This window comes from Enterobacter sp. T2 (genome assembly GCF_010692925.1).
Classification (GTDB): Bacteria; Pseudomonadota; Gammaproteobacteria; order Enterobacterales; family Enterobacteriaceae; genus Enterobacter; species Enterobacter kobei.
Map to the genome: position 1 here is coordinate 1 of NZ_CP048736.1, position 112739 is coordinate 112739.

The 112739-nt window shown below is 55.3% G+C and carries 115 protein-coding genes, 1 tRNA gene, 1 pseudogene and 1 other annotated feature (1 of these 118 running past the window's edge); of the genes and pseudogenes, 57 read left to right on the plus strand and 60 right to left on the minus strand.

Annotation, left to right across the window (positions count from 1 at the left end):
- Window positions 1–12 precede the first annotated feature (12 nt).
- The 4 genes from dnaA to gyrB are packed head-to-tail and all read left to right on the plus strand — an operon-like array spanning window position 13 to window position 6025.
- A complete protein-coding gene (dnaA, locus tag G0034_RS00005; protein WP_179120393.1) occupies window positions 13–1407 on the plus strand; it encodes a chromosomal replication initiator protein DnaA in 1395 nt (464 codons plus the stop codon).
- Window positions 1408–1411: 4 nt separating this feature from the next.
- The gene (gene dnaN / locus G0034_RS00010; RefSeq protein ID WP_179120394.1) at window positions 1412–2512 is read left to right on the plus strand and encodes a DNA polymerase III subunit beta; all 1101 of its coding nucleotides are present in this window, start codon (window positions 1412–1414) and stop codon (window positions 2510–2512) included.
- Window positions 2512–3585, plus strand: a complete 1074-nt coding sequence (gene recF / locus G0034_RS00015; protein WP_014881903.1) for a DNA replication/repair protein RecF — start codon at window positions 2512–2514, stop codon at window positions 3583–3585. The genes dnaN and recF overlap by 1 nt, the downstream gene beginning before the upstream one ends.
- A 28-nt stretch (window positions 3586–3613) precedes the next feature.
- Window positions 3614–6025, plus strand: coding sequence for a DNA topoisomerase (ATP-hydrolyzing) subunit B (gene gyrB, locus G0034_RS00020; protein WP_014881904.1), 2412 nt, complete (start codon window positions 3614–3616; stop codon window positions 6023–6025).
- A gap of 33 nt (window positions 6026–6058) precedes the next feature.
- Here the strand turns inward: gyrB and G0034_RS00025 are convergent, their stop codons facing one another.
- Window positions 6059–6994, minus strand: coding sequence for a LysR family transcriptional regulator (locus G0034_RS00025; RefSeq protein WP_023331666.1), 936 nt, complete (start codon window positions 6992–6994; stop codon window positions 6059–6061).
- Between the two features lie 109 nt (window positions 6995–7103).
- On the opposite strand from G0034_RS00025, the gene G0034_RS00030 reads away from it, so the two are divergent.
- From G0034_RS00030 to G0034_RS00065, 8 genes are all read left to right on the plus strand, one after another.
- Window positions 7104–8129 (plus strand): zinc-dependent alcohol dehydrogenase family protein, encoded by a 1026-nt coding sequence (locus G0034_RS00030; protein ID WP_179120395.1) that lies wholly within the window; start codon window positions 7104–7106, stop codon window positions 8127–8129.
- 115 nt (window positions 8130–8244) lie between these two features.
- The gene (yidA, locus tag G0034_RS00035) at window positions 8245–9057 is read left to right on the plus strand and encodes a sugar-phosphatase (protein ID WP_014881907.1); all 813 of its coding nucleotides are present in this window, start codon (window positions 8245–8247) and stop codon (window positions 9055–9057) included.
- 226 nt (window positions 9058–9283) lie between these two features.
- Window positions 9284–9973 (plus strand): D-galactonate utilization transcriptional regulator DgoR, encoded by a 690-nt coding sequence (dgoR, locus tag G0034_RS00040; RefSeq protein WP_003861109.1) that lies wholly within the window; start codon window positions 9284–9286, stop codon window positions 9971–9973.
- The gene (locus tag G0034_RS00045) at window positions 9970–10848 is read left to right on the plus strand and encodes a 2-dehydro-3-deoxygalactonokinase (protein WP_176260966.1); all 879 of its coding nucleotides are present in this window, start codon (window positions 9970–9972) and stop codon (window positions 10846–10848) included. The genes dgoR and G0034_RS00045 overlap by 4 nt, the downstream gene beginning before the upstream one ends.
- Window positions 10832–11449 carry a 2-dehydro-3-deoxy-6-phosphogalactonate aldolase gene (locus G0034_RS00050; RefSeq protein WP_032635239.1) on the plus strand — a complete coding sequence of 206 codons (618 nt, stop codon included), beginning with the start codon at window positions 10832–10834 and terminating at the stop codon, window positions 11447–11449. Before G0034_RS00045 ends, G0034_RS00050 begins: the two co-directional genes overlap by 17 nt.
- The gene (gene dgoD / locus G0034_RS00055; protein ID WP_179120396.1) at window positions 11446–12594 is read left to right on the plus strand and encodes a galactonate dehydratase; all 1149 of its coding nucleotides are present in this window, start codon (window positions 11446–11448) and stop codon (window positions 12592–12594) included. Before G0034_RS00050 ends, dgoD begins: the two co-directional genes overlap by 4 nt.
- A 178-nt stretch (window positions 12595–12772) precedes the next feature.
- Window positions 12773–14110: an MFS transporter gene (locus tag G0034_RS00060; protein ID WP_045269315.1), complete on the plus strand. Its 1338-nt coding sequence runs from the start codon at window positions 12773–12775 to the stop codon at window positions 14108–14110.
- A gap of 51 nt (window positions 14111–14161) precedes the next feature.
- Window positions 14162–15391, plus strand: coding sequence for a YidR family protein (locus G0034_RS00065; protein WP_197061803.1), 1230 nt, complete (start codon window positions 14162–14164; stop codon window positions 15389–15391).
- Here G0034_RS00065 and G0034_RS00070 read toward each other — a convergent pair.
- The gene (locus G0034_RS00070) at window positions 15388–15720 is read right to left on the minus strand and encodes a YceK/YidQ family lipoprotein (RefSeq protein WP_014881914.1); all 333 of its coding nucleotides are present in this window, start codon (window positions 15718–15720) and stop codon (window positions 15388–15390) included. The genes G0034_RS00065 and G0034_RS00070 overlap by 4 nt on opposite strands.
- Window positions 15721–15970: 250 nt before the next feature.
- Window positions 15971–16042: a sequence feature (ROSE (Repression Of Heat Shock gene Expression) occurs in the 5'-region of heat shock genes and acts as an RNA thermometer to modulate expression.), on the plus strand.
- Between G0034_RS00070 and ibpA the strand changes: the two genes are divergently transcribed.
- The 3 genes from ibpA (at window position 16036) to G0034_RS00085 (ending at window position 18845) form a co-directional block, all read left to right on the plus strand.
- The gene (gene ibpA / locus G0034_RS00075; protein WP_008500162.1) at window positions 16036–16446 is read left to right on the plus strand and encodes a small heat shock chaperone IbpA; all 411 of its coding nucleotides are present in this window, start codon (window positions 16036–16038) and stop codon (window positions 16444–16446) included. (Overlaps the previous feature by 7 nt.)
- Before the next feature lie 136 nt (window positions 16447–16582).
- On the plus strand, window positions 16583–17011 hold the full coding sequence (ibpB, locus tag G0034_RS00080; RefSeq protein ID WP_014881915.1) for a small heat shock chaperone IbpB: 429 nt from the start codon (window positions 16583–16585) through the stop codon (window positions 17009–17011).
- 172 nt (window positions 17012–17183) lie between these two features.
- A complete protein-coding gene (locus G0034_RS00085; protein WP_179120397.1) occupies window positions 17184–18845 on the plus strand; it encodes a putative transporter in 1662 nt (553 codons plus the stop codon).
- Here G0034_RS00085 and G0034_RS00090 read toward each other — a convergent pair.
- Window positions 18813–19559 carry a GntR family transcriptional regulator gene (locus tag G0034_RS00090; protein ID WP_059373332.1) on the minus strand — a complete coding sequence of 249 codons (747 nt, stop codon included), beginning with the start codon at window positions 19557–19559 and terminating at the stop codon, window positions 18813–18815. The two genes, G0034_RS00085 and G0034_RS00090, sit on opposite strands and share 33 nt — an antisense overlap.
- Window positions 19560–19781: 222 nt before the next feature.
- On the opposite strand from G0034_RS00090, the gene G0034_RS00095 reads away from it, so the two are divergent.
- The 4 genes from G0034_RS00095 (at window position 19782) to G0034_RS00110 (ending at window position 23500) form a co-directional block, all read left to right on the plus strand.
- The gene (locus G0034_RS00095) at window positions 19782–21404 is read left to right on the plus strand and encodes an alpha-glucoside-specific PTS transporter subunit IIBC (RefSeq protein WP_023331675.1); all 1623 of its coding nucleotides are present in this window, start codon (window positions 19782–19784) and stop codon (window positions 21402–21404) included.
- A complete protein-coding gene (locus tag G0034_RS00100; RefSeq protein WP_047626028.1) occupies window positions 21401–22723 on the plus strand; it encodes a 6-phospho-alpha-glucosidase in 1323 nt (440 codons plus the stop codon). The genes G0034_RS00095 and G0034_RS00100 overlap by 4 nt, the downstream gene beginning before the upstream one ends.
- Before the next feature lie 92 nt (window positions 22724–22815).
- Window positions 22816–23163 carry a YidH family protein gene (locus G0034_RS00105; RefSeq protein ID WP_014068263.1) on the plus strand — a complete coding sequence of 116 codons (348 nt, stop codon included), beginning with the start codon at window positions 22816–22818 and terminating at the stop codon, window positions 23161–23163.
- Complete coding sequence (locus G0034_RS00110; RefSeq protein WP_023331677.1) at window positions 23153–23500, plus strand: DUF202 domain-containing protein; 348 nt, start codon at window positions 23153–23155, stop codon at window positions 23498–23500. Before G0034_RS00105 ends, G0034_RS00110 begins: the two co-directional genes overlap by 11 nt.
- Window positions 23501–23534: 34 nt before the next feature.
- Here G0034_RS00110 and dsdA read toward each other — a convergent pair whose 3' ends face one another.
- Together dsdA and dsdX are read right to left on the minus strand one after the other, a co-directional pair.
- Window positions 23535–24821, minus strand: coding sequence for a D-serine ammonia-lyase (dsdA, locus tag G0034_RS00115; RefSeq protein ID WP_058690213.1), 1287 nt, complete (start codon window positions 24819–24821; stop codon window positions 23535–23537).
- Between the two features lie 17 nt (window positions 24822–24838).
- Window positions 24839–26176, minus strand: a complete 1338-nt coding sequence (gene dsdX / locus G0034_RS00120; RefSeq protein ID WP_063434502.1) for a D-serine transporter DsdX — start codon at window positions 26174–26176, stop codon at window positions 24839–24841.
- A 204-nt stretch (window positions 26177–26380) separates the two neighbouring features.
- Between dsdX and dsdC the strand changes: the two genes are divergently transcribed.
- Complete coding sequence (gene dsdC / locus G0034_RS00125) at window positions 26381–27307, plus strand: DNA-binding transcriptional regulator DsdC (protein ID WP_176261008.1); 927 nt, start codon at window positions 26381–26383, stop codon at window positions 27305–27307.
- An 84-nt stretch (window positions 27308–27391) separates the two neighbouring features.
- On the plus strand, window positions 27392–28480 hold the full coding sequence (locus G0034_RS00130; protein ID WP_032635252.1) for a cellulase family glycosylhydrolase: 1089 nt from the start codon (window positions 27392–27394) through the stop codon (window positions 28478–28480).
- Here the strand turns inward: G0034_RS00130 and emrD are convergent.
- The 4 genes from emrD to tisB all read right to left on the minus strand — a co-directional run bounded on the left by emrD (window position 28383) and on the right by tisB (window position 31239).
- Window positions 28383–29567 carry a multidrug efflux MFS transporter EmrD gene (gene emrD, locus G0034_RS00135; RefSeq protein WP_179120398.1) on the minus strand — a complete coding sequence of 395 codons (1185 nt, stop codon included), beginning with the start codon at window positions 29565–29567 and terminating at the stop codon, window positions 28383–28385. The two genes, G0034_RS00130 and emrD, sit on opposite strands and share 98 nt — an antisense overlap.
- A gap of 175 nt (window positions 29568–29742) precedes the next feature.
- On the minus strand, window positions 29743–30576 hold the full coding sequence (locus tag G0034_RS00140; protein WP_047343396.1) for an EamA family transporter: 834 nt from the start codon (window positions 30574–30576) through the stop codon (window positions 29743–29745).
- A 62-nt stretch (window positions 30577–30638) separates the two neighbouring features.
- On the minus strand, window positions 30639–31085 hold the full coding sequence (locus tag G0034_RS00145) for a GNAT family N-acetyltransferase (RefSeq protein WP_014881927.1): 447 nt from the start codon (window positions 31083–31085) through the stop codon (window positions 30639–30641).
- A 64-nt stretch (window positions 31086–31149) separates the two neighbouring features.
- Entirely contained in the window at window positions 31150–31239 is a 90-nt protein-coding gene (gene tisB / locus G0034_RS23505; RefSeq protein ID WP_023331685.1) for a type I toxin-antitoxin system toxin TisB, read from the minus strand.
- A 562-nt stretch (window positions 31240–31801) separates the two neighbouring features.
- On the opposite strand from tisB, the gene G0034_RS00155 reads away from it, so the two are divergent.
- The 11 genes from G0034_RS00155 (at window position 31802) to G0034_RS00205 (ending at window position 41522) form a co-directional block, all read left to right on the plus strand.
- The gene (locus G0034_RS00155; protein ID WP_228037371.1) at window positions 31802–32041 is read left to right on the plus strand and encodes a type II toxin-antitoxin system HigB family toxin; all 240 of its coding nucleotides are present in this window, start codon (window positions 31802–31804) and stop codon (window positions 32039–32041) included.
- Window positions 32038–32457 carry a helix-turn-helix domain-containing protein gene (locus G0034_RS00160; protein WP_023331687.1) on the plus strand — a complete coding sequence of 140 codons (420 nt, stop codon included), beginning with the start codon at window positions 32038–32040 and terminating at the stop codon, window positions 32455–32457. The genes G0034_RS00155 and G0034_RS00160 overlap by 4 nt, the downstream gene beginning before the upstream one ends.
- 149 nt (window positions 32458–32606) lie before the next feature.
- Window positions 32607–32705 carry an ilvB operon leader peptide IvbL gene (ivbL, locus tag G0034_RS00165; protein WP_023331688.1) on the plus strand — a complete coding sequence of 33 codons (99 nt, stop codon included), beginning with the start codon at window positions 32607–32609 and terminating at the stop codon, window positions 32703–32705.
- Window positions 32706–32811: 106 nt separating this feature from the next.
- Window positions 32812–34500: an acetolactate synthase large subunit gene (ilvB, locus tag G0034_RS00170; protein ID WP_179120399.1), complete on the plus strand. Its 1689-nt coding sequence runs from the start codon at window positions 32812–32814 to the stop codon at window positions 34498–34500.
- A gap of 3 nt (window positions 34501–34503) precedes the next feature.
- Window positions 34504–34791 carry an acetolactate synthase small subunit gene (ilvN, locus tag G0034_RS00175; RefSeq protein WP_010426528.1) on the plus strand — a complete coding sequence of 96 codons (288 nt, stop codon included), beginning with the start codon at window positions 34504–34506 and terminating at the stop codon, window positions 34789–34791.
- Window positions 34792–34873: 82 nt separating this feature from the next.
- Entirely contained in the window at window positions 34874–35467 is a 594-nt protein-coding gene (uhpA, locus tag G0034_RS00180) for a response regulator transcription factor UhpA (protein WP_014881931.1), read from the plus strand.
- Window positions 35464–36969, plus strand: a complete 1506-nt coding sequence (uhpB, locus tag G0034_RS00185) for a signal transduction histidine-protein kinase/phosphatase UhpB (protein WP_047028137.1) — start codon at window positions 35464–35466, stop codon at window positions 36967–36969. The genes uhpA and uhpB overlap by 4 nt, the downstream gene beginning before the upstream one ends.
- Window positions 36962–38272: an MFS transporter gene (locus G0034_RS00190; protein WP_032635256.1), complete on the plus strand. Its 1311-nt coding sequence runs from the start codon at window positions 36962–36964 to the stop codon at window positions 38270–38272. Before uhpB ends, G0034_RS00190 begins: the two co-directional genes overlap by 8 nt.
- A 140-nt stretch (window positions 38273–38412) precedes the next feature.
- Window positions 38413–39804 carry a hexose-6-phosphate:phosphate antiporter UhpT gene (gene uhpT / locus G0034_RS00195; RefSeq protein WP_047343390.1) on the plus strand — a complete coding sequence of 464 codons (1392 nt, stop codon included), beginning with the start codon at window positions 38413–38415 and terminating at the stop codon, window positions 39802–39804.
- A 151-nt stretch (window positions 39805–39955) separates the two neighbouring features.
- On the plus strand, window positions 39956–40975 hold the full coding sequence (locus G0034_RS00200; RefSeq protein ID WP_179120400.1) for an alpha/beta fold hydrolase: 1020 nt from the start codon (window positions 39956–39958) through the stop codon (window positions 40973–40975).
- 94 nt (window positions 40976–41069) lie between these two features.
- Complete coding sequence (locus G0034_RS00205) at window positions 41070–41522, plus strand: DUF1198 domain-containing protein (protein ID WP_032635261.1); 453 nt, start codon at window positions 41070–41072, stop codon at window positions 41520–41522.
- Between the two features lie 147 nt (window positions 41523–41669).
- On the opposite strand, the gene G0034_RS00210 is transcribed toward G0034_RS00205, so the two are convergent.
- Entirely contained in the window at window positions 41670–42650 is a 981-nt protein-coding gene (locus G0034_RS00210) for an IS5-like element ISKpn26 family transposase (protein ID WP_000019473.1), read from the minus strand.
- Between the two features lie 53 nt (window positions 42651–42703).
- Here G0034_RS00210 and G0034_RS00215 point away from each other — a divergent pair, with 53 nt between their 5' ends.
- The gene (locus G0034_RS00215) at window positions 42704–43888 is read left to right on the plus strand and encodes an MFS transporter (RefSeq protein WP_286079225.1); all 1185 of its coding nucleotides are present in this window, start codon (window positions 42704–42706) and stop codon (window positions 43886–43888) included.
- Between the two features lie 99 nt (window positions 43889–43987).
- Here the strand turns inward: G0034_RS00215 and G0034_RS00220 are convergent, their stop codons facing one another.
- On the minus strand, window positions 43988–44986 hold the full coding sequence (locus G0034_RS00220) for an aldo/keto reductase (protein ID WP_045281342.1): 999 nt from the start codon (window positions 44984–44986) through the stop codon (window positions 43988–43990).
- Window positions 44987–45193: 207 nt separating this feature from the next.
- Here G0034_RS00220 and nepI point away from each other — a divergent pair, with 207 nt between their 5' ends.
- The gene (gene nepI, locus G0034_RS00225; RefSeq protein WP_032635267.1) at window positions 45194–46384 is read left to right on the plus strand and encodes a purine ribonucleoside efflux pump NepI; all 1191 of its coding nucleotides are present in this window, start codon (window positions 45194–45196) and stop codon (window positions 46382–46384) included.
- A gap of 42 nt (window positions 46385–46426) precedes the next feature.
- On the opposite strand, the gene G0034_RS00230 is transcribed toward nepI, so the two are convergent.
- The 6 genes from G0034_RS00230 to G0034_RS00255 all read right to left on the minus strand — a co-directional run bounded on the left by G0034_RS00230 (window position 46427) and on the right by G0034_RS00255 (window position 52355).
- Window positions 46427–47332, minus strand: coding sequence for an EamA family transporter (locus G0034_RS00230; protein WP_014881941.1), 906 nt, complete (start codon window positions 47330–47332; stop codon window positions 46427–46429).
- Window positions 47333–47485: 153 nt separating this feature from the next.
- Complete coding sequence (locus tag G0034_RS00235) at window positions 47486–48865, minus strand: carbohydrate porin (RefSeq protein WP_014881942.1); 1380 nt, start codon at window positions 48863–48865, stop codon at window positions 47486–47488.
- Window positions 48866–49001: 136 nt separating this feature from the next.
- Window positions 49002–49304 (minus strand): PTS lactose/cellobiose transporter subunit IIA, encoded by a 303-nt coding sequence (locus G0034_RS00240; RefSeq protein ID WP_029741865.1) that lies wholly within the window; start codon window positions 49302–49304, stop codon window positions 49002–49004.
- 5 nt (window positions 49305–49309) lie between these two features.
- A complete protein-coding gene (gmuD, locus tag G0034_RS00245; protein WP_179120401.1) occupies window positions 49310–50686 on the minus strand; it encodes a 6-phospho-beta-glucosidase GmuD in 1377 nt (458 codons plus the stop codon).
- Window positions 50687–50703: 17 nt separating this feature from the next.
- The gene (locus G0034_RS00250) at window positions 50704–52029 is read right to left on the minus strand and encodes a PTS sugar transporter subunit IIC (RefSeq protein ID WP_179120402.1); all 1326 of its coding nucleotides are present in this window, start codon (window positions 52027–52029) and stop codon (window positions 50704–50706) included.
- A gap of 11 nt (window positions 52030–52040) precedes the next feature.
- Complete coding sequence (locus tag G0034_RS00255; protein ID WP_014830072.1) at window positions 52041–52355, minus strand: PTS sugar transporter subunit IIB; 315 nt, start codon at window positions 52353–52355, stop codon at window positions 52041–52043.
- A gap of 293 nt (window positions 52356–52648) precedes the next feature.
- Here G0034_RS00255 and G0034_RS00260 point away from each other — a divergent pair, with 293 nt between their 5' ends.
- Window positions 52649–53599: a LacI family DNA-binding transcriptional regulator gene (locus G0034_RS00260; RefSeq protein ID WP_179120403.1), complete on the plus strand. Its 951-nt coding sequence runs from the start codon at window positions 52649–52651 to the stop codon at window positions 53597–53599.
- 61 nt (window positions 53600–53660) lie between these two features.
- On the opposite strand, the gene G0034_RS00265 is transcribed toward G0034_RS00260, so the two are convergent.
- Window positions 53661–53957, minus strand: coding sequence for a YicS family protein (locus G0034_RS00265; protein WP_179120404.1), 297 nt, complete (start codon window positions 53955–53957; stop codon window positions 53661–53663).
- 140 nt (window positions 53958–54097) lie between these two features.
- On the opposite strand from G0034_RS00265, the gene G0034_RS00270 reads away from it, so the two are divergent.
- The 5 genes from G0034_RS00270 to G0034_RS00290 all read left to right on the plus strand — a co-directional run bounded on the left by G0034_RS00270 (window position 54098) and on the right by G0034_RS00290 (window position 57917).
- A complete protein-coding gene (locus tag G0034_RS00270; protein ID WP_014881948.1) occupies window positions 54098–54517 on the plus strand; it encodes a GNAT family N-acetyltransferase in 420 nt (139 codons plus the stop codon).
- A 147-nt stretch (window positions 54518–54664) separates the two neighbouring features.
- Window positions 54665–55465 carry a lipoprotein NlpA gene (gene nlpA, locus G0034_RS00275; RefSeq protein WP_045134481.1) on the plus strand — a complete coding sequence of 267 codons (801 nt, stop codon included), beginning with the start codon at window positions 54665–54667 and terminating at the stop codon, window positions 55463–55465.
- A 120-nt stretch (window positions 55466–55585) separates the two neighbouring features.
- Window positions 55586–56365, plus strand: a complete 780-nt coding sequence (locus G0034_RS00280; RefSeq protein WP_179120405.1) for an MBL fold metallo-hydrolase — start codon at window positions 55586–55588, stop codon at window positions 56363–56365.
- Window positions 56366–56391: 26 nt separating this feature from the next.
- Window positions 56392–57351: a GlxA family transcriptional regulator gene (locus G0034_RS00285; RefSeq protein WP_179120406.1), complete on the plus strand. Its 960-nt coding sequence runs from the start codon at window positions 56392–56394 to the stop codon at window positions 57349–57351.
- A 236-nt stretch (window positions 57352–57587) separates the two neighbouring features.
- Window positions 57588–57917, plus strand: a complete 330-nt coding sequence (locus G0034_RS00290) for a hypothetical protein (protein ID WP_023336508.1) — start codon at window positions 57588–57590, stop codon at window positions 57915–57917.
- On the opposite strand, the gene G0034_RS00295 is transcribed toward G0034_RS00290, so the two are convergent.
- From G0034_RS00295 to G0034_RS00315, 5 genes are all read right to left on the minus strand, one after another.
- Window positions 57895–58698 (minus strand): DUF4225 domain-containing protein, encoded by an 804-nt coding sequence (locus G0034_RS00295; protein ID WP_023336509.1) that lies wholly within the window; start codon window positions 58696–58698, stop codon window positions 57895–57897. The genes G0034_RS00290 and G0034_RS00295 overlap by 23 nt on opposite strands.
- 94 nt (window positions 58699–58792) lie before the next feature.
- Entirely contained in the window at window positions 58793–59881 is a 1089-nt protein-coding gene (locus tag G0034_RS00300; protein WP_032635276.1) for an AAA family ATPase, read from the minus strand.
- A gap of 146 nt (window positions 59882–60027) precedes the next feature.
- On the minus strand, window positions 60028–60987 hold the full coding sequence (locus G0034_RS00305) for a YbgA family protein (RefSeq protein ID WP_023336511.1): 960 nt from the start codon (window positions 60985–60987) through the stop codon (window positions 60028–60030).
- A 102-nt stretch (window positions 60988–61089) separates the two neighbouring features.
- Window positions 61090–61500, minus strand: a complete 411-nt coding sequence (uraH, locus tag G0034_RS00310; RefSeq protein WP_014881954.1) for a hydroxyisourate hydrolase — start codon at window positions 61498–61500, stop codon at window positions 61090–61092.
- 99 nt (window positions 61501–61599) lie between these two features.
- On the minus strand, window positions 61600–62325 hold the full coding sequence (locus tag G0034_RS00315; protein WP_014881955.1) for a MerR family transcriptional regulator: 726 nt from the start codon (window positions 62323–62325) through the stop codon (window positions 61600–61602).
- Between the two features lie 117 nt (window positions 62326–62442).
- On the opposite strand from G0034_RS00315, the gene G0034_RS00320 reads away from it, so the two are divergent.
- From G0034_RS00320 to G0034_RS00330, 3 genes are all read left to right on the plus strand, one after another.
- Complete coding sequence (locus G0034_RS00320; protein WP_014881956.1) at window positions 62443–62967, plus strand: lipocalin family protein; 525 nt, start codon at window positions 62443–62445, stop codon at window positions 62965–62967.
- Window positions 62968–63045: 78 nt separating this feature from the next.
- On the plus strand, window positions 63046–64044 hold the full coding sequence (locus G0034_RS00325) for a class I SAM-dependent methyltransferase (RefSeq protein ID WP_179120407.1): 999 nt from the start codon (window positions 63046–63048) through the stop codon (window positions 64042–64044).
- Between the two features lie 101 nt (window positions 64045–64145).
- Window positions 64146–64583, plus strand: a complete 438-nt coding sequence (locus tag G0034_RS00330; protein WP_045281332.1) for an acetyltransferase — start codon at window positions 64146–64148, stop codon at window positions 64581–64583.
- 29 nt (window positions 64584–64612) lie between these two features.
- Here the strand turns inward: G0034_RS00330 and G0034_RS00335 are convergent, their stop codons facing one another.
- From G0034_RS00335 to G0034_RS00345, 4 genes and pseudogenes are all read right to left on the minus strand, one after another.
- Entirely contained in the window at window positions 64613–64912 is a 300-nt protein-coding gene (locus G0034_RS00335; RefSeq protein ID WP_032635284.1) for a helix-turn-helix domain-containing protein, read from the minus strand.
- 19 nt (window positions 64913–64931) lie between these two features.
- Complete coding sequence (locus tag G0034_RS00340; RefSeq protein WP_269836741.1) at window positions 64932–65171, minus strand: type II toxin-antitoxin system RelE/ParE family toxin; 240 nt, start codon at window positions 65169–65171, stop codon at window positions 64932–64934.
- A gap of 248 nt (window positions 65172–65419) precedes the next feature.
- Window positions 65420–65614: pseudogene (locus tag G0034_RS23230) on the minus strand (virulence RhuM family protein); the annotation flags it as partial.
- Window positions 65615–65718: 104 nt separating this feature from the next.
- A complete protein-coding gene (locus G0034_RS00345) occupies window positions 65719–66060 on the minus strand; it encodes a SymE family type I addiction module toxin (protein WP_032644385.1) in 342 nt (113 codons plus the stop codon).
- Between the two features lie 128 nt (window positions 66061–66188).
- On the opposite strand from G0034_RS00345, the gene G0034_RS00350 reads away from it, so the two are divergent.
- Window positions 66189–66362: a YlcI/YnfO family protein gene (locus tag G0034_RS00350; RefSeq protein WP_112780025.1), complete on the plus strand. Its 174-nt coding sequence runs from the start codon at window positions 66189–66191 to the stop codon at window positions 66360–66362.
- Between the two features lie 274 nt (window positions 66363–66636).
- On the opposite strand, the gene G0034_RS00355 is transcribed toward G0034_RS00350, so the two are convergent.
- The 6 genes from G0034_RS00355 to G0034_RS00380 form a co-directional block, all read right to left on the minus strand.
- Complete coding sequence (locus tag G0034_RS00355; RefSeq protein ID WP_179120408.1) at window positions 66637–66849, minus strand: hypothetical protein; 213 nt, start codon at window positions 66847–66849, stop codon at window positions 66637–66639.
- A 170-nt stretch (window positions 66850–67019) separates the two neighbouring features.
- Window positions 67020–68000, minus strand: coding sequence for an IS5-like element ISKpn26 family transposase (locus tag G0034_RS00360; protein WP_000019473.1), 981 nt, complete (start codon window positions 67998–68000; stop codon window positions 67020–67022).
- 40 nt (window positions 68001–68040) lie between these two features.
- Entirely contained in the window at window positions 68041–68301 is a 261-nt protein-coding gene (locus G0034_RS00365) for a hypothetical protein (RefSeq protein ID WP_179120409.1), read from the minus strand.
- Window positions 68301–69188 carry a DUF3800 domain-containing protein gene (locus G0034_RS00370; protein ID WP_286079226.1) on the minus strand — a complete coding sequence of 296 codons (888 nt, stop codon included), beginning with the start codon at window positions 69186–69188 and terminating at the stop codon, window positions 68301–68303. The genes G0034_RS00365 and G0034_RS00370 overlap by 1 nt, the downstream gene beginning before the upstream one ends.
- The gene (locus tag G0034_RS00375) at window positions 69170–70150 is read right to left on the minus strand and encodes an IS5-like element ISKpn26 family transposase (RefSeq protein WP_000019473.1); all 981 of its coding nucleotides are present in this window, start codon (window positions 70148–70150) and stop codon (window positions 69170–69172) included. Before G0034_RS00375 ends, G0034_RS00370 begins: the two co-directional genes overlap by 19 nt.
- Window positions 70151–70348: 198 nt before the next feature.
- A tRNA-Sec gene (locus G0034_RS00380) sits at window positions 70349–70443 on the minus strand.
- A gap of 291 nt (window positions 70444–70734) precedes the next feature.
- On the opposite strand from G0034_RS00380, the gene G0034_RS00385 reads away from it, so the two are divergent.
- Window positions 70735–72126, plus strand: coding sequence for a glycoside-pentoside-hexuronide family transporter (locus G0034_RS00385; protein ID WP_047626543.1), 1392 nt, complete (start codon window positions 70735–70737; stop codon window positions 72124–72126).
- Between the two features lie 12 nt (window positions 72127–72138).
- Window positions 72139–74457 (plus strand): alpha-xylosidase, encoded by a 2319-nt coding sequence (gene yicI, locus G0034_RS00390; protein WP_179120410.1) that lies wholly within the window; start codon window positions 72139–72141, stop codon window positions 74455–74457.
- A 117-nt stretch (window positions 74458–74574) separates the two neighbouring features.
- Here the strand turns inward: yicI and G0034_RS00395 are convergent, their stop codons facing one another.
- Window positions 74575–76263: an AsmA family protein gene (locus G0034_RS00395; RefSeq protein WP_179120411.1), complete on the minus strand. Its 1689-nt coding sequence runs from the start codon at window positions 76261–76263 to the stop codon at window positions 74575–74577.
- A 118-nt stretch (window positions 76264–76381) separates the two neighbouring features.
- The gene (xanP, locus tag G0034_RS00400) at window positions 76382–77773 is read right to left on the minus strand and encodes a xanthine/proton symporter XanP (RefSeq protein WP_179120412.1); all 1392 of its coding nucleotides are present in this window, start codon (window positions 77771–77773) and stop codon (window positions 76382–76384) included.
- 224 nt (window positions 77774–77997) lie between these two features.
- Here xanP and gltS point away from each other — a divergent pair, with 224 nt between their 5' ends.
- Complete coding sequence (gene gltS, locus G0034_RS00405; protein WP_014881973.1) at window positions 77998–79200, plus strand: sodium/glutamate symporter; 1203 nt, start codon at window positions 77998–78000, stop codon at window positions 79198–79200.
- A gap of 2 nt (window positions 79201–79202) precedes the next feature.
- On the opposite strand, the gene recG is transcribed toward gltS, so the two are convergent.
- Genes recG through gmk form a run of 5 tightly spaced genes read right to left on the minus strand, consistent with a single transcriptional unit; the run spans window position 79203 to window position 85069 of the window.
- The gene (recG, locus tag G0034_RS00410) at window positions 79203–81284 is read right to left on the minus strand and encodes an ATP-dependent DNA helicase RecG (protein WP_032635294.1); all 2082 of its coding nucleotides are present in this window, start codon (window positions 81282–81284) and stop codon (window positions 79203–79205) included.
- 3 nt (window positions 81285–81287) lie between these two features.
- Window positions 81288–81977 carry a tRNA (guanosine(18)-2'-O)-methyltransferase TrmH gene (gene trmH, locus G0034_RS00415; RefSeq protein ID WP_179120413.1) on the minus strand — a complete coding sequence of 230 codons (690 nt, stop codon included), beginning with the start codon at window positions 81975–81977 and terminating at the stop codon, window positions 81288–81290.
- Between the two features lie 4 nt (window positions 81978–81981).
- The gene (gene spoT, locus G0034_RS00420) at window positions 81982–84096 is read right to left on the minus strand and encodes a bifunctional GTP diphosphokinase/guanosine-3',5'-bis pyrophosphate 3'-pyrophosphohydrolase (protein ID WP_014881976.1); all 2115 of its coding nucleotides are present in this window, start codon (window positions 84094–84096) and stop codon (window positions 81982–81984) included.
- A 19-nt stretch (window positions 84097–84115) separates the two neighbouring features.
- The gene (gene rpoZ, locus G0034_RS00425) at window positions 84116–84391 is read right to left on the minus strand and encodes a DNA-directed RNA polymerase subunit omega (protein WP_000135058.1); all 276 of its coding nucleotides are present in this window, start codon (window positions 84389–84391) and stop codon (window positions 84116–84118) included.
- A 54-nt stretch (window positions 84392–84445) separates the two neighbouring features.
- Window positions 84446–85069, minus strand: coding sequence for a guanylate kinase (gene gmk / locus G0034_RS00430; protein WP_014881977.1), 624 nt, complete (start codon window positions 85067–85069; stop codon window positions 84446–84448).
- Window positions 85070–85320: 251 nt separating this feature from the next.
- On the opposite strand from gmk, the gene ligB reads away from it, so the two are divergent.
- Window positions 85321–86991, plus strand: a complete 1671-nt coding sequence (gene ligB, locus G0034_RS00435) for an NAD-dependent DNA ligase LigB (RefSeq protein ID WP_179120414.1) — start codon at window positions 85321–85323, stop codon at window positions 86989–86991.
- Between the two features lie 2 nt (window positions 86992–86993).
- Here ligB and G0034_RS00440 read toward each other — a convergent pair whose 3' ends face one another.
- Both G0034_RS00440 and G0034_RS00445 read right to left on the minus strand, forming a co-directional pair.
- Window positions 86994–87611, minus strand: coding sequence for a trimeric intracellular cation channel family protein (locus tag G0034_RS00440; RefSeq protein WP_023331717.1), 618 nt, complete (start codon window positions 87609–87611; stop codon window positions 86994–86996).
- Window positions 87612–87817: 206 nt separating this feature from the next.
- The gene (locus tag G0034_RS00445) at window positions 87818–88681 is read right to left on the minus strand and encodes a YicC/YloC family endoribonuclease (RefSeq protein WP_008502687.1); all 864 of its coding nucleotides are present in this window, start codon (window positions 88679–88681) and stop codon (window positions 87818–87820) included.
- 125 nt (window positions 88682–88806) lie between these two features.
- Here G0034_RS00445 and rph point away from each other — a divergent pair, with 125 nt between their 5' ends.
- Window positions 88807–89523: a ribonuclease PH gene (rph, locus tag G0034_RS00450; protein ID WP_179120415.1), complete on the plus strand. Its 717-nt coding sequence runs from the start codon at window positions 88807–88809 to the stop codon at window positions 89521–89523.
- A gap of 65 nt (window positions 89524–89588) precedes the next feature.
- Window positions 89589–90230, plus strand: a complete 642-nt coding sequence (gene pyrE, locus G0034_RS00455; protein ID WP_179120416.1) for an orotate phosphoribosyltransferase — start codon at window positions 89589–89591, stop codon at window positions 90228–90230.
- An 84-nt stretch (window positions 90231–90314) separates the two neighbouring features.
- Here the strand turns inward: pyrE and slmA are convergent, their stop codons facing one another.
- The 3 genes from slmA to coaBC all read right to left on the minus strand — a co-directional run bounded on the left by slmA (window position 90315) and on the right by coaBC (window position 92679).
- A complete protein-coding gene (gene slmA / locus G0034_RS00460) occupies window positions 90315–90911 on the minus strand; it encodes a nucleoid occlusion factor SlmA (RefSeq protein WP_014881982.1) in 597 nt (198 codons plus the stop codon).
- A 120-nt stretch (window positions 90912–91031) separates the two neighbouring features.
- Window positions 91032–91490, minus strand: coding sequence for a dUTP diphosphatase (gene dut / locus G0034_RS00465; RefSeq protein ID WP_015570042.1), 459 nt, complete (start codon window positions 91488–91490; stop codon window positions 91032–91034).
- Window positions 91468–92679, minus strand: coding sequence for a bifunctional phosphopantothenoylcysteine decarboxylase/phosphopantothenate--cysteine ligase CoaBC (gene coaBC / locus G0034_RS00470; RefSeq protein ID WP_014881983.1), 1212 nt, complete (start codon window positions 92677–92679; stop codon window positions 91468–91470). The genes dut and coaBC overlap by 23 nt, the downstream gene beginning before the upstream one ends.
- A gap of 171 nt (window positions 92680–92850) precedes the next feature.
- Here coaBC and radC point away from each other — a divergent pair, with 171 nt between their 5' ends.
- The 4 genes from radC (at window position 92851) to mutM (ending at window position 95046) form a co-directional block, all read left to right on the plus strand.
- Window positions 92851–93519 (plus strand): RadC family protein, encoded by a 669-nt coding sequence (gene radC / locus G0034_RS00475; protein WP_059372042.1) that lies wholly within the window; start codon window positions 92851–92853, stop codon window positions 93517–93519.
- Window positions 93520–93737: 218 nt separating this feature from the next.
- Window positions 93738–93974, plus strand: coding sequence for a 50S ribosomal protein L28 (rpmB, locus tag G0034_RS00480; RefSeq protein ID WP_002436699.1), 237 nt, complete (start codon window positions 93738–93740; stop codon window positions 93972–93974).
- Window positions 93975–93996: 22 nt separating this feature from the next.
- Window positions 93997–94164: a 50S ribosomal protein L33 gene (rpmG, locus tag G0034_RS00485; protein WP_003024094.1), complete on the plus strand. Its 168-nt coding sequence runs from the start codon at window positions 93997–93999 to the stop codon at window positions 94162–94164.
- A 72-nt stretch (window positions 94165–94236) separates the two neighbouring features.
- Window positions 94237–95046 carry a bifunctional DNA-formamidopyrimidine glycosylase/DNA-(apurinic or apyrimidinic site) lyase gene (gene mutM, locus G0034_RS00490; protein WP_014881985.1) on the plus strand — a complete coding sequence of 270 codons (810 nt, stop codon included), beginning with the start codon at window positions 94237–94239 and terminating at the stop codon, window positions 95044–95046.
- 2 nt (window positions 95047–95048) lie between these two features.
- Here mutM and coaD read toward each other — a convergent pair whose 3' ends face one another.
- From coaD to rfaQ, 7 genes are all read right to left on the minus strand, one after another.
- A complete protein-coding gene (gene coaD, locus G0034_RS00495) occupies window positions 95049–95528 on the minus strand; it encodes a pantetheine-phosphate adenylyltransferase (RefSeq protein WP_014881986.1) in 480 nt (159 codons plus the stop codon).
- A gap of 3 nt (window positions 95529–95531) precedes the next feature.
- Window positions 95532–96302, minus strand: coding sequence for a glycosyltransferase family 2 protein (locus G0034_RS00500; RefSeq protein ID WP_063667074.1), 771 nt, complete (start codon window positions 96300–96302; stop codon window positions 95532–95534).
- A complete protein-coding gene (waaA, locus tag G0034_RS00505) occupies window positions 96302–97576 on the minus strand; it encodes a lipid IV(A) 3-deoxy-D-manno-octulosonic acid transferase (RefSeq protein WP_014881988.1) in 1275 nt (424 codons plus the stop codon). The genes G0034_RS00500 and waaA overlap by 1 nt, the downstream gene beginning before the upstream one ends.
- Before the next feature lie 65 nt (window positions 97577–97641).
- Window positions 97642–98631 (minus strand): glycosyltransferase, encoded by a 990-nt coding sequence (locus tag G0034_RS00510; protein WP_058690588.1) that lies wholly within the window; start codon window positions 98629–98631, stop codon window positions 97642–97644.
- Window positions 98632–98642: 11 nt separating this feature from the next.
- Window positions 98643–99743: a glycosyltransferase gene (locus G0034_RS00515; protein ID WP_023331722.1), complete on the minus strand. Its 1101-nt coding sequence runs from the start codon at window positions 99741–99743 to the stop codon at window positions 98643–98645.
- A gap of 2 nt (window positions 99744–99745) precedes the next feature.
- Window positions 99746–100873, minus strand: a complete 1128-nt coding sequence (locus G0034_RS00520) for a glycosyltransferase family 4 protein (protein ID WP_047344998.1) — start codon at window positions 100871–100873, stop codon at window positions 99746–99748.
- Window positions 100870–101940, minus strand: coding sequence for a putative lipopolysaccharide heptosyltransferase III (gene rfaQ / locus G0034_RS00525; RefSeq protein WP_023331724.1), 1071 nt, complete (start codon window positions 101938–101940; stop codon window positions 100870–100872). Before rfaQ ends, G0034_RS00520 begins: the two co-directional genes overlap by 4 nt.
- A gap of 150 nt (window positions 101941–102090) precedes the next feature.
- Between rfaQ and G0034_RS00530 the strand changes: the two genes are divergently transcribed.
- Complete coding sequence (locus G0034_RS00530) at window positions 102091–103047, plus strand: polysaccharide deacetylase family protein (protein WP_032629639.1); 957 nt, start codon at window positions 102091–102093, stop codon at window positions 103045–103047.
- A gap of 24 nt (window positions 103048–103071) precedes the next feature.
- Here G0034_RS00530 and G0034_RS00535 read toward each other — a convergent pair whose 3' ends face one another.
- Genes G0034_RS00535 through rfaD form a run of 6 tightly spaced genes read right to left on the minus strand, consistent with a single transcriptional unit; the run spans window position 103072 to window position 109269 of the window.
- Complete coding sequence (locus G0034_RS00535) at window positions 103072–104286, minus strand: O-antigen ligase family protein (RefSeq protein ID WP_014881994.1); 1215 nt, start codon at window positions 104284–104286, stop codon at window positions 103072–103074.
- Window positions 104274–105182, minus strand: a complete 909-nt coding sequence (locus G0034_RS00540) for a glycosyltransferase family 2 protein (protein WP_014881995.1) — start codon at window positions 105180–105182, stop codon at window positions 104274–104276. Before G0034_RS00540 ends, G0034_RS00535 begins: the two co-directional genes overlap by 13 nt.
- Before the next feature lie 5 nt (window positions 105183–105187).
- On the minus strand, window positions 105188–106297 hold the full coding sequence (locus G0034_RS00545; RefSeq protein ID WP_023331727.1) for a glycosyltransferase family 9 protein: 1110 nt from the start codon (window positions 106295–106297) through the stop codon (window positions 105188–105190).
- 3 nt (window positions 106298–106300) lie between these two features.
- Window positions 106301–107284: a lipopolysaccharide heptosyltransferase RfaC gene (rfaC, locus tag G0034_RS00550; RefSeq protein ID WP_023336550.1), complete on the minus strand. Its 984-nt coding sequence runs from the start codon at window positions 107282–107284 to the stop codon at window positions 106301–106303.
- A 3-nt stretch (window positions 107285–107287) separates the two neighbouring features.
- The gene (gene rfaF / locus G0034_RS00555) at window positions 107288–108334 is read right to left on the minus strand and encodes an ADP-heptose--LPS heptosyltransferase RfaF (protein ID WP_014881998.1); all 1047 of its coding nucleotides are present in this window, start codon (window positions 108332–108334) and stop codon (window positions 107288–107290) included.
- Window positions 108335–108336: 2 nt separating this feature from the next.
- A complete protein-coding gene (gene rfaD, locus G0034_RS00560; protein ID WP_014881999.1) occupies window positions 108337–109269 on the minus strand; it encodes an ADP-glyceromanno-heptose 6-epimerase in 933 nt (310 codons plus the stop codon).
- Between the two features lie 215 nt (window positions 109270–109484).
- Here rfaD and kbl point away from each other — a divergent pair, with 215 nt between their 5' ends.
- Together kbl and tdh are read left to right on the plus strand one after the other, a co-directional pair.
- Complete coding sequence (kbl, locus tag G0034_RS00565) at window positions 109485–110681, plus strand: glycine C-acetyltransferase (RefSeq protein WP_047343728.1); 1197 nt, start codon at window positions 109485–109487, stop codon at window positions 110679–110681.
- A 9-nt stretch (window positions 110682–110690) separates the two neighbouring features.
- Window positions 110691–111719: an L-threonine 3-dehydrogenase gene (tdh, locus tag G0034_RS00570; protein ID WP_014882001.1), complete on the plus strand. Its 1029-nt coding sequence runs from the start codon at window positions 110691–110693 to the stop codon at window positions 111717–111719.
- 27 nt (window positions 111720–111746) lie between these two features.
- On the opposite strand, the gene G0034_RS00575 is transcribed toward tdh, so the two are convergent.
- Window positions 111747–112661 (minus strand): hypothetical protein, encoded by a 915-nt coding sequence (locus tag G0034_RS00575; RefSeq protein ID WP_014882002.1) that lies wholly within the window; start codon window positions 112659–112661, stop codon window positions 111747–111749.
- 15 nt (window positions 112662–112676) lie between these two features.
- Window positions 112677–112739 carry the 3' end of a glycosyltransferase gene (locus G0034_RS00580; RefSeq protein ID WP_023331731.1) on the minus strand. Its footprint extends 1143 nt past the window's final position, so the window shows 63 of its 1206 coding nt (coding positions 1144–1206); the start codon falls outside the window, past its right edge; the stop codon is at window positions 112677–112679.

Here is a 112739-nt window from a genome sequence, read left to right on the forward strand (position 1 = left end):
GTGGAGTCCGCCGTGTCACTTTCGCTTTGGCAGCAGTGTCTTGCCCGATTGCAGGATGAGTTACCAGCCACAGAATTCAGTATGTGGATCCGCCCGTTGCAGGCGGAGCTGAGCGATAACACGCTGGCTTTGTATGCGCCAAACCGTTTTGTGCTCGATTGGGTAAGAGACAAGTACCTTAATAACATCAATGGCCTGCTGAACGATTTCTGCGGGTCAGATGTCCCGCAGCTGCGTTTTGAAGTGGGCACCAGGCCCGTCAACCAAACCGTTCGTGAAACCGTGAATGTCGCAGCGCCAGCTCAGGCCGCTCCTGCGCCAGCCCCTCGCGTTGCACCTGCTCGTCAGGGCTGGGATAACGTGCCTGCACCGGCAGAGCCAACTTACCGCTCCAACGTTAACGTGAAGCACACGTTCGATAACTTCGTTGAAGGTAAGTCGAACCAGCTGGCGCGCGCGGCGGCTCGTCAGGTTGCTGATAACCCCGGTGGCGCCTACAACCCGCTGTTCCTGTATGGCGGCACGGGTCTGGGTAAAACGCACCTGCTGCACGCGGTGGGTAACGGCATTATGGCCCGCAAGCCGAATGCGAAAGTGGTGTATATGCACTCCGAGCGCTTCGTTCAGGACATGGTAAAAGCCCTGCAAAACAATGCGATCGAAGAGTTTAAACGCTACTACCGTTCCGTTGATGCGCTGCTGATCGATGACATCCAGTTCTTTGCCAATAAAGAACGATCGCAGGAAGAATTTTTCCACACCTTCAACGCCCTGCTGGAAGGTAATCAGCAGATCATTCTGACCTCGGATCGTTATCCTAAAGAGATCAACGGCGTTGAAGATCGTCTGAAATCCCGCTTCGGCTGGGGCCTGACCGTGGCGATCGAGCCGCCGGAGCTGGAAACCCGCGTCGCGATCCTGATGAAAAAAGCCGATGAGAACGACATTCGCCTGCCGGGTGAAGTGGCGTTCTTTATTGCCAAGCGTCTTCGTTCCAATGTGCGTGAGCTGGAAGGAGCACTGAACCGCGTGATCGCCAATGCCAACTTTACCGGTCGTGCGATCACCATCGATTTTGTGCGAGAAGCGCTGCGTGATCTGCTGGCATTGCAGGAAAAACTGGTCACTATCGACAATATTCAAAAGACGGTGGCCGAGTACTACAAGATCAAAGTGGCTGATTTACTGTCTAAACGTCGTTCCCGCTCGGTGGCGCGTCCGCGTCAGATGGCGATGGCGCTGGCAAAGGAGTTAACCAACCACAGTCTGCCGGAAATCGGCGATGCGTTTGGTGGCCGTGACCATACGACCGTGCTGCATGCGTGCCGCAAGATTGAGCAGTTACGCGAAGAAAGCCACGACATAAAAGAAGATTTCTCCAATTTAATCAGAACACTATCATCGTGACGCTATGAAATTTACCGTTGAACGTGAACATTTATTAAAACCGCTGCAACAGGTGAGTGGCCCATTAGGTGGCCGCCCAACGCTGCCTATTCTCGGAAACCTGCTGCTTCAGGTCGCGGACGGTACGCTGTCGCTGACCGGTACAGATCTGGAAATGGAAATGATCGCGCGCGTTACGCTGACGCAGCCGCACGACGCGGGCGCGACCACGGTTCCGGCACGTAAATTCTTTGATATCTGCCGTGGGCTGCCGGAAGGCGCTGAAATTGCCGTGCAGCTGGAAGGCGATCGTATGCTGGTGCGCTCTGGCCGCAGCCGTTTTTCACTCTCCACGCTGCCTGCTGCAGACTTCCCGAACCTGGACGACTGGCAGAGTGAAGTTGAATTCACCCTGCCGCAGGCGACGATGAAGCGTTTGATTGAAGCCACGCAGTTCTCCATGGCGCATCAGGACGTTCGTTACTACTTAAACGGCATGCTGTTCGAAACCGAAGGCGAAGAGCTGCGTACCGTAGCGACCGACGGCCACCGTCTGGCGGTCTGTTCTATGCCGATTGGCGACTCGCTGCCAAACCATTCGGTGATCGTGCCGCGTAAAGGGGTGATTGAGCTGATGCGTATGCTCGACGGTGGCGACACGCCGCTGCGCGTGCAGATCGGCAGCAATAACATCCGCGCGCATGTGGGCGATTTTGTCTTCACTTCGAAGCTGGTTGACGGCCGTTTCCCGGATTATCGCCGCGTATTGCCGAAGAACCCGGACAAGACGCTGGAAGCGGGCTGCGATAGCCTCAAGCAGGCGTTTGCCCGTGCCGCCATTCTCTCTAACGAGAAGTTCCGCGGCGTGCGTCTGTACGTGAGTGAAAACCAGATCAAAATCACCGCCAATAACCCGGAGCAGGAAGAGGCAGAAGAGATTCTGGACGTCACCTACGCCGGAACCGAGATGGAAATCGGCTTCAACGTCAGCTATGTGCTGGACGTGTTGAACGCGCTGAAATGCGAGAACGTGCGCATTCTGCTGACCGACTCCGTATCGAGCGTACAGATTGAAGATGCTGTCAGCCAAAGCGCGGCTTATGTTGTCATGCCAATGAGACTGTAATGTCGCTCACCCGTCTGTTGATCCGCGACTTTCGCAACATCGAAAGCGCGGATCTCGCTCTCTCCCCTGGCTTTAACTTCCTGGTTGGCGCAAACGGCAGTGGCAAAACCAGCGTGCTGGAAGCCATCTATACGCTCGGCCATGGTCGGGCGTTTCGCAGTTTGCAGATTGGCCGCGTCATTCGCCACGAGCAGGAATCTTTTGTTCTGCATGGGCGTTTGCAGGGGGCGGAGCGAGAAACCGCCATTGGCCTGACCAAAGACAAGCAGGGCGACAGCAAGGTACGCATCGACGGCACCGACGGCCACAAGGTGGCGGAGCTGGCGCTGCTCATGCCGATGCAGCTGATTACGCCCGAGGGGTTTACTTTACTCAACGGCGGCCCCAAATACAGAAGAGCATTCCTCGACTGGGGATGCTTTCACAACGAAGCCGGTTTCTTTAACGCCTGGAGCAACCTGAAGCGCCTGCTCAAGCAGCGTAACGCCGCGTTGCGCCAGGTCACCCGTTACGCCCAGCTGCGCCCGTGGGATTTGGAGCTTATCCCTCTCGCGGAACAGATCAGCCGCTGGCGTGCCGAATACAGCGCAGGTATCGCCGAAGACATGGCCGACACCTGCAAACAGTTTTTACCCGAGTTCTCTCTCACCTTCTCCTTCCAGCGCGGCTGGGAGAAAGAGACGGATTATGCCGAGGTGTTAGAGAGAAACTTCGAGCGCGACCGCATGCTGACCTACACCGCGCACGGCCCGCACAAGGCGGATTTCCGCATTCGTGCCGACGGTGCGCCGGTGGAAGACACATTGTCGCGCGGGCAACTCAAGCTCCTGATGTGCGCACTGCGCCTGGCGCAGGGAGAGTTCCTCACTCGCGAGAGCGGGCGACGCTGCCTGTACCTGATAGATGATTTTGCCTCGGAACTTGACGACGCGCGGCGCGGGCTGCTTGCCAGCCGCTTAAAAGCCACGCAGTCGCAGGTTTTCGTCAGCGCGATTAGCGCTGAACACGTTATGGACATGTCGGACGAAAATTCGAAGATGTTTACCGTGGAAAAGGGTAAAATAACGGATTAACCCAAGTTGAAATGAGCGAGAAACGTTGATGTCGAATTCTTATGACTCCTCCAGTATCAAAGTCCTGAAAGGGCTGGATGCGGTGCGTAAGCGCCCGGGTATGTATATCGGCGACACGGATGACGGCACCGGTCTGCACCACATGGTATTCGAGGTGGTAGATAACGCTATCGACGAAGCGCTCGCGGGTCACTGTAAAGACATCGTGGTCACCATCCATGCGGACAACTCCGTCTCCGTCACTGATGATGGCCGTGGCATCCCAACCGGTATTCACCCGGAAGAGGGCGTCTCTGCTGCGGAAGTGATCATGACCGTTCTGCACGCAGGCGGTAAGTTTGACGATAACTCCTATAAAGTTTCCGGCGGCCTGCACGGCGTAGGCGTCTCCGTGGTTAACGCCCTGTCGCAGAAGCTGGAGCTGGTTATCCAGCGTGAAGGCAAAATTCACCGTCAGCTTTATACGCACGGCGTGCCGCAGGCACCGCTGGCCGTCACTGGCGACACGGACAAAACCGGTACCATGGTGCGTTTCTGGCCGAGCCTCGAAACCTTCACCAACGTCACCGAATTCGAGTATGACATCCTGGCGAAACGCCTGCGTGAACTGTCGTTCCTGAACTCCGGTGTGTCGATTCGTCTGCGCGACAAGCGTGACAACAAAGAAGACCACTTCCACTACGAAGGCGGGATCAAGGCGTTCGTTGAGTATCTGAACAAGAATAAAACGCCAATTCACCCGAATATCTTCTACTTCTCCACAGAAAAAGACGGTATCGGCGTTGAAGTGGCGCTGCAGTGGAACGATGGTTTCCAGGAAAACATCTACTGCTTCACCAACAACATTCCACAGCGTGACGGCGGTACGCACCTGGCGGGCTTCCGCGCGGCGATGACCCGTACCCTGAACGCCTACATGGACAAAGAAGGCTACAGCAAAAAAGCGAAAGTCAGCGCCACCGGCGACGATGCCCGTGAAGGTTTGATTGCCGTTGTCTCCGTGAAAGTGCCGGATCCGAAGTTCTCATCACAGACCAAAGATAAGCTGGTCTCTTCTGAGGTGAAATCGGCGGTTGAACAGCAGATGAACGAACTGCTTAGCGAATACCTGCTGGAAAACCCGTCTGACGCGAAAATCGTTGTCGGCAAAATTATTGACGCGGCACGTGCTCGTGAAGCTGCGCGTAAAGCCCGTGAAATGACCCGTCGTAAAGGCGCTCTGGACTTAGCGGGTCTGCCAGGCAAGCTGGCTGACTGCCAGGAACGCGACCCGGCGCTCTCTGAACTGTACCTTGTGGAAGGGGACTCCGCGGGCGGTTCTGCGAAGCAGGGCCGTAACCGTAAGAACCAGGCAATCCTGCCGTTGAAGGGTAAAATCCTCAACGTTGAGAAGGCGCGCTTCGACAAAATGCTCTCTTCTCAGGAAGTAGCGACGCTTATCACCGCGCTGGGCTGCGGCATTGGGCGTGACGAGTACAACCCGGACAAACTGCGTTATCACAGCATCATCATCATGACCGATGCGGACGTCGACGGCTCGCACATCCGTACGCTGCTGTTGACCTTCTTCTATCGTCAGATGCCGGAAATCGTTGAACGTGGCCACGTCTACATTGCACAGCCACCGCTGTACAAAGTGAAGAAAGGCAAGCAGGAACAGTACATTAAAGATGACGATGCGATGGATCAGTACCAAATCGCGATCGCGCTTGACGGTGCAACCCTGCACGCGAACTCTCATGCCCCTGCACTGGCCGGCGAGCCGCTGGAGCGTCTGGTTTCTGAGTTCAACGCCACTCAGAAAATGATTGGTCGTATGGAGCGTCGTTATCCGAAAGCGCTGCTGAAGGAGCTGATCTATCAGCCAACCCTGACTGAAGCCGAACTGAGCGACGAACAGGCAGTTACCCGCTGGGTGAACACCCTGGTGAGCGAGCTGAACGAGAAAGAGCAGCACGGTAGCCAGTGGAAATTTGACGTTCAGCAGAACGCGGCCCAGCAGTTCGAGCCGATTGTTCGCGTGCGCACCCACGGCGTCGACACCGACTACCCGCTGGAGCACGAATTCGTGACCGGTCCGGAATATCGTCGTATCTGCACCCTCGGCGAGAAGCTGCGCGGTCTGATCGAAGACGATGCGTTTATCGAACGTGGTGAACGCCGTCAGCCGGTAGCCAGCTTCGAGCAGGCGCTGGACTGGCTGGTGAAAGAGTCCCGTCGCGGTCTTTCTATCCAGCGTTATAAAGGTCTGGGTGAAATGAACCCGGATCAGCTGTGGGAAACCACCATGGATCCAGAAAGCCGTCGTATGCTGCGCGTCACCGTGAAAGATGCGATTGCAGCCGACCAGCTGTTCACGACGTTGATGGGCGATGCGGTTGAACCACGCCGTGCCTTCATCGAAGAGAACGCGCTGAAAGCGGCGAATATCGATATTTAATCGTAGTGAGATTGCTTTACTGAGGCCGCGCATTTAGCGCGGCTTTTTTATGGGCGCAGACAAATCCAGCGACAGCACTGACGGTAAACGGCTGGCGAGCATATCGACGGCAATTCTGACTCTCAGTGGCAGATGTGGCGTCTTTTGCCAGACTGCATGAACGTCGAAGCGCACTTCCGGTGCCTGCTTTAACAGCGGGATGAGTTTTCCCTGATGAATTTCTCTGCTGGCCATCCAGCAGGGCAGCCACGCAATGCCGTGTCCGGCCAGCGCCGCATCGCAGATAGCCTGCAAGTCGTCCATGTTGAGTGAGGAGCGGGGAGTAAAGGTGTGCGACGTCCCTTCGTTATCCATCAGTTCCCAGGGCAAGACTCTGCCTGCGCGCAGATAGTTAATGGCTGCATGGTGTGCTAAATCCGCAACGCTTTGTGGCTGACCCCTCTCCAGCAGGTAATCCGGCGCGGCGCACAGCACCATCCGGTGCTCCCCCAGCCTTCTGGCGACCAGCATGCTACTGTCCTGCAGCGTGCCGTTACGTACCGCCATATCGAATCCTTCCTCCACGAGATCCACCACGCGGTCGCTGAAAGACATTTCCAGTTCAAGACCGGGGTGCTCCTGCGCCAGTTCTATCAGCAAAGGGGCAACGCACTGACGGCCAAACAGAACCGGCATGGCGACGCGCAGGCGGCCACGGATCTGCTGTTTCCCGGACTCAAGCAACGATTCTGCGCCCCGAATCTCCTCCAGCGCGCGCAGGCAGCGTTCATAAAAAAGTGCGCCGTTATCGGTCAGCTTCAGGCTACGGGTGGTGCGCTGAAACAGACGAACGCCAAGACGCTGTTCAAGGCGAGCGATGCTTTTTCCTACCGCCGAGCGTGACAAATGCAGACGCATGGCGGCCTGAGCAAAACTTCCCGCCTCCACGGCGGCGACAAAAACAGGGATATCCTTCAGCGTATCGCTCATGAATTGTATCTTTTGTGGCGTCAATAAAGAGAAAACTTATCGCCACTGGAGAGATTAAGTCAACGGTAGACTGTCAGAACTGAAGCTTAATAGATGGCAGGAGTAAATTATGACAGAGACAATGCAACGCTGGTCCATGAATGCCCTCGGGCGCGAGAACCTCAGACTCATTCAGGAACCTGTTCAAACGCCTGGCCCGGGTGAAGTGCGCGTACGGGTAAATGCCGTTGCACTTAACTATCGCGATAAAATGGTTATTGAAGGCACGATGCCGATTCCGCTTGCCTTCCCGTTTACCCCTGCGTCTGACATGGCGGGCGTGGTGGACAGCACGGGCGAAGGCGTAACACGTTTCAAACCCGGCGCTCGCGTCATTTCCACTTTCTTCCCGGAGTGGATCGACGGCAGGCCACAGGCGGACGCGCGCAATTTGCCCTATAAAACCTCCGGCGGCTATTTCCAGGGAATGCTGGCCGAGTATGTGATTGTGAAGGAAGACGCGCTGGTGGCCGCCCCGGACACTCTGGACGATGCAGAAGCCAGCACGCTGCCCTGCGCAGGGCTTACCGCCTGGTTCGCGCTGGTGGAGCGCGGTCAGTTACGTGCCGGGCAATCGGTACTGGTGCAGGGGACGGGCGGCGTGGCGATATTCGCCCTGCAGATCGCAAAAGCGCACGGCGCAGAGGTGTTTGTCACCTCGGGGAGCGATGAAAAACTGGCGCTGGCCAAAAAACTGGGCGCCAGCCAGGTCATCAACCGGCTGAAAGGCGACTGGGCTGAAAATACCCTGGCGCTCACGCAGGATCGCGGCATCGACCATATTATCGAAACCGTGGGGGGAGAGAACCTGAAGCATTCCCTGCGCGCCGTTGCCGTTCACGGGCGTATTTCTGTTATTGGCGTGCTGGCCGGAAGTGAGATTTCGCTGTCCGCTGGCGAACTGTTGCTGAAATCTCCGGTCATTCAGGGGATTGGCGTCGGGCACCGCCGGGCGCTGGAAGATTTCGTCCGCGCTGTGGATGTGACGGGACTGAAACCTGTGATCGAGCATCGCTACCGCTTTGATGAACTCGAACAGGCGCTTAAACACCTGGATCGCGGTGCGTTTGGCAAAATTGTCCTGACCCGCGAGTAAGGCATTATTCCCCGGGATGCGGGTAAAAGGGGCACTTCTGTTGCGCAATGTAGCTCTATTTTTGTGTGCTTAATCGCGTTAGCATGAGACAGCACTCATTTATCCCGGGGAACTCATGGCTATCAAACTCATTGCAATCGACATGGATGGCACGCTGCTGCTGCCAGACCACACTATCTCTCCTGCCGTTAAAAACGCGATCGCTGCCGCACGCGCGAAGGGCGTGAATGTGGTACTGACCACCGGGCGTCCGTATGCGGGCGTGCACAGTTACCTGAAAGAGCTGCACATGAACCAGCCGGGCGATTACTGCATCACCTATAACGGCGCGCTGGTGCAGAAAGCCGCAGATGGCAGCACGGTTGCGCAAACGGCACTGAGCTACGACGACTATCTGTTCCTGGAAAAACTTTCCCGTGAAGTGGGCTCTCACTTCCACGCGCTCGATCGCAATACGCTCTACACCGCCAACCGCGATATCAGCTACTACACGGTACATGAATCTTACGTTGCGACCATTCCGCTGGTCTTCTGTGAAGCCGAGAAAATGGACCCGGCGACGCAGTTCCTGAAAGTGATGATGATCGACGAGCCGGAGATCCTGGATAAAGCCATCGCGCGTATTCCGGCAGAGGTCAAAGAGAAGTACACCGTGTTGAAAAGTGCGCCGTACTTCCTCGAAATCCTCGATAAACGCGTCAATAAAGGCACGGGCGTAAAATCACTGGCTGACGCGCTGGGTATTAAACCTGAGGAAATCATGGCGCTGGGCGACCAGGAAAACGACATCGCGATGATTGAATTTGCGGGGATGGGCGTCGCGATGGATAACGCGATCCCGTCGGTGAAAGACGTGGCTAACTTCGTCACCAAATCCAATCTGGAAGACGGTGTGGCGTACGCCATCGAGAAGTTTGTGCTGCAGTAACGCCTGTTTGCATTCATCGGCCTCGGTTATCAACCGGGGCTTTTTTTTGCGCTGAATTTATTGAATTGTTCTTTTTGTGATCTTGATTGTAGTACAACATTGAATGATTGTACTACATTACAGCCATGGCAAAGACGAACGCCCTCACGTTTGTACTGCAAAAGTGAGGTGAAATTCGGCGGTCGCGGTAAAGTAGTCATGTACACAAAGAGCACAAGGACTCTCCATGACTCTCAATAAAACCGATCGCATCGTCATTACGCTGGGCACCCAGATTGTCGGGGGGAAATACGTTCCCGGTTCGCCACTGCCAGCAGAGGCTGAACTGTGTGAGGAATTTGAAACTTCGCGCAACATCATCCGGGAAGTGTTCCGCTCGCTGATGGCGAAGCGTCTGATTGAAATGAAACGGTATCGCGGCGCGTTTGTTGCCCCGCGCAACCAGTGGAACTACCTCGATACCGACGTATTGCAGTGGGTACTGGAAAACGATTACGACCCGCGGCTTATCGGCGCGATGAGTGAAGTCCGAAATCTGGTGGAACCGGCAATCGCACGTTGGGCAGCGGAACGGGCAACGTCTGGCGACCTGGCACAAATCGAGTCGGCTTTAAACGACATGATTGCCAATAACCAGAACCGGGAAGCGTTCAATGAGGCTGATATTCGCTATCACGAAGCGGTGTTGCAGTCGGTACATAACCCGGTATTACAGCAGCTTAGCGTGGCGATCAGCTCGCTACAGCGAGCAGTATTTGAACGTACCTGGATGGGCGATGAGGCCAACATGCCAAAAACGCTCCAGGAACATAAAGCGCTGTTTGATGCGATACGGCATCAGGATGGCGATGCGGCAGAGCAGGCGGCACTTACCATGATTGCCAGCTCGACACGAAGGTTGAAGGAAATCACATGACATCTCGCTACATCGCAATTGACTGGGGTTCGACCAATCTGCGCGCCTGGCTGTACCAGGACGAGCAGTGCCTGGAGAGCAGGCAATCAGAAGCAGGCGTAACGCGCCTGAACGGTAAATCCCCTGAGGCGGTGTTAGCAGAAGTGACGCAAAACTGGCGCGATAGCGCCACGCCGGTAGTCATGGCGGGTATGGTAGGCAGTAACGTAGGCTGGAAAACCGCGCCTTATTTGCCTGTTCCCGCCCATTTCTCTGCTATTGGCGATCGTTTAACGTCCGTAGGCGACAATATCTGGATTATTCCCGGTTTGTGCGTTTCTCGCGACGATAACCACAACGTGATGCGCGGCGAAGAGACGCAGCTCCTTGGCGCGCGCACGCTATCTCCTTCTTCTGTCTACATTATGCCCGGAACGCACTGCAAGTGGGTCCTGGCGGATGCTGAGCAAATCCACGACTTTCGCACCGTGATGACCGGCGAGCTGCATCATTTGCTGCTCAACCATTCGCTGGTGGGGGCGGGTTTGCCGGAGCAAAAATCCTCGCCAGAGGCGTTTGCTGCTGGTCTGGCGCGTGGGATCGCCTGTCCTGTCGTTTTGCCGCAACTTTTTGAGGTTCGCGCCTCGCACGTGCTGGGCGATCTCCCGCGCGAGCAGGTCAGTGAATTTCTCTCGGGCCTGCTGATTGGCGCTGAGGTCGCCAGCATGCGTGACTTCATCGCGCACGAGCAGGCCATCACGATTGTCGCAGGCGCATCGCTAACGTCACGCTACGAACAGGCGTTCCGCGCTGTTGGGCTTACCGTTTCAACGGTACCCGGCGACACGGCATTTCAGGCAGGAATAAGGAGCATCGCTCATGCAGTGGCAAACTGACCTTCCCCTTATCGCGATTTTGCGCGGTATCACGCCCGATGAGGCGTTAGCGCACGTCGGCGCAGTTATAGACGCCGGGTTCGACGCGGTGGAGATTCCGCTCAACTCCCCACAATGGGAAAAGAGCATTCCGGCCGTGGTGGATGCGTTTGGTGATAAAGCGCTGATTGGCGCGGGGACCGTCTTACAACCGGAGCAGGTGGACCAGCTGGCAAAGATGGGCTGCAAGCTCATCGTCACCCCGAACATCCATCCTGAGGTGATCCGCCGTGCGGTGGGTTACGGCATGACCGTTTGTCCGGGATGCGCGACGGCCACAGAAGCGTTTACTGCCCTCGACGCGGGCGCGCAATCGCTGAAAATTTTCCCGTCCTCGGCTTTTGGTCCGGATTACATCAAAGCGCTGAAGGCGGTATTGCCCGCCAGCGTGCCGGTCTTTGCCGTGGGTGGCGTTACGCCAGAAAACCTGGGCCAGTGGATAAGCGCTGGCTGTGTGGGCGCGGGGCTGGGCAGCGATCTTTATCGCGCCGGACAGCCCGTTGAACGTACCGCACAGCAGGCGGCAGCATTTGTGAAAGCGTATCGAGAGGCAGTGAAATGAAAATAACCAAACTCACCACGTACCGTTTACCCCCGCGCTGGATGTTCCTGAAAATCGAAACCGACGAAGGTGTTGTGGGCTGGGGCGAGCCGGTGATTGAAGGGCGAGCCCGCACCGTTGAAGCTGCAGTGCATGAGCTGGGGGAATATCTGATTGGGCAGGATCCGGCACGCATTAACGACCTCTGGCAGGTGATGTATCGCGCGGGTTTCTACCGCGGTGGTCCGATTCTCATGAGCGCTATCGCCGGTATCGACCAGGCGCTATGGGATATCAAAGGTAAAGTGCTGAACGCCCCGGTCTGGCAACTGATGGGTGGCCTGGTGCGCGACAAAATCAAAGCCTATAGCTGGGTCGGAGGCGACCGCCCTGCGGAAGTGATCGACGGCATTACACAGCTGCGCAACATCGGTTTTGACACCTTCAAGCTCAACGGCTGCGAAGAGATGGGCGTCATCGACAACTCGCGCGCGGTAGACCGGGCGGTAAATACCGTGGCGCAAATCCGTGAAGCCTTCGGCAACGAGATTGAGTTCGGTCTGGATTTTCATGGGCGTGTCAGCGCGCCGATGGCGAAGGTGCTCATTAAAGAACTGGAACCATATCGCCCGCTGTTTATCGAAGAGCCGGTGCTGGCCGAGCAGGCCGAATACTATCCGAAGCTGGCTGAACAGACGCACATTCCTATCGCGGCGGGCGAACGGATGTTCTCACGCTTTGAATTCAAACGGGTGCTCGAAGCGGGCGGCATTGCGATCCTGCAGCCGGATCTCTCCCACGCGGGCGGTATCACCGAATGCTACAAAATTGCCGGCATGGCAGAAGCCTACGACGTGGCGCTGGCTCCGCACTGTCCGCTCGGACCAATCGCGCTGGCGGCCTGCCTGCATGTCGATTTTGTCTCCCGCAATGCCGTGCTCCAGGAACAAAGCATGGGGATTCACTATAACAAAGGCGCGGAGCTGCTCGATTTTGTGAAAAACAAAGAAGACTTCAGCATGGAAGGCGGATTCTTTAAACCGTTAACGAAACCGGGTCTGGGTGTTGAAATTGACGAAGCCAAAGTTATTGAGCTGAGTAAACATGCGCCGGACTGGCGTAACCCGTTATGGCGGCATGAAGACGGTTCCGTCGCCGAGTGGTAAATGCGCGTCATACTTCGCGCTGGTGAGGCGTTGGCTGCGCTTTCTTACCCCGGTTACATACTTTTGTATGCTCCCGGGGATGCGAAAACTTGCCGCCTTCCCCCAGCACGAATTATTTAGCGCATTCTGGCTACGTTTTTAAATAAAAAAATAATTACACCCTCTGAAACTACAGGGCATGGTGAGCGGCTTCGCTATGCCCAAAATCTGGAGACAGATTGCGATGGATATTCCAGTTACTGCTGCAAAAACCGGGCGTCGCCGTTACCTGACGCTGTTGATGATCTTTATTACCGTGGTCATTTGTTATGTTGACCGCGCCAACCTTGCCGTGGCATCGGCCCATATTCAGGAAGAGTTTGGTATCACTAAAGCGGAAATGGGTTATGTCTTCTCGGCGTTTGCCTGGCTCTATACGCTTTGCCAGATCCCGGGCGGCTGGTTCCTTGACCGCGTGGGTTCACGTCTGACTTATTTTATCGCTATTTTTGGCTGGTCCGTGGCGACCTTGTTCCAGGGCTTCGCGACCGGACTAATGTCGCTGATCGGTCTGCGTGCCATCACCGGGATATTTGAAGCACCCGCGTTCCCGACCAATAACCGCATGGTGACCAGCTGGTTCCCGGAACACGAACGTGCCTCCGCGGTGGGCTTTTACACCTCCGGGCAGTTTGTTGGTCTGGCATTCCTGACGCCATTGTTAATCTGGATCCAGGAACTGCTGAGTTGGCACTGGGTGTTTATTGTTACCGGTGGGATCGGCATCATCTGGTCGTTTATCTGGATTAAGGTCTATCAGCCGCCGCGCCTGACCAAAAGCATCAGCAAAGCAGAGCTGGACTATATCCGCGACGGCGGCGGCCTGGTGGATGGTGATGCGCCCGTGAAAAAAGAGGCGCGACAGCCGCTGACCAAAGCCGACTGGAAGCTGGTCTTCCACCGTAAGCTGGTGGGGGTTTACCTGGGGCAATTTGCGGTGACGTCCACGCTGTGGTTCTTCCTGACGTGGTTCCCAAACTACCTGACGCAGGAGAAGGGGATCACCGCGCTGAAGGCGGGCTTTATGACCACCGTACCGTTCCTTGCCGCGTTCTTCGGTGTCCTGCTCTCGGGCTGGCTGGCGGATAAGCTGGTAAAAAAAGGGTTCTCATTGGGGGTAGCGCGTAAAACACCGATTATCTGCGGATTGCTGATCTCCACCTGCATCATGGGTGCCAACTATACCAACGATCCGGTGTGGATAATGACCCTGATGGCAGTGGCGTTCTTTGGTAATGGTTTCGCATCGATTACCTGGTCGCTGGTGTCGTCCCTGGCACCGATGCGGCTGATCGGTCTGACCGGCGGTGTGTTCAACTTCGTTGGCGGGCTGGGTGGAATTACCGTGCCGCTGGTCATTGGTTATCTGGCCCAGGATTACGGTTTTGGCCCGGCGCTGGTTTACATCTCCGCCGTGGCGTTGATTGGCGCGCTTTCTTACATACTGCTGGTAGGTGATGTGAAACGAGTAGGCTAATTCACACAGATGTTTTACCCTGATGCGATAACTGCGCATCAGGGTATCCTCATGAAACAAATCACCTTCGCTTCCCGCAACCACCAGCTTACTAATATCAATACCTGGACGCCGGACAGCCAGTGGCTGGTCTATGACGTGCGTCCGTCAGGGGCGTCGTTCACCGGTGAAACCATCGAACGAGTTAACGTAGGCACGGGCGAGGTCGAGGTGATTTATCGCGCTACGGACGGCGCGCACGTTGGCGTGGTGACCGTTCATCCGGCACAGGATGAATACGTCTTTATCCACGGCCCGAAACACCCGGACGCGGACTGGCGCTACGATTTTCATCATCGCCAGGGGGTGATTGCGCATCACGGTCAGGTAAGCAATCTGGATGCGATGGATATCACCGCACCCTATACTCCAGGCGCGCTGCGCGGTGGCAGCCACGTACATGTCTTCAGCCCGAACGGGCAGTTGGTCAGCTTTACCTATAACGACCATGTCATGCATATGCGCGATCCGAAGCTCGATTTACGCAACGTTGGCGTGGCGGCGCCTTTCGGCCCGGTGAATCCACAGGGGAACCATCCGCGTGAATATCCGGGAACCTTCTGGAGCGTGCTGGTCAGCCGCACGACGCCTAACCCACAACCGGGCAGCGACGAAATCAATCGCGCCTACGAAGAGGGCTGGGTGGGCAACGACAGGCTGGCGTTTATCGGCGATACCCTCTCAGCACAGGGCGAAAAAGTGCCTGAACTGTTCATTGTTAACCTGCCAGTAGATGAACAGGGCTGGAAACGTGCGGGTGATGCGCCGCTGCAGGGAACGCCAGAAATGCTGCCTGCGCCGCCAGCGGGCGTGATGCAGCGTCGGTTAACCTTCACGCACCACAACCGCTATCCGGGTCTGGTGAACGTGCCGCGCCACTGGGTGCGCAGTAACCCGCAGGCGACACAAATCGCGTTTCTGATGCGTGATGATAACGGCGTTGTGCAGCTGTGGCTGATCTCGCCTGAGGGCGGCGAGCCGCGCCAGCTCACCCACGCTGAGCGCGATATCCAGTCTGCGTTCAACTGGCACCCGTCCGGGAAGATGCTGGGATTTGTGCTCGAAAATCGGATTGCGTGCTGCGACGCACAGACCGGAGAGGTGACGTTTTTGACGTCCGAACACGGCAATCCACCTTCTGCAGATGCCGTCGTATTTTCTCCGAACGGGCGCGTTATTGCATGGATGGAAGAGACGGGCGGTTTCCGTCAGCTTTGGATAACGGAAACCGCACAGAACTAGCGCGGAGGCATCTCGGCGGGCGGAATGACGGCGTTGGTCGCCAGGTTTTCCTGCTCGCTTTTCTCTACCCGTGAACGCACGGAGTCATCCTTACGGAATACATCCCACGGCAGCAGAAGCGTATCCGCTACTGCCGTAAACGGCATATCCAGGATAACCAGGGATTTGGTGCCCCAGTTGGTATCGTCATCGGAGATCATCGCCGCGCTGGCGCGCGTCCCCGGATATGTTCCTTCTTTACCGCCGGTGTGAGACATCACGCTCGAACACCCGCAAAGTAAAACTACCCCGCTGAACGTCGTCAGCTTTATCAGAACATTTTTCATCATCACTCAGTCATCGTTAATGTTACTGCATAGACCTGCAACTCAGGGTTATAGCGAGCCTTATCCGAAATGGATAGCTCGATAATCCCGCACTGTGGCAGTCATCGCAATTTAACCCTTTGTGCTGTTGTCCCAGAGTCTATGCGACAACCAGCAAAGTGCAAAAAAATCTCACATAAATAGTCTTGAAAAGCCCGGTTCCAGACCCATTTTAAGAATGTGACCCGATAACGAACGCGCCTGATGGGCGTTCGGGGGCACAAAGGCCTGTCCATGGTGGAAGGCTATAATTTCTCGCTGATTTCAGGAGTTTTATTTATGCGTAACTTCGATCTTTCTCCGCTATACCGTTCTGCAATTGGTTTTGACCGCCTGTTTAACCATTTAGAAAATAACCAAAGCCAGAGCAATGGCTACCCTCCATACAATGTCGAGCTGGTTGACGAAAACCACTACCGCATCGCGATTGCCGTTGCCGGTTTTGCAGAAAACGAACTGGAGATCACCGCGCAGGACAACCTGCTGGTGGTGAAAGGTTCCCATACGGCCGAGCAGAAAGAACGTACCTACCTCTACCAGGGCATCGCCGAGCGTAACTTTGAACGCAAGTTCCAGTTAGCCGAGAACATTCACGTCAAGGGCGCGAACCTGGTTAACGGCCTGCTGTTTATCGAACTGGAACGCGTGATTCCGGAAGAGAAAAAACCGCGCCGTATCGAAATTAACTAATCACGGGGGTCGCAAGCGCGGCCCACACAGACTTGCTTGCCGTAACGGGAGCATATGCGAATCCATCAGGATTTGCAGGAACAACTGCGCACAAAATTAAACTGTGCCGAACTCGCTTCTTAGAAGGAGATTTAGTATGCGTAACTATGATTTATCCCCTCTGCTGCGTCAGTGGATTGGTTTTGACAAACTGGCTAACGCCCTGCAAAGCACGACTGAGCACCAGACGTTTCCGCCGTATAACATTGAAAAAAGTGACGATAACCACTATCGCATCACCCTTGCGCTGGCCGGTTTCCGCCAGGAGGATCTGGACATCCAGCTTGAAGGTACCCGTCTGACCGTGAAAGGGACGCCGGAAAAACAGGAGACCGAGACTCAATGGCTGCATCAGGGGCTGGTTAATCAGCCGTTTAGCCTGAGCTTTACCCTGGCAGACCATATGGACGTGTCCGGTGCGACCTTTACCAACGGGCTACTGCATATCGATCTGACCCGTAACGTGCCGGAAGCCATCGCGCCGCAGCGTATCGCCATTAGCGAGCGGCCGGCGTTGAACAGTTAACAAGCCCGCCGAACCTGTAGGTCGGGTAAGGCGTAGCCGCCACCCGACACCGCTCACAGACCGCATAAGGCCCTGCCCCGGCAGGGCTTTTTTGTGCGCCATCGCCCATACAACGCCCCACGGCTCTGAGAGAATCCCTGATATAACTAAGGTTATGGGCAGGGAGTGGATCATGAGTGATATCGCGTTAACCGTTAGCGTGTTGGCCCTGGTCGCTGTTGTGGGACTATGGATAGGCAATATCAAAATCCGCGGCGTCGGGTTTGGCATTGGTGGCGTGCTGTTTGGCGGCATTTTTGTCGGGCATTTTGCCGATCGGCTCGGGCTGGCTCTGAGCGCTGAAATGCTCCACTTTGTTCAGGAGTTCGGCCTGATCCTGTTCGTTTATACCATCGGGATTCAGGTAGGCCCTGGCTTTTTTGCCTCCCTGCGTGTCTCCGGACTACGGCTCAATCTTTTTGCGTTCGGCATTGTGGTCATGGGCGGGCTGGTCACCGCGATTCTGCACAAAATCTTTGATATTCCCCTTCCTGTGGTTCTGGGCATTTTCTCCGGCGCGGTCACCAACACCCCGGCGCTCGGTGCGGGCCAGCAAATCCTGCGCGATCTGGGGATTCAACCCGGCATTGTCGACCAGATGGGGATGAGCTACGCCATGGCCTATCCGTTTGGCATCTGTGGCATTCTGCTCTCCATGTGGCTGGTACGCGTACTGTTTCGCGTTAACGTCGAATCAGAGGCCAAAGATCACGAAACCACGCTGACCAACGGCCATATGCCCATCAAAACCATCAACATTCGCGTCGATAATCCCAACCTGAATAATATGGCGATTCAGGACGTGCCGATCCTGAACAGCGCCAACATCATCTGCTCCCGCCTTAAGCGTGACGATATGCTGATGGTGCCCGCGCCCGGCACCGTTATTCAGCAAGGCGATCTGCTACATCTGGTCGGCCAGCCCGGGGATTTAAACAATGCGCGACTGGTCATTGGTCAGGAAGTGGACACCTCGCTCTCCACGCGCGGCACCGATATGCGGGTGGAACGCGTTGTGGTGACCAATGAGCATGTTCTCGGCAAAAAAATACGCGATCTGCAGGTAAAAGAACGCTATGACGTGGTTATCTCCCGTCTGAATCGCGCGGGTGTTGAACTGGTCGCCAGCCCGGAAGCCAGCCTGCAGTTCGGGGATATCCTCAACCTGGTTGGTCGCCCGTCGTCAATTGACGCGGTGGCGGATATGGTGGGTAACGCCCAGCAAAAACTGCAGCAGGTACAGATGCTGCCGGTGTTTATCGGCATCGGTCTGGGCGTGCTGCTGGGCTCCATTCCACTGTACGTGCCGGGCTTCCCGGTGGCGCTTAAGCTGGGCCTGGCAGGCGGGCCGCTGATTATGGCGCTGATCTTCGGGCGCATCGGCTGTATTGGTAAGCTCTACTGGTTTATGCCGCCGAGTGCCAACCTGGCGCTGCGCGAGCTGGGCATCGTGCTGTTTCTGGCAGTGGTCGGGCTGAAATCCGGCGGGGATTTTGTCGATACCCTGATCAAGGGCGAAGGGATGAGCTGGGTCGGTTACGGCATATTTATCACGGCAATCCCGCTGCTGACGGTAGGCATTCTGGCGCGGATGTTCGCCAAAATGAACTACCTGACGCTGTGCGGCATGCTGGCGGGCTCCATGACCGATCCCCCTGCGCTCGCGTTTGCCAATAACCTGCATGCCACCAGTGGGGCAGCGGCACTCTCCTATGCCACCGTCTACCCGCTGGTAATGTTCCTGCGCATCATCACGCCGCAGCTACTGGCGGTGCTGTTCTGGGGGATGGGCTAGAAGGTCTTCCGGGTGGATGCGCCGCAGATGGTAGTCCACCTGGTAATCACTGGTATTACGGAACATCACGGAATAATTGAGGAACTCGCCGCTGTCGCTGTAGGAAAGTGACGTGATTCGCAGCAGCGGCGTCTGTTCCGGCAGGTTCAGGTAACCGGCCAGCTGTTTATCTGCCAGCACCGGCGTCAGGCTCTCATAGTTGCCGCTGATGGTGATCCCGCACTCTTTCTCGATGTAATCAAACTTTGACCCTTCCAGATGCGCCAGCGAGAGGTTGCGAAACAGCTTCACCGGCATAAAGCTGTCCTCCAGCATCAGCGGCTTCCCGTCCACGTAGCGTACCCGCCGGGAAAAGTAGATCCGCTCATCGACCTGAATCCGCAGCTGGCTGGCGATGGCGGGTGGCGCAGGCATCACTTCAAACTGCAACACTTTACTCTGCACCTCTTTTCCCTGCTGACGCAGCACCTCCACCAGCCCGGTCAGATTCGTGGTTTCGTGGTGAACGTCCTTGCGCGAGACAAACGTGCCGCTGCCGTGCCGTCGCTCAACCAGCCCCCAGCTCACCAGCAGATCCAGCGCCTTGCGGATGGTCATGCGCGCCACGCCGAACTCCTGCGCCAGCGCTTTCTCACCCGGTAGCGGGCTGCCGATGTTGTAGTCCGACGAGTTCAGCCGCAGCCGCAATCTGTCGGCAATAGATTTGTAGATCACCAGTAGACCTCTCTGCCCGCATTATGGCGTCGGTTACGTCTTCACATGTCCATATTTACAACGAAAAGTAGACCTCACTGGTCAAAATAAAACCATGAATGCGATCACGAATCGCAACGGCACGCCATGTTCGCGTATCAGTAAGTTCTTATGCTCACCTCAGGCCAGCAAAAAACCATAACGGCCTCTACCCCCTACAGGTTGTTACGTGAGGATTTAAAAATGCTCAGTCAAATACAACGTTTTGGCGGTGCCATGTTTACCCCGGTATTGCTGTTTCCGTTTGCCGGGATCGTGGTGGGAATCGCCATTATGCTTCGCAACCCGCTGTTTGTCGGCGAAGCCTTAACGGCCCCTGATAATCTTTTCGCGCAGATCGTTCACATTATTGAAGAGGGCGGCTGGGCGGTATTTCGCAATATGCCGCTGATTTTCGCCGTCGGTTTACCGATTGGCCTGGCAAAGCAAGCGCAGGGCCGCGCCTGTCTGGCGGTGCTGATTAGCTTCCTGACCTGGAACTACTTCATCAACGCGATGGGGATGACCTGGGGTCACTTCTTCGGCGTCGATTTCTCCGCCGAACCCACGGCGGGAAGCGGGCTGGCGATGATTGCCGGGATCAAAACGCTCGATACCAGCATCATCGGTGCCATTGTGATTTCTGGCATCGTGACCGCTATCCACAACCGCTATTTCGACAAGCCGCTGCCGGTTTTCCTGGGGATTTTCCAGGGCAGTTCGTTTGTCGTTATCCTCGCGTTTTTCGTCATGATCCCCTGCGCCTGGCTGACATTGCTGGGCTGGCCGAAAGTGCAGATGGGCATTGAGTCCCTACAGGCGTTCCTGCGCTCAGCCGGTGCGCTGGGCGTGTGGGTGTACACCTTCCTGGAACGCATTCTGATCCCAACCGGATTGCACCACTTCGTCTATGGCCCGTTCATCTTCGGCCCGGCGGCGGTGGAAGGCGGTATTCAGGTCTACTGGGCGCAGCATCTGCAGGAATTCAGCCAGAGTACCCTGCCGCTGAAAACCCTCTTCCCCGAAGGCGGGTTCGCGCTCCACGGCAATTCAAAAGTGTTTGGCTCGGTCGGGATTGCGCTGGCGATCTGGTACACCGCCTCAGCGGAAAACCGCGTCAAGGTGGCGGGGCTGCTGGTCCCGGCCACGCTCACTGCCGTGCTGGTGGGCATTACTGAACCGCTCGAATTTACCTTCCTGTTTATCTCGCCGCTGCTGTTTGCCGTTCACGCCGTGCTGGCGGCCACCATGGCAACGGTGATGTACACCTTTGGGGTGGTCGGCAACATGGGCGGCGGCCTGCTGGACCAGTTCCTGCCGCAAAACTGGATCCCGATGTTCCATAACCACGCCTCAACGGTCTTCACGCAAATCGGCATCGGCGTCTGCTTTACCGGCCTCTACTTCGTGGTTTTCAAAACGCTGATTGTGCGTCTGAACCTCAAAACGCCGGGCCGGGAAGAGAGCGAAATCAAACTGTACAGCAAGGCCGACTATAAGGCGGCACGCGGGCAAACCACTGCCCCGGCGGCGGCCAGCCAGCAGGTCGGACAGGCCGCCGGATTCCTGCAGGCGCTCGGCGGTGCGGCCAATATCGAAAGCATCAACAACTGTGCCACCCGCTTGCGTATCGCGCTGGTGGATATGGCCAAAACCCAAAGCGACGACGTCTTCAAAGCCCTGGGCGCACACGGTGTGGTGCGACGCGGCAACGGCATTCAGGTGATTGTCGGTCTGCACGTTCCTCAGGTGCGTGACCAGCTGGAATCGCTGATGAAAACCCCTTTAACGAATGAACAAACCACCCTGACAGAGGCTATATCATGAAAAAATTCTCAGTTGTCATTGCAGGCGGCGGCAGCACCTTTACGCCTGGTATCGTCCTGATGCTGTTAGCCAACCGTGACCGTTTCCCGCTGCGCGCCCTGAAGTTTTATGATAACGACGGCGCACGTCAGGAGACCATCGCCGAAGCGTGCAAAATCATCCTTAGAGAGCAGGCGCCGGAGATTGAGTTTAGCTACACCACCGATCCTAAAGCGGCGTTTACCGATGTGGATTTCGTGATGGCGCATATCCGCGTCGGCAAATACCCGATGCGTGAAAAAGATGAGAAAATCCCGCTGCGCCACGGCGTGCTGGGCCAGGAAACCTGCGGGCCAGGTGGGATTTCCTACGGCATGCGCTCGATCGGCGGCGTGCTGGAGCTGGTAGATTACATGGAGCAGTACTCCCCGAATGCGTGGATGCTGAACTACTCCAACCCGGCGGCGATTGTCGCGGAAGCCACGCGCCGCCTGCGTCCGAATGCCAAAATCCTCAACATCTGCGATATGCCGATTGGCATCGAAGGACGCATGGCGCAGATCGTTGGCCTGAAAGACCGCAAAGAGATGCGCGTGCGCTACTACGGTCTGAACCACTTCGGCTGGTGGACCTCGATAGAAGATCTCAACGGTAACGATTTAATGCCGAAACTGCGCGAATACGTGGCGAAATACGGCTATGTTCCGCCTTCTGAAGATGTGCATACCGAAGCAAGCTGGAACGATACCTTTGCCAAAGCAAAAGATGTGCAGGCGCTGGATCCGGACACCATGCCGAACACCTATCTGAAATACTATCTGTTCCCGGACTACGTTGTTGCGCACTCTAACCCGGAACGGACCCGCGCCAATGAAGTCATGGACCACCGCGAGAAACATGTGTTCAGCTCCTGTCGGGCGATCATCGAAGCGGGTAATTCCGCCGCCGGGGAGCTGGAAATCGACGAACATGCGTCGTACATCGTCGATCTGGCGACCGCGATTGCCTTTAACACCCAGGAACGCATGTTGCTGATTGTGCCAAACAACGGTGCTATTCATAACTTTGATGCCGATGCGATGGTGGAAATTCCGTGTCTGGTGGGCCATAACGGACCGGAGCCGCTCACGGTTGGCGATATTCCACACTTCCAGAAAGGGTTGATGAGCCAGCAGGTGGCGGTGGAAAAACTGGTGGTGGATGCCTGGGAGCAGCGTTCGTATCAGAAACTCTGGCAGGCGATTACCCTGTCGAAAACCGTGCCGAGCGCGTCAGTCGCGAAAGCGATTCTGGATGACCTGATCGAAGCCAACAAAGAGTACTGGCCGGAACTGCACTAACCTTCCTGACCGGCATCCCCCGATGCCGGTCTCCTTGTCCTGGTCGATTTACGCTATGCTGAAGCCTGCCCGTAGCTCGACAAGGAACCTCCATGAAAATTTCCCGCCTCGGTGAAGCGCCGGATTATCGCTTCTCTCTGGCTAATGAACGCACGTTCTTAGCGTGGATCCGCACGGCGCTGGGCTTTCTGGCTGCAGGTGTCGGCCTCGATCAGCTCGCACCTGATTTCGCCACGCCGCTGATCCGCGAAGTACTGGCGCTGCTTCTGTGCCTGTTCGCAGGCGTGCTGGCGATTTACGGCTATCTGCGCTGGTTGCGCAATGAGAAGGCGATGCGTCTGAAGCAGGATTTACCCTATACGCGCGGGCTACTCATCATCAGCGCGATCCTGCTGACGGTGGCAGGCGTGGTGATGGTGCTGGTGTTCTATGGCGGATAGCCGCAAAGCGCGACGCGAAGCGGACCCTGGCCTGCAGCCGGAGCGGACGTCGCTCGCATGGCTGCGCACGTTGCTGGGGTATGGCGCGCTGATTGCTCTGGCGATCAAGCACAACTGGCACCGGACCGGGGTGCCATTCTGGATCTCGATTGTTGTGCTGGCGCTGGTAGCCTTCATTTTGTGGCGCTATACCCGCAGCCGTAACCTGATGGACGTGGCGCAGGATGATTTTGTGCAGCCGAAAGCGGTGCGGGATAAGTTCCTGATCGCGCTCGCTGTGCTGTCTCTGTCTTTACTCTTTGCCGTTACTCATATTCAGCAAATGGTGAGCTTATAAGCCCGGTGGCGGCTCCGCCTTACCGGGCCTACGATTAACGGCTTTTTGCTAAATACTTCGCCATCTCGTCTTCCGGCACCATGCCGCCCCCGGTTGCCCATACCAGGTGGGTGACGTTGGCATCTGAATGCACACGCAGCGGCCCGGCCATGCCCGCCAGCGCGGACGGTTCCAGACGAATGTCTTCCTCCTGCGCCAGCCAGCCGAGCATGTCATACATGCTTTGATCGGAAAGCGTGTAGAACCCGTCCAGCAGGCGCTCCATCGCGCGGCCCACGAAGCCGGACGCGCGCCCGACCGCCAGGCCGTCTGCCGCCGTCACGTTGTCGATACCCAAGTCCTGCACCGCAATCTCGTCGTGCAGGCCGGTGTAAACGCCGAGCAGCATGCACGGCGAGTGCGTGGGTTCCGCAAAGAAGCAGTGGACGTTATCACCGAAGGCCAGCTTCAGGCCAAACGCCACGCCGCCAGGGCCGCCACCGACACCGCAGGGCAGGTAGACGTACAGGGGATGCGCCGCATCCACCACGCGGCCCTGTTCGGCAAACTGTGCCTTCAGCCGCTCGCCTGCCACCGCATAGCCCAGGAACAAGGTGCGGGAGTTTTCATCATCAATGAAGAAGCAGTTCGGATCGCTTTCTGCCGCTTTGCGCCCCTGTTCCACCGCCACGCCGTAATCCTGCTCATACTCCACGACGATGACGCCGTGGCTGCGGAGCTTGGCTTTCTTCCACTCGCGGGCATCGGCGGACATGTGCACCGTCACCTTAAAGCCGATGCGTGCGCTCATAATGCCGATGGACATCCCCAGGTTGCCGGTTGAGCCCACCGCAATGCTGTACTGGCTGAAGAAGTCCTTAAAGCGCGGCTCCAGCAGGACGCTGTAGTCGTCTTCGATGCTCAGCAAGCCGGCGTCCAGCGCCAGTTTCTCCGCGTGGGTCAACACCTCGTAGATGCCGCCGCGTGCTTTAATCGAGCCGGAAATCGGCAGATGACTGTCTTTTTTCAGCAGCAGGGTGCCGGGAATGGTCTTGTCATATTCTTTCCCCAGTCGCGCCTGCATGGCCGGGATGGCGACCAGTTCGGATTCAATAATCCCCTTCGTGACGGCCGTTTCCGGAAAGGCTTTCGCCAGATACGGCGCGAAGCGGTTAAGGCGCGCGTGCGCGTCGTCCACGTCGGCTTTGGACAGCCCGACGTAAGGCAATCCTTCCGCCAGCGTGGTGGTACGTGGGTTAAGCCAGGTGGTTTCTTTCAGGGCAATCAGATCCTCAACCAGAGGAAACTGTGCGGTTAAAGTAGTGATAGTTGCGTTTTCCATAGTACGTCTCTTCGCGCTCAGATAATGAAAGAAAGCAGGAATGTGCCGCCAAGTGCAAGCACCGAGGCGATAAACGTCGCCGTCGTATAGTATTTGAAGGTCTCATTCAGGGTTGCGCCGCAGTATTGCTTCACCAGCCAGAAGAGAGAATCGGTGACGATCGTGCAGCCAATGGCGCCGGAACCGATAGCAATGGTGATGATCTCCGGACTCACGTTCGGATAGAGCGGCAGCATCGGCGCGACTATCGCCGTGGCGCCCATCATCGCGACCGTGGCGGAGCCTACGGCGGCATGCAGCACCAGCGCCACCAGCCAGGCGAGAAGGATAGGATGCATGTGCAGATTCGAGAGAATATGCGCCAGTGAGTCCGCCAGTCCGCTGGTTTTGAGGATGGCGTTGAACGCGCCGCCCGCGCCGATAATCAGCAAAATATTGGCGATAGAGCCAAAACCGTGCTCGGTGTGCGTCAGCATCGCCCCCATGCTCATATGCTGGCGGATCCCCAGCAGGTAGTAGGCGACAAACACGGCGATAAACATCGCGGTGATCGGGTTGCCGATAAATTCGAGGAGCGTATACAGCGAACCTTCTTTTGCCATATTCAGCTCGGCAATGGTCTTCACCAGCATGAGGCCAATTGGCAGCAGAACCGTAAACAGCGTGGCGCCCAGCGACGGGAGGGTGTGTTCTTCCCGCACCTTGAGGTCTGAAAATTCTGCCGGAACCGGTTTAAACGGCAGACGATTGCCGAGCAGTTTCAGGAACAGCGGGCCACCGACCAGAGACGCCACCAGTCCTACCATCAAACCATAAACAATCACCGTTCCGACGTCCGCGCCTAACTTATTGGTCACAAACAGCGCGGCTGGATGCGGAGGCACCACGCAGTGGACCGCCATCAGCGCGGTACAGAGCGGAATGGCCAGCTTGAGCAGCGACGTGTTGGTCTTTTTGGCGATGGAAAACGCCAGCGGGATCAGCAGTACCACGCCCACTTCCACGAACAACGTAATGCCGCAGATCAGGCCCACCAGCACCATAATCACGTCTGCTGACAGCCAGCGGCAGCGCTGCAGCGTGATCCCGATGCGCTCTGCCGCGCCGGAGACTTCCATCATTTTGCCGAGAATGGTGCCCAGACCAATCACCGCCGCCAGGAAGCCCAGCGTACCGCCAATCCCGCTCTCAATGGCGTTCACCATATCCAGTGGGCTCATTCCCATCATCGCACCGACGAAAAAGCTCGCCAGCAGCAGCGCGAGGAACGGGTGAAACTTCAGCTTAACGATGGTTAAAACAATTAACACAATGCTGACCAGCAGCGTTGCCACAACCCAGACCTGAGATCCCATATCTCACCTCACCCTTATGTCATCTGTGGGTATTGGACGAAAAAACGGCGGGGGCTGACAAACGATATAAATTGGCATTCAGGTGAGCCAGATTGGATCAACTGAGTGACTACGCTCTAAAAAACGCACTTAACTTGCATTAGGTTCACATAAATTCACCCTTAAACGGTATGCTGAGCGCAGAAACCCCGCGTGAGAATTGTGATGACCGATGCGAATGAAGCCAGAAACCGGCTGTTAAACGGCTGGCAGCTGTCGAAAATGTACACCTTTGAAGTGGCCGCCCGGCATGAGTCCTTCGCGCTGGCCGCGGAGGAGCTCTCGCTCAGCCCCAGCGCGGTGAGCCATCGCATCAATCTGCTGGAAGAGGAGCTGGGTATTCAGCTGTTCGTGCGCTCGCACCGTAAGGTTGAGCTGACGCAGGAGGGGAAGCGCGTTTACTGGACCCTTAAATCCTCCCTCGATACCCTGAATCAGGAGATCCTGGACATCAAAAACCAGGCGCTCTCCGGTACGCTAACGGTGTACTCCCGGCCATCGATTGCGCAGTGCTGGCTGGTTCCCATGCTGGGAGATTTTACCCGCCGCTATCCGTCGATTTCACTCACCGTCCTGACCGGAAATGATTACGTCAATATGCAGCGAACGGGCATCGATCTGGCGCTCTATTTCGACGATACGCCGGCAAACCACCTTTCCCATCACTTCCTGATGGATGAGGAGATTTTGCCCGTTTGTTCGCCCGCGTACGCCCGCGAACATCAACTGGTTAAAAACCCCCATAACCTCAGCCACTGTACGTTGCTGCATGACCGTCAGGCCTGGAGCAATGATTCCGGTACGGATGAATGGCAAAGCTGGGCGCAGCATTTTGCGATAAATATGCCGCCATCGTCGGGGATTGGTTTTGATCGTTCTGATTTAGCGATTATTGCGGCCATCAATGATGTGGGGGTGGCGATGGGCAGAAAGAGGCTGGTGCAGAAACGGCTCGAGAAGGGAGAGTTGATTGCACCGTTTGGTGAAAAGACCCTCAAATGCCATCAGCATTACTATATCTCAACGCTTCCGGGCCGCCAGTGGCCGAAAATTGACGCCTTTATTAGCTGGCTGAGAGAACGGGCAAGGTGAAGAATTATTACGCTTTGACGCTACACCAAATGTGAAAAAGCGTGCTAAATACAGGTAATGCTTTCGATTTATCCAGGGTAAACCGTGTTAAAGCCTTTTATTGCCTCTGCGTTACTGATCTCTTCCGGCTGGGCGATTGCCGCTGAGCCGGCGATGACGGCTGCCCGCTATGCTCAGCAGCTGGGTGTGGGGATGGATGTAGACTGGGCGCGTACCGAGCGCGGTATACGTGAATTTGACCCGCTGGTGGTACGCGATTTTCGTGCAAAAGGCATTAGCCATGTGCGCATCCGCGTCGCCGATGAGCCGACGGAAGCGCGGCTCATCCATCTGCGCAAGCTGGTGGAAGCCTGCGAGCAGTATGGTGTCATCCCGATTATTGCTTATCAGGCAGATGAATATAAAAACGACCCGAAAGCCGATAATGAGAAAGAGACAATCAACTGGTGGATTGCCGTCGCCCACTATTTCGGCCAGAGCTACCCGCAGTTGGGTTTTGACCTGATTTACGAGCCCGCCGACAAGCTCAACCACAACCTCGCGTCGTTAAATCGCGTGTATGAAAAAACCATAAAAGCGATCCATGACATTGACCCGCAGCGCATGATTTTCATCGCACCGCGCCTGCGCGCCGCGCCGGAGGATTTAACCAGCCTGAAGCTGCCTGCGCACAGCCAGAACTTCCTGCTGGCGGAGTGGCATATTTTCCCGTGGGGGCCGCTGAAAAATAACGGTAAATACCCGTGGACGTCCGGCACGGCGGCAGAGAAAGCGGCTATCCATAATCGCATCAATACCGCGCTGCGCTGGCAGCAAAAAACCGGGCACGTCAGCTGGGTTGGAGGCTGGGGCGTGGGGGAGTCAAACCACCTCACGCCAACCGCTTCGCAAATGGCCTTCGCCACCTTTATGGCCTGCGAGCTGCAAAAGGCGAAAATTCCGTATGCGCTTAACGCGGATTTCCAGTTTTACGACGGGGAAGAGGGCGCCTGGCGACCTGCGCCAGAGCCGTTATTACAGGCGATGATTGCTCCCGTCTGTGAAAAGCCCGGCGACAAGCCGGGCCATCATGCGGTTAAACCGGCTGCTCGTGATGCGGGACACGCGACGCCAGCGGCAGCCAGCACAGTAAAATCAGCAGCCCCATCAGCGTCATCAGCAAACCCAAACTAGCCTGCCCGGTCTGCGGCATCATGGCTGAGAGCCAGGCGAGCGCGCCGGAGCCGATGTTTTGCAAACCGCCCACCAGCGCGCCCGCCGTGCCCGCGAGGAACGGGAACGGCTCCATCGCGCCGCTGGTGGCGAGCGGGAACAGCATCCCCGCGCCGAAGAAGAACAGCGCCGCCGGGATCAGCAGCGTCCAGACGGTCATCACGCCAAACAGTCCCGGGATCCACATCATCAGTCCCGCCAGCAGACAGCTAATCACTGCCTGCCACATCAGGGTGGAGAAACGCTTGTTCTGACGTCCGGCAAACCAGGCGCCGAAGAACGCCGCCGGGATAGGCAGAATAAACAGAATACTCACCACCATGCTGCTCAGGCCAAGCCCAGCGCCCAGCAGCACGCCGGAGCAGGCTTCGAACACCGCTATGCCTGCCAGGCCGCCGATCAGCATCAGCAGGCAACAGGTAAACGCACCGTTGCCGAACAGCGTTTTGTAGCTGGCGATAAGCTTCGTGCGCGGCGCGTCCTGCGGGCGCGTTTCCGGCATCCACCGTGCCATGCTGAAGGTCACTATCACGCAGAGCACCAGCAGGAAGGCGTAACATGCGCGCCAGGACCACATTGTGTCCAGCAGGCCGCCAATCAGCGGTGCCAGTAGCGGGCTGACCAGAATCCCCATATTCAACAGGCTGTTGGCATGGCGGAGCTGGGTGCCCTGGTACATATCGCGCGGTAAGGTTCGCGCCATCACCCCGCCAACGCCGGTTCCGACGCCTTGCAGAGCGCTGGCGGCAATCAATACGGTCAGGCTATGGGTGGTGATGGCAATCACCGTCGCCACCAGGAATATGCTCATGCCGACCAGGATCACCGGGCGACGCCCGACGCGGTCGGACAGCGGGCCATAGACGAGTTGTGAAACGCCGTAGGTTAGCAGGTAGGCGGCCATTACGCTTTGTACCGCGCCCTCGCGGACGTTTAATTCCTTTGCCATGTCGGCGATCGCCGGAATGTAGATGGTTTGCGCCATCTGACCGACGGCCACCAGTAACACCAGCATCAACAATAAGTTAACGTTCCTTTGTTTTTTCATGTCGCTGAATACTTTTGCCAAAAGAGAAAAATTAAGAATAAGTGACTGCGCATTCCCACAAATGCGCGAGGAATCTACCACAGTGAGATGACAATTTAATCATTGTGATGGTGAATGGAAGAACGTAAAAAGGCAGGATTTGTAAACAAAAACGGCAACTAATGTTGCCAGTGATTTATGCGAGGCGCAGGAGAATAGCGCCGCCAGCAATACCCAGCGCCGCAGCGATGCGCAGGCCCGCAACCTTCTCTTTTAAAAGCACAAAGGCAATCAGCGCCCCGAAAAGAATCGAGGTTTCACGCAGCGCCGCGACTACGGCCAGCGGTGCCTGCGTCATCGCCCACAGTGCCAGGCCATACGAGCCCATGGTACCGACGCCGCCGAGCAGCCCCTTTTTCCAGTGCAGACGCAGGTAGCCAAAGGCTTCACGCCGACGCGCCACCATCGCCCAGCTCAGCAGGCAAAAACCGTTCATAAAGAAGGTCCACAGCGTGTAGCCCAGCGCAGTGTCCGAGAGCCGCACCCCGGTGCCGTCCACCAGCGTATATCCGGCGATAAAACAGGCGTTCAGTAGCGCCAGCCAGATCCCTTTTCGGGACTGCATGCGCCCGTTCATCGCCATCGCCAGAATCGACAGGCAGATCACTCCGATGCCGGACCAGGCCAGCCAGGAGAGACGATCGCCGAGCGCCAGGACGCTGATCAGCGCCACCAGCAGTGGGGCGGTGCCGCGCATCAGCGGGTAGGTTTGACTCATATCGGAGACCTGATAGGTCTTCGCCACCAGCACGGTGTACACCACCTGTAAGGCGCAGGAGACGATTAAAAACGGCCAGCTTGCAGCAGAAGGCTGTGGAGAGAAGGGGAGCAACACCAGCGCAATCAGCGTAGCGGAGCCGCTGACGCTTATCGCAGAATAGAGCTTGTCCGTTCCGGCCTTAACGATAGCGTTCCAGCTGGCATGCAGCAGCGCGGCAAACAGCAAAATGCAGAATACGGTGATGGTCATGGCGTATCGGGTGGTGAATTGTCACTCAACTGTAACATTCACGTCCTGATGCTGCCAGTCGGTTACACCGCACAAAACAGGCGGTGCGTCACCCGCGGCTCATCCGAGACCAGCGTGAAACCCGCCCGGCGGTAGAACCCATACGCGGTATCCGGCGCGTGGGTGTTCAGGAAATCAAACCAGATGCTGGCATCGGCCATCACCACGGTTAAAAGCTGTTTGCCGATGCCCAACCCGCGACACTTCTCGCTAACATAGAGATGGCGAATGCGCCCGGCGCGCGGTTGCTGGCTGAAGGGATCGCGGTTGAGACCGCATACGCCTACCAGCTTGCCGTTAAGAAACGCCCCCAGCAGCTTTTCGCCCGGCGCGTTAAAGCGGTTTTCACCCCGCTGCCAGTTCTCTTCCAGCCTGCGCAGCATGTTGAAATTCAATGCGATACTTTCCGCCTTCAGGGCGATATAGCCCGGTTCATCAGGCGTAACAGGCTCAATTAACAGACGCGACATAGCATTCCCTCGTTATTAAAGAGGGGCGGTTGCCCGCCCCTCTCAGGTGCGACTTGAACCTGACTTACCGAACGTATTTCAGGACAGCATCAAGCAGTTGCAATACTGCAACAATGAGTTTGAGGATAAGTATCACCATATCCACGATGCCCATACGCGTCTCCTTTTGGTAAAAAGGAGCACGATGCTGGCGTACCTTTCCGCCGCCTGTTGCCAGCACCTGGATTGACGTAACACAGTGTGCTCACTTCAGGGGTTAAGGCACTGACGGCACCACCCGTTTCAGCCAGGACTTCATTGCGCCGGTAGAACTGCGGCCCCCTCGCTCACTGCGAACACCCTCAGTATAGATAAATACTGTATGTATGAACAGTATTTTTTGGACAAAAATCGAAAGGCGACCCATACTCAAAAACGTCAAAATCCGTGCCGGAATTGCGCGTTCGTCCTCGATCGCGTATACTTTTTGCGTTGACGTAACACAGTGTGTTCTGCGGCGACCAACCGCAAAACCCTGATAAAAACCTCGCTCCGGCGGGGTTTTTTGTTTTCTGGGTCCGTCCTAAGCTGGCCTTCCGTTGACTAATTGGCAATCCGTGATATTGTTGCCATAATGGCAACTGACGCGGCAGGTATGCAGTATGCATTTAATCTCAATGAAGGCAATTTTGGATGCGGCGGTCCAATTTCCGCAACACTGAGAGGAGCTTTTCTTTCTGGGGCGAACCATAGAAAAGAGCCATTGCCCGACGCCTGTTGCGCTAAGAAAAATCTTTCCAACGCTAGATAATTTGAAGTATCTCGATAAGCATTATGTTATTGATATTGCTAACAACAACCTCAGAATAGTGGCTCTCATATTCTTTGAAAGCCAAAAGTTTTATGTGCGCCATGTTTTTACTAATAAGGAATATGACCGTTTTACGGAGAAACATCGCACTAAGGGGAAGAAATGATGATCGTAGCTGATGCAATGAAAGCAACGCATGCCCTTGTCGCGGCGGTTCCTTTATTGGGTGAACATCCAAACGAGAAAGATTACCAGGACGCACTTGAGCTGGTTGAGTATTTACTGATGAACGAACCTGGCAGCCCTTTGCTGGATATCGTATGTGCAAGAATTCGTCGTTACGAAGCCAATCGGCCCGAAATTGTCGCCTTACGCCAGGAGATGGAATCTGTCCCAGTGGGCATTGCCGTTTTAAGAACCCTTATGGATCAATACAAACTGACTATTTCGGATTTTCAGGATGAAATTGGCAGTAAATCAATGGTTTCAAGGGTGTTGAACGGTCAACGTCAGCTGACGTTGAACCATATAAAAAAACTGGCTGCTCGCTTTGGGGTATCGCCTGCGCTGTTCATTGAATGAAATACTCACGTCCGACTACTGTTTTCATCACCCAACAAACGAAACGTGATCCCTGACGCATTTTTGCGCAGATGAAAATATTTCCATTGTCACGCCAGAAAACCTGTGTTTGTATAAATTCAATTAATGATTCCAAACACAGGTTCCTAATGACTCCATCTCTGTTCACCTCGACCCTACTAAAAACTGCGCAACCAGCCGCAGTGGTCGTCGTGCGTGTGGTGGTCGTCGTCGGCAATGCGCCGTAGGGACTGGATCAACACACGAATCCAAAACCCCGCCGGCGCAAACCGGGCGGGGTTTTTCGTTTAGGACCCTCCCCGGAAGGCTGGCTCAGAAGAAAAGGACTGGAGCATGGCAAGTTCGGGCACAACATCTACTAAGACGCGTTTTACGGGCGCGCAGCTGATCGTTCATTTGCTGGAACGACAGGGCATCACCACGGTTGCGGGCATCCCGGGCGGCACGGTGCTGCCGCTGTACGATGCGTTAAGCCAAAGCACAAAAATCCGCCACGTGCTGGCTCGCCACGAGCAGGGCGCGGGCTTTATCGCGCAGGGCATGGCGCGTACCCAGGGGAAACCGGCGGTTTGTATGGCGTGTAGCGGGCCGGGGGCAACCAACCTGGTAACGGCCATCGCCGACGCGCGCCTCGACTCCATTCCGCTGATCTGCATAACCGGCCAGGTGCCGTCTTCGATGATTGGTACCGATGCGTTCCAGGAAGTGGATACCTACGGCATCTCTATCCCCATCACCAAACATAACTATTTAGTTCGCGATATCAGCGAGCTTCCTCAGGTTATCAGCGATGCGTTTCGCATTGCGCAGTCTGGCCGCCCGGGCCCGGTGTGGATAGACATTCCTAAGGATGTCCAGACCGCAGAGATCGAGATTGACGTGCTGCCAGAGCCGGGCGACCGTGCCCCCGCGCCGGAATTCAGTGCTGAGAGCGTGCGTGACGCCGCGGCGATGATTAATGCCGCCAAACGCCCGGTGCTCTATCTGGGCGGTGGGGCGATTAACGCCGCGAATGAAATCCGCCAGTTCGCTGAAAAAGCCAGCCTGCCCACCACCATGACCCTGATGGCGCTCGGCATGCTGCCTAAAGCGCACCCGCTCTCTCTTGGCATGCTGGGCATGCACGGCGCGCGCAGCACCAACTACATCCTGCAAGAAGCGGATTTGCTGATTGTAATGGGAGCGCGTTTTGATGACCGGGCGATTGGCAAAACCGAGCAGTTCTGCCCGAACGCCAAAATCATTCATGTGGACATCGACCGCGCCGAGCTGGGTAAAATTAAGCAGCCGCACGTGGCCATTCAGGGCGACGTGGCTGAAGTGCTGGCGCAGCTGATCCCGCAGACGGACGCAGCCGACCGTGCCGACTGGCGTCAGCTGGTCGCCGATTTGCAAAAAGAGTTCCCGGGCGCCATCCCGACCGAGGGCGATCCGCTGAGCCACTATGGTCTTATCAACGCTGTGGCCGCCTGCGTGGACGACAGCGCGATTATTACCACCGACGTGGGCCAGCATCAGATGTGGACCGCCCAGGCCTACCCGCTGAACCGTCCGCGCCAGTGGCTGACCTCCGGTGGCCTCGGCACTATGGGCTTTGGCCTGCCTGCTGCCGTGGGTGCGGCGCTGGCGAATCCGGACCGCAAAGTCATCTGCTTCTCCGGTGACGGCAGCCTGATGATGAACATTCAGGAAATGGCGACCGCGGCTGAAAACCAGTTAGACGTCAAAATCATTCTGATGAACAACGAGGCGCTGGGGCTGGTACACCAGCAGCAGAGCCTGTTCTACAAGCAGGGCGTATTTGCCGCGACCTATCCGGGAATGATTAACTTTATGCAGATTGCTGCCGGTTTTGGCCTTCACACCTGCGATCTGAACGCCGAAGAGGATGCCCACGCGGCGCTGCAGACGGCGATTTCGCGCCCCGGCCCGGCGCTGATCCACGTGCGTATCGATCCTGAACAAAAAGTGTATCCGATGGTGCCGCCGGGTGCGGCAAATACTGAGATGGTGGGAGAATAAGCCATGCAGAAACAACATGATAACGTCATTCTGGAACTCACCGTCCGCAACCATCCTGGCGTCATGACCCACGTCTGCGGGCTGTTTGCCCGCCGGGCGTTTAACGTGGAAGGCATTCTCTGTCTGCCGATTCAGGGCAGCGAGCACAGCCGCATCTGGCTACTGGTCAACGATGACCAGCGTCTGGAGCAGATGATGGCGCAGATCGACAAGCTGGAAGATGTCACCAAAGTGGCGCGCAACCAGTCCGATCCCACCATGTTTAACAAAATTGCGGTGTTTTTCGAGTAGATCGCTTAAGGTAAGCGTCTTTCGCTCTTGTAGGCCGGATAAGCGCAGCGCCATCCGGCGTTTTCAGACCGCAGGATCAAACATGACCACCATCGCGCTTATCGACGACCACCTTATCGTCCGCTCCGGCTTTGCCCAGCTTCTCAACCTCGAACCCGATTTTCAGGTCGTGGCCGAGTTTGGCTCCGGTCGTGAGGCGCTGGCGGGCCTGCCGGGGCGCGGAGTGCAGGTCTGTATCTGCGATATCTCAATGCCGGATCTCTCCGGTCTGGAGCTGTTAAGCCAGCTGCCGAAAGGGATGGCGACGATCATGCTCTCGGTCCACGACAGCCCGGCGCTGGTCGAGCAGGCGCTCAACGCGGGCGCACGCGGGTTCCTCTCAAAACGCTGTAGCCCGGACGAGCTGATCGCCGCCGTGCGTACCGTCTCCACCGGCGGCTGCTATTTAACACCAGATATCGCCATTAAGCTGGCGGCCGGACGTCAGGATCCGCTCACTAAACGCGAACGTCAGGTTGCAGAGAAACTCGCACAGGGGATGTCGGTGAAAGAGATTGCGGCCGAGCTGGACCTGTCGCCAAAAACCGTCCACGTTCACCGCGCCAATCTGATGGAAAAACTCAACGTCAGCAACGATGTCGAGCTGGCGCGCCGCATGTTTGATAGCTGGCAATGAACCCGCTGTTTTCGCGGCTGATCGCCGTCGTCGCCAGCTTTTTTATCTTTTCTGCCGCATGGTTCTGCCTGTGGAGCATCAGCCTGCATCTGGTGGAGCGACCCGAGCTGGCGGTATTGCTGTTCCCCTTCGGCCTGCGTCTGGGGTTGATGCTGCAATGTCCCCGCGGCTACTGGCCCGTTTTGCTGGGCGCAGAGTGGCTGATGCTGGTCTGGCTGGCGCAGGAAGTTGCGCTCACGCAGCTGCCATTATTGATGACCGGAAGCCTGCTCACGCTTATCCCGGTTGCGCTCATTTCCCGTTATCGTCACCAGCGCGACTGGCGCACGCTGCTGCGTCAGGGGGCGGCACTGATTGCCGCCGCGCTGCTGCAATCGCTGCCGTGGGCTGGCGACAAGGAGATGCTCAACGCCCTGCTGCTGACCCTCACCGGCGGGCTGACCCTTGCGCCGACCTGTCTGGTTTTCTGGCACTACCTCACCAGCACCGTCTGGCAGCCGCTGGGGCCTGCGCTGGTCTCCCAGCCCGTCAACTGGCGCGCCCGGCATCTCATCTGGTATCTGCTGCTGTTTGTGGTGAGCCTGTGGCTACAGCTCGGCCTGCCCGCAGAGCTTTCACGCTTCACGCCGTTTTGTCTGGCGCTGCCGATCATCGCCCTCGCCTGGCACTACGGCTGGCAGGGCGCCTTAATTGCCACGCTGATGAACGCCATCGCGCTCATTGCCAGCCAGACCTGGCACGACCATCCGGTGGACCTGCTGCTTTCTCTGCTGGCTCAAAGCCTGACCGGGCTGCTGCTGGGGGCGGGGATCCAGCGTCTGCGCGAGCTGAACCAGTCTCTGCAAACCGAGCTGGCGCGTAATCGCCGTCTGGCGGAGCGTCTGCTGGAGACGGAAGAGAGCGTGCGGCAGGAGGTCGCCCGTGAGCTGCATGATGACATCGGCCAGACCATCACCGCCATCCGCACCCAGGCGGGCATTGTCCAGCGTCTGGCGGCGGAAAATGCCGGTGTGAAGCAGGGCGGGGCGCATATCGAACAGCTTTCGCTGGGGGTTTATGACGCCGTTCGCCGCTTGCTGGGACGGCTGCGTCCGCGCCAGCTTGACGACCTGTCACTTGAGCAGGCGATACGCTCCCTGATGCGCGAGATGGAGCTGGAAAGCCGCGGCATTGTCAGCCATCTCGACTGGCGAATTAATGAATCTGCGCTGAGTGAAGGCCAGCGCGTGACGCTGTTCCGCGTCTGTCAGGAAGGGCTGAATAATATCGTCAAACACGCCAATGCCAGCGCGGTCACCATTCAGGGCGGCCAGCAGAACGATCGCCTGACGCTGGTGATTGAAGACGACGGCTGCGGCCTGCCGCCGGGCTCCGGCCAGCAGGGTTTTGGCCTGGCGGGCATGCGCGAGCGCGTGAAGGCGCTGGGTGGCACGCTGGCTATCTCCTGTACCCACGGGACGCGCGTTAGCGTCAGCCTGCCGCTAAGGAACCACCATGTTTAAAATGCCTGCCAACGCCTCACCGCTAGGCGACAAAGCGGAAATTGACGCGCGCTACCGCTACTGGCGTCGCCATATCCTGATGACCATCTGGCTTGGCTATGCGCTGTTTTACTTTACCCGCAAAAGCTTTAACGCCGCCGCGCCGGAAATCCTCGCCAGCGGCGTGATGACGCGTACCGATATCGGCCTGCTGGCGACGCTGTTTTACATCACCTACGGCCTGTCGAAGTTCTTCTCCGGCATCGTCAGCGACCGCTCCAACGCGCGCTACTTTATGGGCGTCGGGCTGATCGCCACCGGCGTGGTAAATATCCTGTTCGGCTTCTCCACCTCGCTGTGGGCCTTTGCCCTGCTGTGGGCACTGAACGCTTTTTTCCAGGGCTGGGGAGCGCCGGTTTGTGCCCGCCTGCTCACCGCCTGGTACTCGCGCAACGAGCGCGGCGGCTGGTGGGCAATCTGGAACACCGCGCATAACGTCGGCGGGGCGCTGATCCCGATGGTGGTCGGTGCGGCGGCGCTGCACTACGGCTGGCGCGCAGGGATGATGATTGCCGGGGGCCTGGCGATTGTTGCCGGGCTGTTCCTCTGCTGGCGCCTGCGCGACAGGCCGCAAACCGTTGGACTGCCTGCGGTGGGCGACTGGCGGCACGACGAGATGGAGATTGCCCAACAGCAGGAAGGGGCGGGGCTGACCCGCAAAGAGATTCTGACCAAATACGTGCTGAAAAATCCCTACATCTGGCTACTCTCGCTCTGTTACGTGCTGGTTTACGTGGTACGTGCGGCGATCAACGACTGGGGCAATCTGTACATGTCGGAGACGCTCGGGGTGGATCTGGTCACCGCCAACTCGGCGGTCACGATGTTCGAGCTGGGCGGATTTATCGGCGCGCTGGTGGCAGGCTGGGGCTCGGACAAGCTGTTTAACGGCAACCGAGGCCCGATGAACCTGATCTTCGCCGCCGGGATATTGCTCTCCGTCGGCTCGCTGTGGCTGATGCCGTTCGCCAGTTACGTGATGCAGGCGGCATGCTTCTTCACCATCGGCTTCTTCGTGTTTGGCCCGCAGATGCTGATCGGCATGGCCGCGGCGGAGTGCTCGCACAAAGAGGCGGCGGGTGCGGCGACGGGGTTTGTCGGGCTGTTTGCCTATCTTGGCGCATCGCTCTCCGGCTGGCCCCTGGCGCGGGTGATCGACACCTGGCACTGGAGCGGTTTCTTCGCGGTCATCGCCATCGCGGCGGGGATCTCTGCCCTGCTGCTGCTGCCCTTCCTGCACGCGCAGGCCCCGCGCGAAGCGTGACACACTTCACCTTTTACTGCCGAGTGGCGCAAAACTAAGAAATTTTCCCGGTTTTACCTGGACGCTGTCTCAGGCATCTCTCCCGGCTGATTTTTACAATGCCTGCCATTCGCAGGTAAAAATCAGCTCAGGAGCAAACCATGCTGGCCTTCCTCAATCAGGTGCGCAAACCGACCCTGGATCTGCCGCTCGACGTGCGGCGCAAAATGTGGTTCAAACCGTTCATGCAATCGTATCTGGTGGTCTTCATCGGCTACCTGACCATGTACCTGATCCGCAAAAACTTTAACATCGCGCAGAACGACATGATCTCGACCTACGGGCTGAGCATGACGCAGCTGGGGATGATTGGCCTGGGATTCTCCATCACCTACGGGGTGGGGAAAACGGTGGTTTCCTACTATGCGGACGGTAAAAATACCAAGCAGTTCCTGCCGTTTATGCTGATTCTCTCCGCCATCTGTATGCTCGGCTTCAGCGCCAGCATGGGCGCAGGCTCCGTGAGCCTGTTCCTGATGATCGCTTTCTATGCCCTGAGTGGTTTCTTTCAGAGTACCGGCGGATCGTGCAGCTACTCCACCATCACCAAATGGACCCCGCGCCGCAAGCGTGGTTCGTACCTCGGCATGTGGAACATCTCGCATAACCTCGGCGGTGCGGGCGCGGCAGGCGTGGCGCTGTTCGGCGCGAACTATCTGTTCGATGGCCACGTGATCGGCATGTTTATCTTCCCGTCGATTATCGCCCTGATTGTCGGCTTTATCGGCCTGCGCTTCGGCAGCGATTCCCCGGAATCTTACGGCCTCGGCAAAGCCGAAGAGCTGTTCGGCGAGGAGATCAGCGAAGAGGACAAAGAGACCGAAGAAAACGAGATGACCAAATGGCAGATCTTTGTTGAGTACGTGCTGAAAAACAAAGTGATCTGGCTGCTCTGCTTCTCAAACATCTTCCTGTACGTGGTGCGTATCGGCATCGACCAGTGGTCGACGGTGTATGCCTTCCAGGAGCTGAAGCTTTCTAAAGAAGTCGCGATTCAGGGCTTCACCCTGTTTGAAGTGGGCGCGCTGGTCGGCACGCTGCTGTGGGGCTGGCTCTCGGATCTCGCCAATGGCCGCCGCGCGCTGGTGGCCTGCGTCGCGCTGGCGCTGATTATCGCCACGCTCGGCATCTACCAGCACGCCAGCAACCAGTATGTTTACCTGGCTTCCCTGTTTGCGCTCGGCTTCCTGGTATTTGGTCCACAGCTGCTGATTGGCGTGGCGGCGGTCGGGTTTGTACCGAAAAAAGCGATCGGCGCAGCCGATGGGATTAAAGGCACCTTCGCTTATCTGATCGGCGACAGCTTCGCCAAGCTGGGGCTGGGGATGATTGCCGACGGTACGCCAATTTTCGGCCTCACCGGCTGGGCAGGCACCTTTGCGGCGCTGGATGCGGCAGCCATTGGCTGTATCGTCCTGATGGCGATGGTTGCGGTGCTGGAAGAACGTAAAATTCGTCGCGAAAGGCGAGTGCAGAAATTGAAAACAGCCTGAGTGTGCAGGTAACTTCTTTGCCCGGTGCGTTTTGCCGGGCTTTTTTGTTTTGTACGTCCTGCCTTTACCCCGCTTTACACTCTCCCTCCCCTGTATGCTCTACAGTATTTTTGCTGCCGCCTTTTGTGCAGCCTTAGAACGGAGAGCCCGCATGTTAACCCGACGATTATCCTGCCTTGCGCTGCTGATGGCGCTGGCGTCACCCGCAATGGCCGCGGATACCCCTTCCTACGGCGAGAAGCTGGAAGGTTTCGATTACGGCTGGCCGGTAAAACACTTTACCTTTACCTCGCAAAACCAGTCTCTGGATATGGCTTATCTGGACGTTAAGCCGGAAAAACCCAACGGTCGCACCGTGGTATTGATGCATGGCAAAAACTTCTGCGCTGGAACCTGGGACGGCACGATCCGAGCGCTGTCGGCCAGCGGGTATCGCGTGATCGCACCCGACCAGATTGGTTTCTGTAAATCCACCAAGCCGGAGCGGTATCAGTACACCTTCCAGCAGCTGGCGGACAATACCCATGCGCTGCTCACATCGCTTGGCGTCGATCGCGTGACGGTTATCGGGCATTCGACCGGCGGCATGCTGGCGACGCGCTACGCGCTAATGTGGCCGCAGCAGGTGGAACAGTTGGTGATGGTCAATCCGATTGGGCTGGAAGACTGGAAAGCGCGCGGTGTGCCGCATATTACCGTCGACCAGTGGTACCAGCGCGAACTGAAAGTCAGTGCCGACGGTATTCGTCAGTACGAGAAAAACACCTACTACGCTGGGGAGTGGAAGCCGGAATACGAGCGTTGGGTGACCATGCTCGCCGGGCTGAACAACGGGCCGGGCAAAGCGCGCGTGGCCTGGAACTCGGCGCTGCTCTACGACATGATCTACACCCAGCCGGTGATCTACGAATTTAGTGAGCTGAAGATGCCGGTATTATTGATGATCGGCACGAAGGACAACACCGCCATCGGGAAAGATCTCGCCCCGCCGGAGATCCGCAAGACGCTCGGCAACTATGCGGTGCTGGGGAAAGAGACGGCAAAACGCATTCCGCACGCGACGCTGGTGGAATTTAACGATATGGGTCATGCGCCGCAGATGCAGGATCCTGCGCGCTTCCACGAGGCACTGCTGAAGGGGCTTCAGCGCGGCGATCCGCTTTCAGAATGATTTTCCACCTCTTTTCACTGCACTAATAGCGTTTTGCCCGCTGTTGAGGCCTTGCGTTTCCCGCTATGATAAGCGGCTAGTCTGAGGAGAACGCATGGTCTGGATAATGCTGGCAACGCTTGCCGTGGTGTTTGTGGTGGGATTTCGTGTCCTGACCTCAGATTCCCGCCGCGCCATCAAACGTTTAAGCGAACGGCTGGGGATTACCCCGATGCCGATCGAGTCGATGATTGACCAGTTCGGTAAAACACCGGGCAATGAATTTATCCGCTACCTTGAGCGGCCTGACGAGGCGCATCTGCAAAACGCCGCGCAGGTGCTGCTCATCTGGCAGGTCTGTATTGTCGACGGTAGCGAAGAGAATCTGCATACCTGGCACCGTATGCTGCGTAAAGCCCGCCTTGCCGCACCCATTACCGATGCGCAAATTCGTTTGGCACTTGGCTTTATGCGCGAAATGGAGCCCGATCCGCTGGAGCTGAACGCCTTCCAGCTGCGCTATAACCAGCTATTTCTGCCGGAAGAAGGTGTGTTTTATCTGCATTAAGGAAGGTGCGAATAAGCAGGTCATTTCTTCCCAAGCTGACTCGCTGATTAAAATTTCGCGGATCTGGGCCGATTTTTTTCCCGCAAACACATCGAATCAGCCTATTTAGGCTATTTTTTCCACCATTTCTGGCGTTATTTCCGGTTTTTACTGAGATCTCTCCCACTGACGTATCATTTGGTCCACCCGAAACAGGTTGGCCAGGGTGAATAACATCGCCAGTTGGTTATCGTTTTTCAGCAGCCCTTTGTATCTGGCTTTCACGAAGCCGAACTGCCGCTTGATGATGCGAAACGGGTGCTCCACCCTGGCACGGATGCTGGCTTTCATGTATTCGATGTTGATGGCCGTTTTGTTCTTGCGCGGATGCTGCTTCAAGGTTTTTACCTTGCCGGGACGCTCGGCGATCAGCCAGTCCACATCCACCTCGGCCAGCTCCTCGCGCTGTGGCGCTCCTTGGTAGCCGGCATCGGCTGAGACAAATTGCTCCTCTCCATGAAGCAGATTACCCAGCTGATTGAGGTCATGCTCGTTGGCCGCGGTGGTGACTAGGCTGTGGGTCAGGCCACTCTTGGCATCGACACCAATGTGGGCCTTCATGCCAAAGTGCCACTGATTGCCTTTCTTGGTCTGATGCATCTCCGGATCGCGTTGCTGCTCTTTGTTCTTGGTAGAGCTGGGTGCCTCAATGATGGTGGCATCCACCAAAGTGCCTTGGGTCATCATGACGCCTGCTTCGGCCAGCCAGCGATTGATGGTCTTGAACAATTGACGGGCCAGTTGATGCTGCTCGAGCAGGTGGCGGAAATTCATGATGGTGGTGCGATCCGGCAGGGCGCTATCCAGGGATAATCGGGCAAACAGGCGCATGGAGGCGATTTCGTACAGGGCATCTTCCATGGCACCGTCGCTCAGGTTGTACCAATGCTGCATGCAGTGAATACGCAGCATGGTCTCCAGCGGATAGGGCCGTCGGCCATTGCCCGCCTTGGGATAAAACGGCTCGATGACTTCCACCATGTTTTGCCATGGCAGAATCTGCTCCATGCGGGAGAGGAAAATCTCTTTTCGGGTCTGACGGCGCTTAGTGCTGAATTCACTATCGGCGAAGGTGAGTTGATGGCTCATGATGTCCCTCTGGGATGCGCTCCGGATGAATATGATGATCTCATATCAGGAACTTGTTCGCACCTTCCTTAGTTATTCTGGCAATTTCAACATTCACCATCGTTACCACTGAACTTGCGCCTGTAGGGTTATTAACTCCTATTGCAGAGGGGCTCCATTCTTCGGAATCCGCGGTTGGCATGACCGTGTCTCTTTATGCGTGGGTAGGGGCATTAAGCGCATTGTTTGCCTCCGTGTTCCTGGGAAATGTGGCGAAAAAGCGTCTTTTGTTGGTACTCACCGTCGTTCTTATGATATCCAATATTTTGGCCGCCACGGTAAGCACTTACGGTGCTCTACTGAGTGCGCGCGTATTGGGTGCACTTGCGCATGGTGCATTCTGGGCAATGATTGGAGCGACTGCAGTAGCCATTGTTCCTGCCCGTTATATCGGTACGGCAACATCAATCGTATTTGGCGGTGTTTCTGCGGCAAGCGTGTTTGGTGTACCGGTTTCAAATTATATTGGCATTCATTTGGGCTGGAGGCAGGCATTCTGGCTGATGGCAGCACTCAGCGTCGTGGCCTTTGTGGGCATTACTGTTCTTGTCCCGCAAATAAACAATAAAAGCGCGATGGGTATTGATGCTCTCAAAAGAGTGCTGAAATCGTCCACGCTGTGGAAAATTTACTTTGCCACGCTGCTTGCCGTTACCGCCCACTTTGCCGCATTTACCTACATTGAGCCTTGGTTACACATGCAGAGTTTACTCTCCGCTGCTTTTGTTCCGGCTGTGCTTTTAGTTTACGGCATCGCGGGTCTGGCCGGTAATTTCCTGACCGGCGTGTTGATTGATAAATATCTAAAGATGACGGTAGCTTTATCCGTGCTGCTTATCTGTGCGGTGCTGATCTTCCTCGGACGGTCAGGTTCCTCACTCTCTGTCGCGCTCATTTTCACTGCCATGGTTATCTGGGGCGTTGCGGTATCAGGAGTATTTGTCGGATTTCAGACATGGGTGTTACGTATGGCGGAAGATAAAACGTTTCCAGCCTCAGCACTCTATGTTTCGTTTTTCAATATCGCCATCGGTATCGGTGCTTCAGTGGGGGCCTGGATGGTGTCATCGTTCCCGGTCCCCCTCCTTTATATCGTAGCGGGCACAGCCATTGGCCTTTCCATCCTGCTTGTCGCGGTTATTCCTGCGAGCCTTACGACAAAACATTCTCGCGTGGAGAAATCGTACGAGTCAAATTAACGACTGTGCAAGGCACTGCTGAGAAATAAAAAAACGTGACTTTGTTAGCCATAAAAAACCGGGTCTCCCCGGTTTTTTTACGTTGTTGAGCGGAATATATCAGGCGTTCACACCTTTCATGCCTTCTTCCGAATATCGTTCCCCTTTAATTTCTATCTTCCGATGAATGTTGTTCAGCGATTCAACATCGCTTTTTTCCAGAATAACTTCCGCCGCATGAGCGTTTTCAGCCAGATAACGGGTATGCTTAGTGCCAGGAATTGGAACCAGCTTATCGTATTGTGCTAGCAGCCAGGCCAGAGCAATTTGCCCTGTAGTGCAATCGTATTTCTGTGCAAGCGGGGTAATTGCATCGAGCAACTGGCGATTATGATCCAGACTGGACTGAATAAAACGCGCATTATTCTTGCGGAAATCACCGTCTGCAAAATCGTCGTTGCTGAGGTATTTGCCTGTCAGGAAGCCTCTGCCAAGAGGAGAGTAAGGGACCAGGCCGATACCCAACGCTTTCACAACCGGTAGAACGGTATCCTCAATATCACGCGTCCACAGCGAATATTCGGTTTGCAGCGCGGTGACCGGATGTACCGTATGGGCTCGCTGTAACGTTGAAGCCGACACTTCACAAAGACCAATGTGATTAATTTTACCTTCCTTAACGAGTGTGCTCAGGCACTCCATGCTTTCTTCGACCGGCGTTTCGTTGCTGACCCTGTGAAGATAAAAGAGATCAATCCGTTCAACGCCAAGCCGCTTAAGGGATTCGTTACAGCAGCGGATAATATAGTCGGGTGTGTTATTGATAGTGCGGGCATAGGACTCGTCAGGAGAGCGATCGATACCGCATTTCGTGGCAATTTTAAACTGCTCGCGAGTGCTTTTATCCAGCCCGGCAAGAAAGTGGCCGATCAGTCGTTCATTATGACCTCGGCCATATAAATTTGCGGTATCAATAAACGTCACGTTCAGATCGATGAGGTTATGCAATACCTGCAGTGAGCCTTTGTCATCAGTCTGTCCATAAAATTCACTCAGACCCATGGCACCGTAGCCGACGGCACTGACGGTAAGATTTTGAGATAAAGTACGTGTTTTCATAGTTTCTCCTTTTCAGACGCTATGATTGTTTCACCTCAAATGTGGATACTGAATTTTCATTTTCGTTATGCTCAAAAGGTATCAGTCGATGACGATCTCCCTCCTGGCTCATTAAAAACCACAAAAGTTGTCTAAACGTTAAATTCGTCACACTTTTGATGATAAACTGCGCGACTTTTCCGCACGTTTTTATCTTCAGGTGACGCCATGACAGAACATATCCAGCCCTCGACCAGACCGCAGACCAAAGAGGTTTCACGCCCCAACTGGTCGGCGGTTTTCTCCGTGGCATTCTGCGTTGCCTGTCTGATCACCGTCGAGTTTCTGCCGGTCAGCCTGCTGACGCCGATGGCGCAGGATCTCGGCATTTCCGAAGGCGTGGCGGGGCAGTCTGTTACCGTGACCGCCTTTGTGGCGATGTTCGCCAGCCTGTTTATTACGCAGGTGATTGGCGCCATTGACCGCCGCAAAGTGGTTATTCTTTTCAGCGTCCTGCTGACGCTCTCCTGCCTGCTGGTCTCCTTCGCGGAAAACTTCACCCTGTTGCTGCTGGGGCGCGCCTGTCTGGGACTGGGTCTTGGCGGTTTCTGGGCGATGTCCGCCTCGCTCACCATGCGCCTGGTACCCGCGCGTACGGTGCCGAAAGCGCTGTCCGTCATCTTCGGTGCGGTCTCCATCGCGCTGGTGATTGCCGCACCGTTGGGCAGCTTCCTCGGCGGGATCATCGGCTGGCGTAACGTCTTCAACGCGGCGGCGGTGATGGGCGTGCTCTGTATTATCTGGGTATGGAAGGCATTGCCGTCCCTGCCGGGCGAAGCGGCGCATCACAAACAGAATATGTTCAGCCTCCTCAAGCGCCCGGGTGTGCTGGCGGGGATGACCGCCATCTTTATGGCCTTTGCCGGGCAGTTTGCCTTCTTCACCTATATCCGTCCGGTGTATATGACCATGGCGGGCTTTGACGTGGATGGTCTGACGCTGGTGTTGCTGAGCTTTGGTATCGCCAGCTTTGTCGGTACGTCGCTGTCGTCCCAGTTCCTGAAACGTTCCCTGAAAGTGGCGCTGGCTGGCGCGCCGCTGGTACTGGCAGTGAGTGCCACGGTGCTGGTGCTGTGGGGTAGCGATAAGTGGGTCGCCTCGGCGATTGCGGTTATCTGGGGCTTTGCCTTTGCGCTGGTGCCGGTGGGCTGGTCGACGTGGATTACTCGCTCGTTGGCCGATCAGGCGGAGAAAGCCGGGTCGATTCAGGTGGCCGTGATCCAACTGGCAAACACCTGCGGCGCGGCGGTGGGCGGCGTTGCACTGGACCATCTGGGACTGACGTCGCCGCTGGTGATTTCCGGTACGCTGATGTTGCTGACAGCGCTGCTGGTGGCCGGGAAGGTTAAGGCGAAGTAAACCAAATGTCCCCTCTCCCCTATGGGGAGAGGGGACATCAGGCTACGCCGATGCCTTAACCCTTCTACGCGAATCCATCGAAATCAGCACCACCGACGACACAATCAACAGCGTCCCCAGCCAGTCCGGCAGGGTGAACGCCACACCCAGCAAAACCACCGACAGTAATGCGCTGCTCAGCGGCTCAGCGCAGCTCAGAATGCTTGCCTTCGGCCCGCCAATCATCTGTGCGCCTTTCAGATACAGGCTAAATGTTAGCGCCGTACCGATTACCACCAGGTAGAAGAAGGCCAGCAGCAGGCCGCCGTCAATCACAAAGGTGGTCCCGCGTCCGGCGTAGAACGGCGTCAGCATGAGCCCGGCAATCAACATACTCCAGCCGACAATCGGCAGCGTGCCGTAGCGGGCAATAAGTGTTGAGGGATACGTGGTGTAAAACGCGGCGGCAAAGGCCGAGGCGATACCGAAGAACAGCGCGGCAGGGGAGATGGAGAGCGAGGTCGGGTCGCCGTGAGTCACCAGCAGGAAAGTACCTATCAACGACGTAAAAATCGCTGACAGGACAAACACGCCGGGACGCTTTTTTCGCGCCAGCGCAAACCAGGCCACGATAATGGTCGGTGACAGAAACTGCAGCACGGTGGCGGTAGCCGCGTTGGATTTTTCAATCGTCAGCAGGAAGGTGAGCTGCACGGTAAGCGCGCCAACCAGAGAGAAGAACAGCAGGCTGAGGGCATCTTTGCGATGCTTGATGACCGAGAAAATCTTGTCGCCGTGAACGAAAGAAAGCGTCAGCAGGATCACGCCGGTAAACAGCAGGCGAACCATGGTCAGATAAGGCGAAGAAATGTGGCTTTTCTCCATGATGTACTGCGCGCAAACCCCTGAACTTCCCCATAAAACGGCGGCGATCAGGACGTTTAACATCCCTTTGCGTGTGGAACCCATGTTCTCCCCTGCTATGTTGATTTTTTTGTAGCATAACATGGGATATAGCCGGGTTGTGTGCGGCCTGATGCCCTCACCCCAGCCCTCTCCCACAGGGAGAGGGAGAAAACACTAAAAACGGCAACGTTGCGTTGCCGTTTTGCGTTTACCTTGCTAGAACCACGCCTCCCACATCGCGCCGACGTTGAAGTCGTCCAGCGTTTCGTCTTTGGTATTATTCACGCGGGCGGTGCGTTCGTTATCCACTTTGCCGCCGGTCACGTAGAAGCGCAGCATTGGACGGAACTCCGGACCCATGGCGATAGACATGTTCTGCGACAGGGTCAGCTTCCAGCCCTTGTTATCGCCGCCGTTGTCATAATCAACGTGCTGCCAGCCCGCTTCGAGCCAGGTGGAGTGAACGTCGTTCCACCAGTGCATTGGGCGCACGATGGCGTTGTAGTTCTTACGGTTGTCGGTCTTATCACGACTGTTGTCGTAGTCGTGGAAGGCGAGGATGTACTCAACCTGCGTGGCCTGGGTGAATTTGTATAACCCTTCGAAGCTGGCGTAAACCGTGGTCAGATCCTCGGTTTTGTTGAACACGCTGTTGTCCGCATTATCGGAGTAACGCGCGATCACCTTGTTCACGCCGCTGTCGTTGGTGTGGCTCAGCACCACGCCGCCCTGCCAGGCGTTCAGGCGCTCGTCGCTTTCAACCGCTTTGGAGTCAAAGCCGTAGTTAGCGTACAGCTCCATGTCGATCGGGCCGAGCTTCATGCCGTGAATTTTTGACGTCGCGGCGTAGTTGCCTTTGTCGCCCGTGCCGGAACCGCCGGTACAGGTGATGCGCGACGGGTTGGCTTCATCCTCCATCACTTCCGGGCTACAGGATTCCACCGCCGCCACGGCAGCGACGTCAAACTGCACGCCGCCGATGTCGAAGTTCTTCACCCCGGCACCCTGGCCGTCGTGGTTCATCCAGAAGTAATCGTTAATGCCCTGCTGTGGACGCTGATGGAAGTCACGACCCGCCCAGAAATAGGCGTTCGGGTTGGAGGCCATAATGTTGGTCACGCCCGCGTAGGCTTTTTTCAGGTTAACTTCGTCGCCCCAGTGGTCGATCATCACGTTGATGTCCCAGATGGCGCCGTTATCACCCTTGAAGGCTTTAGAGAGCTGGAATTCCCCACCGTTGCCCTCGTTACCCAGACGACCAATCGCGGAGGCGCCGTTGTAGGAACCGTCCACCGCTACGTATTTCTGATCGGCGGCCTGGAAGTGCGCGCCGTAGCGGGCGTAACCGGTAAATTTCACCCCAAATGGGATCGCCATATCCGGGGATTGCGCCGCGCTTTGCGGCTCGGTCACCACGTCTGCCTTTTTCGCGACCGCCGCATCCATTTTGGCCTGCCGCTCGGCCAGCGCTTTGTCCACCGCTTTAGCCACAATGGCGTCGATTTGCTCCTGCGTAAATTCTTGTGCGAGTACAGAAATTGGGCAAAGCGCGGCGATAACCGCCATGGTTAATGGAAGTTTTTTAATCGTATTCATGGTTATCTCAATATAGTTTAATTTTATTCAGACAATAACCATCCCGCTCCGATCTGACAGAGTATGTCGCTATCATCAGAACAAGTGGATCTCTATTTTGGGTACAGAGGTATTACATTAATTATTTCGCCATAGACTATCTCTGATATAAATGAATAATTTCTTCGGATAATTCACGCGCTAATAAGGAGTTCATTAAATGATCCTGGGCATGAACCATAATTAAGGTCATCGGCTGGCGGCCTTCGCCAGCATCCTGCTCAATCAGTTTGGTTTGCATCTTGTGCGCCTGGCGCGCGTAGCCATCGGCTTCGCGCAGCAGACTTTTGGCCTCGTCAATGTTGCCCTGACGCGCTGCGTGCAGGGCTTCAAAGCACAGGCTGCGGGACTGTCCGGCATTGACGATAATTTCCATTACGGCTTCTTCTAGTGCGATCATCATCATTACTCTTGTTCAAAACGATTATTTAAGGCGGTGGCGGCAAACCACTCTCCGCTTTTCTTAATGGTGCGCTGCTGCGTCTCTACATCGAGCTGAATAAACCCGTAGCGATTTTTATACGCATTACACCATGACCAGTTATCAATAAACGTCCACATATGGTAGCCAAGACAATTGCAGCCCTCGCTAATCCCTTTATGCAGCCACGTTAAATGCTCAGAAATAAACTCGATGCGGTATTTATCGTTAATCTGGCCATTTTCAATAAAGCGCTGTTCATTTTCGACACCCATGCCGTTTTCCGAAATAAAGCAGCGCGGGTTGCCGTAATTATCACGCAGGTTAACCAGAATATCGTAAATACCCGGCGCGTAGATTTCCCAGCCGCGGTACGGGTTCATCTTACGGCCTGGCATGTCGTAGTTATCAAAGAACCACTCCGGCATAAACGGCGCCTGCGGGTTCACCGCGCTGTCACGACACTTAACGCGGCGCGGCTGATAGTAGTTCACGCCGAGCAGGTCGATTTTCCCTTCCGCGATCAGGGCGCTATCTTCCGGCTTACAGGCAGGCAGCTGATCGTATGCCTTCAGCAGCGCAACCAGGTCCGCCGGGTATTCGCCGCGCAGGACCGGGTCGAGGAAGCTGCGGTTAAACATCAGATCCGCAATGTGTGCCGCCTTCACGTCCGCCGGGTTTTGCGAGCGCGGATAGGACGGCGTCAGGTTTAATACGATGCCGATTTCCCCCGCGTAGTGACCGGCGCGGTAGGCCTGAACCGCCTTTGCGTGGGCCAGCACGGTGTGATACGCCACGGTGGCTGCCCGACGAAAATCCACCACGTTCGGGTAGTGGAAGTCGTACAGATAGCCGCCTTCCACCGGGACGATCGGCTCGTTGAAGGTAAACCAGTGCAGCACGCGATCGCCAAACAGCTCGAAGCAAATCTGCGCATAGCGGGCGTATGCGTCCACGACTTCTCGGTTTTCCCAGCCACCGATCGCCTGCATCGCCATCGGCATGTCGAAATGGAACAGGGTAATAAACGGCGTGATGCCCTGTTCATTCAGCTCATCAATGACCTGATGATAAAAATCGACCGCTTCCGGGTTCACTTCACCGATACCGTCAGGGATCAGGCGCGCCCAGCTAATCGAGGTACGAAAGCTGTTGTGGTTCAGCTGCTTTAACAGCTGAATGTCCGTTTTCCAGTGCTGATAAAACGTGGAGGTCTGCTGCGGCCCCACGCCGTTGTGAAAACGGTTTGGCTCGCGGGCAAACCAGTAATCCCACGTGGTTTCCCCCTCTCTTGCCCCTTCCGTCTGGAGAGCGGAGCTTGCGCTGCCCCACCAGAAGTTATCGGGAAATGCGTATTTCATGACCTTTCCTCTTTGACTTAATTGCTTGCGGTTTCGGCAGCACCGACGGTCGCCTGCGCTTTCTGCTCTTCGTTTTTCATCAGCGTACGCTCATAGGCACGCAGGAAAGGCAGATACATCAGCGCGGACATCACCATACACACAAGGCACATCACCACCGGGCTCAGCGCCCAGTTCGCCGCCCACGAGGCGCCAATCGGTGCCGGGGTGGTCCACGGGGTTAACGAGACGACCTGCGCCAGCCAGCCGAGTTTGGTTGCCGCATACGCCAGACAGGCGTTGATCAGCGGAACGCACACGAACAGAATGAACAGCATCGGGTTCATGATGATCGGCGCGCCGAACAGAATCGGTTCGTTGATGTTAAAGAAGCTGGGCACCACGCCCATTTTGCCGATGGTGCGCAGATGGGTAACGCGGCTGCGCAGCAGCAGGAACGCCAGGGGTAACGTGGAGCCTACGCCGCCAATCAGCAGGTAGTGATCCCAGAAGCCCTGCAGGTATACGTGCGGCAGCGCCGCGCCGGCCGCCAGTGCCGCCTGGTTTGCCGAGAGGTTCGCCATCCAGAACGGGTTCATGATGCCGGTGACAATCAGCGAGCCGTGGATACCGGCGAACCAGAAGATCTGGCACAGCAGCACGGAGAGCAGAATAGCGGGCAGGGAGTCGGAGGCGGAGACCAGCGGCTCCAGCAGGTGCATGATCGCCTGCGGGATAATCATGCCGGTTTGCGCTTCGATGAACAGGTTCAACGGGTGCAGGGTACCGATCACCACCATCACCGGGATCAGGATCTCAAACGAACGCGCCACGCCGGTCGGTACTTCTTTCGGCAGGCGGATGGTGACGTTGTTCTGCTTCAGCCACGCATAGACGCGGGTGGCGTAGATGGCGGTGATCAGCGCGGTAAAAATGCCCTGGCCGGAGAGATACTGGGTCGAGATTTTACCGTCGGCATACGGCGCGGCGACCAGCAGGAAGGCCATAAAAGCCAGCAGGCCGGACATCACCGGGTCGAGGTTAAACTGGCGCCCCAGGCTCGCCCCAATCCCCACCGAGATGAAGAAGGTCATCACGCCCATGCTGAGGTTAAACGGCAGCATCAGCTGTTCGCGGTAAGTCTGGGAGAAATCCATCCAGCCGCGCGCAAAGCTATTGGTAGTATCCGCCGAAAACGGCGGGAAGATGAACACCAGCATAAACGAGCCGATGATCATGAACGGCAGCGCGGCGGTAAAGCCGTCGCGGATAGCAATCACATACTTTTGCTGACCAAGTTTGGCGGCCAGCGGGGTAATTGACTGCTCAATCACCGCGACCATGGATTGATATAACGAACTCATGTGAACACCTTTTAGTGTGCCGCTTCGATGAGCGACAGAGCATAGTCCAGTACTTTATCGCCACGCTGCATGCCGTAGTCCATCATGTCGATGGGCTGGACCGGAATGCCTTTCGTAGCCGCCTTGTCTGAGAGTGTCTGTAACATGTATTTCACTTGTGGTCCGAGAAGCACCACCTGGTATTGCGGAAACTGCGTATCAAATTCGGAAACACCGTACGCATCTATTTTCACCGGCAAACCACGTTCTTTCGCGACATCGACCATTTTGCTGACCAACAGGCTGGTGGACATCCCGGCAGAGCAGCACAGCATAATCTTGAACATCGACAACCATCCTCTAAATGTAAAAAGTTATTGCGGGAATGATTGGACATTATACGGAAACCGGTTTCCATTCATAAAAGACAGAAGTGTGACAACCATCAAGAACCCTTACTTATGAGGCTAATTAACCGGATGTAAGTCACATAATTTGGCTGTTTTGACATCATTTTGAGTGGAAACGGAAAATCGGTTTCCATGGAAAACGGAAACGGATATACTCCGTTCTGGCTATAATATGAGCCGAAGCGGTCATGGAATTTGCAGGCGCGAGGTAAGCCTGTCAGGGGAAAGAGATGTCGACAATCAATGATGTATCACGTCTTGCCGGGGTATCTAAAGCCACGGTATCGCGAGTGTTGAGTGGGTCGCGTGGCGTAAAGGAAGCCAGCCGTCAGGCCGTTCTGAAGGCAGTGGATGAGCTTAACTACCGGCCTAATGTGATTGCCCAGTCGCTGCTGAGCCAGTCGACGGGATGTATCGGCGTCATTTGCGCACAGGAAAATATTAACCAGACCACCGGTTATTTGTACGCGCTGGAAAAACAGCTCAGCCAGCATCAAAAACACCTGCTGCTGCGCTTCGCGCATAGCAAAGCCGAAGTAATGAATGCGCTCGAAGAGCTCTCCTGCGGTTTGTGTGATGACATCCTCGTCATCGGCGCGCGTTTCCCGCTGGACGTGGATATGGACAACGTCATCCTCGTGGACTGTATGGAGTCCGATAATTCCAATAGCATCCAGTTCGATCACGCCTTTGCCGCTGAAACCGCCTGTAACTACCTGACCAGCCAGGGTCGTCGCCAGATTGCCCTGATCCACCCGCACGGCAGCGGTTTTGCCGATCAGGTGCTGCTCGGCTACAAACATGCGCTGGAGAAAAATTTTCTGCCCTTTAATCGCAACCTCGTCTTTATGGATGCGACCTCCTCGTCCGTTGCGCTACAGGAGCTGCTTAACAACGCCAGCACGCTGAATTTCAACGCATTACTGGTGGCGGACGAGCAAGAAGCCCAGCGAGTGATCCCACAGCTGCAGGCGTTTAATAAATCCGTGCCGGAAGACATTATGGTCTTCAGCCTTGCTGGATCCCTGCACCTGCCGGGTATTCCGGTGATCCCGGCCATTGAATATTCCATGGATGCCATGGCGGCGCGTATCGTGAGCTGGCTGACGGAGAAAACGCAGATGCTGGGTTCGTATGTGCTGCGCGGGGATTTAATTATTCCGGATGTGCGTAAGCGTTAAAAATGTTGTGTAGGCCGGGTAAGGCGCAGCCGCCACCCGGCGAGAAGCACGTTTCCAGCCCTCAATAATCTTCCATACAGTCCACCTGACCAATCGCCGCCCAGTAAGCATCCAGATTGTCGCGCTTGACGGCGGTAACGGCATTTTTGATCAGCAACTGATTGGCCTCGGACGACAAAATCATCTCCTGCCAGGCTTTATCGCTCTGCTTTCTCTGTGGCGTACAGGTTTTCTTAATATCTTTAAGGACCTGCTGCTTTATTTGCGCCTCTTTCGCGGGGTCATCCTTTTCCTGAGCATGGACAAACGCGGCGAAGAGCAGACAAACCAGCAGGCAGATCAGGTGCGCAGCTTTCATCAAAACCCCCTTTAGAAGCCACATGCTTCCCATGAAATATATCGTTACATTCAGTGTAGCGACGCCAGTCGAAAGTATGAATTTTCTCCACGCCACCGGTGTGCGATAGTGAGACGGCACAGAAAACAAGGAGAGAAAATATGCACTTGAGCATTACTGACGCCGTCACGCCGCAGGAAAAAGAAGAGCTACTTGTGGGTCTGAGAGCCTATAACGGACGGTTCCTCGATTTGACGAACTTTAGCGGTGACATAGGCGTTTACGTTCGAGACGAAAAGGGCGTCATGCTGGGCGGCTTAATCGGCGTACGTAAAGGCGACTGGCTGAATATCGACTATCTCTGGGTGAGCGATACCGTGCGGGGCAGCGGTGTGGGCAGCCAGCTTATCAACACGGCGGAAAATGAAGCCAGGCGTAAAGGCTGCAAGCACGCGCTGGTGGATACCGTTAGCTTCCAGGCGCGCCCGTTCTATGAAAAACAGGGCTACCAGCTGCAGATGTCTTTGCAGGATTACCCATACCCGGGTATGCAGCGTCATTACCTGACGAAAGCGCTTTAAATTCTGATTCTGCGGGCCGGGGAAGCGCAGAGCCACCCGGCGATACCCGCATATAACTTATCCTTCTTATTGATTCTTTTTCGTTTTTTATTTCCCCGCCTCGTTGTCGATATAGTCATTGAAACATTCAGCAAAAGGAACTGTCTCGTGAAACGTCGATTGGGTGCGCTGGTCCTCGCTGGCCTGCTGCTGGCAGGGTGCGATCAAAATGGCAGCGATGCCAGACACATTAAAGTAGGCGTCATCAACGGCGCCGAGCAGGACGTGGCGGAAGTCGCCAAAAAGGTGGCGAAAGAGAAATATGGTCTGGACGTGGAGCTGGTCGGCTTCAGCGGCTCGCTATTGCCTAACGATGCTACCAACCAGGGGGAGCTGGATGCCAATGTCTTTCAGCACCGTCCGTTCCTTGCAGAAGATAACAAGGCGCATGGCTACAAGCTGGTTGCCGTGGCGAATACCTTCGTGTTCCCGATGGCCGGTTATTCACGCAAAATCAAATCCGTTTCGGACCTGAAGAACGGTGCGACCATTGCCATTCCAAACGACCCAACCAACCTTGGCCGTGCGCTGTTGCTGCTGCAAAAAGAGAAGCTCATTACCCTGAAGCCAGACACCGGCCTGCTGCCGACGGCGCTGGATATTACCGCTAACCCTAAACATCTGAACATCATGGAGCTGGAAGGGGCGCAGCTGCCGCGCGTGCTGGACGATCCCAAAGTGGATGTCGCCATCATCAGCACCACCTATCTTCAGCAAACCGGGCTGTCGCCAGTGCATGACAGCGTCTTTATAGAAGATAAAAATTCGCCGTACGTGAACATCGTGGTGGCGCGCGAAGACAACAAAGACGCGGAGAACGTGAAGCAATTTATCCAGTCGTATCAGTCACCGGAAGTGGCGAAAGCGGCTGAGACGATCTTTAACGGCGGAGCGGTACCGGGCTGGTAAATTCTGCCTGAAAACGCGGAGTTTAAATTGGCCCGATTCCATCGGTAATCGCCCTTTAACCCACAGCGTGACCTGCGACGTCGGGCTATTCTCCTTATCACACCAACCGGAGGATAGCCCATGAACATTACCCAAATTCGCAACGCCACCCTGCTGATTACCTACGCTGGGAAACGTCTTTTAATCGACCCGATGCTGGCCCCGAAAGATGCTTATCCGGGCTTTCCCGGCACGGCGCATGCCGAACGCCGTAACCCGACGGTCGAACTCCCTGTTGATGTCAACACGCTGCTGAACGCCGACGCGGTGATCGTCACCCATACCCATGACGATCACTGGGATCGCACCGCGGCGGAGCTGATCGCCAAAGACAAGCCGATCTACGTGCAAAACGACCGTGACGCCGCGCTGCTGCGCAGCCAGGGGTTTAGCAACCTGACGGTCATAACCGACGCGACCTTCTTCGGCGATATTCAGATTACGAAAACCCACGGCGGCCAGCACGGTACCGACCGGGCCTACGCCGTGCCGGAGCTGGCGGAGCGTCTGGGCGAGGCCTGTGGCGTGGTGCTGCGTCATCCTGATGAGAAGACGCTCTATCTTGCCGGGGATACCGTCTGGCGTGACGCGGTGGCGGCCGATCTGCAAAAGCACCAGCCGGACGTGGTGGTACTTAATGCCGGATATGCCCACGTGCTTGGTTTTGGGCCCATCATTATGGGCCAGGAAGATGTGCTCAACGTTCATTTCCTGCTCCCACAGGCCAAAATAGTGGCGAGCCATATGGAGGCGATTAACCACTGCCTGTTGACCCGCAGCGCGCTGCGTGAGTACGTTGAAGCCAATCAGGTGAGTGACGTAGTGACCATTCCCCAGGATGGTGAAACCGTTATATTCTGAGTGCGTTAAAGGGAAAGGAGAGACAGATGTCGCTAATCAACGTCGCGATTGTCGCGGTAGACGGGTTCAGCCCGTTCCACTACTCCGTTCCCTGCATTCTGTTTGGCGATTCCGTTTCCGGCGAAAAGCGCTTTAACGTGACGATTTGCGCCGAAACGCCGGGGTTCCTCACCTCAAAAGACGGGTTCGCCCTCAACGCCACGCAGGACTACACCGCCATTGATCGGGCCGATATAGTCGTTGTTCCCTACTGGCAGCACGTCCTCGAACGCCCGCCTCAGACGCTGCTCGACAGCCTGGTGCAGGCGAGAGACAACGGCGCGGAAATCGTCGGGCTGTGTCTGGGGTCGTTTGTGCTGGGCTATGCGGGCATTCTCGACGGCAAGCGCGCTGCCACCCACTGGGAGTTCGAAAATCAGTTCCAGTCGCTCTTTCCGCACGTCCAGTTGGATATCAATGCCCTCTACGTGGATGACGGCAATATCATCACCTCTGCCGGAACCGCGGCTGCGCTGGACTGCTGCCTGTATATCATTCGTCAGCGCTTTGGCAGCGTAGTCGCCAACCAGATTGCCCGGCGGATGATTGTGCCGCCGCACCGCGAGGGCGGTCAGGCGCAGTTTATTGCTCAGCCTGTTCCGAATGACACCCGCGATGCACGTATCAATTGCCTGATCGACTATCTACAGCAGCACATCACCGAACCGCATAGTCTGGACTCGCTGGCGGAGGTGGTTTCGATGAGCCGCCGCACGCTGACCCGTCACTTTATTAAAGCCACGGGAATGAGCGTCGCCGACTGGCTTACCGCCGAACGCCTGCGGCGTAGCCAGATCCTGCTTGAAGCCGGAAATATGCCGATTGAACGCGTGGCCGAGCTGGTGGGATTTAATTCTGCCGTCACCTGGCGACAGCAGTTTAAGGCGCGTTTTGGGGTAAGTCCTGCGGAGTGGCGAAAGACGTTTCGCATTCACCCGTCTTCATAATTCCTTTGCGCGAAATAAAAAGGAGTGGGTGACATCTTCTGGCTGATGTTTACAAACGATTCTAACGAGCGTGACTTAAACCCCGTAGGTTTAGTTTTCTACTATGGCCGCCAGTGTCTTTTTAGCGTGATCCTGATTTTTTTTGCTGTTTGATGCAGATACGTCAGACTGGTTACAAGACGCCTCTCTTCCGGTTAAGATATTCCTCGTTACTTTCCAGAAGAAAAGGTAGTGGCATGAACAATATTGAAACGCAGTTACTTGAATCAGGCTTTACCGCAAAAGAATTAGCGTATTTGAACCGGAACATTAACCGTTATGGTTCATCCTTGCTAGAGGTCGTGCTTGAGTTAGGTAAGCGATTTCTCATGGTCTTGTGTATTACTGCGGCCGTGGCTCTGATTTTCCTGGCGCTTCTTTTTTTCGCTGAGCATTACAATGTTGTTTCCGGGGGCATTTCTCTTTTCATCGTATTGATTATCGTCTGGTTTTTTCAACCCCCGGTCATTACCTACAAAGCCTGGCGCTACAGAAAGAAATACATTAGTTCTGGCCAGATGCATTAGAAATTAAATCAAACGAGACTTTTGCAGAGACACCCCAGCCAACAATTTTCATCGTGAGCGCTGCGCGATTCATTCCGTCGACTTTGCGGTAGAAATCCAGGGGGAGATAGCGAAACAGACGCCATGATTCGGGTTTTCGTATAGCGCCAAATACCGTATAGACGCTTGCTGCCAGGTTTACGCTGTTGAATACTCCCAGAGCTGATTCACGTTTAAATCCCATAAACTGAGCGATATCCATGACACCATCTGCCAGCATCCCTTCGGAGTTTGGTTGATGTTGAAGCGTTCTGTTAATTTCTTTTGAAATGCCATTTGCCCCATCCATCACCAGAATCGCTCCTGCAAGCGCACCTACTGGATTCATTGTCATCATTGCACCTACACCTGCAACAATCTGTAACCCTGAAAGAACAACCTTAATCGACGAGATAACGTAACCGACGACTTTATTATTTTCTTTAACCAGTTCGATCTGAGCAAAAAGCTGAGCTGTACGGGAGCGAATCATTCCACTTTGCTCAAGAAGGCTTTCGTTCTCAGCCCGGATGTTTTTCAGGCATTCCATGCACTCCTCATCACTTCTGGCTGCCCGGGTTGCACTAAATTGTTGCATCACAAACTGCCGGATATCATCCATAAATTTAATCCGTGCAAGTCCGTCGCTGAGATGTTGTCCGCCGACTATATTCGCAGTATTGATAAGCTTCCGGGCTTCAAGATTTATCATGGTTTCAGCCCACGCACGGGCGTTCTGGCCAGGGAAAAGTGCAATATCCATTTAAATTTCTCATCTGATAACCAACACTTACAGATTATCCTGCCAGCAGAAACTGGCAACAATAAATTGGAAAATGTATTGCGAGATAGAAGGCCTACCCCAGCCTCTCCACCCTCGTCTCCCCCTCCGCCATCGACAGCTGGTACAGCGAAAACGATCGCTGTTTCTCAATCAACTTCGCCAGCTCCGGCGAGTGGCTGGTGAGCCAAATCTGCGAGTAGCGGCTGGCCTCGGCGATTAAGCTCGCCAGCGCGGGCAGCATCTGCGGATGCAGGCTGTTTTCCGGTTCGTTCAACGCGATAAACGCCGGTGGGCGCGGGCTTAACAGCGCCACCGCCAGGCACAGAAAGCGCAGGGTGCCGTCGGAGAACTCCGCCGGTTCCAGCGGCCTGCTCAGCCCCTCGCGCTGCATCATCATGCGAAAACGTCCGCCGGTGTTGTCGCTGTAAAACACGCAGCCGGGGAAGGCCTGGTCGAGGATGCGCATCAGGAGCAGTTCGTCGCCAATCTCCACGATGGTCTGAAACGCCGCTGCCAGGTTGGCACCGTCGCTGGCCAGCACCGGGGAACGGAACCCGACCTGCGGGGCACGCATCGCCGAGCCGGATGAGACGGAAAACTCATGATAAAAGCGCCAGTTACGCAGGGACTCGCGCATCTGCGACACTTCCGGGTAAAGATGCGGTTCGCCGAGCTGCCCGAACACCGATTCGTTCTCATACAGCGTGCCGCTGTGGGTCACTTTCTCGTGATGCACGTTATTCAGAAACACCGCCTGATTCTTACGCTTCATCAGCTGTGACGACGGGCGTCGATGCTGGCCGCTCAGCCAGATGGACTCCTCTTTGATCACCGGGTCGAGCTGAAACTGCGAGGGATAGGGCAGTCTCTCCACAAACCCGACCTGCAGCTCGTATTCGTAGGTCTCGGTTTCCACCGCCAGGTTCATCCGCCGCAGCTGGTCGCTGCGGGTTTTGCCTGCCCAGAACACCTTCAGAATGCCGCCCTCGTTCGCCAGCGCCTGGGAGAACTGCCCCTGGGCGGCGCTGTGCATCAGGTGTATCGCCTTGTAAATATTGGATTTCCCGGTGCCGTTCGGGCCGAAGACGATGTTGAGCTGCTCCAGCTCAAGCGACATCTCGCGGATGGAGCGGTAGTTTTGAATGTGCAGGGTGTTGATCACGGGCAGGCCCCTTTTTGCAGAATAAGCCTGTATATAATCACAGTCTTTGAGGTTAAATGCAAAAAAGAGACGACAGTGAGGATGTCGTCTAAACGGGGTACTGCTTTGGGCCTCTACGGGTCAATGGGGCCTTCGCATTTTTGTGATCACTTGACTGCCAGACGCAGACCCAAATCATCAGGATAGGGATCAAAGTAGTTTTGCGTCATCAGATACCGGTCGGGATATTCGGCCAGGTAGTGCTTCAGCAGCGTGATCGGGGCGAGAATAGGTAACTGCCCGTTGCGATAGTGCAGGATCACGTCGCGCAGCTCACCGCGCTGGCGGGTGTTTAGCTGGTTGCGGAAATACCCCTGAATATGCATCAGCACGTTGGTGTGGTTCTTCCGCGAAGCCGGTTTTTTCAGGATCGTCATCAGCTTTTCCCGGTACGCCACGAAGAAGGCGTCCAGGTCTTCCCATTCGTGCAGCGAGGCAACGAACGGGCCGATTTCGCGGTAGCCCGCCTGATGGTGCGCCAGCAGCTGCAATTTATAGCGGCTGTGGAAATCCAGCAGCCCACGTCGCGTCAGACCTTTAGCGCGCAGCGTGTTTAGCTCGTGCAGGGCAAATACCCGCTCAATAAAGTTTTCCCGCAGCACAGGGTCGTGCAGCCGACCATCTTCCTCGACGGGCAGCCACGGGTAGGTTTCAAGAAGGGCGGCGGTGAACAGCCCGACGCCCTCCTTGCGGCCCCGGTTGCCGTTTTCATCGTACAGCCGCACGCGTTCCAGGCCACAGCTTGGGGATTTTGCACAGACGATAAATCCCGAAAGATCGCCGATTTTTGGCAGATATTCCGCCGTAAAGTCGGCCATTTTCTGCGTGAGGTCATCATGAGGCGGCTTGCTGAAACGGAGCTGCGTCTCGCCGCTGTCCGTCAGCGTCAGGCGTATGGCCGGGCGAGGCGTCGGCAGGCCGATCGCCATTTCCGGGCAGACGGGGCGGAAATTCACCCACTGGGCCAGCTCATCCATAACGAAGCCCATACGCTTGTGTCCGCCGTCAAAGCGTACGGCGGAGCCGGTCAAACATCCGCTAATACCGAGCACAGGTTTCGTTGTCATGGTGTGGTCCTCCCGTTCATATAATTAAAACTTACACAACATGACTAATTTGTCCAAGTATTCGCGGAACTATTTTTTTTATTCCTTTAGAATCAATGCGTCTTAACTGCCCTTGTAGGTCGAGTAACCGTACTGACTCAGCAAAAGCGGGATGTGCAGCTTTTCGTTGGTGCGGGTCACGGTAAACAGCACCGGGATCTCCGGGAAGAAGGTGTCCAGCTTTTTGCCGTGGAAGTACTCTGCGGTTTTAAAGGTCACTTTATACACGCCAGGCTGCATGTCCTGGTCCTGCGGATAGAGCGATTTAATACGTCCGTCGTGGTCGGTTTTGCCGCTGGCAACCGGGGTCCATTTGTCCTGCTGCTGCTTCTCCAGCGTAACGGTCACGTCTGATGGCGGCATCCCGGTTTGCTGGTCGAGAATGTGGACGCTCAGCGTGCCGGCAGGGGCGCTAAAGGCGGCAGGGGCAAAGGCCATGGCGGCCAGGAACAGCAGAGGGGTTGTTTTTTTCATGGTGTTTTCCTGTGGAGTTATTCGTCACAGGAAAACGTTAGCATCTGCGGCGCGGGAAAATATTCAACTTTTCGTGAAGATTCCCACAGCAGAAAATGATCAGAGGATAATCACTTCAAGCGATACCTGCTGCTGCCACTGCTCCAGCTGCTTTTTCCGTCCGGCGGTAAGTTTGCCGCTGGTGACCAGAAGCCATTTCCGCTCCGGGAAAATCTCCGGAGCCAGCGTGGCAGGGGGAACCGGCAGGATGTCGATCCGGTGACCCTGACCGGTGCGCGTTAAGGCCTCGAGCCAGATCTCGCACGGGTCGTTGAGATGCCAGCCGCTGAGCAGAATATTGTCGCCCGGCGCTTTTTTATCACCTTCGAGACAAAACGAGGTATAGGCGATGATGATGCCGTCGAGGATCGCGCGCAGGGTCATGGCGGCGGCAACGTTAGCCGAGACCTGGCTGCGCAGCGGACGCAGCACGTTCGCGACCAGCTCTGGTCTTGGGTACTCGCGTCCGGCGTCGTAAATCATCTGGCGCAGGGACTCGACTTTGCCGTCCTGCAGGCGCTGCAGCATGTTCTGCTGCAGGGTTTGCCAGTTGTTGGTCCGCCCCAGCGTCGGGCGTTCCAGCAGCGGTTTGACCTGGCCGATTGGGACGCCTTTTTTGACCCAGTCGAGGATTTTCAGCGCCTGCTGGACGTCCTCATCGCTGTACTGGCGGTGACCGCCTTCCGTGCGCTGTGGCTTGAGTAAACCGTAGCGACGCTGCCACGCCCGGAGGGTAGTGGCGGTAATGCCGCTGAGTCTGGCGAATTCGCCGATGGAGTAAGCCATGTCCGTGTCCAGAGTGGAGGAATACTCTCAATATACTACGAATTTTCCCGAACGGGATGAAGCGCCGAAACGGTGCACTACACTTAACATCCAACCGTGCAAATGAAAGGAATTCTCATGAAGCTATGGCCTGTTGTGACCGGTGTTGCCATTGCGCTGACCCTGGTTGCCTGTAAATCCCCTACGCCGCCGAAAGGCGTGCAGCCTATTACTCATTTTGAAGCCAGCCGCTATCTCGGCAAATGGTACGAAGTCGCGCGCCTTGAAAACCGCTTTGAACGCGGTCTGGAGCAGGTGACCGCCACCTACGGCAAGCGCAGCGACGGCGGTATCAGCGTGCTGAACCGGGGTTACGATCCGGTGAAAAACAAGTGGAATGAAAGTGAGGGGAAAGCGTACTTCACCGGCGAGCCGACCACCGCCGCGCTGAAGGTGTCGTTCTTCGGTCCGTTCTACGGCGGGTATAACGTAATCAAACTGGACGATAAGTACCAGTACGCGCTCGTCAGCGGCCCGAACCGCGATTATCTGTGGATTTTGTCACGCACGCCGACCATCCCGGATGCGGTGAAGCAGGATTACCTGAACACCGCGCGCAGTCTGGGCTTCCGGGTTGACCAACTGGTGTGGGTGAAGCAGTAAAGATCGTGCTTTCTTCGTAGGGTATTACGGACTCGCCTGGATAGACTTCCGTTAAAAGCCCAACGGAGGGAAGACGTTATGATCTGGCAGCCTTTTCGTGGTGACGCACCGAAAAACATGATGATTTTCAGTGCGTCCTTTCCCGACGTCAGCGACCAGTGGCCGATGAAAGACGATGCTGCCCGTGAAATCGCTGCGCTCGATCGGGCGCTGAAAGCCGAGCCAGCGCTTCGCCCTCCGCAGGTCGAATATCAGGAAGGGGGGCAGGCCGTGCTTGTCCCGCAGAACCGCTATTCCGAACAGGCCTTTCGCAACCGTCCGGCGCTTACCGCATGGCGCACCCGGCTGGTGCCCTCCGCGCTGGCGCTGTTTGTGGTGCAAAACCCGCTTGAGGATCGCCTGCCGGACGGCACAAAGATGGACAGCGACAGTCGTCAGTGGTTTATCCACGCGAACGACGCCATCGGCGTGCGCGCCCGCGCCCGGGTGCTTGCCGCACTGGTGGAGAAGTACATTCACAATGAGAGCGAGAACAACTGGGTCAGCCTGGCAAGCGGCGCCGCCATTCCGGTGCTGGAGGCGCTGCGCGAAGCAAAGTTCGATGGTCAGCAGGTCTATCTCACGCTGGTGGATAAAGACCCCGTGGCGCTTAGCTGGGCCGAAACCATGGCGGCGCAGGAAGGCATTGTGGTGGGCGAACAGCTGACCCTGCTCAGGCGCAACCTGGTGCACACGCTGGTGCGTAACGAGGACCTGCTGCTGGAGCTGGGCGAGCATCAGGCCGAACTGGTCGACGCGCTGGGGATTTTCGAATACTTCAACGACGCCGACGCGGTGATTTTTCTCCAGCGCGCGCTGCGGCTGGTCAAGCCCGGCGGGGCGGTGATTGTCTCAAACATGCTGACCAGCAGCCCGCAGATTGACTTTGTGCTGCGCGGTATCGGCTGGGAGGATATCCACCCGAGGACGCTACAGCAGCTGCAGGATATTCACCTGGCGGCGGGCGTACCGGTGGAAAACGTCACCGTGGTCGTGCCGAAGGACGGGGTGTATGCGGTGATGGAAGTGAGGGTGTAGCACTGTTTATTCCCTCTCCCTGAGGGAGAGGGCTAGGGTGAGGGGGAACTGACCGCAAGGAGTGGCTTGATATTGTTCGGTTTTCCAATCATGATCCCCCCATGAAAATCGAAACCGCACACTCCTCACACTTCGAACGCCTGGTCGCGATCTGGGAATCCTCCGTTCGCGCCACCCATCACTTTTTACAGGAAAGCGATATTGCGGCGCTGCGCCCGCTATTGCTCAACGCGTACCTGCCCAACCTCAAGGTCGTGATAGCCCGCGATGACGCAGGCGTTATTCACGGCTTTTTAGGCGTGGATGAAAACCGCATTGAAATGTTGTTTGTGGATGATGCGAGTCGCGGGAAGGGTGTCGGGAAACTGCTGCTTAAACACGCCATCGCAGAGTTCGGCGCGAACGAGGTGGACGTGAATGAGCAGAATCCGCAGGGAGTCGCCTTTTATCGGCATATGGGATTTGAGCAGGTCGGGCGCTCGGAACTTGACGGACAGGGAAATGCGTTTCCGTTGCTGCATATGCGGTTGGCTAAGTAAATATTTACTTAACGCAGAAATCACACTTGTTAGATATGAAACGCAACGCGTTTTCCTGTTGGAAGTTCAACGTCAATACAAAGTTTTCCACCCATTGCCTCAATGTAGCGCTTAAGCGTGGCAATTTTTAGTTCATTTCCACGTTGCTCTATTTGTGTTACTGCGGGCTGGCTCACCCCCATTAGCTCGGCAACATTTTTTTGCGAAAGTCTGAGCTCTTCACGTAAAAGTTGCAGACCCGTTTCAAGGATCATTTCCTCTGCCATTTCTTTAATTCGTTGTTGGCTTTCCGGTGAGCGTGATGCAATTAATTCATTTAGGGTTTTCACTTGGCTGTCTCCAGGCTTGTCAGATGCCGGGTAAATTCATCATCTGCAATGCGAACAAAGCACGAATCGGACGGCCAGCATATTGAATACCTAACTCTTTCATATTCTTATATTGCGAGCCTTTTACAGTATCGGCATAGGGAAGATGAGGTCCATAGTTTTGTAGATTTAGCATGGCTGCCAGTACCTTTTCCTGTAACCCTTCTTCCTGTTCAGGCAACCATAGCTCAAACACCTTTCCGAACAGTACCGTCCACATGCTCTCTTCCATGATAAGCTATAGCTTATATACAGGATATAAGCTGTAGTTAATAAATGCAATGGCTGTCATTGGCAACCAGGTAGCGAGTGGCAGAAGTATGACAAATACGGGGCATCTAAATGATTGTATTAGTGAGAAATTGCGAGGCGTCTTCCTGTGTTTTTTAGAGTCATGCTGGCAAGGAAGGTAGGGGGGCAGCATGATTATGGCTACTCTTTAAATTCTTTTTCCATTTACCAGCCACTTTCTTGCTGAACTTGTAAGTAAGCCTTACATGTTGTTTTTATTCAGGCTACCTTCTTCGTAAACGGCTTTAATATGCTCAGTAATGGCTTGAGGAGAGACTTGCTAAAGAGCCGCAATGGCTGCTTGCGACAGCCAGAGCGTTTCATGTTCAAAGCGACATGTGATGCAAACCGTACCGTCCTCACTGGCAACATAACAAATTCACCAGCCGGAAATTAGATTTTGTTTTTATCAACCATGTCGGCTCCGTCTTCTTAACGAATAACCTTGCCTGCCTTCAGGAAGCCAGAAACCGCCGCTAAGCCAGGTGGTTTGTATTTGATTTTACGAGGCGCTTTCCAGGATGCTGAATTTGAATCGCTGCGAGTGCGTTCTCTATCTCAACGAGCTTTGCTTTCGTCCGTTTATAATCGTCCTGCAACCGCTGCTCCTGCTCGTTATACGCCACCAGAACGATGCACCCTTTCATCACCTTGACGGTGACCTGCTGTCCGGTATCAAAGCCTGCGGCGCGCAGCCACTTGCCGGACAGAATGATATTGGGCGTGGATTTGTCGAAAACATTCGGGCGATATCCCACAATTAACGAACGCTCGGTTCCGGATTGATCGGTGTCTGGGGTAGAATGCGAATCAGCCATAATCAACTCCTTGATAGTTGGTGAGGTTAGACGCCCTTTAGTGCTCAAACACTGCTGGGCGTTGTCAGAATCCCAAATCCATGTGGTAGGTACCACATGCGGATAAATTAACCGAAGTGGTACCTACCATGCAAGAAAAAAAGAAACCAAATTTTGACCGCACCAAGAGCACGATGAAGAACATCCGGTTCGAGGATGAGCTTTTGGAGCAGATTGAGAAGGCTGCGGGGAAAGGGAATTTTAGTAAATGGGTGAAGGAAGCATGTCAGTGGAGATTACGGGAAAAAACGAGCAACAATTAGTCGTATGCTTAAGTTTTGTTAGTAAAAGTCTTCTTTAAAGGATGGATGACTTTGCCTTCTTAATTGATAGGTATTAACAATCAATCGTTTGCATTCATTTTTTATAATTAATTTCAATGGGTTAAATGTAGCTGTATGTGGTTTTACAACCTTGACTTTTCCAAGGATGATTGACTCTAGCTACTCCGTAACTTACATTAAAGGCGTCTCATCTACCATGTGTAGAAAGAGCGTACGAACCCGGTGCATAGAAATGTGTGTCGGGTTCAGCTTTTTATACTACTTGTGATCTTGCTCTGCTGTTTGCAAGTTGTCTGCGTTTGCCACTTCTATTTACTACATAAGCGGTTTTTAATAGCCAGTAGTCTCTACGAGCCGCCAGCACCACGACATAGTCTTCTATTTCATTCCAAATAACGATTTCGGTGTTATTTCCACGCCTCTCTTCCCAACAAGATAAATGTTCATTATCAGAATGAATAATCATATGCGATATCCATCTGATTCTAGGGAAGGTGCGAATAAGCAGGTCATTTCTTCCCAAGCTGACTCGCTGATTAAAATTTCGCGGATCTGGGCCGATTTTTTTCCCGCAAACACATCGAATCAGCCTATTTAGGCTATTTTTTCCACCATTTCTGGCGTTATTTCCGGTTTTTACTGAGATCTCTCCCACTGACGTATCATTTGGTCCACCCGAAACAGGTTGGCCAGGGTGAATAACATCGCCAGTTGGTTATCGTTTTTCAGCAGCCCTTTGTATCTGGCTTTCACGAAGCCGAACTGCCGCTTGATGATGCGAAACGGGTGCTCCACCCTGGCACGGATGCTGGCTTTCATGTATTCGATGTTGATGGCCGTTTTGTTCTTGCGCGGATGCTGCTTCAAGGTTTTTACCTTGCCGGGACGCTCGGCGATCAGCCAGTCCACATCCACCTCGGCCAGCTCCTCGCGCTGTGGCGCTCCTTGGTAGCCGGCATCGGCTGAGACAAATTGCTCCTCTCCATGAAGCAGATTACCCAGCTGATTGAGGTCATGCTCGTTGGCCGCGGTGGTGACTAGGCTGTGGGTCAGGCCACTCTTGGCATCGACACCAATGTGGGCCTTCATGCCAAAGTGCCACTGATTGCCTTTCTTGGTCTGATGCATCTCCGGATCGCGTTGCTGCTCTTTGTTCTTGGTAGAGCTGGGTGCCTCAATGATGGTGGCATCCACCAAAGTGCCTTGGGTCATCATGACGCCTGCTTCGGCCAGCCAGCGATTGATGGTCTTGAACAATTGACGGGCCAGTTGATGCTGCTCGAGCAGGTGGCGGAAATTCATGATGGTGGTGCGATCCGGCAGGGCGCTATCCAGGGATAATCGGGCAAACAGGCGCATGGAGGCGATTTCGTACAGGGCATCTTCCATGGCACCGTCGCTCAGGTTGTACCAATGCTGCATGCAGTGAATACGCAGCATGGTCTCCAGCGGATAGGGCCGTCGGCCATTGCCCGCCTTGGGATAAAACGGCTCGATGACTTCCACCATGTTTTGCCATGGCAGAATCTGCTCCATGCGGGAGAGGAAAATCTCTTTTCGGGTCTGACGGCGCTTAGTGCTGAATTCACTATCGGCGAAGGTGAGTTGATGGCTCATGATGTCCCTCTGGGATGCGCTCCGGATGAATATGATGATCTCATATCAGGAACTTGTTCGCACCTTCCCTAGCACACCGTGAAAGATCGGGCGTTCTTTCTTCTTCTTTTTCACCTTCAGAAGTCAAATGCCAAAACCCAAATTCTTTTCCATCATACTCAGGAGTGAAACGAGGTTGAACCGGAAGACCCCGAAATCGGATGCCAGAACTAAGAAATGAATGCTGGAATTCATTGTAGACCTCTTCAATATATAATGACCAGTCACCAGAAAATTCGAGCAGATCGGGCATTTCGAGCATTAGCGTGACTCCCAAACAAAAACGTTGAATTTTCGCTCGGTAGGTAACGTACTTCTTAATAGATCTCTATTAGTATAAAACCTTATTTTTTCGATGATCTGTAATTTACCTTCATTTGTATTCAAACCTCTATGAAGATAACCTAAAGCTCCTATAAATAAATCAGCTAGTTGTAGTTGTTGAACTTCGTGAGAACGTATATGCTGAATTCTTTGGATTGAATCCCTATTAAAATCATAACCCGAATTATGAAGAACTCTTCTTAACTTTTCAATCTTTTCGATTCCAAGGGTGTCTTTTATGTCGAAGTAAACTCTATATAAACTCTGGTTTTCAATTATATTTTTCAATAAATAGAAGCAAATTTTATAATAAAATGTATTATGATCTTGGTTGAATCTATGATGGTCTAGCCTACTTTTATGGGGAACTATAACCGCTCTAAAACGTAATGCTTGATTAGCAAAAAAATAGTCAACTAATTCTAAATAAAATGAAACCTTAGATTTGGATACTTTGGTCCATTTTATTTCGAACTCTTCGCTTAAACCGTGTTTTACTTTTATCGCTCTGATATCGCGGGAAATTTTCTTTGTAATTGAGTCAGGACACCATGTAGCACCTATCACCATAACTTCTTGGTGATCATTTAAAAGATGACATGATTCATCGCAAAACACGTTAAAGGTCTTAGTGTTCAAAATGTCTTTCTCCATACTAGGGAAGGTGCGAATAAGCAGGTCATTTCTTCCCAAGCTGACTCGCTGATTAAAATTTCGCGGATCTGGGCCGATTTTTTTCCCGCAAACACATCGAATCAGCCTATTTAGGCTATTTTTTCCACCATTTCTGGCGTTATTTCCGGTTTTTACTGAGATCTCTCCCACTGACGTATCATTTGGTCCACCCGAAACAGGTTGGCCAGGGTGAATAACATCGCCAGTTGGTTATCGTTTTTCAGCAGCCCTTTGTATCTGGCTTTCACGAAGCCGAACTGCCGCTTGATGATGCGAAACGGGTGCTCCACCCTGGCACGGATGCTGGCTTTCATGTATTCGATGTTGATGGCCGTTTTGTTCTTGCGCGGATGCTGCTTCAAGGTTTTTACCTTGCCGGGACGCTCGGCGATCAGCCAGTCCACATCCACCTCGGCCAGCTCCTCGCGCTGTGGCGCTCCTTGGTAGCCGGCATCGGCTGAGACAAATTGCTCCTCTCCATGAAGCAGATTACCCAGCTGATTGAGGTCATGCTCGTTGGCCGCGGTGGTGACTAGGCTGTGGGTCAGGCCACTCTTGGCATCGACACCAATGTGGGCCTTCATGCCAAAGTGCCACTGATTGCCTTTCTTGGTCTGATGCATCTCCGGATCGCGTTGCTGCTCTTTGTTCTTGGTAGAGCTGGGTGCCTCAATGATGGTGGCATCCACCAAAGTGCCTTGGGTCATCATGACGCCTGCTTCGGCCAGCCAGCGATTGATGGTCTTGAACAATTGACGGGCCAGTTGATGCTGCTCGAGCAGGTGGCGGAAATTCATGATGGTGGTGCGATCCGGCAGGGCGCTATCCAGGGATAATCGGGCAAACAGGCGCATGGAGGCGATTTCGTACAGGGCATCTTCCATGGCACCGTCGCTCAGGTTGTACCAATGCTGCATGCAGTGAATACGCAGCATGGTCTCCAGCGGATAGGGCCGTCGGCCATTGCCCGCCTTGGGATAAAACGGCTCGATGACTTCCACCATGTTTTGCCATGGCAGAATCTGCTCCATGCGGGAGAGGAAAATCTCTTTTCGGGTCTGACGGCGCTTAGTGCTGAATTCACTATCGGCGAAGGTGAGTTGATGGCTCATGATGTCCCTCTGGGATGCGCTCCGGATGAATATGATGATCTCATATCAGGAACTTGTTCGCACCTTCCCTAGCATTGGGTGATTTTCCTAGAATTTTGGAGTAAGTGCAATCTTGAAAAAGGAATAGGGAAAAAACGATGGAGATATGCTTAAAAGGATGTATCTAAAAAGGACTAAAAATCATTAAAATCAATAAATTGGCGGAAGATCACAGGAGTCGAACCTGCCCGGGAACGCTGGCGTCCCCAACTGGATTTGAAGTCCAGCCACCTCACCGGAGATGACGATCTTCCGCGCCTGCATTGCTACATGGAGGCGGGGCGCATTATAGCTACTTTCAGGCATTTACCACATACCCCGACACACTTTTTTCACCTCTCTTTTGACCTGTACCCCCCTGTTTCAGTTAATTCTTAAGAAAATCCTCAGGTTAGCGTTTTGTGCTCTCCGACATTTACCGCGATCACAAAAAACAAGAAACGTAATCTGCTAACCAGAAAACGCAATACCCGCTCATGAAACAATGGTTTAAAACCAATGCAACCGGTCTCAGCGCCCCCTACAGCGTGAAGGATGAATAAAAGATGAGCGAAGTATTGTCAGTAAAAGAGAAGATTGGCTACGGCATGGGAGACGCCGCCAGCCACATCATTTTTGATAACGTCATGTTGTATATGATGTTTTTCTACACCGATATTTTCGGCATTCCCGCCGGGTTTGTCGGCACCATGTTCCTGCTCGCCCGTGCGCTGGATGCAATCTCCGACCCGTGCATGGGGCTGATTGCCGACCGCACCCGCAGCCGCTGGGGCAAGTTCCGCCCGTGGATTTTGTTCGGCGCCATCCCGTTCGGCATCGTCTGCGTACTGGCCTACACCACGCCGGACCTCAGTCTTAACGGCAAAATGGTTTACGCCGCCGTTACCTATACGCTGCTGACCCTGCTCTACACCGTGGTTAACATCCCGTACTGCGCATTGGGCGGGGTGATCACCAACGACCCGACGCAGCGTATCTCCCTGCAATCCTGGCGCTTCGTGCTTGCGACGGCGGGCGGCATGCTCTCCACAGTGCTGATGATGCCGCTGGTGAACCTGATTGGCGGCGACGATAAAGCGTTCGGCTTCCAGGGCGGGATCGCCGTCCTGTCGGTGGTCGCGTTCCTGATGCTGGCGTTCTGCTTCTTCACCACCAAAGAGCGCATCCAGGTGCCGCCGAGCACCACCGCCATGCGGGAAGACCTGCGCGACATCTGGCGCAACGATCAGTGGCGCATCGTTGGCGTGCTGACCATCCTCAACATCCTCGCCGTCTGCGTGCGCGGCGGCGCGATGATGTACTACTGCACCTGGATCATGGGCTCGCCGGAAGTGTTCGTCGCGTTCCTCACCACCTACTGCGTCGGCAACCTGATCGGCTCCGCGCTGGCGAAACCGCTCACCGACTGGAAGTGTAAGGTCAGCATCTTCTGGTGGACCAACGCCGCGCTGGCGGTGGTGAGCGTGGCGATGTTCTTCGTGCCGATGCATGCCACCGTGGTGATGTTCGCCTTTATCTTCGTCATCGGCGTGCTGCACCAGCTGGTGACGCCGATCCAGTGGGTAATGATGTCCGATACCGTCGACTATGGCGAATGGACCAACGGCAAACGCCTGACCGGGATCAGCTTTGCGGGCACGCTGTTCGTGCTGAAGCTTGGCCTGGCGCTGGGCGGGGCGATGATCGGCTGGATGCTGGCAGGCGGCGGCTACGACGCGGCAGCCAAAACCCAGAACAGCGCGACCATCAGCATCATTATCGGCCTGTTTACCCTGGCCCCGGCGGTCTGCTACGTGCTGAGCGCCATTATCGCTAAACGCTACTACACGCTGAAAACCCCCTTCCTGACCAAAATCCTGGGCGAGCTGGCGCAGGGTGCGCGCCGCAATCAGCAGGAGTTTGAAAACCTGCCGGTCAGCAAAGAATTGCAGAACTAAGAGGACGAAAGCATGAAAATCAGTGATGGAAACTGGCTTATTCAACCGGGTCTGAACGTGACGTATCCGGTACAGGTGTTCGACGTGGAGCAGCAGGGCAATGACCTGGTGGTGTACGTGGCGCCGCGCGACGTGCGTGAGCGCACCTGGCAGCTCGACACGCTCATGTTCACGGTGCGCCTGTTTGCCCCACAGGAGGGGACTGTCGGGGTGCGCATCGAGCACTTCCAGGGCGCGCTGGACAACGGCCCGCACTATCCGCTGAACGTGCTGAAAGACGTGAAGGTCGAGATTGAAAACAACGCGGAATTTGCCGAGCTGAAAAGCGGTAGCGTCAGCGTGCGCGTCACCAAAGGGGAGTTCTGGGCGCTGGACTTCCTGCGCAACGGCCAGCGCATTACCGGCAGCCAGCTGAAAAACAACGGTTACGTGCAGGACACCAACACCGATCGCAATTACCTGTTTGAACGTCTCGACCTCGGAGTGGGCGAAACGGTCTACGGTCTGGGCGAGCGCTTTACCGCCCTGGTGCGCAACGGCCAGACGATCGAAACGTGGAACCGCGACGGCGGCACCAGCACCGAGCAGTCCTACAAAAACATCCCGTTTTATCTGACCAATCGCGGCTACGGCGTGCTGGTGAATCACCCGGGAAACGTCTCGTTCGAAGTGGGTTCGGAGAAAGTCTCCAAAGTGCAGTTCAGCGTTGAAGGGGAGTATCTGGAGTACTTCGTGATCGACGGCCCGACGCCAAAAGAGGTGCTCAACCGCTATACGCGGTTCACCGGACGCCCGGCGCTGCCGCCCGCGTGGTCATTCGGCCTGTGGCTGACCACGTCGTTCACCACCAACTACGACGAAGCGACGGTTAACAGCTTTATCGACGGCATGGCCGAGCGCGACCTGCCCCTGCACGTCTTCCACTTCGACTGCTTCTGGATGAAGGCCTTCCAGTGGTGTGATTTTGAGTGGGACCCGGTGACCTTCCCGGATCCGGAAGGGATGATCCGCCGCCTGAAGGAGAAAGGGCTGAAGGTCTGCGTGTGGATTAACCCGTACATCGGCCAGAAGTCGCCGGTATTTCGCGAACTGAAAGAGAAGGGCTACCTGCTCAAGCGCCCGGACGGCTCCCTGTGGCAGTGGGACAAGTGGCAGCCGGGGCTGGCAATTTATGACTTCACTAACCCGGAAGCGTGCCGGTGGTATGCCGACAAGCTGAAAGGCCTGGTGGACATCGGCGTCGACTGCTTTAAGACCGACTTCGGCGAGCGCATCCCGACGGACGTGCAGTGGTTTGACGGATCCGATCCACAGAAGATGCATAACCATTACGCCTACATCTACAACGCGCTGGTGTGGAACGTGCTGAAAGAGACCGTGGGTGAGCAAGAGGCGGTGCTGTTTGCCCGCTCCGCATCCGTGGGCGCGCAACAGTTCCCGGTTCACTGGGGCGGCGACTGCTACGCCAACTATGAGTCGATGGCGGAAAGCCTGCGCGGCGGGCTGTCGATTGGCCTGTCCGGCTTTGGGTTCTGGAGCCACGATATCGGCGGATTCGAAAACACCGCCCCGGCGCACGTCTACAAGCGCTGGTGCGCGTTCGGGCTTTTATCCAGCCACAGCCGCCTGCACGGCAGTAAATCTTACCGCGTGCCGTGGGCGTATGATGACGAGTCCTGCGACGTGGTGCGCCACTTTACGCAGCTGAAGTGCCGGATGATGCCGTATCTGTACCGTCAGGCGGCGCTGGCACGCGAGTGCGGTACGCCGATGCTGCGGGCGATGATGCTGGAGTTCCCGGACGATCCGGCGTGCGATTATCTTGACCGCCAGTACATGCTGGGGGATGCGGTGATGGTCGCGCCGGTGTTCTCCGAAGCGGGTGACGTACAGTTTTATCTGCCGGAAGGACGCTGGACGCACCTGTGGCATAACGACGAAATTCAGGGTAGCCGCTGGCATAAGCAACAGCACAACTTCCGCAGCCTGCCAGTCTATGTGCGCGATAACACCCTGCTGGCGCTGGGCAGTAACAGCCAGAAACCAGACTATGCGTGGAACGAAGGCACGGCCTTCCAGCTGTTTAACCTGGAGGATGGCGCAACGGCGGTGAGTGAAGTGCCTGCGGCGGACGGCGCGGTGGCGTTTACGCTGAAAGCGTCGCGAGAGGGTGATACCGTGACCCTGACCGGTGTGGGTGATGCGCGAAACTGGTCGGTGTGCTTGCGCAACGTGCAGAAGGTGGGCGGCGTGAAAGGCGGTTCACATGCGGGAAGCGAGTGGGGCGTGGTGGTGAAAGCGGAGGGGAATGAGGTGGTGGTTCACCTCTGAGCGATAAAAATGCCCGGTGGCGCTTCGCTTACCGGGCCTACGGTAATTATGCGGTCTGATGCCCTCACCCTGACCCTCTCCCACAGGGAGAGGGATTAAAACCGCCACCCGGCTTATTTATTGCACGGGTGTTGAAACAATGCCACCCGTCATCGTCTGCTCTACCTGCTGTTTATCCATATTCACCGCGCTCAGCTTGCCGTTCACCGTTGGCTTCAGCGGCGCATTGGCCTGCACGCTACCGCTGGCGGTGAGTTGAATATTGCCGTCGCCCGTCACCGGTAGCGCTGGCCAGCCCCACTGCTGCAGCACGTTGAGCGGCACGCCGCGCCCGTTCAGGCTCACGGTGGTTTGCCGTTGCGGCAACTGCGAAACCGTCGCCGTCGCTTCCAGAATGCCTTTCTCGGTAAATGCGCTCAGGTCGGTAATGTTCACCGTGGCGGCGTTGGCATTCAACGCCAGCGACGGACGGCGCACGTCCACGCGGTTAAAGGTCGCCACCGCGCCGTTCAGGGTTGCGCTGCCGCTCCACACGCCCCACTGGCGGTCTTTCACCAGCTGCAGGTTGGCACCGTAGCCATCCAGGGAGGTGATCTGCCACGGGAAGGCGGGATCGATGTCGATCACCAGGTTGCGGCTCAGGCCGAATTTTTGCAGCGTGACGCTGTTCAGCCATTCCGGTAGCGGCTCCATCCACAGCGTTTTCCAGTTCTGCGGCAGGGTGTACTCCAGACCGGCGATGGCGACATCGTCCAGCACCAGCGCTTTGCCGTCGCGCAGCCAGTTGCCGGAGGTGCGCACCATACCGCCTTCCCAGCGGGAGGTAAACTGGCGCAGCGCCATACCCTGCGGGGAAAACTCTGCGTTCAGGATCGGGTCAAACAGATGCAGCGAGCCGTAGATAAACTCGCTGGCGTTCATGGACAAACGCCCGTCCTGACTTTGCCAGTCGCCTTTGCTTATCGTCAGGTTGCGCAGGCTTAAATCGAGGTCGGTCACCGCCCAGTCCGGGCCCTGCAGCCGGGCGTCGGTGACCTCCAGACGGCCTATTTGCAGAGAAGGGATGGTGGCCAGCGGGGCAAAGAAGGCTTTCAGCGTGTTGTCGCTCTGCAGGCGGATCTCATTCAGACGCAGGGTATCGATAACCCAGCTTCCGTCGGCGTTACGCAGGGCGGAGCCGGTGAGCGAACCGCGCGCCATATCGGCCCCGATAGTGTTTAGCACCACCTCCTTGCCGTTAAGCTGGCCCTCAATTAACACGTTGGTGGCCGGGACGCCGTTGAGGGTCAGCGAGCCTGCGCTCATCTGAATCTGCGCGTTTTTCCCCAGCACGTTGCCGGCTTCCGGCTGCCATGGGCTGACGCCGCCCGTCACCTTCTGCGCGCTCAGATCCCATTCGGTATTCGGGCTGTTAAAGGCCATGTTGCTCAGTTGAAGACGATCGGCCTGCAAGGGCAGCGGTGCCGTCTGCGGCGAGAGGTTCAGCGTGCCATCGAAAAGGGTAATGGCGTCCATATGCAGCGGATCGGTCACCTGACGGCTGCTCAGGCCGATATCAACTTTTTTGGCTACCAGCGTGGCAGGTTTACCGTCCCGCCCGAAGGTGACGTTTTCCAGAATAAGATGGGAAGGCGACGAAAAGCGGTGATTCATCTTGTCGAAACTGAGTTCGTAATCGGTATTCACCGTCACCCAGCTGCTGACCTGAGCCGCGCCCCAGCGGGTCTGGAGCAGAATATAGAGCGCCAGTATCACAATGAGCAGGGCTACCAGAAGATAGACGAGCAGCTTTCCAATAAATTTCATGGTCTTCCATCCCGCAAACGTACATAAGGGAGTTATGCACGATTTATGCGCAATCCTCAAGGCGGGAATGGTGTAAATAGATGTCACGGCAGGCATTGACTGCCTGCCGTGAAGGGGATCAGTTCTTTTCAGGCGGGAAAACGAGGTTTAGCACAATAGCGGTGATACCGCCCGCGGCGATGCCGGAAGAGAGCAGGTTTTTCACCCAGTCAGGGGCAAACTGCAGGATCAGCGGCTGCTGAGAAACGCCCAGACCCACGGCCAGCGACAGCGCGATAATCATGATTGCCCGGCGGTTCAGCGGTTCGCGGGAGACGATACGCACCCCGGACGCTGCGATAGTCCCGAACATCACCAGCGTTGCGCCACCCAGCACCGGCTCAGGAATGTGCTGCACAAAGCCGCTCACCGCCGGGAACAGGCCGAGGACGATCAGCATCAGCGCCACCACAAAACCCACGTAGCGGCTGGCGACGCCGGTCAGCTGGATCACGCCGTTGTTCTGGCCGAAGCAGGAGTTCGGGAAGGTATTGAATACCGCAGAAACAAACGAGTTCAGGCCGTTCGCCAGCACACCGCCTTTCAGGCGCTTCATGTACAGCGGGCCGGACACCGGCTGCTCGGAGACGTCGGAGGTAGCGGTGATATCGCCGATGGTCTCCAGAGAGGTGATCATAAAGACCAGCATCAGCGGCAGGAGCAGACCCCAGTCAATGCCCAGACCGTAGTACAGCGGCGTGGGGACGGTGATCAGCGCGCTGTTGGTCGGTGCGGTGTTCTCCGGCAACATGCCCAGCGCCCACGCCAGCAGATAACCGGCTGCCATGGCGATCACCAGAGAAGCCACGCGCAGGTAAGGGTTACGCTGGCGGTTAAGCAGAATAATGATCGCCAGCACGACGCCCGCCAGCAGCAGGTTTTTCGGCGCGCCGAAGGTATGGTCGCTCATTGCGGCATAGCCGCCGCCGATGGAGGTGAGGCCGACCTGAATCAGCGACAGGCCGATAATCATCACCACCACGCCGGAGACCAGCGGGGTAATGACGCGGCGCGCCAGATGCAGCACGCGGGAGATGACCATCTCCGTGCAGCTTGCCAGCATCAGGGTGCCGAACAGCGCCGCCATCATGGTCGGGATATCCGCACCGCCGGTTTTCAGGGCTGTGCCGCCCATGATCAGCGGTGCCACGAAGTTAAAGCTGGTACCCTGGATCGACAATAATCCCGACCCCACCGGACCCCACGCTTTAATTTGAATAATTGAGGCCACGCCAGAGGCGAAGAGGGACATACTGATGATGTGCTGCGTATCCTGCGCCGGTAAACCGAGCGCCTGGCAGATCAGCAGCGCCGGGGTGATCACCGCGACAAACATCGCCAGAAGATGCTGGCAGGCCGCGAAAAGCGTCTGAGGCAGCGGCGGGCGATCTTCAAGGCGGTAAATCAGTTCGCTATTTTGCTTCTGCGCAATCGGTTGCGCATCAGGCGACTCTATGGTGTTAACGGACATCGGCGGCAATCCCACGGTGGAAAAGCGGGCATTTTATCTGACCACCTGGTAAAAGCAAACGATTGCCAGCAAAAAAAGGGAAGAAAATCTGCCGTTGTGAGCAGGTTTTCTACAACCCGTCGGGAAAAAAAATTACACTTTTTGCGCCGGTGGCTCATGAAGAGCGCAAACCGGCCAGGATAACGCCGCGTGTGTATGGAACACGCGCATAACAGGAGCCTTTTATGATTCATCTCGATACGTTGTCGACCCTTGTTGCCGCAACGCTGGTTCTGCTGCTTGGTCGCAAGCTGGTACACAGTGTTTCCTTTCTGAAAAAGTACACCATTCCTGAACCTGTCGCCGGTGGTTTGCTGGTGGCGCTGGCTCTGCTAGTACTGAAAAAAAGCATGGGCTGGGAAATTGATTTTGATATGTCCCTGAAAGATCCGCTGATGCTGGCCTTCTTTGCCACCATCGGCCTGAACGCCAACCTGGCGAGCCTGCGCTCTGGCGGTAAGGTGCTTGGCGTATTTCTGATTGTGGTGGTGGGACTGCTGCTGATGCAAAACGCCATTGGCATCGGCATGGCGACGCTGCTGGGGCTGGATCCGCTGATGGGTCTGCTGGCGGGTTCGATTACCCTGTCAGGCGGCCATGGTACTGGAGCCGCGTGGAGTAAGCTGTTTATCGAGCGTTACGGCTTTGAAAACGCAACGGAAGTGGCGATGGCCTGCGCAACCTTTGGTCTGGTGCTGGGTGGCCTGATTGGCGGCCCGGTGGCCCGTTATCTCGTTAAACATTCCACCACGCCGAATGGCAGACCGGACGATGAAATGGTGCCCACCGCGTTCGAAAAGCCGGATGTCGGGCGCAGCATCACCTCGCTGGTACTGATTGAAACCATCGCGATGATTGCCATCTGCCTGACCGTGGGCAAAGTGGTTGCGCAATGGCTGGCGGGTACAGCGTTTGAACTTCCGACCTTTGTCTGCGTGTTATTTATCGGGGTCATTCTGAGCAACGGTCTGGCGCTGATGGGCTTCTACCGCGTGTTTGAACGTGCGGTATCGGTGCTCGGTAACGTCTGTCTGTCGCTGTTCCTGGCGATGGCGCTGATGAGCCTCAAACTGTGGGAGCTGGCCTCGCTGGCGCTGCCGATGGTGGCGATTCTGGCGGTGCAGGCACTGTTTATGGCGCTGTACGCCATGTTCGTGACCTGGCGCCTGATGGGGAAAAACTACGATGCAGCGGTGCTGGCAGCGGGCCACTGCGGGTTTGGTCTGGGGGCAACCCCAACGGCTATTGCCAACATGCAGGCGATCACCGAACGGTTTGGGCCATCGCACATGGCGTTTCTGGTGGTGCCGATGGTCGGGGCGTTCTTTATTGATATCGTCAACGCGCTGGTGATTAAGCTGTACCTGATGCTGCCGATGTTTGCCTGAGATCAGGCGTTGGAATAGCGCTCGGTTTCCGGCATCCAGCGCTCAATTAACGCTGCCGCCTGTTCGGGGTAGCGTTCATGAATATGGCGTGCGAGGCGCTGAACTTCCGGGATCATGGCCTGATCGCGCAGCAAATCCGCCACCTTAAATTCGGCATTTCCCGTCTGACGCGTGCCCAGCAATTCGCCCGGGCCGCGTATCTCAAGGTCTTTTTGTGCAATCACAAAACCGTCGTTGCTGTCGCGCAGCACCTGCAAACGCATCTGGGCAGTTTTTGAGAGCGGCGCTTTATAGAGCAGCACGCAGTGGGAGGCCACTGCGCCACGCCCAACGCGCCCACGCAGCTGGTGGAGCTGAGCAAGGCCAAGACGCTCCGGGTTTTCGATGATCATCAGGCTGGAGTTGGGGACGTCGACGCCCACTTCAATAACCGTCGTCGCGACCAGTAAATGCAGCTCACCCTGTTTGAACGCCTGCATCACCGCCTGTTTTTCGGCAGGCTTCATGCGCCCGTGAACCAGACCCACGTTTAGCTCCGGCAGCGCCAGCTTTAGCTCTTCCCACGTTGCTTCAGCAGCCTGCGCCTCAAGCAGTTCTGACTCTTCAATCAGGGTGCAGACCCAATAGGCCTGACGCCCTTCGTGGGTACAGGCGTTGCGCACGCGGTCGATGATATCGCTGCGGCGCGTATCCGGTATGGCGACCGTCGTGACCGGCGTACGCCCCGGCGGCAGTTCATCGATGGTGGAGGTATCCAGATCGGCATAGGCGGTCATCGCCAGGGTGCGCGGGATTGGCGTGGCGGTCATGATCAGCTGATGCGGATGGAAGCCCTGCTGCAGCCCTTTTTCCCACAGCGCCAGACGTTGATGCACGCCGAAGCGGTGCTGTTCGTCGATAATCACCAGCGCAAGGCCGTTAAACTGTACCTGCTCCTGGAAGATAGCGTGTGTGCCGACAATCATCTGCACCTGGCCGCTGGCGATGGCTTCCTGCTGCGCAAGACGCGCTTTGCCTTTTTGCTTCCCGGCAAGCCAGCCTACCTCAATCCCGAGCGGCGCGAACCAGGCGCGGAAATTATTGGCGTGCTGTTCAGCCAGCAGCTCAGTCGGCGCCATCAGCGCCACCTGTTTACCGTGGGCAATCGCGCGCAGTGCTGCCAGGGCGGCAACCAGCGTTTTACCGGACCCGACGTCGCCCTGCACCAGGCGCATCATCGGCACGTCGAGTGCCATATCGCGTTCAATCTCGGCCGTTACGCGCGCTTGTGCGCCGGTCGGCTTAAACGGCAGAGAGGCCAGCAGCTTATCTTTGAGCGCATCATTCTGGCTTAACGGCTGAGCGTGGAAACGCTGCGCGCCTGCGCGAAGCGCCAGCATGCTCAGGTTATGTGCCAGTAATTCCTCAAGGATAAGACGCCGTTGTGCGGGATGTTTGCCGCTTTCTAAATCGCTGAGCTGTAATGTGGGTGGTGGACGATGCAGTGTGCGCAATGCCTCTGGCAGGCTCATCATGCCCTGTGCCAGCTCGGGGGGCAGAAGTTCGGTAATCGCGCAGGTATCCAGCAGCTCCAGCGCCTGATCGGTGAGTTTACGCAGCGTTGCCTGCTTAATGCCTTCAGTCGTCGGGTAAACCGGCGTAAGCGTCTCCTGCAGTTCCGGTGTGCTGAGGTCGCCCTGCACGCGGTACTCCGGGTGGATCATCTCTGCGCCGTATTTACCGCGTTTGGCTTCGCCATAGGCCAGCACTCGGCGGCCTGTCGCCAGGCTGTTTTTCATCGCTGCGCTGAAGTTGAAAAAACGCATGGTGAGAATGCCGGTACCGTCGCTGATCTGACAGGTCATCATCCGGCGTCCACCAAACGTTATGTTACAGTTCAGGACTTCGCCTTCAACGGTGGCGTAAATGGCAGGCAGCAGATCGCCAATTTTGTAGAGCTGAGTGCGGTCTTCGTAACGCAGAGGGAGGTGCAGGAGGAGATCCTGCACGGTATGCAGGCCAATTTTTGCCAGCTTACTGCTTTGCGCCGCGCCCACGCCCGTAAGGCTATTGAGCGGAATGGCATCCAGCAGGCGGCCTTTCATCAGTTACCCGGCGTACTGCATGGTAGACCACCACTCGGCATCGGCTTCAATTTCGCCCTGCGCGTTGACGTTGGGGTAAGGCAATTTTTTCTGCTTCGCGACGCGAGCCAGCACCGGATAACCGCCTTCAAACAGCAGGCGCTGCTGTTCCTCTTCCGGCAGCATACTGTTGCTGCGCTCGTACATTCCGGCGTTCTGGCGCTGGCGCTGCGCTTCATACAGAATCAGCGCAGAGGCAACCGACACGTTCAGGGACTGAACCATACCGATCATCGGGATAATGATGTCCTGATCCGCCAGATCCAGCGCTTCCTGGGTGATCCCGGTTTTCTCCTGCCCCATCAAAATGCAGGTTGGGCGGGTGTAGTCGATCTCGCGGAAATCCACAGCTTTAGCAGAAAGGTGAGTCGCAAGAACCTGCATACCGCGGCCTTTCAGGTGCGATACGGCTTCACCAATCGTCTGATGCGTTTTGACGGACACCCAGCTGTTGCTGCCTGCGGCAGCAGACACCATGTTTCGCATGCGGGTGCCCGGCCAGACGGCGTGCACTTCATGCACGCCGACGGCGTCTGCGGTACGAACGATAGCAGAGACGTTATGAGGCTTATGAACCTGCTCCATGCAGACCGTCAGGTCAGGTTGACGCCTGGCGAGCATTTCGCAGATACGTGTATAACGTTTTGAATTCATAAACCTAGTTTCGGTTTCGGGTAACTTTAATCACGTCCGGCATGACGCGGATCTTGCGCATAATATTCGCCAGATGCACGCGGTCGCGGGCGGTCAGACGAATAAAGGCGCTATAAACGCGGCCGTCTTTTTCTTCCGTATTCAGGCTCTGAATGTTGGACGAGGCCGTGTTGATCGCTGCCGTCAGGTTTGCCAGGGCACCTTGGTGATTGAACATATCCACCTTAATTTCGGTGATAAATTCCTGCGCCGTCTCTTTGTCCCACTCGACCGCCATAAACTTCTCGGCTTCTTTCTGGTAGCCGCGAATGTTACGACAGGATTCATGGTGGATAACCAGCCCTTTGCCGGGGCTGACGTGCGCAATAATCGGGTCACCTGGGATTGGACGGCAACATTTCGCGAAGGTGATCAGCACCCCGTCCGCGCCTTTGATTGGCAGATGAGCGTGGCCGGATGCGCCTGGAGCAGAAGGTATCGCTTCGCCCTGCTGCAGGTTTTTCGCCACCACGACGCTCATGGCGTTACCGAGACCAATTTCCGCCAGCAGATCGTCCAGAGACGTGAGCTTCATGCGGTCGAGTTCGCGCTGGATATGCTCTGGTGGAATTTCAGCCAGCTTACGGCTACCACCCAGCGCGTGGTTGAGCAGACGGCGTCCCAGGCTGACGGAGTCGTCGCGCTTGAGGTTTTTCAGCAACTGGCGGATTTTGGCGCGCGCTTTGGAGCTCACCACAAAGTTCAGCCAGGCCGCGTTCGGACGTGCGCCCGGTGCGGTAATAATTTCTACCGTCTGGCCGCTGGAGAGCGGCTGAGACAGCGGGTAAGGCTGTCTGTCGACGCGTGCGCCCACGCAGGCATGCCCGATATCGGTATGTACTGCGTAAGCAAAGTCTACCGGCGTTGCGCCCGCAGGCAGTTCGACAATGCGACCTTCTGGGGTGAAAACGTAAATCTCATCCGGGAAGAGATCGGATTTCACGCTCTCGATAAATTCAAAGGAGCTACCCGCACTCTGCTGCAGTTCCAGCAGGCTCTGCATCCAGCGCTGGGCACGGATCTGTGCAGTCGTGCTGCTTTCGCCACCGTGCTCTTTATACGCCCAGTGCGCGGCGACACCCATCTCTGCCATCTGGTCCATGTCTTCGGTGCGGATCTGCACTTCGACAGGCACGCCGTGTGGGCCGATCATCGAGGTATGCAAAGATTGATAGCCGTTCGCTTTTGGAATGGCGATGTAATCTTTCATACGCCCCGGACGCGGTTTGTAGAGGCTGTGCATCTGCCCCAGCACGCGATAGCAGGTGTCGGCATCGTGGACGATCACGCGGAACGCGTAAATATCCATGATCGAGTGAAAACGCTGCTCTTTGAGCACCATTTTGCAGTAAATCGAGTACAGATGTTTCTCGCGACCGCTGACACGGCACGGAATGCCTGCTTCCTGTAAACGTCCTTCAATTTCCGAGAGGATCTTTTGAATCATCTCTTTACGGTTACCGCGTGCGGCTTTCACCACCTCTTTAATGACGCGATAGCGGTTCGGGTATAACGCTTCAAAACCCAGCTCTTCCAGCTCGGTTTTAATGTGGTGAATACCTAAACGGTGCGCCAGCGGACTGTAAATTTCCAGGGTTTCACGAGCAATGCGGCGACGCTTGTCCGGGCGAAGTGAGCCCAGCGTGCGCATGTTGTGGGTACGGTCAGCGAGTTTGATGAGAATGACGCGGATATCCTGCACCATCGCCATAATCATCTTGCGGAAGTTTTCGGCTTGCGCCTCTTTCTTGTCGCGGAATTTCAGCTTATCAAGCTTAGAGACCCCTTCCACCAGTTCGGCAACGCTTTTGCCAAACAGCTGTTCCATATCCTGGTAGGTGGCAGGGGTATCTTCGATCACGTCATGCAGCAGAGCAGCCATCAGCGTTTCGTAGTCGAGTTTCATCTCGGCCAGAATGCAGGCTACCGCAACAGGGTGCGTGATATAGGGTTCACCGCTTGAACGTGTCTGGCCCTCGTGAGCGTCACGTGCAACGAGATACGCCTGCTGAAGACGCTTAATCTGGTCTTCAGGCAGGTAGGTTTGAATCAGTTGATTCAGGCTTTCAAACAGATACAAGGGCGACCCGCAGGTTTAATTAACGACGACCTTCAGCAATGGCGGTTACGGCCTGCAGTTCTGCGGCTTCCTGCTCTTGCTGCTCCTGGCGCTCACGCACGTCGAGGATCTGGTTGTTGATCAGACCTTCTTCGATTTCGCGAAGTGCAATAACGGTGGTTTTATCGTTTTCTTCCGGTACCAGCGGATCTTTACCGCCTACCTGCATCTGACGAGCGCGACGCGCGGCGACCAGTACCAGGTCAAAACGGTTACCAATTTTCTCTACAGCGTCCTGAACAGTTACGCGTGCCATACTTAAAATGCTCCACAGGTGAAGAAATGACTGGGCATGATACTGAAAGTGGGTTCAGTCTGCCAACAGTTTGGTGATTAATGCGTCATGTCGCTGCTTCTGGCGGCTCATACGCAGACGTTCTGCGCGAAGGATGGTTTTGAGATCGCTCAGCGCGGCATCAAAATCATCATTCACAATAAGGTAATCATATTCCGCGTAATGGCTCATTTCTGCAACTGCCTGGGCCATACGCTTTGCAATCACGTCTTCGCTGTCCTGACCGCGGCCACGCAGACGGCGATCCAGCTCATCTTTCGATGGCGGTAAAATAAAGATACTGCGTGACTCCGGCATTTTCTTGCGAATTTGCTGTGCGCCCTGCCAGTCGATATCCAGGAAGACATTCACGCCCGTGGCCAGAACCTGCTCAATGGTTTCACGCGAGGTACCGTAGTAGTTACCAAACACTTCAGCGTGTTCAAGAAACGCATCCCTGGCGATCATCGCTCTGAACTCGTCGTGATCCACAAAGAAATAGTGTTCACCGTGCACTTCACCCGGACGCGGCTGACGCGTGGTGTGAGAAACAGATACCTGTGTGTCGTACAACGGTTGGGTTTTTAACAGTGCCTGAATAAGGCTGGATTTACCCGCGCCACTAGGGGCAGAAACAATATAAAGCGTGCCTTGAGCCATGAGAGTCTTTTGTATGTGTTAGCGAAGAAGTCCTACATACGGGCTTATTATACACGTCGGCGCAGTGTGACGTAGCCTTTGTCACACTTTTTCCCCTGGATTATTGAATTTTGCGTACCGTTTTCAGGTTTTACCCGCGGTTTGCTGCAATAAAAATGAATACTGGATAGCGTCTCGCATGATGAGAAGTTGTTATTAGCCATGTTTCTCACGTCAGGTTATACCTCCGGCATTGCAAAGGAGGGGTAGCGATGTGGCGATGGATAAGCGGGTTAATGCTGTTGTGGTGTGGTTATGGGGCGGCGGTGTGTCCGGTGTGGTCACAGGCTAAAGCCGGAAAAGAGATTGCATCCTTAAGCGCACAGATCAAACGCTGGGATGAAGCCTACTGGAAGCAGGGCGTCAGCGAGGTCAACGACGGGGTATACGACCAGCTCAACGGACGCTTAGCCCAGTGGCAGCGCTGTTTTGGCCATGATCTCTCAGAGAACACCTTACCTGCGCTGACGGGAAGCGTAAAACATCCTGTTGCCCATACGGGGGTGCATAAGGCAGTCAGCAAAGAAGCGCTAGGTCAGTGGATGCGAGGCCAGAAAAATCTCTGGATGCAGCCAAAAGTCGACGGCGTCGCGGTGACGCTGGTGTATCGCAACGGAAAGCTCGCCCAGGCTATCAGTCGTGGTAATGGGTTAAAAGGTGAGGACTGGACCGCTCGCGTGCGTTTGATTCCGTCAGTGCCTAAAGAGGTATCCGGCGCGCTGGCAAACAGCGTCCTGCAGGGGGAGCTTTTCTGGATGCGCGAGAATCATATTCAGCGGCAGATGGGCGGAATGAATGCACGCGCAAAAGTGGCGGGGGCGATGATGCGGCAGAACGACGGTGCGCTTCTGAACCAGACAGGAATATTTATCTGGGCCTGGCCGGATGGTCCGAAAGAGATGGAAAGTATGCTTTCGGCGCTTTCCGGAGCTGGGTTTTCCCTGACGGCGCCCTATACCTTGCCCGCCCGAACGGTTGATGAAGTTGAAAAGCAGCGTTTGGCCTGGCTAAACACAGCATTACCCTTTGCCACGGATGGCATTGTGGTTCGGTCCGCAGAGTCGCCTTCAGGGGAGCGCTGGCTGCCTGGCGAAGGCAACTGGGTCATGGCGTGGAAATATCCGCCAGTTGCGCAGATTGCTGAGGTCAGGGATATTCATTTTTCAGTTGGGCGTACGGGTAAAATTTCCGTCGTGGCGGCGCTGGAGCCGGTGCAACTGGATGATAAACAGGTACAGCGGGTGAGCCTGGGGTCGGTTGGACGCTGGCAGAGGCTGGATATTGCCCCTGGCGATCAGATCCAGGTGAGCCTTGCCGGGCTGGGTATCCCACGGTTTGATAAGGTTATCTGGCGAGGGACGGACAGACAAAAACCAGAACCACCGGCCTCGCGTTTTCACTCCCTGAGCTGTTTTTATGCTTCGCCAGAGTGTATGGAACAGTTCTTCGCCCGGTTGACGTGGCTCAGTTCTAAGCAGGTATTCAACATTGAAGGATTAGGCGAGTCAGGCTGGCGAACACTCTGGCAGGCGCATCGTTTTGAACATCTCTTCTCATGGCTGCTCTTAACGCAGGCGCAGCTCCAGTCTACGCCGGGGTTTTCTCCAGCGCGGGGGCTGGCGCTCTGGCATCGCTTCAACCTGGTACGTGAACAACCTTTTATCCACTGGATGATGGCGTTGGGTGCGCCATTGCCACAAGCCTCGCTGAAGGCGTTGGGGGATATGTCATGGCAACAGATGCGTGAACGCAGCGCAAAGGCGTGGCAGGCCTTGCCGGTTACGGGGGAAGAGAGGACGCGGCAGATCGTGAGCTGGATAAATGCACCAGAGATTGATGTGCTGGTCCGGTGGCTTGCCCGGCAGCACATCAACGGTTTCTGAGATCAGTGTACGCCGTGCTTATAGTGAAACACGGGCAGTCCCAGCTTCAGACGCAGCGCCAGCATGCGGGCCGTAAAGCCAAACAGCAGCGTAGAGATAACCACCACATCATGGTTAGAAACATAGTGCTGCAGGGCGATGTAGAGCACCGCTGCGGCAAAGGAAATGCCGGCATACAGCTCTTTTTGAAAGACCAGGGGAATGCGTTTGCAGAACATATCGCGCAGTACGCCGCCAAACACCCCTGTGACCACAGCAGCAATCGTGGCGATAACCGGCCCTTCACCCATATCGAGCGCGATCTGTGCACCGATGATAGAAAAGACAATCAGCCCCAGCGCATCCAGCACCAGAAACAGGCGGCGCAGATGGGGCATAACGGGTGCCACAATGGTGGTTAATACGGCGGCTGTTGCCACGATAATCACATACTCAGGGTGTTTAACCCAGCCGAGAGGGTAATGGCCAAGCAGGATATCGCGCACGGATCCGCCGCCCAGCGCGGTCGCGGTGGCAATAATGATCACGCCGAAGGTGTCCATGCGGCGTCGTCCGGCTGCAAGTGCGCCGGTCATGGCTTCTGCGGTGATACCAATAAGATAAAGAGTGTGAAGCAGCATATACCCTCCGGTCAGAACGCGGGCAGGTTAGCGATTTGTGCGCAAGATCACGATTGAGATTTTCTAAGGTGAATGAGTTTTCCCTACAAAATTTTATCAATTTGTATCAGGCAGGCTTGATGAACATGGAAGAGATGGGGAGTGATGTGAAAATATGGATTAGAAATAATAATGGGTGGCGTCCAGCGGACACCACCCGAGAGTAATTATTCGATGTTCTGGATCTGCTCTCGCATCTGCTCAATCAGCACCTTCAGCTCGATCGCTGAGTTAGTCACTTCAGCATTGATCGACTTAGATGCCAGGGTGTTCGACTCGCGGTTGAACTCCTGCATCATAAAGTCGAGGCGGCGGCCTACCGCTTCCTTCTTCTTCAGGATGTTGTAGGTCTCTTTCACGTGTGCTTCCAGACGATCCAGCTCTTCGGCAACGTCAATACGCTGCGCCATCAGCACCAGCTCTTGTTCCAGACGGGTGTTTTCCAGCTGAACTTCCGCTTCTTCCAGTTTGGCTACCAGACGCTCGCGCTGCCATTGCAGCACTTCCGGCATATGGGTGCGGACTTTTGCCACTTCGGCGCTTACGCCTTCAAGACGCTGCTCAATCATCGCTTTCAGCGCCTGGCCTTCGGTTTCGCGGGCCACGATAAAGTCATCCAGGGTTCCGTCGAGGGCGGCAAGGATTTCGGCGGCGATGGCATCCAGATCCTGCTCACCGGCAGCCATGACGCCAGGCCAGCGCAGAATATCAACCGGGTTGATTTCGCCTTCATCACTTTGCATTTTGACCCAGTTCGCCGCATTCACGAGCTGTTTAGCCAGTTTTTCATTCAGGATCAGTTCGCCCTGTGCACTGGCATCAGGCTCAAAACGCAGGTTACATTCCACTTTACCGCGCGTCAGACGAGTACGGATGCGCTCGCGTACAACGGGCTCGAGGCTGCGGAACTGCTCCGGCATACGGAAATATGTTTCCAGATAGCGCTGGTTTACCGAGCGCATTTCCCAGGTAGCGCTACCCCAGCTACCCTTGATTTCACGCCGGGCGTAGGCGGTCATACTGCGGATCATAGACATTCCCGTTTTTAAAGGAGAGATGGGGGGATTATAGCTTTCGGGGGCTTCTCAGGATAGGAATAAGCGTCCTTTATCCGTATAATGCGCAGCCACATTCGTTTCAAGCCGGAGAATCCATCATGCGTCCATCAGGTCGTAGCGCCAATCAGGTGCGTCCCGTCACCCTGACCCGTAACTATACAAAACACGCTGAAGGTTCCGTGCTGGTTGAGTTTGGTGACACCAAAGTACTGTGCACCGCGTCCATCGAAGAAGGTGTTCCGCGTTTCCTGAAAGGCCAGGGCCAGGGCTGGATCACCGCAGAATACGGCATGCTGCCGCGCGCGACCCACACCCGTAACGCCCGTGAAGCGGCGAAGGGTAAGCAGGGTGGCCGTACCATGGAAATTCAGCGTCTGATCGCGCGTGCGCTACGCGCCGCTGTGGACCTGAAAACTCTCGGTGAATTCACGATTACGCTCGACTGCGACGTGATTCAGGCTGATGGTGGCACGCGTACCGCGTCCATTACCGGTGCCTGTGTGGCGCTGGCCGATGCCCTGAACAAACTGGTTGCAGCCGGTAAGCTGAAAACCAACCCAATGAAAGGTATGGTTGCGGCGGTTTCCGTGGGTATCGTTAACGGTGAAGCGCTGTGCGATCTGGAATACGTCGAAGATTCCGCCGCCGAGACCGACATGAACGTAGTGATGACCGAAGACGGTCGCATCATTGAGGTGCAGGGCACGGCGGAAGGCGAGCCGTTCACCCATGAAGAACTTCTTACCCTGCTGGCTCTGGCCCGAGGGGGAATCGAATCTATTGTCTCGTCGCAGAAAGCGGCGTTAGAAAATTGATTTTAAAGGCGACCAATGAGTCGCCTTTTTTTTGCCTGCAAGACAGAAACCAAAGGAGCGAATCCATGAAATCGTATCAGCGCCAGTTTATTGAGTTTGCGATTAATAAACAGGTCCTTAAATTTGGCGAGTTTACGCTGAAATCCGGTCGTAAGAGCCCCTACTTCTTTAACGCCGGGCTATTTAATACCGGGCGCGATCTGGCGCTGTTGGGTCGTTTCTATGCCGAAGCGCTGATGGATTCCGGAATTGATTTTGACCTGCTTTTTGGCCCGGCCTACAAAGGCATTCCGATTGCGACCACCACCGCAGTAGCGCTGGCGGAACATCACGATCGCGACGTGCCGTACTGCTTTAACCGTAAAGAGGCTAAAACCCACGGTGAAGGCGGTAACCTGGTCGGCAGTGCACTGCAGGGCCGCGTGATGCTGGTGGATGATGTGATCACCGCGGGTACGGCGATCCGTGAATCGATGGAGATTATCCAGGCTAACGGCGCGACGCTGGCTGGCGTCCTGATTTCTCTGGATCGTCAGGAGCGTGGTCGCAGCGATATCTCTGCTATCCAGGAAGTTGAGCGTGATTACGGCTGCAAAGTGATCTCTATCATTACCCTGAAAGAGCTGATTGCGTATCTGGAAGAGAAGCCTGAGATGGCGGACCATCTGGCTGCGGTGCGTGCGTATCGCGAAGAGTTTGGCGTGTAGCTGAATTGCCCGGTGGCGCTACCGCTTACCGGGCCTACATCACCCGCAGGCCGGATAAGACGAAGCCGTCATCCGGCATGGGAGTTATTGCAACTGAGCGGCGACGAGCGGCCAGCGGGCGTCAAAATCGTCCGTTGGACGGTATTTAAATTCGCTACGGACAAAGCGTGAGAGCATACCTTCGCAAAACGCTAAGATCTGGCTTGCCAGCAATGTCTCATCCATCGTGTATCCTTCGCCTTCACGCATTTTCTTCTCGCGCAGTACCTGGCGCAGCTGCGCTTCAATACGTTCGAAAAGCTGATTAATGCGGCCCTGTAGCCTGTCCTGCTCAAACATCAGCGCGTGGCCAGTGAGGATACGGGTCAAGCCCGGATTACGTTCACCAAAGCCCAGAATTAACAGCACAATCAGACGCAGACGCGCGGTGGTGTCTTTTTCGTCTTTCAGAATCAGGTTGATGCGTGTGATCAGGCTGTCTTCAATAAACTCAATCAGACTGTCGAACATCCTGGTTTTACTGGGGAAATGACGGTATAGCGCCGCCTCAGACACGCCTACAGAGGCGGCCAGTTTAGCGGTGGTGATGCGTTGACTGCCATCGCTGGATTCCAGCATCAGAGCCAGAGATTGAAGTATTTCTTCGCGACGATTCCTTTTCGCGGTTTGTTTTTCTGCCATGTTACAAAATACCCCTGAAAATAAGCACTTGCCAGGCTGGCATCCACACAGCGACCGCAAACGGACGTTTGCGGTTTGTTATTGCATTATGGCACTGTGAGATACGTGTTTGTTGGGCGTTTATTTGCGCCCGGAATGGCCGAAGCCGCCTTCGCCACGGTCGGTGGCGTCAAAATCTGCCACCAGGTTAAATTCTGCCTGAACCACTGGCACAAAGACCATCTGCGCGATACGCTCGCCCGGTTCAATGGTGAAGCTGTCCTGACCACGGTTCCAGACGGAAACCATCAACTGACCCTGATAGTCGGAGTCGATCAGGCCAACCAGGTTGCCCAGCACAACGCCATGCTTATGGCCAAGGCCAGAGCGTGGCAGGATGACTGCCGCCAGAGACGGGTCAGCAATGTGAATGGCCAGGCCCGTCGGGATCAGGGTGGTGGCACCCGGAGCCAGTTCTACGGCGTCATCGAGACAGGCGCGCAGGTCAAGTCCGGCAGAGCCGGAGGTGGCATAGGTTGGCAGCGGGAATTGCTCGCCAACACGCGGGTCCAGAATCTTAACGTCGATTTTTTTCATCATAACGGGTAACGATCTCGTCCAGTAATTGTTGGCCCAGGAGTTCCTTGCGCTCAAGCGGTAAGATTTTATCTCCATCCTGCCAGAAAAGGTGCAGTGCGTTGCTGTCGCTGTTAAATCCTTGCGTGGCCAGCGATACATCGTTCGCGCAGATTAAATCGAGGTTTTTGCGCGTACGTTTTTGCCGGGCATATTCTTCCACATTATTCGTTTCTGCGGCAAACCCAACAACGTAAGGACGATGGTTTTTTAGTGCGGCGACACCGGCAACAATGTCCGGGTTTTTCACCATTTTTAGCGTTAATTCATCGCCTTGCTTTTTGATTTTCGCATCAGAGATGGTCTCAGCGCGGTAGTCTGCCACGGCCGCACAACCGATGAAAATCTGCTGGCTTTGCGCATGAGCCTGCACGGCGGCTTCCATCTCCAGGGCGGTGGTGACGTTAATGCGCTGCACAAAAGGCGGCGTAGGCAACGAGACCGGACCGCTTACCAGCGTGACGTTGGCGCCGCGTTTTGCGGCGGCGGCAGCAATGGCAAAACCCATTTTGCCGGAACTGTGGTTAGTGATGTAACGCACCGGGTCCAGCGGCTCGCGCGTAGGGCCCGCGGTAATCATGATGTTGAGATGTTGCAGATCGTTGACAGGTGAAAAATGGGCTGCGGCCATGTCGACAATCGTCAGTGGATCAAGCATGCGACCCGGGCCCACATCGCCGCAGGCCTGGCTGCCGCTGTCTGGACCCCAGATAAGCAGGCCGCGTGATGCCAGCGTCTCCAGATTATGCTGGGTGGCAGCGTTACGGTACATCTGCTGGTTCATCGCAGGCACAACGGCGACCGGGGCAGGTGTAGCGAGGCATATGGTTGAAACCAAATCGTTCGCCATACCGGCCGCCACTCGGGCAATCAAATCAGCCGTGGCAGGGGCAAGAATCACGAGGTCTGCCCATTTACCAAGCTCAATATGGCCCATTGCGGCTTCGGCGGCCGGATCGAGCAGGCTGTCAGATACCGGGTACCCTGAAACGGCCTGCAGGCTCAGGGGAGTGATAAAGGCTTTGCCGCCTTCGGTTATCGCGACCCGCACATCCGCCCCGCGCTCGCGCAGACGACGCACCAGCTCCGGCGCTTTATAGGCAGCAATACCGCCGCTTACGCCAAGAACGATTTTTTTACCGGCCAGGCTCATCATGATTCTTTCCTGTTGGGTTTCACCAGAGAGCGGGCATTTTATCACAATCCCCTGAGCGGGGTGATTTTGTCCTTAGCTCACTTTGCGAGGCGCTACGCAAGAACGATACGAGGCCGTCGAGTGCCTGACTGGCCTGTGGCAGCATGTGGGTAAAAAGGGAGAAAGAGCATGGAAGAAGAGGATGAACTGCTGCTGCCGCGCGAAAAATTGCTGCGCAACGGCGTCACCCCATTAACAGACGATGAGCTGCTGGCGCTCTTTTTGCGTACCGGGACCCCGGGGAAAACGGTCTTTACGCTGGCAAAAGAGCTGATCGCTCATTTCGGTTCACTGTATGGCTTGCTGACCGCCGACCTGGTGCAGTTTAAGCATATTGGCGGGATCGGCGTGGCGAAATATGCTCAGCTGAGGGCGATTGCCGAGCTGGCCCGCCGTTTTAACAATGTCCGCATGGAGAAGGAGGCGCCGATCCTGACGCCAGCGATGACGCGTGAATTCCTGCAAAGTCAGTTAACCGATGTTGAACGCGAGATCTTTATGGTGATCTTTCTCGACAACAGGAACCGGGTACTGAAACACAGCCATCTTTTTTCAGGTACCCTGAACCATGTTGAGGTACATCCGCGTGAAATTGTGCGCGAAGCGATAAAAGTGAATGCAGCGGGCGTGATCCTCGCGCATAATCACCCCTCTGGCTGTGCAGAACCGAGCAGAGCTGACAAAGAAATGACCGAGCGCATTATCAAATGTTGTCAATTCATGGACATTCGTGTGCTGGATCATCTGATAATTGGCCGCGGAGAGTACCTTTCTTTTGCCGAACATGGCTGGATTTAGGCTATTTCTGGCGATCCATCGGGATCTTTGTCTGTTCGGGACTTGAGCACACCGCCGAGTCAGCGTATACTACGCCACCTTTGAGAATCTCGGGTTTGGCATTTGGGCCTGGCAATCGAGAGTTCACTTAGAACTATGCGATGACCGGGCTGTAAAGCCTGACGAGGCGCCGATACCCCATACGAAGCTCGAGCTAATTTGATTTTTGGAGAATAGACATGTCCCGAGTCTGCCAAGTTACTGGCAAGCGTCCGGTGACCGGTAACAACCGTTCCCACGCACTGAACGCGACTAAACGCCGTTTCCTGCCGAACCTGCACTCTCACCGTTTCTGGGTTGAGAGCGAGAAGCGTTTTGTCACCCTGCGTGTATCTGCTAAAGGTATGCGTGTAATTGATAAGAAAGGCATCGATACAGTTCTGTCTGAACTGCGTGCCCGTGGCGAAAAGTACTAAGTACTTAAAGAGGAAATAAATCATGGCTAAAGGTATTCGCGAGAAAATCAAGCTGGTTTCTTCTGCTGGTACAGGTCACTTCTACACCACCACGAAGAACAAACGTACTAAGCCGGAAAAACTGGAACTGAAAAAATTCGATCCAGTTGTACGCCAGCACGTACTGTACAAAGAAGCTAAAATCAAATAATTTTAGCCTCCTTGTATTGAAAAACCCCGCAACTGCGGGGTTTTTTGCATTCTGCATCTCAACGGAGGAACCATGCCTGAATTACCTGAGGTAGAGACCAGCCGCCGCGGCATTGAGCCCCATCTGGTCGGCGCGACGATTCTTCATGCTGTCGTTCGCAATGGACGTCTGCGCTGGCCGGTGTCCGATGAGATCCACGCGTTAAGCGATAAACCCGTGCTTAGCGTGCAGCGCCGCGCGAAATACCTGCTGCTGGAGCTGCCTGACGGCTGGATTATCATCCATCTGGGGATGTCCGGGAGCCTGCGCATCCTTACTGAAGAACTGCCCGCGGAAAAGCACGACCACGTCGATCTGGTGATGAGCAACGGCAAAGTGCTGCGTTACACCGACCCACGGCGCTTTGGCGCGTGGCTGTGGACTAAAGAGCTGGACGGGCACAACGTGCTGGCGCATCTGGGCCCGGAGCCGCTCTCAGACGCGTTTAATGCGGAATACCTGAAAGCGAAGTGCGCGAAGAAGAAGAGCCCGATTAAGCCCTGGCTGATGGATAACAAGCTGGTGGTCGGCGTGGGGAATATCTATGCCAGCGAATCGCTGTTTGCCGCCGGGATCCATCCCGATCGGCTGGCCTCTTCACTGTCGGCTCAGGAGTGCGAACTGCTGGTCAGAGTGATTAAAGCGGTATTGCTGCGCTCGATTGAGCAGGGCGGAACCACGCTGAAGGATTTCCTGCAAAGCGACGGCAAGCCGGGCTATTTTGCTCAGGAGCTGCAGGTGTATGGCCGTAAAGGTGAGCCATGCAGAGTCTGCGGAACGCCAGTTATTGCCACGAAGCACGCACAGCGCGCCACGTTCTACTGCCGTCAGTGTCAGAAATAGCGCTACTTTAGCTTTTCTAGCAACGCCTGGTGGACGTTTACCGGCAGGAAGTGGGTAACGTCCCCATGATGGCGAGCCACCTCTTTTACCAGCGTGGACGAGATAAACGACCACTCTTTGGACGGCATCAGGAATACGCTTTCCAGCTCCGGCATCAGGTGGCGGTTCATGTGCGCCAGCTGCATCTCATACTCGAAGTCTGCCACCGCGCGTAACCCGCGAATCAGGATGTTTGCCTGCTGGGCACGGGCGAAGTTTGCCATCAGGTCGCTGAAGCCCACCACCTCTACGTTCGGCAGGTGTGCAATCGCATCGCGGGCAAGCGCAACACGCTCGTCGAGGTCAAACATGGGTTTCTTGCTGGGACTGGCGGCAATCGCCAGAATCACCGTGTCGAACATGCACGCCGCACGGGTGATGATATCAAGATGACCGTTGGTGATCGGATCGAAGGTACCCGGATAAATCGCTTTTGTGCTCATGGCTCACGTTTTCTCTGAGTAGCCGCGGCAGAGCGCCCACAGCTCGGTGTATTTGTTAAAAGTATACTGAGCATTCACGACTGCCAGTAACCAGCCCTGTTTACCGTCCAGCACGCCGCCGCGCAGCAGCAGCGTTTTCAGAAACGCACCCAGCGTATGGGTAAAAATCCCGGTCAGCGTCGCCTTCTTGCCGCGCTGGTGGCGCTCCTGCGCCCATGCGGTCGCATAGTTGAGCTGTTTACGCTGGAAGCTGGCGAAATCCCGGCAGGTCAGATGCAGCAGGTCGCCGGATAAGGCAATCACCTGAGCGTTGTCGCAGGCCAGGGATTCATGCACCAGATTATCGTTGTACTGATAGCGCTCGCGCTCATAGAGGCGCATTACGCGGTCTGGATACCAGCCGCTGTGGCGCATAAAACGGCCCAGGAAGTAGTTACGACGGGCAATGCTGTAGACCGCTTCGGGCTGCGGCGCGGCAAGCACGGTCTGAATGGCTTGCTGGAGTTCCGGGGTGACACGCTCGTCGGTGTCGATCATCAACACGTAATCACCGGTAGCATACTTTTGCGCGCGCTGGCGCTGGATGCCATAGCCTTGCCAGTCCGTATTGATAAAGACCTTTGCACCCGCTGCGCGGGCAACGTCCACCGTGTTGTCCGTGCTGCCGGAGTCAAGGACGACGATTTCGTCAGCCCAGGCGATCGAAGCCAGGCAGTCCGGAAGCAGGTCGGCGGCGTTTTTGGCGATCATCACGACCGACAGACGCGTTGACATTAGTGGCTCCGCTGAGGCAGATAAGGTTGCAGAAGCTGCAGAAGACGGGTGAGTGCGCCCTGGTTCTGATGCAGCACTTCGACGGCATGGCGACCGTACCACAGACGATAATCTTCGTCCGTCAGAAGGGTCGACACCTCTTTGACGACGGAGTCCGCGTCGGTCACGGTAATTAAACCATCGGCCTGCTGCAATTTGGCGCAGATATCTTTGAAGTTAAACGTGTGCGGACCCATCAGCACCGGAATGGCGTGCGCAGCTGGCTCGAGCGGGTTATGGCCGCCGCGTTCCACCAGGCTGCCACCGACAAAGGCGAGGTCGGCAATGCCGTACAGCAACATCAGCTCGCCCATCGTATCGCCAATCACCACCTGGGTGCTGCCGGAAGGGATCTCACCGCTGCTGCGCAAGGTGAAGCTGAAGCCGCCTTTCTGCACCATTTCACGGGCATCTTTAAAACGCTCCGGATGGCGGGGAACGAGGATCAGCAGTAAATCAGGGAATTTTTCCAGCAGCTTGCGGTGCGCCTGCAGGATGATCTCTTCTTCGCCATCATGGGTACTGGTTGCAATCCAGACCTGACGACGCGGGGCCCACTGGCGACGCAGCGTGATCGCGCGGGCGGCGAGTTCAGGGGTAACAGAAATATCAAATTTCAGGCTGCCCGTTACCGCAAGCTGGTTGCGTTTCAGGCCCAGCGCGATAAAGCGTGCGGCATCTTCTTCGTTTTGCGCGGCAATCAGGGTGATTTTGCTCAGGAGACGGCGCATAAATTTACCCAGCTTGCCGTAGCCTTTCGCTGAGCGCTCTGACAGGCGCGCGTTGGCAATCACCAGCGGAATTTTACGGGCATGCAGGGCGGAAATCATGTTCGGCCACAGTTCAGTTTCCATCACGATCACCAGTTTCGGGCGAACGGTATTAAGGAAACGATTCATGGCGCAGGGCAGATCGTAAGGGAGGTAGACGTGATGAACGTCTTTGCCAAAGGCGGATAACGCGCGCTCTGAGCCGGTCGGGGTCATCGTCGTGACGGTGATGGGCAGCGACGGGTAGCGGTGACGCAGGGCGCGAACCAGTGGGATCGCTGCCAGCGTTTCACCAACAGAAACGGAATGCAGCAGAATACCGTCCGGGGCGACTTTATTGCGGCAAAAGCCATAGCGCTCAGCCCAGCGTTTACGGTACGCAGGCGCTTTACGGCTACGAAGCAACAGTCTCAGCCACACCAGTGGCTGAATGATGTAGAGCAGGGCGGTATACAACAATTCCAAGCGATTATCCGTTTTTTAGTTTCGGCCGGGAAATTCTAAGCATTTAAGCGTGCTAAAGCTATCTCTTATGCCAGATACCGTTTTAAACGGAAGTAGCGTCGACCCAGACGCCAGCGCAAACGCGGACTTTTAGCACTTTTCCAGATAAGCTTCCAGATCCCGGTATCAAAGAACTCTTTGATAATCATGGTCTTCTTCGCCTCATCCTTCATGTTGTCGAAGGTATGAATGATCCCCAGCCCCTCTTTGGCGATTTGCCAGTGGCAAGCCGGGATATTTTTCACTTTATCCGGGTAACGCTGGTTAATGGCGTCAAGCATCTGCAGGATTTTCATGTAATGACGGGCGGAGCGAATCAGCGTGTCGTCATTATCCGGAGTATGCGATACCGAAGCAGAGTGAATGTAGTAGTCATAAAAGCGTTCGCTGGTGTACTGAACGCGTTCCGCGGCAAGCAGCACTTCGGTCGTCCACGGAATATCCTGATGGCGAAGGCCGGGTTCAAAATGGAAACTGTGTTTACGAATAAAGTCGTGGCGATAGATGTTTAACCAGGTGACGTGCAGGAACTTTCGTGAATCCAGCGCCTTCTTTAACCACGCCGGGCCAGTCATGACATCCGTCGAGGCGAGTTTATCTTCAGGGAAAATAGGGCGAGAGGGTTTCTTGTTGTTTTCCCAGACGTAGTTCCCATTGCAGGTCGCGACATCCAAATCCTGCGTGACGGCCATATCCAGAAGACGATGGTACATGCCCGGCTTGAAGACATCATCAATATCCGGGAAAGAGAGATACTGACCCGTTGCTACGGCCAGGCCGGTATTACGCGCGATGGATACGCCCTGATTTTGCTGTTCAATCACCTGCAACTGCGGCAGTTTTTCACGCCAGCTTTCGACGATCTGCATCGAACGGTCAGTAGAGCCGTCATTGACAATAATGACTTCCATGCTGTCGATGCGTTGATTCACAAGGCAGGTAAAGAACTGATCCAGAAAAGCTTCACCGTTATATACGGCAACCACCACGCTTAATAATGGCGCTGAATTTTGCATAAGAAACCTGATTATTTTTGATTGTCTACCAAAGCAATATATTGCCGGCAAATGGCATTGATGCCGAACGACGCAATGGTTGCACCGCCAACGACCGGCGGGGAGGTATAAATATCGACCAGCGTTTTTGCCAGTGATTCGTCGTTTAACTCTGACAGCCCGCGCGCCAGGTCTCCCGTGAGGATTTCAGCGGGGCCTCCTGGACAATTTGTACTGACCGGCGGGGTCTGGCAGATAATGGATTCGACCAGCACATTACCAAAACCTTCGCAGTCAGAACTTAACACTAAGAGCCGCGCCCCTTTTATCCAGGGGTAGGGGTTGGCGTCGAATGGGCGGAAAACCGTTTTGTTTTCAATACCCAAATCTCTGGCAAGCTGCTGTAATTTTTGGATTTTGGCGTCGGATCCATTGCCCATCATGACCAGTGTAGTGTCAAGTTGACTCAGTGCGAACGCACGTAAAAGCCGATCGTGACGTTTGTGCTCATGGAAGCGGCCAACATGAATGATGTAATCCTTCCCTTGCATTTCAAAGGGGGCATCAGCCAGACGCTGAATTTCAGGGATATCAAACGGGTTATGGATTACCGCTTTGCGTCGAAGCGTGAGCGCCAGCGTTTCTGAAAGATCTTTCAACACGGCGCCTGAAACAGCGACAACATTACGATTTTCGTAGGTATGACGAATTTTAAGATGCTTAAACCAGCGAGAAAGCCCGCGGCGATGGCGCAAATAGGAGAACGAGAACATGCCATGCACGCAAAACCAGACTTTATCGCGTTCCAGCGCACGGCAGTGTGCAACAATGCGGTCGGTTTTGTGCAAATGAGAGAACACAACGTCAAATTTTCCGCTGCGTTCAGCCCGCTCAATAGCCCGATCCAGCAGATGGGCGCGGCGTGGGATCTCCGTCAGCTTTCGCCACGGTTTTTTGCAGGTATCCTGAACAACCTGATAATCAATGCCTTCCGGGATGGCGTAATCGCACACTTTCCGCAGGGAGAAGAGAGAGACCTGATGTCCCATTTCTATCAATCCACTGGAAAGTGTAAGAACCGTTTTTTCAGCTCCCCCACCGGGTAAACCATCAATAATCATTAGGATGCGCATTTTTAATCCAGTAATTTTTGATAAAGCGAAATAAGCTGACTTGACAGTTTTTCGGGGGTGGCGTCTTTCACACGTTCCCGTGCCGCGCGTCCCATATTGTTATTTTTTTCCAGAGAAGGAATAGCGGATATCGCTTCCTTCAATGTCTTGATATCAAGGGCATCGCAATAAAATCCGTTCTGGCCTTGCTGAATAAATTCAGCGCCTCCGCAACTCTCTGAAGTAATGACGGGTAAACCGCAGGCCATCGCTTCAAGAATGACGTTAGGAAAGGGATCATACAGCGTTGGCAACAGTAAACCATCGGATAGCTGATAAAAAGGAAGCGTTTCTTTTTGCATCCCCAGGAAACGGATTTGCCCTTCGCAGCCGAGTGAACGGGCAAGATCGCGATAACGACTTTCTGCTTTATCCTGTCCAACCACAATCAGCCATGCCGCTGTTCCAGCGATAGCCCGTATGGCGCTGGCCAGGCCTTTTCGTTCGAACCCGGAGCCGACAAAACAGAACACCACGGCATCGGCTGGCAAACCAAATTGCTGACGCAACGCGGCACGTTGTGCCTCCTGAGCCGGAACGAAGCGGCTGGAATCAATAGAATTATAAATTACATGTATTTTTTTTGCGTCAATATCAAAATCTTCGACAATTTCGCGTTTGATCATCTCCGCATTACAGATAACCGCTTTGAGTTCCGGTGCCTGGTACATCTCTCGTTCGGCATGCATCACATAGCGGTGATAGCGATCGACCATCAGCATCTTTGCACGCCAGGCGGGTAGAATGCGTGCACGCTGCAGTAGCCAGCGGCGGTGGACGCCATCGCCTGCGCGGTAGATGTCACAGCCCGGGATTCGCTCGTGGCTTTGCACAATATCAAACTGTTGTTGTTGCCACAGTTCACGTGCGGCATGAGCAAAACCACGCTCGCGGCTGATGCGGCCCCACTTTCGCGGATCGCAAATGTGGATATGCCAGTCGTCCTGCTTTTCTCCCTGCCATTCACGGGTGATGACATTCAGCTCAAGATTTTGGTTGCTTAACGCGGTGAGCGCGCGGGAGACGAACCGTTCCGCTCCGCCATCAGGACGATATTTTTGGCGCACAATAGCCAGACGATGGTGTTTCATGACAGATATCTCTTTGCAGCAGAGACGACAGCATCCACGGGAATGGCGTCGAGATAGCGCTCTTTAGTGTTGGTATCAATGGCGTCCGGATCGGGGAGCGGGCCGAAGTCGCCAGCCCAGATAACGTCGCCGTTGACCTGCCACGGAGACCAAAACGTCAGTTTGGAAGGGCCAAAGAGTGCCACGCAGGGCGTCTGCAGCGCGGCGGCCATATGCATCGGAACCGAATCAACCCCAATGAACAGGCAGGCATGATCGATCAGCGCTGCAAGCTGGCGCAGCGTTAATTGACCGGCCAGCGAGACGACGCCGGTCTTCGGGGACGCGGCGAGAATGCGATCGATCATCGCCATCTCTTTTTTATCCGGCCCGGCCGTGAGTACGACGGTATGCCCATCTTGCTGCAGCGCTGTAATCGTTTGCGCCATTTTGTCTTCATCCCAGCATTTGAAGAACCAGCGGGATGTTGGCTGAATCACGATATAGTTATCACTCACACCCTTTTTCTCCAGCTGTTGGCGGGCGAAGTGCCAGTCATCTGCGCTGTAGGCCATGGTGACGGCGGGCTGCGCCGCGACCTGTAATGGAGACAGAATGGAGAGGTTTTGCTCGACGGTGTGCAGAGACTGGTGATTTGCAACGGAGACTAAATCGCTGTGACAAAAACGCCAGAATGCATTGTTGCGTTTGTTAAAGGCAAATCCGAGACGAACCGGCGCGCCGGTGAAGCGGGTGACAATAGCGCTACGCCACTGATCGGCAAGGTTAATCACCAGATGATAATGTTGTTTCCTTAACGCACACAGCAACTGCCACTCTTTCTGTAGATGCTTGAGTGTGCCCAGGTGCTTCCATTTACGATCGATTCCATAAATGGTGCCAATTGCCGGATGCGCGGCGAGCATGTCGCGCGTTTCTTCATACAACAGCACATCAATTTGCGCGTGTGGCCAGTGTTGACGTAATGAATCAATGACGGGGGTGGTCAATAACATATCGCCATGATGGCGGAGTTTGATCAGTAAAATGCGCAAATCAGGCGTGTCAGGTAAGTTATTCATCATCATCTTATCGGCGTTGTACTGTTGGCAATTCTAATAGACCTGATAGCGACTTGCACTCTTTCTCCATAATCTCAGGAATTTCCCAGCAAGGGTTTACTGATGGTTTGGAGAGTGCGTAACATAGCGCTAACTTCCCTGTCTTGCGGACTCATTATGAAAAAACCCGCGTTTATCATCACGATTGATACTGAGGGCGATAATCTCTGGCAGAACCACCGCGTCATTAAAACGGAAAACGCGCGCTATCTGGCCCGGTTCCAGACGCTGTGTGAACGTTTCGGCTTTAAGCCCGTGTGGCTGACAAACTATGAGATGGCGATCGAGCCCGTTTTCATCGACTTCGCCAGGGACGTGATCGCTCGCGGCCAGGGGGAGGTGGGCATGCACCTCCACGCATGGAATAGCCCGCCTGAGCACGATCTCACGGGTGATGACTGGCGCTGGCAGCCTTATTTGATTGAATTTTCAGACGAGGTGATGCGCGAGAAAGTGCTGTTCATGACCCGCCTGCTGGAAGAGACGTTCCAGACCAAAATGTTAAGCCACCGCGCCGGGCGCTGGGCGTTTGATAGCCGTTATGCCAGGTTACTGATTGAGCTGGGGTATCAGGTTGATTGCTCGGTGACGCCGCGAGTGAACTGGCGCAATGCGAAGGGGGCTCCGCAAGGCCATGGTGGGACGGATTACCAACATTTTCCGGACCGTGCCTACTTTATTGACGTTAACGACATTTCCCGGGCGGGCACGAGCCCTTTACTCGAAGTGCCGATGAGCATTCAGTATAAACATCCTGCCTGGCTGAACACGATCAAACAGGGTTACGATCGTCTTCGTGGTAAATACCGCTCACCTTCTGTGAACTGGTTACGTCCGACAGGTGGTAATGCGTCGCAGATGATTGAGGTTGCGCAGCAATGCCTTTCTCAGGGAAATGATTACGTCGAGTTTATGCTCCATTCGTCGGAATTTATGCCCGGGGGCAGTCCTACGTTTAAGGACGAGGCGGCGATCGAGGGGTTATACCAGGATCTGGAAGCGCTGTTTAGCTGGTTATCCGACAAGACGGTGGGGATGACGCTGGCGGAGTTTTATCAACACAAGAAAAAATAATGCCCGCATGGCGGGCATTATCACTTACTGGCGTTGTCTGGTTTGTGAAAAGAGTGTACTCAGCGCAAACACGGTGACAAAGAAGATGAGCGCCTCTGAGCTCAACAAAATGACGTCCGTCAGACCATAGAGCAATAAAAGAAGCATGGTCGTCAGCAGCAGACCATTTTTATTTTTAAGTGCGTACACGATCATCGAGATATAGAAAAAGAATAATATTACCAGCCCAGGGATCCCCTGAAGAGAGTATTTTTCAATGAACTCGTTGTGCAGATGAATCCGGGTAAATTCAAGCGCTGCCGCGAGATGTGGATGTCCATTTTTCACATATTGCTGTGACCAGACTTCGCGGTCTTCGACTGACTGCCCCATGGGGTGGGCAAGTCCGTTTTGAGCACCAATAATCCACATAGAAAAACGTGCACCGAGTGAGGTGGCGTCATATCCTTTTTGATAACGTTCTATTTCAGATTGTGTTTGTTGTATCTTAGGCAGAATTAACGGCTTGTAACTCACAACCACTATACCTGCCACAATACATAAGAAAATCAGCGTTGATTTCAGATGGATTCTTCTGAAGTGGTAGAGTGTGAGTACAATCGCCAGGAGCAAATATAATCCCATTGCGGCGCGCGTAGCCGTCAAAAGGATGACGAAATAAGAGATCAAGATGGTGAGCCCTGCGGCCACATACAGCTTTCTGTTTTTCTGAAGATAAAGGCTGTATACAAACGCCAGTGACAGTACGGAGTAAACATAGGCCGACACGGTTGGACGATTGATGGCCATCTCAACACGTTCCATACCCTGTGACGCTTGCCATAAGCCATAACCAGTAGCAAGGACAAATCCTGCACCAGAGGCATACAAGAAATATTTCAGGAAGGCTGTTTTATCAATATAAGATTTGAACCGGTCAAGATAGAAAACGAGAATACTCGCCAAAATCAATTTCTTGCTGGCGCCAAGGTAATCGCTATAAGCGTTCAAGCCTTCGTTATGATATTCATAGGCCATATACCAGATAAGATTGAGCAACCCAATCAGCAAAATGGGTAGCGCAATCGAAAAGGGACGAAGGGTGATTTTTTTATATTCGCACGCCAGGCCGATAATGCTGGCATAAACCGCAATATAGAAGAATTCACGCTGTTTCCCTGAGCTCAGTAACGCCAGCGCAAGCGAAATGAGGCTCAAAATAAGCGTCAGTTGATAGAGCCGCAGTTTTACTTTTTCCATAATGCCTCAATAACCCTTTTTTTGTAGCTGAAACGAACATCGCTGGAGAAGAAAAAAGAGAACGAATAAAGTGCTTTTACTCGTTGCATAACCAGTTTGAGTTGCGCGTCGGTCAGATATTGTCGATGGTTACTGTAAATATCAAACCAGTGGCAATTAATGAGATGCCTGAATGATTGCGGGAATATCTTTTCCATCTGTAATGTGCATTCTACAAGCGTAGCGATTTTACTGGCGTCAAGACGGCTCGATAAACTATCGTTACGTTTGATGTAATAATAGTGCCCCTTCCGCTGGAAGACTATTTTACTCGATTGCATCAGCATGCCGGGAAACACGGCGAAATCTTCATAACAGACCATTGAAGGGATCGGGTTGCTTTCGTACAGCTTCCGATGAACGAATTGCCCGATGAGGTGCGCCTGAAAGTCTTTATGCTGCAGGAAACGCGTTATTGCCTGGTGTTGTGATAAAGCAACGGGAGAGAACCCCTGCCAGTCAGCGGTGATTTTATGCGTATCGCGTATTTCCAGCAGGCGCGTCAGGAGCATATCAGGCCGCTGTGCTTGCAGAAATGCCACGGCGTCCCGGATGCTGCCCGGTTTCAATCGGTCATCGCTATCCAGCATGGTAATGTACTCACCTGACGCCAGAGAGAGTGCGCTGTTTCGAACATGACCGACGTTACGGTACTCAACGTATCGGGATTGCGCATTCGGAAGCTTTGGCAACCACGTCTCAATAATATCCTGTGTGGAATCATTGGAACTGTCATTAAAGATAATGATTTCTACATCATCGCCCGCATTATCAATCGCGTTTTGCAGGCTTTGTAGCGTTGCGTCAAGCGTGTCCTGGGCGTTATGTGCGGCAATAATGATGCTTAGAAAAGCCATAACAATTAGTTTCCCTGGGCATCAACGGTATATGCGGCCGCGTTAGCCGTTGGTAACGCGCAAATGAAATGTCTAATGTTGTCCAGCGATTCATCTGTTACAGAGAAGAGTTCTTCCCGGCTTTGTGAGAAGTAATAGCGAGTCTCAAAAACATACGAGCAAATATTGTCATCATTCCCAACCAACAGTACATTGCCAAGCGGACGCTGTTCATAGTGGCAGCAGGGTCCAAACAGTAAGATTACCGGCACGTCCACCGCGTCGGCAACGTAGACATTTCCTGAGTCGGACGCGATATAACAATCCATTTTTGAAATGGCCCACGGGAGTTCTTCAAGCGAAATTTTGCCAATCAAATTGATGAAGTTGGGCAATTCGCCATACGCGCGGGTGATATCATCCATCCACGATTGTTCGTTCGGGGCGCCAAACACATAAAACTCGCAGGGCAGGTCGGCGAGATGATCGGCAATCCGCTTCCAGATGCCCGGCGGGACGGTTTTCGCTTTATTTCCTGCGGCAATACTGATGCCAATGCGGATCACGCCGGGTTTATCAAGGATTGCCGGATATGTCGCGGGTTTAAAAAGTGGTCTGGTGGCGTGCTTTGGTGAGTCTTTCCAGGTCAGCGTGCGGTCGGCAAGCTTGAGATAGTTCGTCACCGACAATGTCTTTTTGCCGTGTTCAACGGTACCGTCTGCCGTTGCATAGAAAATTCCGTGATACCACCTGCGTGTGTATGTGCTTAAGAACTGTTTGTTTTTGGCGTTACAAACGGAGGCAAAAAAAAGATTTACGCTGTTAGGCTGCAGAAGATACACATTGTCATAGCGGTTCATGATCCGGCAGGCAAAGCAGAGCTTTCGCCACAGGTTACGCTTATGCTGTTCGATGAAAAAAATCTCGTCGATCGTCTCATCATGCTTCGCCAGTGCACCTACGCTGCGACTAATAAGTACGTCGCTTTTTTGCAGGTATGCCAGAAGGGGCGTTGCATTAACAAAATCGCCGATTTTTGCTGTTTGAATAACCAGGTTTTTACCTGTGTCTTTGCGAAACAGCTTTCGGATGAGTTTCACCGGAAAGAGTAAAATCAGCAGAAATACATAACTCATGGGTTAAATATCCCTGTCAGAAAGCCGATGGCTGCCCTGTAAAAATGAAAAAATAGCATCTGCGCTAATATCCTTCGTGTGTTGCGTTGGGCTGACCATCTGGTGCTGGTTTTTACCGTAGCCCCCAATCAGACCCGGATCGGTCGGGCCGAATATCGTAATATTCGGGCGATCCAGCGCTGCGGTTAAATGGCTTAATCCTGTATCCACGGAAACGACGGCATTCGCCCCCGCCAGTTCTGCGGCCACCTGCGCCAGCGTGAGTCTGGGCAATACCTCAACGTGCGAAAAACCGGAGGCCAGACGTTCTGCTCGCTGTCGCTCATGTTCAGCGCCCCAGGGCAGTTTAATATGGATCCCGGTAGGTTGCATTAGTTCAATCAGTCTTCGCCAGTGCGTTTCCGGCCAGTGTTTATCGTCGCGCGTTGTGGCATGGAGGAAGACAAGATAAGGCTGAGTACAGGGGTCTGTATTGCGCAAAAAGTGCTGCGCAATGGCGTAGTCGCCCTGGGATTCCGGTTTTACATAGCCAAGACTCTTTGCAAACAGTTCACGGGTACGCTCCACCGCGTGCTGTTGTTTTGCAATGCGGTGGCGACGGTTATAGAACAGGCTCGCCAGCGGCTCGCGGGCGGAGTGCCAGTCCATGCCGTGCTTTACGCCGTGTGCCAGACGCGTCACCAGCGCGGCGCTTTTCACCAGCCCCTGCGCGTCGATGATCGCGTCGTAACGCTGCGCCTGAACCGCTTCGCGGAAGGCGGTGCGCTCGGCTTTAATCGGTGTGGAGAACCATGCTTTGCGCCAGCGGCGAATGGCCACTGGGATCACGCGGTCTACTGCTTCATGCCAGGTAGGGATCTGCGCGAAGCCTTCTTCCACCACCCAGTCAAAACGGATGCCCGGAATGGCCTGCATCGCGTCTGTCAGCGCAGGCAGCGTATGCAGAACATCACCCATAGAGGAGGTTTTAACGATCAATACCCGCATCCGTTACCCTTCTTCGCTCAACAGCAGTTCGTTGAGTTCTTCGAGAACACGCTGCGGCGTGATGTCGATCAGGCTCTGGTGATAGCCTTCTGCGGCATCGCCTTTGCGCACCTTGTGGTAGCCGGTAATCAGGCGAATGACGCGCGCTTTGTGCGACAGTGGCGGCGTGAAGTCCGGGCTGCTTGGACCATACAGCGCGACCAGCGGGCGGTCCAGCGCGGCAGCGACGTGCATCAGGCCGGAATCATTGGTCACCACGGCTTTACAGGCGGCGATCAGAATAACAGCTTGTTCGAGCTGCGTTTCCCCGGCCAGGTTTCGGCACCAGGCCTGCTGCTCTGTGCTGAGCGTGGCGAGAATTTCATTGCCTGCTTCGTGGTCTTTTGCCGAGCCAAACAGCACAATCTGATAGCCTTCGTCGATCAGCTGTTTTGCCAGCTCCGCATAGTGATAGTGCGGCCAGCGTTTTGCCGGACCGAACTCCGCACCAGGGCAGAAGCCAATCATCGGGCGTTCAGACGAAAGACCAAACGCGTTGCAGGTCTGGGATTTCTCGCCGTCATTAACCTGAAGCTGCGGCCAGAGCAGCGGCTGCGGCAGATCTTTCGCACTGCGCATCACGCCTTTGTCGTAGGCCAGCGCCACGTAGCGCTCCACCATTAGCGGCCAGGCCTCTTTGTCCAGCACCCGCGCGTCGTTCAGCAGGCCGTAGCGCATTTCACCGCGCCAGCCGGTACGGTGCGGAATACCCGCAAAGAAGGGCACTAAGGCAGATTTGAAAGAGTTCGGCAGGACATACGCGCGATCGTAGCGCTTCTCGCGCAGGCTATGGCCGAGCTTGCGGCGTTCGCCGATTTCCAGCGCACCGTGGCCGAGCGGCATCGGGATCGCCTCGTTCACTTCCGGCATACGCGATAACAGCGGACGGCACCACGCGGGTGCCATCACGTCGATTATCGCCTGGGGATAGCGCGCCTTGAGCGTGCGATAGAGACTTTGCGACATCATCATGTCGCCCACCCATGACGGGCCGATCACCAGAATTCTCATACTTACGCGTCGCGGTTCAGCCAGGCCATATATTCCGTTACGCCTTCGGCAACGGTCTTGAACGGCTTGTCGTAGCCAGCTTTACGCAGGTTAGTCAGGTCTGCCTGGGTGAACGCCTGGTAGCGGCCTTTCAGCTTATCCGGGAACGGAATGTACTCAATACTGCCTTTTTTGTGGTACGCCAGCGTCGCGTCTGCCACTGCCTGGAAGGATTCCGCGCGGCCAGTCCCCAGGTTGAAGATGCCGGACACACCGTTTTCCCAGAACCACAGGTTGACTGCAGCCACATCGCCCACGTAGACGAAGTCGCGCTTAAAGCCGTCGCTGCCTTCGAACAGTTTCGGGCTTTCGCCATTATTCAGCTGGGTATTCAGGTGGAATGCCACGCTCGCCATGCTGCCTTTGTGCCCTTCGCGCGGCCCGTAGACGTTGAAGTAACGGAAGCCGACAATCTGGGAGTTCGCTTCTGGCAGAATCTGACGCACGTATTCGTCGAACAGGAATTTGGAGTAGCCGTAGACGTTCAGCGGTTGCTCGTATTCGCGGGATTCGATGAAGTCTGAGGTACGCCCGCCGTAGGTGGCAGCAGAAGAGGCGTACAGGAACGGAATTTCACGCTCCAGGCAGTAGTGGAGGATCTCTTTGGAGTACTGATAGTTGTTGTCCATCATGTACTTACCGTCCCACTCGGTGGTGGATGAGCACGCACCTTCGTGGAAAATGGCTTCAATCTCGCCAAACTCTTCACCTGCCATAATTTGGATAAGGAAGTCTTCTTTATCCATGTAATCAGCGATGTTCAGATCCACCAGGTTAACGAACTTGGTGCCATCTTTCAGGTTGTCCACCACCAGGATGTCGGTGATGCCTTTGTCATTGAGAGCCTTAACAATATTGCTGCCGATAAAGCCTGCGCCGCCGGTAACGATGATCATAACGGTAACCTTTGAAGTGTGGAGTCCGGGGACAATCCCGAACGCTAATGTTTCTATCATATCATCACAATGCCCTGTCTTCAGCCATTCACCGATATGCGGTAGGGGTACACGTGATTTATGCTGCAAAAACGACAAGAGATACTGCGTCATCTCGTCATGAACTATAGGTTTGGGTAATATGTCCCGAAATTTGCCGAGTCTGGAGAATTGCAATGCGTGGTGATTTTTACAAACAGTTAAACAGCGACCTCGACACCGCACGTGCGGAAGGGTTGTTCAAGGAAGAGCGTATTATCACGTCTGCTCAGCAGGCGGACATCACCGTTGCCGACGGCAGCCACGTGATCAACTTTTGTGCGAACAACTACTTAGGTCTTGCGAATCACCCTGAGCTGATTGCCGCAGCGAAAAACGGCATGGATACTCACGGTTTCGGTATGGCCTCCGTACGCTTTATTTGCGGTACCCAGGATAGCCACAAGCAGCTTGAGCAAAAGCTGGCGAGCTTCCTTGGAATGGAAGACGCGATTCTCTACTCCTCCTGTTTCGACGCCAACGGCGGTCTGTTTGAGACCCTGCTTGGCGCAGAAGATGCGATTATCTCCGACGCCCTGAACCACGCCTCCATCATCGACGGCGTACGCCTGTGTAAAGCGAAGCGTTTCCGTTACGCCAACAACGACATGGTTGAACTGGAAGCGCGCCTGAAAGAGGCCCGTGAAGCGGGTGCTCGCCACGTGCTGATCGCCACCGACGGCGTGTTCTCCATGGACGGTGTGATCGCTAACCTGAAAGGTGTCTGTGACCTGGCGGATAAATACGACGCGCTGGTCATGGTCGATGACTCTCACGCGGTCGGTTTTGTCGGCGAAAATGGCCGCGGTTCCCACGAATACTGTGACGTGATGGGCCGCGTGGATATCATCACCGGTACGTTGGGCAAAGCGCTCGGAGGCGCGTCCGGTGGTTATACCGCTGCGCGTAAAGAGGTGGTTGAATGGCTGCGTCAGCGCTCCCGCCCGTATCTGTTCTCCAACTCCCTGGCGCCAGCCATTGTTGCCGCCTCCATCAAGGTACTGGAGATGGTGGAGTCCGGCGCTGAGCTGCGCGACCGCCTGTGGTCGAACGCCCGTCTGTTCCGTGAAAAAATGAGCGCCGCAGGTTTCACCCTGGCCGGTGCCGATCACGCCATCATCCCGGTGATGCTGGGTGATGCGGTCGTGGCGCAGAAATTTGCTCGTGAACTGCAGAAAGAAGGGATTTATGTCACCGGGTTCTTCTTCCCGGTGGTACCAAAAGGCCAGGCGCGTATCCGCACCCAGATGTCTGCGGCGCATTCGCCTGAACAAATTGAACGTGCGGTGGAAGCCTTTACCCGCATCGGCAAACAGCTGGGCGTAATTGCCTGAGGACGTGTGATGAAAGCGTTATCCAAACTGAAAGCGGAAGAAGGGATTTGGATGACCGACGTGCCGGAGCCGGAAGTCGGTCATAACGATCTGCTAATCAAAATTCGTAAAACCGCCATCTGCGGTACTGACGTTCACATCTACAACTGGGATCAGTGGTCACAGAAAACCATTCCGGTCCCGATGGTTGTCGGTCACGAATATGTGGGTGAAGTGGTTGGCATTGGTCAGGAAGTCAAAGGCTTCCAGATTGGCGACCGCGTCTCCGGTGAAGGCCATATCACCTGCGGCCACTGCCGCAACTGCCGCGGTGGGCGTACGCACCTGTGCCGTAATACCATTGGCGTGGGCGTAAACCGCCCGGGCTGCTTCGCGGAATACCTGGTGATCCCGGCGTTTAACGCGTTCAAAATCCCGGACAATATCTCTGACGATCTGGCCTCCATCTTTGACCCGTTCGGTAACGCGGTACACACGGCACTCTCCTTCGACCTGGTGGGTGAGGATGTGCTGGTGTCTGGCGCGGGCCCCATTGGCATTATGGCGGCAGCCGTGGCGAAGCATGTGGGCGCGCGTAACGTGGTGATCACCGACGTGAACGAATACCGTCTGTCGCTGGCGCGTAAAATGGGCGTCACCCGCGCGGTGGATGTTTCCAAAGAGAGTCTGACCGACGTGATGGAAGAGCTGGGCATGACCGAAGGCTTTGACGTAGGTCTGGAGATGTCCGGTGCGCCACCGGCGTTCCGCACCATGCTCGACACCATGAATCACGGTGGCCGTATCGCGATGTTGGGTATTCCGCCGTCAGATATGTCTATCGACTGGAACAAGGTCATCTTCAAGGGGCTGTTCATCAAAGGCATTTATGGCCGTGAGATGTTCGAAACCTGGTACAAGATGGCGGCATTAATTCAGTCTGGTCTGGATCTGTCCCCGATTATTACTCACCGCTTCTCAGTTGATGAGTTCCAGAAAGGCTTTGACGCGATGCGTTCAGGCCAGTCTGGGAAAGTGATCCTGAGCTGGGATAAGTAATCAAAAAGGGGCCAGCGGCCCCTTTTTTTACTGATTTTTTTTCTCTTCGTCCGTCAGGTAACGCACCTTGCGGGTATAGTCCTGACCTTTGAACAACAGTTTGTTTTCAGGTGATTCAAGATACTTTTGCCATTCTGAGAGCGGAAAACCACCGTGCGCACCAATCACCTCTTTCGGCACAACGGCTTCCTGTCCGCCAATCTTCTTGGACACCGGCCAGTTCATCCAGTCGCCCAGGTTAACCGTTTTTAAATCCAGCATGTCCAGTAGCGCGGCGAGCGGCAGCTGATCCGTCGGCGGTTGCGTGTCTTCCATCAGTTCCCAGGTATCCTGGAACAGCGTGAGCCACAGCGGGCAGATACGGCGCCAGGTCTTTTTAGTGGCCGCAAGAAACGCACCGTTAACATGATCAACCAGATACGGGCGCACCGTCTCTTTATAATACGCCGGGACTTTCTCTGCTGGCGCGCCGTCCAGCTTGGCAATCATTTTGCCCTGGCGGAAGCTGGAGTAGATGTGCATCTCGGCCATGTTGATTTCTGGCATCTTCAGGAGGTTGAGATCGGAATCGATCATCAATACGCCTTCACCGCGCGCCTGCAGCGGGGCGTTAAGCTTCACCAGGCGGCTAAGGTAGATCTGCTTGTAGCGATAACCTTCTTCACGTTTTGGTAGGTCGAGGGTCACTATGCGGGTTTTCGGCGGCAGATTGCCAAACGCGGATTCTGGTTGATCGCTGACAATCACAATCTCGCTGACGTCGGTGGCATATCGCTCTGCAAAGGTCGCGGACAATAACGCCTCTTCGACGAAATCCGCACCGGTGCAAGGGATCACGATAGAGTCAACCGCCACGAGATCGCGCGTGACCGGAAGGGAAGCGTAGGGAATGTTATGTCGCCCGGTGATGTGGCGGTAGCGAGCATTCAGGAATTTAAACATGTTCTTCTCGTTTGGTTATTGCGCGCCAAGAACGGCCTCGACACCGTTAACATAGCTTTCAATGGCATACACGTTGCA

Excerpts from the sequence above, each read along its gene's own strand:
- dnaN (WP_179120394.1), top strand. The coding sequence starts at position 1,412 with ATGAAATTTACCGTTGAACGTGAACATTTATTAAAACCGCTGCAACAG.
- recF (WP_014881903.1), top strand. The coding sequence starts at position 2,512 with ATGTCGCTCACCCGTCTGTTGATCCGCGACTTTCGCAACATCGAAAGC.
- gyrB (WP_014881904.1), top strand. The coding sequence starts at position 3,614 with ATGTCGAATTCTTATGACTCCTCCAGTATCAAAGTCCTGAAAGGGCTG.
- G0034_RS00025 (WP_023331666.1), bottom strand. The coding sequence starts at position 6,994 with ATGAGCGATACGCTGAAGGATATCCCTGTTTTTGTCGCCGCCGTGGAG.
- G0034_RS00030 (WP_179120395.1), top strand. The coding sequence starts at position 7,104 with ATGACAGAGACAATGCAACGCTGGTCCATGAATGCCCTCGGGCGCGAG.
- yidA (WP_014881907.1), top strand. The coding sequence starts at position 8,245 with ATGGCTATCAAACTCATTGCAATCGACATGGATGGCACGCTGCTGCTG.
- dgoR (WP_003861109.1), top strand. The coding sequence starts at position 9,284 with ATGACTCTCAATAAAACCGATCGCATCGTCATTACGCTGGGCACCCAG.
- G0034_RS00045 (WP_176260966.1), top strand. The coding sequence starts at position 9,970 with ATGACATCTCGCTACATCGCAATTGACTGGGGTTCGACCAATCTGCGC.
- G0034_RS00050 (WP_032635239.1), top strand. The coding sequence starts at position 10,832 with ATGCAGTGGCAAACTGACCTTCCCCTTATCGCGATTTTGCGCGGTATC.
- dgoD (WP_179120396.1), top strand. The coding sequence starts at position 11,446 with ATGAAAATAACCAAACTCACCACGTACCGTTTACCCCCGCGCTGGATG.
- G0034_RS00060 (WP_045269315.1), top strand. The coding sequence starts at position 12,773 with ATGGTGAGCGGCTTCGCTATGCCCAAAATCTGGAGACAGATTGCGATG.
- G0034_RS00065 (WP_197061803.1), top strand. The coding sequence starts at position 14,162 with ATGAAACAAATCACCTTCGCTTCCCGCAACCACCAGCTTACTAATATC.
- G0034_RS00070 (WP_014881914.1), bottom strand. The coding sequence starts at position 15,720 with ATGATGAAAAATGTTCTGATAAAGCTGACGACGTTCAGCGGGGTAGTT.
- ibpA (WP_008500162.1), top strand. The coding sequence starts at position 16,036 with ATGCGTAACTTCGATCTTTCTCCGCTATACCGTTCTGCAATTGGTTTT.
- ibpB (WP_014881915.1), top strand. The coding sequence starts at position 16,583 with ATGCGTAACTATGATTTATCCCCTCTGCTGCGTCAGTGGATTGGTTTT.
- G0034_RS00085 (WP_179120397.1), top strand. The coding sequence starts at position 17,184 with ATGAGTGATATCGCGTTAACCGTTAGCGTGTTGGCCCTGGTCGCTGTT.
- G0034_RS00095 (WP_023331675.1), top strand. The coding sequence starts at position 19,782 with ATGCTCAGTCAAATACAACGTTTTGGCGGTGCCATGTTTACCCCGGTA.
- G0034_RS00100 (WP_047626028.1), top strand. The coding sequence starts at position 21,401 with ATGAAAAAATTCTCAGTTGTCATTGCAGGCGGCGGCAGCACCTTTACG.
- G0034_RS00105 (WP_014068263.1), top strand. The coding sequence starts at position 22,816 with ATGAAAATTTCCCGCCTCGGTGAAGCGCCGGATTATCGCTTCTCTCTG.
- G0034_RS00110 (WP_023331677.1), top strand. The coding sequence starts at position 23,153 with ATGGCGGATAGCCGCAAAGCGCGACGCGAAGCGGACCCTGGCCTGCAG.
- dsdA (WP_058690213.1), bottom strand. The coding sequence starts at position 24,821 with ATGGAAAACGCAACTATCACTACTTTAACCGCACAGTTTCCTCTGGTT.
- dsdX (WP_063434502.1), bottom strand. The coding sequence starts at position 26,176 with ATGGGATCTCAGGTCTGGGTTGTGGCAACGCTGCTGGTCAGCATTGTG.
- dsdC (WP_176261008.1), top strand. The coding sequence starts at position 26,381 with ATGACCGATGCGAATGAAGCCAGAAACCGGCTGTTAAACGGCTGGCAG.
- emrD (WP_179120398.1), bottom strand. The coding sequence starts at position 29,567 with ATGAAAAAACAAAGGAACGTTAACTTATTGTTGATGCTGGTGTTACTG.
- G0034_RS00140 (WP_047343396.1), bottom strand. The coding sequence starts at position 30,576 with ATGACCATCACCGTATTCTGCATTTTGCTGTTTGCCGCGCTGCTGCAT.
- G0034_RS00145 (WP_014881927.1), bottom strand. The coding sequence starts at position 31,085 with ATGTCGCGTCTGTTAATTGAGCCTGTTACGCCTGATGAACCGGGCTAT.
- tisB (WP_023331685.1), bottom strand. The coding sequence starts at position 31,239 with ATGGGCATCGTGGATATGGTGATACTTATCCTCAAACTCATTGTTGCA.
- G0034_RS00160 (WP_023331687.1), top strand. The coding sequence starts at position 32,038 with ATGATGATCGTAGCTGATGCAATGAAAGCAACGCATGCCCTTGTCGCG.
- ivbL (WP_023331688.1), top strand. The coding sequence starts at position 32,607 with ATGACTCCATCTCTGTTCACCTCGACCCTACTAAAAACTGCGCAACCA.
- ilvB (WP_179120399.1), top strand. The coding sequence starts at position 32,812 with ATGGCAAGTTCGGGCACAACATCTACTAAGACGCGTTTTACGGGCGCG.
- ilvN (WP_010426528.1), top strand. The coding sequence starts at position 34,504 with ATGCAGAAACAACATGATAACGTCATTCTGGAACTCACCGTCCGCAAC.
- uhpA (WP_014881931.1), top strand. The coding sequence starts at position 34,874 with ATGACCACCATCGCGCTTATCGACGACCACCTTATCGTCCGCTCCGGC.
- uhpB (WP_047028137.1), top strand. The coding sequence starts at position 35,464 with ATGAACCCGCTGTTTTCGCGGCTGATCGCCGTCGTCGCCAGCTTTTTT.
- G0034_RS00190 (WP_032635256.1), top strand. The coding sequence starts at position 36,962 with ATGTTTAAAATGCCTGCCAACGCCTCACCGCTAGGCGACAAAGCGGAA.
- uhpT (WP_047343390.1), top strand. The coding sequence starts at position 38,413 with ATGCTGGCCTTCCTCAATCAGGTGCGCAAACCGACCCTGGATCTGCCG.
- G0034_RS00200 (WP_179120400.1), top strand. The coding sequence starts at position 39,956 with ATGTTAACCCGACGATTATCCTGCCTTGCGCTGCTGATGGCGCTGGCG.
- G0034_RS00205 (WP_032635261.1), top strand. The coding sequence starts at position 41,070 with ATGGTCTGGATAATGCTGGCAACGCTTGCCGTGGTGTTTGTGGTGGGA.
- G0034_RS00210 (WP_000019473.1), bottom strand. The coding sequence starts at position 42,650 with ATGAGCCATCAACTCACCTTCGCCGATAGTGAATTCAGCACTAAGCGC.
- G0034_RS00220 (WP_045281342.1), bottom strand. The coding sequence starts at position 44,986 with ATGAAAACACGTACTTTATCTCAAAATCTTACCGTCAGTGCCGTCGGC.
- nepI (WP_032635267.1), top strand. The coding sequence starts at position 45,194 with ATGACAGAACATATCCAGCCCTCGACCAGACCGCAGACCAAAGAGGTT.
- G0034_RS00230 (WP_014881941.1), bottom strand. The coding sequence starts at position 47,332 with ATGGGTTCCACACGCAAAGGGATGTTAAACGTCCTGATCGCCGCCGTT.
- G0034_RS00235 (WP_014881942.1), bottom strand. The coding sequence starts at position 48,865 with ATGAATACGATTAAAAAACTTCCATTAACCATGGCGGTTATCGCCGCG.
- G0034_RS00240 (WP_029741865.1), bottom strand. The coding sequence starts at position 49,304 with ATGATCGCACTAGAAGAAGCCGTAATGGAAATTATCGTCAATGCCGGA.
- gmuD (WP_179120401.1), bottom strand. The coding sequence starts at position 50,686 with ATGAAATACGCATTTCCCGATAACTTCTGGTGGGGCAGCGCAAGCTCC.
- G0034_RS00250 (WP_179120402.1), bottom strand. The coding sequence starts at position 52,029 with ATGAGTTCGTTATATCAATCCATGGTCGCGGTGATTGAGCAGTCAATT.
- G0034_RS00255 (WP_014830072.1), bottom strand. The coding sequence starts at position 52,355 with ATGTTCAAGATTATGCTGTGCTGCTCTGCCGGGATGTCCACCAGCCTG.
- G0034_RS00260 (WP_179120403.1), top strand. The coding sequence starts at position 52,649 with ATGTCGACAATCAATGATGTATCACGTCTTGCCGGGGTATCTAAAGCC.
- G0034_RS00265 (WP_179120404.1), bottom strand. The coding sequence starts at position 53,957 with ATGAAAGCTGCGCACCTGATCTGCCTGCTGGTTTGTCTGCTCTTCGCC.
- G0034_RS00270 (WP_014881948.1), top strand. The coding sequence starts at position 54,098 with ATGCACTTGAGCATTACTGACGCCGTCACGCCGCAGGAAAAAGAAGAG.
- G0034_RS00280 (WP_179120405.1), top strand. The coding sequence starts at position 55,586 with ATGAACATTACCCAAATTCGCAACGCCACCCTGCTGATTACCTACGCT.
- G0034_RS00285 (WP_179120406.1), top strand. The coding sequence starts at position 56,392 with ATGTCGCTAATCAACGTCGCGATTGTCGCGGTAGACGGGTTCAGCCCG.
- G0034_RS00290 (WP_023336508.1), top strand. The coding sequence starts at position 57,588 with ATGAACAATATTGAAACGCAGTTACTTGAATCAGGCTTTACCGCAAAA.
- G0034_RS00295 (WP_023336509.1), bottom strand. The coding sequence starts at position 58,698 with ATGGATATTGCACTTTTCCCTGGCCAGAACGCCCGTGCGTGGGCTGAA.
- G0034_RS00305 (WP_023336511.1), bottom strand. The coding sequence starts at position 60,987 with ATGACAACGAAACCTGTGCTCGGTATTAGCGGATGTTTGACCGGCTCC.
- uraH (WP_014881954.1), bottom strand. The coding sequence starts at position 61,500 with ATGAAAAAAACAACCCCTCTGCTGTTCCTGGCCGCCATGGCCTTTGCC.
- G0034_RS00315 (WP_014881955.1), bottom strand. The coding sequence starts at position 62,325 with ATGGCTTACTCCATCGGCGAATTCGCCAGACTCAGCGGCATTACCGCC.
- G0034_RS00320 (WP_014881956.1), top strand. The coding sequence starts at position 62,443 with ATGAAGCTATGGCCTGTTGTGACCGGTGTTGCCATTGCGCTGACCCTG.
- G0034_RS00325 (WP_179120407.1), top strand. The coding sequence starts at position 63,046 with ATGATCTGGCAGCCTTTTCGTGGTGACGCACCGAAAAACATGATGATT.
- G0034_RS00330 (WP_045281332.1), top strand. The coding sequence starts at position 64,146 with ATGAAAATCGAAACCGCACACTCCTCACACTTCGAACGCCTGGTCGCG.
- G0034_RS00340 (WP_269836741.1), bottom strand. The coding sequence starts at position 65,171 with ATGTGGACGGTACTGTTCGGAAAGGTGTTTGAGCTATGGTTGCCTGAA.
- G0034_RS00345 (WP_032644385.1), bottom strand. The coding sequence starts at position 66,060 with ATGGCTGATTCGCATTCTACCCCAGACACCGATCAATCCGGAACCGAG.
- G0034_RS00350 (WP_112780025.1), top strand. The coding sequence starts at position 66,189 with ATGCAAGAAAAAAAGAAACCAAATTTTGACCGCACCAAGAGCACGATG.
- G0034_RS00355 (WP_179120408.1), bottom strand. The coding sequence starts at position 66,849 with ATGATTATTCATTCTGATAATGAACATTTATCTTGTTGGGAAGAGAGG.
- G0034_RS00360 (WP_000019473.1), bottom strand. The coding sequence starts at position 68,000 with ATGAGCCATCAACTCACCTTCGCCGATAGTGAATTCAGCACTAAGCGC.
- G0034_RS00365 (WP_179120409.1), bottom strand. The coding sequence starts at position 68,301 with ATGCTCGAAATGCCCGATCTGCTCGAATTTTCTGGTGACTGGTCATTA.
- G0034_RS00375 (WP_000019473.1), bottom strand. The coding sequence starts at position 70,150 with ATGAGCCATCAACTCACCTTCGCCGATAGTGAATTCAGCACTAAGCGC.
- G0034_RS00385 (WP_047626543.1), top strand. The coding sequence starts at position 70,735 with ATGAGCGAAGTATTGTCAGTAAAAGAGAAGATTGGCTACGGCATGGGA.
- yicI (WP_179120410.1), top strand. The coding sequence starts at position 72,139 with ATGAAAATCAGTGATGGAAACTGGCTTATTCAACCGGGTCTGAACGTG.
- G0034_RS00395 (WP_179120411.1), bottom strand. The coding sequence starts at position 76,263 with ATGAAATTTATTGGAAAGCTGCTCGTCTATCTTCTGGTAGCCCTGCTC.
- xanP (WP_179120412.1), bottom strand. The coding sequence starts at position 77,773 with ATGTCCGTTAACACCATAGAGTCGCCTGATGCGCAACCGATTGCGCAG.
- gltS (WP_014881973.1), top strand. The coding sequence starts at position 77,998 with ATGATTCATCTCGATACGTTGTCGACCCTTGTTGCCGCAACGCTGGTT.
- recG (WP_032635294.1), bottom strand. The coding sequence starts at position 81,284 with ATGAAAGGCCGCCTGCTGGATGCCATTCCGCTCAATAGCCTTACGGGC.
- trmH (WP_179120413.1), bottom strand. The coding sequence starts at position 81,977 with ATGAATTCAAAACGTTATACACGTATCTGCGAAATGCTCGCCAGGCGT.
- rpoZ (WP_000135058.1), bottom strand. The coding sequence starts at position 84,391 with ATGGCACGCGTAACTGTTCAGGACGCTGTAGAGAAAATTGGTAACCGT.
- gmk (WP_014881977.1), bottom strand. The coding sequence starts at position 85,069 with ATGGCTCAAGGCACGCTTTATATTGTTTCTGCCCCTAGTGGCGCGGGT.
- ligB (WP_179120414.1), top strand. The coding sequence starts at position 85,321 with ATGTGGCGATGGATAAGCGGGTTAATGCTGTTGTGGTGTGGTTATGGG.
- G0034_RS00440 (WP_023331717.1), bottom strand. The coding sequence starts at position 87,611 with ATGCTGCTTCACACTCTTTATCTTATTGGTATCACCGCAGAAGCCATG.
- G0034_RS00445 (WP_008502687.1), bottom strand. The coding sequence starts at position 88,681 with ATGATCCGCAGTATGACCGCCTACGCCCGGCGTGAAATCAAGGGTAGC.
- rph (WP_179120415.1), top strand. The coding sequence starts at position 88,807 with ATGCGTCCATCAGGTCGTAGCGCCAATCAGGTGCGTCCCGTCACCCTG.
- pyrE (WP_179120416.1), top strand. The coding sequence starts at position 89,589 with ATGAAATCGTATCAGCGCCAGTTTATTGAGTTTGCGATTAATAAACAG.
- slmA (WP_014881982.1), bottom strand. The coding sequence starts at position 90,911 with ATGGCAGAAAAACAAACCGCGAAAAGGAATCGTCGCGAAGAAATACTT.
- dut (WP_015570042.1), bottom strand. The coding sequence starts at position 91,490 with ATGATGAAAAAAATCGACGTTAAGATTCTGGACCCGCGTGTTGGCGAG.
- coaBC (WP_014881983.1), bottom strand. The coding sequence starts at position 92,679 with ATGAGCCTGGCCGGTAAAAAAATCGTTCTTGGCGTAAGCGGCGGTATT.
- radC (WP_059372042.1), top strand. The coding sequence starts at position 92,851 with ATGGAAGAAGAGGATGAACTGCTGCTGCCGCGCGAAAAATTGCTGCGC.
- rpmB (WP_002436699.1), top strand. The coding sequence starts at position 93,738 with ATGTCCCGAGTCTGCCAAGTTACTGGCAAGCGTCCGGTGACCGGTAAC.
- rpmG (WP_003024094.1), top strand. The coding sequence starts at position 93,997 with ATGGCTAAAGGTATTCGCGAGAAAATCAAGCTGGTTTCTTCTGCTGGT.
- mutM (WP_014881985.1), top strand. The coding sequence starts at position 94,237 with ATGCCTGAATTACCTGAGGTAGAGACCAGCCGCCGCGGCATTGAGCCC.
- coaD (WP_014881986.1), bottom strand. The coding sequence starts at position 95,528 with ATGAGCACAAAAGCGATTTATCCGGGTACCTTCGATCCGATCACCAAC.
- G0034_RS00500 (WP_063667074.1), bottom strand. The coding sequence starts at position 96,302 with ATGTCAACGCGTCTGTCGGTCGTGATGATCGCCAAAAACGCCGCCGAC.
- G0034_RS00510 (WP_058690588.1), bottom strand. The coding sequence starts at position 98,631 with ATGCAAAATTCAGCGCCATTATTAAGCGTGGTGGTTGCCGTATATAAC.
- G0034_RS00515 (WP_023331722.1), bottom strand. The coding sequence starts at position 99,743 with ATGCGCATCCTAATGATTATTGATGGTTTACCCGGTGGGGGAGCTGAA.
- G0034_RS00520 (WP_047344998.1), bottom strand. The coding sequence starts at position 100,873 with ATGAAACACCATCGTCTGGCTATTGTGCGCCAAAAATATCGTCCTGAT.
- rfaQ (WP_023331724.1), bottom strand. The coding sequence starts at position 101,940 with ATGATGATGAATAACTTACCTGACACGCCTGATTTGCGCATTTTACTG.
- G0034_RS00530 (WP_032629639.1), top strand. The coding sequence starts at position 102,091 with ATGAAAAAACCCGCGTTTATCATCACGATTGATACTGAGGGCGATAAT.
- G0034_RS00535 (WP_014881994.1), bottom strand. The coding sequence starts at position 104,286 with ATGGAAAAAGTAAAACTGCGGCTCTATCAACTGACGCTTATTTTGAGC.
- G0034_RS00540 (WP_014881995.1), bottom strand. The coding sequence starts at position 105,182 with ATGGCTTTTCTAAGCATCATTATTGCCGCACATAACGCCCAGGACACG.
- G0034_RS00545 (WP_023331727.1), bottom strand. The coding sequence starts at position 106,297 with ATGAGTTATGTATTTCTGCTGATTTTACTCTTTCCGGTGAAACTCATC.
- rfaC (WP_023336550.1), bottom strand. The coding sequence starts at position 107,284 with ATGCGGGTATTGATCGTTAAAACCTCCTCTATGGGTGATGTTCTGCAT.
- rfaF (WP_014881998.1), bottom strand. The coding sequence starts at position 108,334 with ATGAGAATTCTGGTGATCGGCCCGTCATGGGTGGGCGACATGATGATG.
- rfaD (WP_014881999.1), bottom strand. The coding sequence starts at position 109,269 with ATGATCATCGTTACCGGCGGCGCAGGCTTTATCGGCAGCAATATTGTT.
- kbl (WP_047343728.1), top strand. The coding sequence starts at position 109,485 with ATGCGTGGTGATTTTTACAAACAGTTAAACAGCGACCTCGACACCGCA.
- tdh (WP_014882001.1), top strand. The coding sequence starts at position 110,691 with ATGAAAGCGTTATCCAAACTGAAAGCGGAAGAAGGGATTTGGATGACC.
- G0034_RS00575 (WP_014882002.1), bottom strand. The coding sequence starts at position 112,661 with ATGTTTAAATTCCTGAATGCTCGCTACCGCCACATCACCGGGCGACAT.